Origin of the sequence: Tropicimonas sp. IMCC34043, from assembly GCF_003390845.1 — a bacterium.
Lineage (GTDB): Bacteria > Pseudomonadota > Alphaproteobacteria > Rhodobacterales > Rhodobacteraceae > Tropicimonas.
Map to the genome: position 1 here is coordinate 1 of NZ_QMEK01000006.1, position 115,343 is coordinate 115,343.

Annotated in this window: 98 protein-coding genes, 2 tRNA genes and 1 pseudogene; 49 read left to right on the plus strand and 52 right to left on the minus strand. The window is 64.0% G+C overall.

The window, feature by feature from the left end; translation table 11 throughout:
- The 4 genes from DQG17_RS17540 to DQG17_RS17555 all read right to left on the minus strand — a co-directional run.
- Window positions 1-1,009, minus strand: a 1,009-nt coding sequence (locus tag DQG17_RS17540) for an FGGY family carbohydrate kinase (protein ID WP_255415668.1), incomplete at its 3' end; no start/stop codon positions are given.
- Window positions 1,006-1,980, minus strand: a complete 975-nt coding sequence (locus DQG17_RS17545) for an ABC transporter permease (RefSeq protein ID WP_116134180.1) — start codon at window positions 1,978-1,980, stop codon at window positions 1,006-1,008. The genes DQG17_RS17545 and DQG17_RS17540, both read right to left, overlap by 4 nt.
- Window positions 1,977-3,515 carry a sugar ABC transporter ATP-binding protein gene (locus DQG17_RS17550; RefSeq protein WP_198666180.1) on the minus strand — a complete coding sequence of 513 codons (1,539 nt, stop codon included), beginning with the start codon at window positions 3,513-3,515 and terminating at the stop codon, window positions 1,977-1,979. The genes DQG17_RS17545 and DQG17_RS17550 overlap by 4 nt, the downstream gene beginning before the upstream one ends.
- A gap of 54 nt (window positions 3,516-3,569) precedes the next feature.
- Window positions 3,570-4,694, minus strand: a complete 1,125-nt coding sequence (locus tag DQG17_RS17555) for a sugar ABC transporter substrate-binding protein (RefSeq protein ID WP_157973650.1) — start codon at window positions 4,692-4,694, stop codon at window positions 3,570-3,572.
- A 201-nt stretch (window positions 4,695-4,895) separates the two neighbouring features.
- Between DQG17_RS17555 and DQG17_RS17560 the strand changes: the two genes are divergently transcribed.
- Window positions 4,896-5,675, plus strand: a complete 780-nt coding sequence (locus tag DQG17_RS17560; RefSeq protein ID WP_157973651.1) for a class I fructose-bisphosphate aldolase — start codon at window positions 4,896-4,898, stop codon at window positions 5,673-5,675.
- 351 nt (window positions 5,676-6,026) lie between these two features.
- Here DQG17_RS17560 and DQG17_RS17565 read toward each other — a convergent pair whose 3' ends face one another.
- From DQG17_RS17565 to DQG17_RS17580, 4 genes are all read right to left on the minus strand, one after another.
- Entirely contained in the window at window positions 6,027-7,133 is a 1,107-nt protein-coding gene (locus DQG17_RS17565) for a linear amide C-N hydrolase (RefSeq protein WP_232829490.1), read from the minus strand.
- Window positions 7,134-7,369: 236 nt separating this feature from the next.
- Window positions 7,370-8,095, minus strand: a complete 726-nt coding sequence (locus tag DQG17_RS17570; protein ID WP_157973652.1) for an SDR family NAD(P)-dependent oxidoreductase — start codon at window positions 8,093-8,095, stop codon at window positions 7,370-7,372.
- 10 nt (window positions 8,096-8,105) lie between these two features.
- Complete coding sequence (locus DQG17_RS17575) at window positions 8,106-8,849, minus strand: SDR family NAD(P)-dependent oxidoreductase (RefSeq protein ID WP_116134186.1); 744 nt, start codon at window positions 8,847-8,849, stop codon at window positions 8,106-8,108.
- Window position 8,850: 1 nt separating this feature from the next.
- Window positions 8,851-9,945: an AraC family transcriptional regulator gene (locus DQG17_RS17580; protein ID WP_157973653.1), complete on the minus strand. Its 1,095-nt coding sequence runs from the start codon at window positions 9,943-9,945 to the stop codon at window positions 8,851-8,853.
- Window positions 9,946-10,029: 84 nt separating this feature from the next.
- On the opposite strand from DQG17_RS17580, the gene DQG17_RS17585 reads away from it, so the two are divergent.
- The 8 genes from DQG17_RS17585 (at window position 10,030) to DQG17_RS17620 (ending at window position 21,075) form a co-directional block, all read left to right on the plus strand.
- Entirely contained in the window at window positions 10,030-11,076 is a 1,047-nt protein-coding gene (locus DQG17_RS17585; RefSeq protein ID WP_157973654.1) for a sugar ABC transporter substrate-binding protein, read from the plus strand.
- Between the two features lie 132 nt (window positions 11,077-11,208).
- Window positions 11,209-12,579, plus strand: a complete 1,371-nt coding sequence (locus DQG17_RS17590; RefSeq protein ID WP_116134189.1) for an ethanolamine ammonia-lyase subunit EutB — start codon at window positions 11,209-11,211, stop codon at window positions 12,577-12,579.
- The gene (gene eutC, locus DQG17_RS17595; RefSeq protein WP_116134190.1) at window positions 12,576-13,337 is read left to right on the plus strand and encodes an ethanolamine ammonia-lyase subunit EutC; all 762 of its coding nucleotides are present in this window, start codon (window positions 12,576-12,578) and stop codon (window positions 13,335-13,337) included. The genes DQG17_RS17590 and eutC overlap by 4 nt, the downstream gene beginning before the upstream one ends.
- Window positions 13,334-14,872: a sugar ABC transporter ATP-binding protein gene (locus tag DQG17_RS17600; protein WP_116134191.1), complete on the plus strand. Its 1,539-nt coding sequence runs from the start codon at window positions 13,334-13,336 to the stop codon at window positions 14,870-14,872. The genes eutC and DQG17_RS17600 overlap by 4 nt, the downstream gene beginning before the upstream one ends.
- Window positions 14,862-15,842 carry an ABC transporter permease gene (locus DQG17_RS17605; RefSeq protein ID WP_232829491.1) on the plus strand — a complete coding sequence of 327 codons (981 nt, stop codon included), beginning with the start codon at window positions 14,862-14,864 and terminating at the stop codon, window positions 15,840-15,842. Before DQG17_RS17600 ends, DQG17_RS17605 begins: the two co-directional genes overlap by 11 nt.
- A gap of 30 nt (window positions 15,843-15,872) precedes the next feature.
- The gene (locus DQG17_RS17610; protein WP_116134192.1) at window positions 15,873-16,730 is read left to right on the plus strand and encodes a polysaccharide deacetylase; all 858 of its coding nucleotides are present in this window, start codon (window positions 15,873-15,875) and stop codon (window positions 16,728-16,730) included.
- A gap of 78 nt (window positions 16,731-16,808) precedes the next feature.
- Complete coding sequence (locus tag DQG17_RS17615) at window positions 16,809-19,151, plus strand: penicillin acylase family protein (RefSeq protein WP_116134193.1); 2,343 nt, start codon at window positions 16,809-16,811, stop codon at window positions 19,149-19,151.
- A 106-nt stretch (window positions 19,152-19,257) separates the two neighbouring features.
- Window positions 19,258-21,075 (plus strand): ABC transporter substrate-binding protein, encoded by a 1,818-nt coding sequence (locus tag DQG17_RS17620; RefSeq protein WP_198666181.1) that lies wholly within the window; start codon window positions 19,258-19,260, stop codon window positions 21,073-21,075.
- A gap of 77 nt (window positions 21,076-21,152) precedes the next feature.
- On the opposite strand, the gene DQG17_RS17625 is transcribed toward DQG17_RS17620, so the two are convergent.
- A complete protein-coding gene (locus DQG17_RS17625) occupies window positions 21,153-22,184 on the minus strand; it encodes a LacI family DNA-binding transcriptional regulator (RefSeq protein WP_232829492.1) in 1,032 nt (343 codons plus the stop codon).
- 375 nt (window positions 22,185-22,559) lie between these two features.
- On the opposite strand from DQG17_RS17625, the gene DQG17_RS17630 reads away from it, so the two are divergent.
- The 10 genes from DQG17_RS17630 to DQG17_RS17675 all read left to right on the plus strand — a co-directional run bounded on the left by DQG17_RS17630 (window position 22,560) and on the right by DQG17_RS17675 (window position 36,254).
- The gene (locus DQG17_RS17630) at window positions 22,560-23,969 is read left to right on the plus strand and encodes an aldehyde dehydrogenase family protein (protein ID WP_116134196.1); all 1,410 of its coding nucleotides are present in this window, start codon (window positions 22,560-22,562) and stop codon (window positions 23,967-23,969) included.
- The gene (locus DQG17_RS17635; protein WP_116134197.1) at window positions 23,966-25,492 is read left to right on the plus strand and encodes an AMP-binding protein; all 1,527 of its coding nucleotides are present in this window, start codon (window positions 23,966-23,968) and stop codon (window positions 25,490-25,492) included. Before DQG17_RS17630 ends, DQG17_RS17635 begins: the two co-directional genes overlap by 4 nt.
- A 129-nt stretch (window positions 25,493-25,621) precedes the next feature.
- Window positions 25,622-26,578: a tripartite tricarboxylate transporter substrate binding protein gene (locus DQG17_RS17640; RefSeq protein ID WP_116134198.1), complete on the plus strand. Its 957-nt coding sequence runs from the start codon at window positions 25,622-25,624 to the stop codon at window positions 26,576-26,578.
- 10 nt (window positions 26,579-26,588) lie between these two features.
- Window positions 26,589-27,176 carry a tripartite tricarboxylate transporter TctB family protein gene (locus DQG17_RS17645; protein ID WP_157973655.1) on the plus strand — a complete coding sequence of 196 codons (588 nt, stop codon included), beginning with the start codon at window positions 26,589-26,591 and terminating at the stop codon, window positions 27,174-27,176.
- 17 nt (window positions 27,177-27,193) lie between these two features.
- On the plus strand, window positions 27,194-28,711 hold the full coding sequence (locus DQG17_RS17650) for a tripartite tricarboxylate transporter permease (protein ID WP_116134200.1): 1,518 nt from the start codon (window positions 27,194-27,196) through the stop codon (window positions 28,709-28,711).
- An 86-nt stretch (window positions 28,712-28,797) separates the two neighbouring features.
- Window positions 28,798-30,579 (plus strand): sulfoacetaldehyde acetyltransferase, encoded by a 1,782-nt coding sequence (gene xsc, locus DQG17_RS17655; protein ID WP_116134201.1) that lies wholly within the window; start codon window positions 28,798-28,800, stop codon window positions 30,577-30,579.
- Between the two features lie 97 nt (window positions 30,580-30,676).
- A complete protein-coding gene (gene pta, locus DQG17_RS17660; RefSeq protein WP_116134202.1) occupies window positions 30,677-31,687 on the plus strand; it encodes a phosphate acetyltransferase in 1,011 nt (336 codons plus the stop codon).
- Window positions 31,688-31,701: 14 nt separating this feature from the next.
- On the plus strand, window positions 31,702-34,557 hold the full coding sequence (locus DQG17_RS17665) for a molybdopterin oxidoreductase family protein (protein ID WP_116134203.1): 2,856 nt from the start codon (window positions 31,702-31,704) through the stop codon (window positions 34,555-34,557).
- Window positions 34,554-35,303: a 4Fe-4S dicluster domain-containing protein gene (locus DQG17_RS17670; RefSeq protein ID WP_116134204.1), complete on the plus strand. Its 750-nt coding sequence runs from the start codon at window positions 34,554-34,556 to the stop codon at window positions 35,301-35,303. The genes DQG17_RS17665 and DQG17_RS17670 overlap by 4 nt, the downstream gene beginning before the upstream one ends.
- A 9-nt stretch (window positions 35,304-35,312) precedes the next feature.
- Window positions 35,313-36,254 (plus strand): DmsC/YnfH family molybdoenzyme membrane anchor subunit, encoded by a 942-nt coding sequence (locus DQG17_RS17675; RefSeq protein ID WP_116134205.1) that lies wholly within the window; start codon window positions 35,313-35,315, stop codon window positions 36,252-36,254.
- 121 nt (window positions 36,255-36,375) lie between these two features.
- Here the strand turns inward: DQG17_RS17675 and DQG17_RS17680 are convergent.
- From DQG17_RS17680 to DQG17_RS17695, 4 genes and pseudogenes are all read right to left on the minus strand, one after another.
- Window positions 36,376-36,459: pseudogene (locus DQG17_RS17680) on the minus strand (IS5/IS1182 family transposase); the annotation flags it as partial.
- 378 nt (window positions 36,460-36,837) lie between these two features.
- The gene (locus tag DQG17_RS17685; protein ID WP_116134206.1) at window positions 36,838-39,915 is read right to left on the minus strand and encodes an efflux RND transporter permease subunit; all 3,078 of its coding nucleotides are present in this window, start codon (window positions 39,913-39,915) and stop codon (window positions 36,838-36,840) included.
- The gene (locus DQG17_RS17690; protein WP_198666182.1) at window positions 39,912-41,093 is read right to left on the minus strand and encodes an efflux RND transporter periplasmic adaptor subunit; all 1,182 of its coding nucleotides are present in this window, start codon (window positions 41,091-41,093) and stop codon (window positions 39,912-39,914) included. The genes DQG17_RS17685 and DQG17_RS17690 overlap by 4 nt, the downstream gene beginning before the upstream one ends.
- Before the next feature lie 82 nt (window positions 41,094-41,175).
- On the minus strand, window positions 41,176-42,522 hold the full coding sequence (locus DQG17_RS17695) for an efflux transporter outer membrane subunit (protein ID WP_116134208.1): 1,347 nt from the start codon (window positions 42,520-42,522) through the stop codon (window positions 41,176-41,178).
- 137 nt (window positions 42,523-42,659) lie between these two features.
- Here DQG17_RS17695 and DQG17_RS17700 point away from each other — a divergent pair, with 137 nt between their 5' ends.
- Window positions 42,660-43,352, plus strand: a complete 693-nt coding sequence (locus tag DQG17_RS17700) for a response regulator transcription factor (protein ID WP_116134209.1) — start codon at window positions 42,660-42,662, stop codon at window positions 43,350-43,352.
- 6 nt (window positions 43,353-43,358) lie between these two features.
- Window positions 43,359-44,606, plus strand: coding sequence for an ATP-binding protein (locus tag DQG17_RS17705; RefSeq protein ID WP_116134210.1), 1,248 nt, complete (start codon window positions 43,359-43,361; stop codon window positions 44,604-44,606).
- A gap of 179 nt (window positions 44,607-44,785) precedes the next feature.
- Here the strand turns inward: DQG17_RS17705 and DQG17_RS17710 are convergent, their stop codons facing one another.
- Entirely contained in the window at window positions 44,786-45,568 is a 783-nt protein-coding gene (locus tag DQG17_RS17710; RefSeq protein ID WP_198666183.1) for a tyrosine-type recombinase/integrase, read from the minus strand.
- A 315-nt stretch (window positions 45,569-45,883) separates the two neighbouring features.
- Complete coding sequence (locus DQG17_RS17715) at window positions 45,884-46,036, minus strand: hypothetical protein (protein ID WP_232829493.1); 153 nt, start codon at window positions 46,034-46,036, stop codon at window positions 45,884-45,886.
- Between the two features lie 30 nt (window positions 46,037-46,066).
- On the opposite strand from DQG17_RS17715, the gene DQG17_RS17720 reads away from it, so the two are divergent.
- The 7 genes from DQG17_RS17720 (at window position 46,067) to DQG17_RS17750 (ending at window position 56,565) form a co-directional block, all read left to right on the plus strand.
- Window positions 46,067-46,384, plus strand: a complete 318-nt coding sequence (locus DQG17_RS17720; RefSeq protein ID WP_232829494.1) for a helix-turn-helix transcriptional regulator — start codon at window positions 46,067-46,069, stop codon at window positions 46,382-46,384.
- A gap of 50 nt (window positions 46,385-46,434) precedes the next feature.
- Window positions 46,435-46,749: a hypothetical protein gene (locus DQG17_RS17725; RefSeq protein ID WP_116134213.1), complete on the plus strand. Its 315-nt coding sequence runs from the start codon at window positions 46,435-46,437 to the stop codon at window positions 46,747-46,749.
- Between the two features lie 80 nt (window positions 46,750-46,829).
- A complete protein-coding gene (locus DQG17_RS17730; protein WP_232829495.1) occupies window positions 46,830-49,628 on the plus strand; it encodes a DUF3427 domain-containing protein in 2,799 nt (932 codons plus the stop codon).
- Between the two features lie 66 nt (window positions 49,629-49,694).
- Complete coding sequence (locus DQG17_RS17735; protein WP_116134214.1) at window positions 49,695-53,150, plus strand: phospholipase D family protein; 3,456 nt, start codon at window positions 49,695-49,697, stop codon at window positions 53,148-53,150.
- Between the two features lie 318 nt (window positions 53,151-53,468).
- Window positions 53,469-54,605 (plus strand): MFS transporter, encoded by a 1,137-nt coding sequence (locus tag DQG17_RS17740; RefSeq protein ID WP_157973656.1) that lies wholly within the window; start codon window positions 53,469-53,471, stop codon window positions 54,603-54,605.
- Window positions 54,606-54,971: 366 nt separating this feature from the next.
- A complete protein-coding gene (locus tag DQG17_RS17745; RefSeq protein ID WP_232829496.1) occupies window positions 54,972-55,238 on the plus strand; it encodes a helix-turn-helix transcriptional regulator in 267 nt (88 codons plus the stop codon).
- Window position 55,239: 1 nt separating this feature from the next.
- Window positions 55,240-56,565: a type II toxin-antitoxin system HipA family toxin gene (locus DQG17_RS17750; protein ID WP_116134217.1), complete on the plus strand. Its 1,326-nt coding sequence runs from the start codon at window positions 55,240-55,242 to the stop codon at window positions 56,563-56,565.
- Here DQG17_RS17750 and DQG17_RS17755 read toward each other — a convergent pair.
- The 12 genes from DQG17_RS17755 to murA form a co-directional block, all read right to left on the minus strand.
- Window positions 56,562-57,137 carry a helix-turn-helix domain-containing protein gene (locus DQG17_RS17755; RefSeq protein ID WP_116134218.1) on the minus strand — a complete coding sequence of 192 codons (576 nt, stop codon included), beginning with the start codon at window positions 57,135-57,137 and terminating at the stop codon, window positions 56,562-56,564. The two genes, DQG17_RS17750 and DQG17_RS17755, sit on opposite strands and share 4 nt — an antisense overlap.
- A 296-nt stretch (window positions 57,138-57,433) precedes the next feature.
- The gene (locus tag DQG17_RS17760; RefSeq protein WP_116134219.1) at window positions 57,434-58,294 is read right to left on the minus strand and encodes a hypothetical protein; all 861 of its coding nucleotides are present in this window, start codon (window positions 58,292-58,294) and stop codon (window positions 57,434-57,436) included.
- Window positions 58,295-59,102: 808 nt separating this feature from the next.
- Window positions 59,103-59,177, minus strand: a tRNA-Phe gene (locus DQG17_RS17765).
- A 77-nt stretch (window positions 59,178-59,254) separates the two neighbouring features.
- Window positions 59,255-59,437 (minus strand): DNA gyrase inhibitor YacG, encoded by a 183-nt coding sequence (locus tag DQG17_RS17770; protein WP_116134220.1) that lies wholly within the window; start codon window positions 59,435-59,437, stop codon window positions 59,255-59,257.
- Window positions 59,434-60,477 carry a ribonuclease E/G gene (locus DQG17_RS17775; protein WP_116134221.1) on the minus strand — a complete coding sequence of 348 codons (1,044 nt, stop codon included), beginning with the start codon at window positions 60,475-60,477 and terminating at the stop codon, window positions 59,434-59,436. The genes DQG17_RS17770 and DQG17_RS17775 overlap by 4 nt, the downstream gene beginning before the upstream one ends.
- Window positions 60,474-61,052 carry a nucleoside triphosphate pyrophosphatase gene (locus DQG17_RS17780; protein WP_116134222.1) on the minus strand — a complete coding sequence of 193 codons (579 nt, stop codon included), beginning with the start codon at window positions 61,050-61,052 and terminating at the stop codon, window positions 60,474-60,476. The genes DQG17_RS17775 and DQG17_RS17780 overlap by 4 nt, the downstream gene beginning before the upstream one ends.
- Window positions 61,053-61,065: 13 nt before the next feature.
- The gene (gene infA / locus DQG17_RS17785) at window positions 61,066-61,284 is read right to left on the minus strand and encodes a translation initiation factor IF-1 (protein WP_037209844.1); all 219 of its coding nucleotides are present in this window, start codon (window positions 61,282-61,284) and stop codon (window positions 61,066-61,068) included.
- Between the two features lie 164 nt (window positions 61,285-61,448).
- Complete coding sequence (locus DQG17_RS17790) at window positions 61,449-61,916, minus strand: low molecular weight phosphatase family protein (protein WP_116134223.1); 468 nt, start codon at window positions 61,914-61,916, stop codon at window positions 61,449-61,451.
- A gap of 4 nt (window positions 61,917-61,920) precedes the next feature.
- Window positions 61,921-62,406, minus strand: a complete 486-nt coding sequence (locus DQG17_RS17795) for a UPF0262 family protein (RefSeq protein ID WP_116134224.1) — start codon at window positions 62,404-62,406, stop codon at window positions 61,921-61,923.
- Window positions 62,403-63,728 carry a histidinol dehydrogenase gene (gene hisD, locus DQG17_RS17800; RefSeq protein ID WP_116134225.1) on the minus strand — a complete coding sequence of 442 codons (1,326 nt, stop codon included), beginning with the start codon at window positions 63,726-63,728 and terminating at the stop codon, window positions 62,403-62,405. The genes DQG17_RS17795 and hisD overlap by 4 nt, the downstream gene beginning before the upstream one ends.
- Window positions 63,729-63,809: 81 nt before the next feature.
- On the minus strand, window positions 63,810-64,286 hold the full coding sequence (locus tag DQG17_RS17805; RefSeq protein WP_116134226.1) for a DUF2948 family protein: 477 nt from the start codon (window positions 64,284-64,286) through the stop codon (window positions 63,810-63,812).
- A complete protein-coding gene (gene murA, locus DQG17_RS17810) occupies window positions 64,279-65,550 on the minus strand; it encodes a UDP-N-acetylglucosamine 1-carboxyvinyltransferase (protein ID WP_116134227.1) in 1,272 nt (423 codons plus the stop codon). The genes DQG17_RS17805 and murA overlap by 8 nt, the downstream gene beginning before the upstream one ends.
- 433 nt (window positions 65,551-65,983) lie before the next feature.
- On the opposite strand from murA, the gene DQG17_RS17815 reads away from it, so the two are divergent.
- A tRNA-Thr gene (locus DQG17_RS17815) sits at window positions 65,984-66,058 on the plus strand.
- A 167-nt stretch (window positions 66,059-66,225) separates the two neighbouring features.
- Here the strand turns inward: DQG17_RS17815 and DQG17_RS17820 are convergent.
- From DQG17_RS17820 to DQG17_RS17835, 4 genes are all read right to left on the minus strand, one after another.
- A complete protein-coding gene (locus DQG17_RS17820) occupies window positions 66,226-67,323 on the minus strand; it encodes an acyl-CoA dehydrogenase family protein (RefSeq protein WP_116134228.1) in 1,098 nt (365 codons plus the stop codon).
- Between the two features lie 2 nt (window positions 67,324-67,325).
- Entirely contained in the window at window positions 67,326-68,483 is a 1,158-nt protein-coding gene (locus DQG17_RS17825; protein ID WP_116134229.1) for an acyl-CoA dehydrogenase family protein, read from the minus strand.
- Entirely contained in the window at window positions 68,480-70,666 is a 2,187-nt protein-coding gene (locus DQG17_RS17830; protein ID WP_116134230.1) for an acetate--CoA ligase family protein, read from the minus strand. Before DQG17_RS17830 ends, DQG17_RS17825 begins: the two co-directional genes overlap by 4 nt.
- A 200-nt stretch (window positions 70,667-70,866) precedes the next feature.
- Window positions 70,867-71,664: an IclR family transcriptional regulator gene (locus DQG17_RS17835; RefSeq protein ID WP_198666184.1), complete on the minus strand. Its 798-nt coding sequence runs from the start codon at window positions 71,662-71,664 to the stop codon at window positions 70,867-70,869.
- A gap of 398 nt (window positions 71,665-72,062) precedes the next feature.
- Between DQG17_RS17835 and DQG17_RS17840 the strand changes: the two genes are divergently transcribed.
- From DQG17_RS17840 to DQG17_RS17850, 3 genes are read left to right on the plus strand one after another with little or no spacing between them, the layout of a single operon-like run.
- Complete coding sequence (locus DQG17_RS17840) at window positions 72,063-72,467, plus strand: Zn-ribbon domain-containing OB-fold protein (protein ID WP_116134232.1); 405 nt, start codon at window positions 72,063-72,065, stop codon at window positions 72,465-72,467.
- On the plus strand, window positions 72,464-73,612 hold the full coding sequence (locus DQG17_RS17845; protein ID WP_116134233.1) for an acetyl-CoA acetyltransferase: 1,149 nt from the start codon (window positions 72,464-72,466) through the stop codon (window positions 73,610-73,612). Before DQG17_RS17840 ends, DQG17_RS17845 begins: the two co-directional genes overlap by 4 nt.
- A gap of 25 nt (window positions 73,613-73,637) precedes the next feature.
- Window positions 73,638-75,716 carry a 3-hydroxyacyl-CoA dehydrogenase NAD-binding domain-containing protein gene (locus tag DQG17_RS17850; RefSeq protein WP_116134234.1) on the plus strand — a complete coding sequence of 693 codons (2,079 nt, stop codon included), beginning with the start codon at window positions 73,638-73,640 and terminating at the stop codon, window positions 75,714-75,716.
- Between the two features lie 95 nt (window positions 75,717-75,811).
- On the opposite strand, the gene DQG17_RS17855 is transcribed toward DQG17_RS17850, so the two are convergent.
- The 6 genes from DQG17_RS17855 to DQG17_RS17880 form a co-directional block, all read right to left on the minus strand.
- On the minus strand, window positions 75,812-77,098 hold the full coding sequence (locus DQG17_RS17855) for a TRAP transporter large permease (protein WP_116134235.1): 1,287 nt from the start codon (window positions 77,096-77,098) through the stop codon (window positions 75,812-75,814).
- Window positions 77,099-77,101: 3 nt separating this feature from the next.
- The gene (locus DQG17_RS17860) at window positions 77,102-77,632 is read right to left on the minus strand and encodes a TRAP transporter small permease (RefSeq protein ID WP_116134236.1); all 531 of its coding nucleotides are present in this window, start codon (window positions 77,630-77,632) and stop codon (window positions 77,102-77,104) included.
- 291 nt (window positions 77,633-77,923) lie between these two features.
- Window positions 77,924-78,964: a TRAP transporter substrate-binding protein gene (locus tag DQG17_RS17865; RefSeq protein ID WP_116134237.1), complete on the minus strand. Its 1,041-nt coding sequence runs from the start codon at window positions 78,962-78,964 to the stop codon at window positions 77,924-77,926.
- A gap of 180 nt (window positions 78,965-79,144) precedes the next feature.
- Window positions 79,145-79,906: an SDR family NAD(P)-dependent oxidoreductase gene (locus tag DQG17_RS17870; RefSeq protein ID WP_116134238.1), complete on the minus strand. Its 762-nt coding sequence runs from the start codon at window positions 79,904-79,906 to the stop codon at window positions 79,145-79,147.
- On the minus strand, window positions 79,899-80,855 hold the full coding sequence (locus DQG17_RS17875; RefSeq protein ID WP_198666185.1) for a 3-hydroxyacyl-CoA dehydrogenase family protein: 957 nt from the start codon (window positions 80,853-80,855) through the stop codon (window positions 79,899-79,901). Before DQG17_RS17875 ends, DQG17_RS17870 begins: the two co-directional genes overlap by 8 nt.
- A 30-nt stretch (window positions 80,856-80,885) precedes the next feature.
- Window positions 80,886-81,872 carry a LacI family DNA-binding transcriptional regulator gene (locus tag DQG17_RS17880; RefSeq protein WP_198666186.1) on the minus strand — a complete coding sequence of 329 codons (987 nt, stop codon included), beginning with the start codon at window positions 81,870-81,872 and terminating at the stop codon, window positions 80,886-80,888.
- 233 nt (window positions 81,873-82,105) lie between these two features.
- Here DQG17_RS17880 and DQG17_RS17885 point away from each other — a divergent pair, with 233 nt between their 5' ends.
- Entirely contained in the window at window positions 82,106-83,797 is a 1,692-nt protein-coding gene (locus tag DQG17_RS17885) for a thiamine pyrophosphate-binding protein (RefSeq protein ID WP_116134410.1), read from the plus strand.
- Window positions 83,798-83,851: 54 nt separating this feature from the next.
- Here the strand turns inward: DQG17_RS17885 and DQG17_RS17890 are convergent, their stop codons facing one another.
- Both DQG17_RS17890 and DQG17_RS17895 read right to left on the minus strand, forming a co-directional pair.
- On the minus strand, window positions 83,852-84,622 hold the full coding sequence (locus DQG17_RS17890; RefSeq protein ID WP_116134240.1) for an SDR family NAD(P)-dependent oxidoreductase: 771 nt from the start codon (window positions 84,620-84,622) through the stop codon (window positions 83,852-83,854).
- A complete protein-coding gene (locus DQG17_RS17895; RefSeq protein WP_116134241.1) occupies window positions 84,609-86,300 on the minus strand; it encodes a thiamine pyrophosphate-binding protein in 1,692 nt (563 codons plus the stop codon). Before DQG17_RS17895 ends, DQG17_RS17890 begins: the two co-directional genes overlap by 14 nt.
- 295 nt (window positions 86,301-86,595) lie before the next feature.
- On the opposite strand from DQG17_RS17895, the gene DQG17_RS17900 reads away from it, so the two are divergent.
- Window positions 86,596-87,537 carry an NAD(P)-dependent oxidoreductase gene (locus DQG17_RS17900; RefSeq protein ID WP_116134242.1) on the plus strand — a complete coding sequence of 314 codons (942 nt, stop codon included), beginning with the start codon at window positions 86,596-86,598 and terminating at the stop codon, window positions 87,535-87,537.
- A gap of 41 nt (window positions 87,538-87,578) precedes the next feature.
- On the opposite strand, the gene DQG17_RS17905 is transcribed toward DQG17_RS17900, so the two are convergent.
- Window positions 87,579-88,385: an IclR family transcriptional regulator gene (locus tag DQG17_RS17905; RefSeq protein WP_198666187.1), complete on the minus strand. Its 807-nt coding sequence runs from the start codon at window positions 88,383-88,385 to the stop codon at window positions 87,579-87,581.
- Window positions 88,386-88,652: 267 nt separating this feature from the next.
- On the opposite strand from DQG17_RS17905, the gene DQG17_RS17910 reads away from it, so the two are divergent.
- Complete coding sequence (locus DQG17_RS17910) at window positions 88,653-89,141, plus strand: GNAT family N-acetyltransferase (RefSeq protein WP_116134244.1); 489 nt, start codon at window positions 88,653-88,655, stop codon at window positions 89,139-89,141.
- Between the two features lie 130 nt (window positions 89,142-89,271).
- On the opposite strand, the gene DQG17_RS17915 is transcribed toward DQG17_RS17910, so the two are convergent.
- The 5 genes from DQG17_RS17915 to DQG17_RS17930 all read right to left on the minus strand — a co-directional run bounded on the left by DQG17_RS17915 (window position 89,272) and on the right by DQG17_RS17930 (window position 92,265).
- The gene (locus DQG17_RS17915) at window positions 89,272-90,198 is read right to left on the minus strand and encodes a transglutaminase family protein (RefSeq protein ID WP_116134245.1); all 927 of its coding nucleotides are present in this window, start codon (window positions 90,196-90,198) and stop codon (window positions 89,272-89,274) included.
- 241 nt (window positions 90,199-90,439) lie between these two features.
- Window positions 90,440-90,751, minus strand: coding sequence for a hypothetical protein (locus DQG17_RS17920; RefSeq protein ID WP_116134246.1), 312 nt, complete (start codon window positions 90,749-90,751; stop codon window positions 90,440-90,442).
- Between the two features lie 399 nt (window positions 90,752-91,150).
- Complete coding sequence (locus DQG17_RS21730; protein ID WP_157973657.1) at window positions 91,151-91,288, minus strand: hypothetical protein; 138 nt, start codon at window positions 91,286-91,288, stop codon at window positions 91,151-91,153.
- Window positions 91,289-91,597: 309 nt separating this feature from the next.
- Complete coding sequence (locus tag DQG17_RS17925) at window positions 91,598-91,951, minus strand: hypothetical protein (protein ID WP_116134247.1); 354 nt, start codon at window positions 91,949-91,951, stop codon at window positions 91,598-91,600.
- 2 nt (window positions 91,952-91,953) lie between these two features.
- Window positions 91,954-92,265, minus strand: a complete 312-nt coding sequence (locus DQG17_RS17930) for a hypothetical protein (RefSeq protein ID WP_116134248.1) — start codon at window positions 92,263-92,265, stop codon at window positions 91,954-91,956.
- 350 nt (window positions 92,266-92,615) lie between these two features.
- Between DQG17_RS17930 and DQG17_RS17935 the strand changes: the two genes are divergently transcribed.
- Window positions 92,616-93,032 (plus strand): hypothetical protein, encoded by a 417-nt coding sequence (locus DQG17_RS17935; protein WP_116134249.1) that lies wholly within the window; start codon window positions 92,616-92,618, stop codon window positions 93,030-93,032.
- 329 nt (window positions 93,033-93,361) lie between these two features.
- Here DQG17_RS17935 and DQG17_RS17940 read toward each other — a convergent pair whose 3' ends face one another.
- Complete coding sequence (locus DQG17_RS17940; RefSeq protein WP_116134250.1) at window positions 93,362-94,096, minus strand: Crp/Fnr family transcriptional regulator; 735 nt, start codon at window positions 94,094-94,096, stop codon at window positions 93,362-93,364.
- 152 nt (window positions 94,097-94,248) lie between these two features.
- Here DQG17_RS17940 and DQG17_RS17945 point away from each other — a divergent pair, with 152 nt between their 5' ends.
- The 4 genes from DQG17_RS17945 (at window position 94,249) to DQG17_RS22080 (ending at window position 96,993) form a co-directional block, all read left to right on the plus strand.
- Window positions 94,249-94,485: a hypothetical protein gene (locus DQG17_RS17945; RefSeq protein ID WP_116134251.1), complete on the plus strand. Its 237-nt coding sequence runs from the start codon at window positions 94,249-94,251 to the stop codon at window positions 94,483-94,485.
- A 288-nt stretch (window positions 94,486-94,773) separates the two neighbouring features.
- A complete protein-coding gene (gene groES, locus DQG17_RS17950) occupies window positions 94,774-95,061 on the plus strand; it encodes a co-chaperone GroES (RefSeq protein ID WP_116134252.1) in 288 nt (95 codons plus the stop codon).
- 44 nt (window positions 95,062-95,105) lie between these two features.
- A complete protein-coding gene (gene groL / locus DQG17_RS17955) occupies window positions 95,106-96,743 on the plus strand; it encodes a chaperonin GroEL (RefSeq protein WP_116134253.1) in 1,638 nt (545 codons plus the stop codon).
- Between the two features lie 115 nt (window positions 96,744-96,858).
- A complete protein-coding gene (locus DQG17_RS22080) occupies window positions 96,859-96,993 on the plus strand; it encodes a hypothetical protein (protein WP_116134254.1) in 135 nt (44 codons plus the stop codon).
- A 163-nt stretch (window positions 96,994-97,156) separates the two neighbouring features.
- On the opposite strand, the gene DQG17_RS17965 is transcribed toward DQG17_RS22080, so the two are convergent.
- On the minus strand, window positions 97,157-97,924 hold the full coding sequence (locus DQG17_RS17965; RefSeq protein ID WP_116134255.1) for an IclR family transcriptional regulator: 768 nt from the start codon (window positions 97,922-97,924) through the stop codon (window positions 97,157-97,159).
- Window positions 97,925-98,386: 462 nt separating this feature from the next.
- Here DQG17_RS17965 and xsc (DQG17_RS17970) point away from each other — a divergent pair, with 462 nt between their 5' ends.
- Both xsc (DQG17_RS17970) and DQG17_RS17975 read left to right on the plus strand, forming a co-directional pair.
- Window positions 98,387-100,162, plus strand: coding sequence for a sulfoacetaldehyde acetyltransferase (xsc, locus tag DQG17_RS17970; RefSeq protein WP_116134256.1), 1,776 nt, complete (start codon window positions 98,387-98,389; stop codon window positions 100,160-100,162).
- 90 nt (window positions 100,163-100,252) lie between these two features.
- Window positions 100,253-101,212: a YeiH family protein gene (locus DQG17_RS17975; protein WP_232829504.1), complete on the plus strand. Its 960-nt coding sequence runs from the start codon at window positions 100,253-100,255 to the stop codon at window positions 101,210-101,212.
- 162 nt (window positions 101,213-101,374) lie between these two features.
- Here the strand turns inward: DQG17_RS17975 and DQG17_RS17980 are convergent, their stop codons facing one another.
- The 4 genes from DQG17_RS17980 to DQG17_RS17995 are packed head-to-tail and all read right to left on the minus strand — an operon-like array spanning window position 101,375 to window position 105,721.
- Window positions 101,375-102,319, minus strand: coding sequence for an ABC transporter substrate-binding protein (locus DQG17_RS17980; protein ID WP_116134258.1), 945 nt, complete (start codon window positions 102,317-102,319; stop codon window positions 101,375-101,377).
- 39 nt (window positions 102,320-102,358) lie between these two features.
- Window positions 102,359-103,345, minus strand: coding sequence for a ribose ABC transporter permease (locus DQG17_RS17985; RefSeq protein WP_116134259.1), 987 nt, complete (start codon window positions 103,343-103,345; stop codon window positions 102,359-102,361).
- Window positions 103,342-104,940: a sugar ABC transporter ATP-binding protein gene (locus DQG17_RS17990; RefSeq protein ID WP_116134260.1), complete on the minus strand. Its 1,599-nt coding sequence runs from the start codon at window positions 104,938-104,940 to the stop codon at window positions 103,342-103,344. The genes DQG17_RS17985 and DQG17_RS17990 overlap by 4 nt, the downstream gene beginning before the upstream one ends.
- Complete coding sequence (locus DQG17_RS17995) at window positions 104,933-105,721, minus strand: DeoR/GlpR family DNA-binding transcription regulator (protein WP_116134261.1); 789 nt, start codon at window positions 105,719-105,721, stop codon at window positions 104,933-104,935. Before DQG17_RS17995 ends, DQG17_RS17990 begins: the two co-directional genes overlap by 8 nt.
- Window positions 105,722-106,155: 434 nt before the next feature.
- Between DQG17_RS17995 and DQG17_RS18000 the strand changes: the two genes are divergently transcribed.
- The 7 genes from DQG17_RS18000 to DQG17_RS18030 all read left to right on the plus strand — a co-directional run bounded on the left by DQG17_RS18000 (window position 106,156) and on the right by DQG17_RS18030 (window position 113,124).
- On the plus strand, window positions 106,156-107,682 hold the full coding sequence (locus DQG17_RS18000; protein WP_232829498.1) for an ABC transporter substrate-binding protein: 1,527 nt from the start codon (window positions 106,156-106,158) through the stop codon (window positions 107,680-107,682).
- Between the two features lie 64 nt (window positions 107,683-107,746).
- Window positions 107,747-108,688, plus strand: coding sequence for an ABC transporter permease (locus tag DQG17_RS18005; protein WP_116134262.1), 942 nt, complete (start codon window positions 107,747-107,749; stop codon window positions 108,686-108,688).
- A 10-nt stretch (window positions 108,689-108,698) separates the two neighbouring features.
- A complete protein-coding gene (locus tag DQG17_RS18010) occupies window positions 108,699-109,556 on the plus strand; it encodes an ABC transporter permease (protein WP_116134263.1) in 858 nt (285 codons plus the stop codon).
- A gap of 3 nt (window positions 109,557-109,559) precedes the next feature.
- Window positions 109,560-110,675: an amidohydrolase family protein gene (locus tag DQG17_RS18015; protein ID WP_116134264.1), complete on the plus strand. Its 1,116-nt coding sequence runs from the start codon at window positions 109,560-109,562 to the stop codon at window positions 110,673-110,675.
- A complete protein-coding gene (locus DQG17_RS18020; RefSeq protein WP_116134265.1) occupies window positions 110,672-111,682 on the plus strand; it encodes an ABC transporter ATP-binding protein in 1,011 nt (336 codons plus the stop codon). Before DQG17_RS18015 ends, DQG17_RS18020 begins: the two co-directional genes overlap by 4 nt.
- Window positions 111,675-112,640: an ABC transporter ATP-binding protein gene (locus DQG17_RS18025; protein WP_116134266.1), complete on the plus strand. Its 966-nt coding sequence runs from the start codon at window positions 111,675-111,677 to the stop codon at window positions 112,638-112,640. The genes DQG17_RS18020 and DQG17_RS18025 overlap by 8 nt, the downstream gene beginning before the upstream one ends.
- The gene (locus DQG17_RS18030) at window positions 112,627-113,124 is read left to right on the plus strand and encodes a RidA family protein (protein ID WP_116134267.1); all 498 of its coding nucleotides are present in this window, start codon (window positions 112,627-112,629) and stop codon (window positions 113,122-113,124) included. The genes DQG17_RS18025 and DQG17_RS18030 overlap by 14 nt, the downstream gene beginning before the upstream one ends.
- Before the next feature lie 70 nt (window positions 113,125-113,194).
- On the opposite strand, the gene DQG17_RS18035 is transcribed toward DQG17_RS18030, so the two are convergent.
- On the minus strand, window positions 113,195-115,120 hold the full coding sequence (locus DQG17_RS18035) for an elongation factor G (RefSeq protein ID WP_116134268.1): 1,926 nt from the start codon (window positions 115,118-115,120) through the stop codon (window positions 113,195-113,197).
- Window positions 115,121-115,343: the final 223 nt, after the last annotated feature.

Here is a 115,343-nt window from a genome sequence, read left to right on the forward strand (position 1 = left end):
CGATGGCATCGAGCTCTTTTTGCAGCATGGCAAAGGGGTCGTCCGTCGCCAGGGCATCGCGCGCGGCCTGATGCAGGAACCAGTCCAGATTGGCGCTGGAGGCGGGCGAGATCGACATGCAGTTCCATTGCCCCGGCATCAGCCCGTTGCGGGTCAACCAGCCGGGCGAGGTTTCGGGGCGCTCGCGCAGGGCCTCGTTGATCGAATAGGTTCCCGAGACCACGGCCAGCTTGCCGGGTCCCGCGATGCCCGACCCCACGGCGCAGGCCGTGACGTCGTGCAGTCCCGCGGCGACGGGAAGGCCCTGTGGCAGCCCGGTCGCCTGTGCGGCCTCGGCGGTGACACGACCGGCGATCTGACCGGGCAGGAACACTTGCGGCAGCGCGTGACGGATCGCGCCCAGACCGAACAGCTCCAGTGCCGCATCGCTGTAGGTCTGGGTCTGCACGTCGGTGAAGGACAGGCTTGCCTCGGTAAAATCGGTGCCGACAATGCCGGTCAGGCAGAACCGCAGCCAGTCCTTGCACGACAGGATCGCCCCGATGCGGGCGAACCCTGCGGGATCGGCGTCGCGCATGTAGGCCAGCAGGGCTGCGGGGAAGGCGGGAAATGGCTGTTGCCCGCAAAGTGCCTGCGCCCGCGCCGAGGTGCCGTCGGCGTCCCAGCCGGCGACGACATCCTGCGCGCGGCTGTCGAGCGAGGTCGCGGCCAGACCCAGCGGCACGCCGTCCCGGTCGAGCAGATAGACCCCGTCACCATGCCCCGCGACCGCGATCGCGGCGGGCAGAACGGCGTGCCCCTCGGCCGCCGCCGCCGCGGCAAGCGCCTCGCGGATCGACCGCGCCGCGGCGTTCCAATGTGCGGTCATATCGCGTTCGACCCGGCGCGGCGCGTCCTTGATCTGCGGCACCGCGCAGTGACCCGAGGCCACGACGGATCCGTCCCGCCGGAACACCACCGACTTGGTCACGGTCAATCCGCTGTCGAGGCCGATCAGATAATCCGTCATGTCTCGATCCTTGCATGTCGCAGCCTGTCTTGCAGGCTGGCAAGATAAATCGCCACCAGCATCACCGCGCCGAAAACGACCTGGCGAATGGAGGGCGGCACACCGTAGAGGTTCATCAGGTTCTCGATGATGGCGATCACAAGGACGGCCGCAAAGATGCCGCCGACGTTGCCCTTCCCCCCGGTCAGGGCGGTGCCGCCGAGGATCGCCCCGGCAAAGACCATCAGGATGTCGCCCTCGCCCAGATCCGCCACGACAGATTGCAGGCGCCCGACCTCGAGCACGCCGCCAAGGGATGCCAGCACCCCCGCAAGGACAAAGCACAGGATCTTGGTCCGGTCGATATTGACCCCGGCAATGAACGCGGCCTGTTCGTTGTTGCCGAGGGCCAGGATGTCCTTGCCCAGCCGGTGGCGTTCGACGATCAGCCAGGCCAGCAGGTAGACGCCGATCCAGATCACCACGGCGACCGGTACCACGCCCCAAAGACGCGCGGCCCCCAGCCAGACGAAGCTGTCGGGCAGGTAATAGATCCCCTCCGGGATCAGCCAGACGACGAGGCCGCGCATCAGCAGCAGCGTGCCAAGCGTGACAAGGAAGGGGCTGACCCGAAGCTTGACGGCAAACAGCCCGTTCAGAAGGCCGATGATCCCGCCAAAGACCAGCACGCCCAGCACCGGCAGCACCGGGACGGATTCGAATGGCAGGACCTGAAAGAACAGCACGACCGCCAGGGTCGGCGCCAGGGCAAAGGTCGATTCGAGCGACAGATCCAGCCCGCCGGTCAGCACGACAAAGAACAGACCCAGCACCATGCAGCCAAGCGGCGCCGCAGCCCACATGACGTTCAGGATGTTGCGACTGGAAAAGAAGCCCGGCACCGTCAGACCCACAAGGAACAGGATCGCCAGCAAGGCCCAGATCAGGTGCTTTTCCAGCACCAGAAAAACGAGGTTGCGAAGTTGGATCATGCGGTCGTCTCCACGCCTTGAACGGATTTATAAATGGTATCGACGTCAAAGCCCGGTGCGCCGCGGTCAAGCACGCGCACGACTTCGCCGCGATAGAAGACGAGGATGCGATCGCATATCTCTGTCAGTTCCTCCTCGCTCTCCGAGATCATGATGACCCCGGCGTCGCGGCTCAGGTCCTCGCGGATCAGCTTGAGGATGTCGGGCTTGGCCGAGATGTCGACGCCGCGCGTCGGTTCGTTCAGCAAGATCAGCCGGGGTGCGGTCAGCGACATGCGCCCCAGCAGAACCTTCTGCTTGTTCCCGCCCGACAGCCCGTCGATCATGGCGTGGGGGCTGGGTGTCTTGATCTTCAGTTGCGCGATGATTTCGGCCGTCGCCGTCTCGCAGGCGCCGCGTCCGACGAACCCCATCCGGTTCGACAATGCCGGCAGCCCGGCGATCACCGCGTTTTCAAGCACCGAGCGGTTCTGGATCACCGCCTGCGCCTCGCGGTTCTTCGGCAGGAACGAGATCCCGACCATCTGCGCCGCCTTGGGAGAGGTCAGGACCTGCGGCGCGCCGTCGATCTCGATCTGGCCGCCATAGCCCGGACGCAGGCCATAGAGCGCCTCGACCGCCGTGTCCTTTCCCGACCCTTCAAGGCCGGCAAAGCCGATCACCTCGCCCCTGTGCAGGTCGAGCGACAGCCGATGCAACGTCTTGCCCGACGACAGCTCACGCACCCGCAGCAGCGGCGTTCCGGACGGTCGGGGGCCGGTGGCATGCGTGATACTGGTCGGGCTGACGTCGCCGACAATCCAGTCGGCCAGCTCGCGCGCGGTCGTTTCGGCGGTGTTCAGGGTGGCGACGCGGCGGCCGTCGCGCATGACCGACACGCGGTCCGAAAACCCCATGACCTCGCTCACATGGTGCGAGATCAGCGTGAACGACAGCTCCGGACGTTCGACGATCAGCGCCTTGAGAAGTTGCAGCAGCTCTTCCTTGCGGTCGCTGGTCAGGGAGGCGGTGATCTCGTCCAGCAGGATGGTCGAGGCATCGTCGACAAAGACGGCGCGACCGAATGCCAGAAGCTGCTGGGTTTCGACCGACAGGTCCCCCATCCGGCTGTCGGGGCGCGCTTTCAGGCGCAGCCGTTCGATCACCGCGGCGGTACGGCGACGGGTCTCGGCCGCCGAGGTGAACTGAAACCGCGCGGTCGGATGCCGCCCCATGAAAAGATTGTCCTCGACCGACAGGTCTTCGGCGAATTGCGGTTCCTGGGACACCAGCGCGATGCCCAGCTTCAGGGCGCGGGCGGGGCCCGACTGATCGGCGGTCAGCGCACCGTGCGCGGTGTCGATGCGGCCCTCGGACGGCGTCAACAGCCCCGCGACCATCGACACAAGCACCGATTTTCCGGCCCCGTTCTTGCCGATCAGGCCATGGATTTCACCGCGCGCGACCGTCAGGTCGACCGCGTCCACCGCCACAACGCCAGGAAACCGGCGGGTCAATGCGCGAGCGGCAAAGCTCGCGTCTGGAGAAAGTGTCATGTTCATCATCCATCTGACGCGGCCCATCCGACAAGCGGATGGGCCGACACGACATTATTGACCGTAGTCGGGCAAGGCGCCGTCGGTTTCCAAGGCCATCTGATTGGCCCAGTTTCGTTCGTCGTCATAGGCACTGTCACCCGGCACGGAATAGGCCTGGATCTGGTACCATGGCCCGTCGATCTGCTCGGGCTTCACGATCCTGACCGGGCCCCAAAGCGGGTCCTCTCCCTCCAGCAGCACCTTGCCTTCGCCGGGCAACTCGGTGCCGGACATCAGGTCATAGAGAAGCCGCATCGAGATCTGGCCCTCGCCGGTCGCGGGCTGCACCGACACATGGTCGATCTCGCCACGCGCAAGCGCCTGAAACTCCGGTATGGTGCCGTCGATGGTGGCCACCGGAATATGCGCCGGATCGTCAAGCGGGCTCAGCATGCCCTGCGCGCGGAATGCAGGCACCGCACCGCCGATCCCCATCGTGCCATCGATGCTGGCCACGCCAAGGATTGCCTCGTTCCCGTAGCGAGAGATCAGGTCGTCAACGATCTTGCGGGCCTGACCACCATCGCAGGAGGCCTCGTGTTCCTCGATGACGATATCGGGGTTGGCGGCGGCAATAGGATCAAGGACCGACCGATAGCCGGTGTGCCGTGCAATATCGAACGAGGCGGTAATGATGCAGCGCAGTTCGATGAACACGCCCGGTTCCTGCCGCCAGCCTTCGCCACGCAATTCGTCCAGACGCGCGACAAGGGCCTCTCCTCCCAGTCGTCCGGCGACCTCGTTGTCGAAGGCGACAAAGGTCTGCGGGGCACCGGGCACCCAGGCGTTCGAGGTCACGACGGGTGTCCCGGCCTCGGCCAGTTGGCCCACCATGCCGCGCATCGCCTCGCCGCGCCAGGGAACAAGCATCACGCCATCGACCCCGCGGGCCACCTGCGCCTGCAGCGCGTTCATCTGTTCGCTGACATCGTTTGCGCCGAAGACGCGGAACGAGATCACGTCCCCGGTCTCGGCTTCGATCCGCGCCGCTTCCTGACGCTGACCCATCTCTACGCCGTTGAAGTAGATGTCGTTCGGGGCCCAGCGGATCACCGCGACCTCATAGGTCTCGGCCATTGCAGGCTGGCAAAGCGCCGTCGTCAACGCCACCGCAGCCGCGGTCCATGTCGTGTCCACTCGCATGGTCTCCTCCATCTTGCGAATTCGAGGGGAGCATTGCACGCAGCAAGCAATGTATCAATAATTTTGTTACAAAATCTTCGGCATGGGTCGTTCCGATCGAGATATTCGCCCATGAATGCTAAATTTACTGCGTGACAGCGGCCACTTTGCCATCCTATGTTATCATTAAATATGGTACATTACGGAGGAAGTTTCATGACCGCATCCGCCTTGCGGACCGGCAGATTGTTCAGGCGCGACACTGGCCGCACGCTGATGGTCGCGCTCGATCGCACCCTGCTGGCCGGGCCGTGCCCCCACGCCGAAGACGCCGCGGCCCTTGTCGCACGCTTTGCCGACAGTCCGGTCGAGGCGCTGCTGCTGTCGCCGGGACTGACGCGGCTGGCCGCCGGCGCGCTGGGGCACGCGACGGCCCCGCGCATCGTCACCCGGATCGATTATCCGCTGGTGGCGGACTTCGCCTATCACGGGGCCGAACGGCACGAGATGATCTGCACGCCCGAGGCCGCCGCAGCACTCGGGGCGGATGCGGTGGTGATGTGCCTCGTCTCGGGATACGCGGATGTGCACACCCATGGCGCGAACCTGCGTGCTGTCGGCAAGGCGGCCGAGAGCTGTGCGAGGATCGGTCTTCCGCTTGTCGTCGAGGCGGTGCTGTGGGGAGAGCGTCACGACGATCCGCGCGATGCCGAGGCACTGGCCCGGATCTGTCGGATCGCTGCGGAGCTTGGCGCCGATGTGGTCAAGACCCAACCGCCGGCGACGGTCGAAGGTTTGCGCCTTGTGGTCGAGGCCTGCCCGGTGCCGGTGACAGCCCTTGGCGGCGCGGCAACGGATGCGGACGCAGCCGCCCGGCTGGCCGAACTGGCGATCGACGGCGGCGCACGCGGTTTGGTTTTTGGCCGCAATATCTGGGCGCGGCCGGAGGCGCAGGCATTCTGCGCGACGCTGTCCGATCTGGTGCATCGCTCCTGAACGCAGGGGCGCGCATGCGCAGCCTGCTGGCAAATCGCCATGACTGCCCCGGACAACGAGCGACGTCTGGATCATTCTGCTGAGGCGCACGTGGCAGGGCCGGGCTCAAGATCCGGACGCAATTGTTTCGAAGCCGTGCACAGGTCCCGTCGCCGCCGATCCCCGGTTGGACCCGGGGATCGGGCAAGGCAGAGGGTGCGATTCCCCGAAGCGGACGCATCATCGTGCCCGGATAGGGTACGGGGTTGATCCGTCGCGGTCGTCCACGGAGCCGGATACTTCAGGACCTGCCGGGCGGTCGCGGATCGCGCTCAGCAGGCAGCATCCTTGGGTATTCGCATTCGCTATGCCTCAGTTACTCGGGGCTGCGTTCATGAACTCGAAGGGTTTCGCCTCGACAAAGTGCGCGGCGGCATCTCCGGAGTAATAGTGGCCACCCGCGACTGCCAACTTCATCGGCTTTGCCCCTTCGGAGAGATCGACTTCGGCAAGAGGGACCCAGAACACGTTCGGCATCGTCGCCGAGTCAAAAAAGTAGACGAGGTTTTTCTGATCGGCGACAGTGCGCCAAAGCGTCGAGGCGATATCCGGTTGCCCTGGTGTCGAGATCCCGATTGGAACGCTCACGCCGCGCATCACCGAAATGGACTGCCCCACGGCCTGGTTCGCGTAAGTCTGGCCCGGAACATCCTCTATGAAGTTCGTGCTTTTCTCTTTCGTGACAGCGTCGAGCAGGAAGGAGGCGCGGACGAAACGGTCGGCGGCGTGGATCGTGCCAGGCAGGAAGTTCATTCCGCCGATCTGCTGCCAGTACGCGACGAGTCCAAGCTGCTGATCGTAGGGAGGGGAGTTGGTCATCACCGTGTACTGCTTGCCATGGTGAATCGTCAACTTGCCATCCAGGTATTCGAAGATCGCGGAATCGCCCGTTGGATCGGAGATCGACAGGTGCAGCGTCGCGGCAGAGCCGTTCGGCAGCTTCGGTGCCACGATCCGGAAAGACTTCTCGGTCAGCCCGTCTACCGCCTCGGACACAGTCGCAAAATTGTCGAGCACATATTGGGCCCAAATGCCGACCGACAGCGGCGGGTCGTTCTGGTCGTCCCCGTAATCCGCTTCGGTGAGATAGAGAAGATTGGTGACGAGCCCCTTTTCGTTCATACCGTCGGCCGTGGCCATGTTGTATCCGGAGGCGATCACGCTGCCGTACTTGGAGGTCCATGTCGGCGAGCCGGGTCCGGCGTTGCCGCTGCGGGTCATCCCCCGCGGGAACGCCCAGAGGTCGGTCTGCATGTCCTGCATCCAGTCCATGGAGCGGCCGGTAATGACGGTCCCGTCATCGCCCACATAGACGGTGCGGGTGCACGCAATCGACACGCTCGGCAGCGCCATCGCTCCTGTCAGAAGCGAGGCAATTGCCATCGAAAAGACCTTTCGGCTGGGCAATCTTTGAGACATCTCTTGTTTCCTCCGGACCGCAGCCCGCTTGCCGGTCAGGCTGCCACTATTTGTTGCGGTTGGCATCAAAACCTAATTCTACATCTTGTTTCGTGTCAAGGTTGTATGACCCGCCGATAACACACGTCTCTTTCCATCCATTCTTCAGGAAATGTTGCGGAGCTTGGTCCTGAGGCAGGCTCTTCCGCTTCTTCGATTGTCTTCGACAAGGTCTTGCGACCGTTTCATCTGCCCGATCACGCGATGAGACCGCCATCGACCAGAATGTCGCTTCCGGTGACGTAGGCAGCCTGATCGCTGGCCAGGAACAGGACCGCATTGGCGATGTCTTCCGGTTTGCCGAGACCTCCCAGCGGCACGGTTTCCAGAAAGGCATCCAGTTGGGCCGGGTCGTTTTCATAAAACATTGGCGTGTCGATGACACCGGGGCAGACCGTGTTGACCCTGATCTTGCGCGGCGCAAGTTCGCGGGCGGCGGACCGTGTCATGCCGCGAACGCTCCACTTCGCGCCGGCATAGCCGAAGGTTCCGCCGTAGCCGACCATGCCGCCAATCGACGAGAGGTTCACGATGGAAGCTCCTTCGCTCAGAAGCGGGAGCGCGGCTTTCATGCCCCAAAACGTGCCGAACTGGTTGATCTTCATAATTCGGTCAAAACCTTCGGCGGTTTCCGCCTCCAGCGAGGCCGGCGCATAGATCCCTGCGTTGTTCACAACGACGTCGAGCTTGCCCGCCTCCTGCGAAATCCGTGCCATCGCCGCCGCCCAATCCTCGGGGTCGGTGACGTCGAGCACCAGAGGGATGCAGCCGCTCTGCGCCTCGGGCAAGGTGCGATCGCTGGCATAGACGGTCACGCCCTGCGCAGACAATGCCGCGCAGATCGCGCGGCCAATGCCGCCGGCAGCGCCGGTGACAAGGGCTGTGCGGCCATGAAGCGACGGGTAGGTTGCGGGTGCGGTCATATCGATTTCCTCATTGCGCGGTGAACCCGCCATCCACGGTCAGGACGGCACCGGTCACAAAGCTTGCGGCATCGGATGCGAGGAACAGGACAGCCTCGGCCACTTCACAGGGGTCCGCCGCACGTCCCATCGGCGTGGCCTGCCGGGTCGCTTCGTTCATTTCGGCCGGCTGGGCGCGCACCATTTCGGTGTCGATCAATCCCGGACAGATCACATTCGCCCGCAGGTTTTCGCGTGCATGGGTCACTGCCACGTTGCGCGTCATGTTGATGACCGCCCCCTTGCTGGCGTGATAGGCGATCTGGCCCTGACCACCGACAAGCCCCCAGATCGAGGCGATGTTCACGATCGAGATCGGATGTTTTCCCAACCCCAACCGGGTCACGGCCTGCATGCCAAGCATTACGCCGGTCTGGTTTACCCCACAGATGAAGTCCCAGCCTTCCATGGTGACGTCGGCAACATTCTGCTTTGGAGCGGCCACGCCGGCGCCGCTGACCAGAATGTCGATGGATTGGCTCGCCGCCGCCATTTCTTCCCGCAAGCCAGCCCAGGCATGGGGGTCGGCCACGTCGAGGGAACGATAGCTGACCAGCCCGTCCGCGGCGTCATAGTCCGGCACCTCGGCCATGATGTCTGTCGCTATGACCCTTGCCCCGGCTGCGGCCAACGTTTCGACACAGGCGCGGCCGATCCCTCGGGCCGCCCCGGTCACAAGGGCGCGGCGGCCCTGAAGGTTCATCCTTCTGCTCATGTCAGATCCTTGTCGTTCTGTTCGAAGTGGCGATGTGCCCGGCGCGAATAAGGGTCGGTGAAAGCCCGAACCAGCGACGACACACGCGTGAAAATGCGCTTGGCTCGGAATAGCCGAGCATCGAGGCGATTTCGGCGACCGGCAGATGGACCTGGGACAGCAGGAACATGGACAGGTCGCGACGCATCTCTCCCACGATGTCCGAGAAGACCTCGCCTTCGTTCGCGAGTCGCCGCTGAAGGGTCCAGGAAGACAGACCCAACGCATCGGCAACCACCTCGAGACGCGGTTCGCCAGAAGAGATCTGGCATCGGATCTCGGCACGGACCCGGGCGGACAGGGTCGGCTCCGACCATAGGGTAAAGCCGGCGTCGGTCTTCTGGTCGCGCGCGCGCAGGCGGACGGCGCCGCGGACCACGCGATCCGACAGATAGATGGAGTCGTGTTCCTGGGCAAAAAGCACCGCGGCGCCGAGGACCTCTGCATGACGGCTGCAATCGGCCGGACGCGCATGTTGGAAATGGACTTCGACTGGGGACCAGTCGGGGTCAATCGCCGTCGTCAGATGCAGCACGAGCCCTGCGATGCCAAGCTCTGCCTCCTGCCTGCGCCGGATCGCACGCCCGTCGAGAAAACGTCGGCGCAGCGCCCAGACATCGCCTTCGCGGCAAAGCTCAAGCTTTTCCCAAGGCCTTTGCTCCGCAACCTCGTCGGACAGGCGCGCAATCGCACTTCGCAGGTCGGGCGCCGGCTGGAACGCGGGAAACAGCAACCGACCGGCAGTGGCCGCGAGATCCAGACCGAGCGTCGGGCGAGCTTCGTCTGCAGCGCGGGCCTCGAGGATTTCCCATGCGTCGGGTGCGTTCAGAACCTCCTCGCTGGGCATGAGCCCCGTGAATGAATTCGATGAAATCCGGGTGACTCGCTGCATGTCGTCTCCTGTCCGCCAGACTGGCACGCTGCCCGGTCGACAGCCCGCGGTGTCAGCCTTCGATTTCTGGTGTCCCGACAGTCCTGCAGCAGGCGGATTGGCGAAATACGTAAACCTACCGACCCCTTTCCGAGTCTTCCGCGGAACTTTGTTTTCAGCGGTCAACTGTCGCGGCGCTGTTTCGGCGCAGGTTTGACGCAAGGAAAAAACAGACCACGGACAGACATTGCCAACAAAAGGAGATCTCTCTTGATTGCGACTTCAACCAGGCTGCGACCACTTGCGGCGGTACCGGCAGCGGCGCTCGTTGCAATGCTTGCCGTGCCGGTCTTTGCACAAGACGCCACATGCACGCCCCATGCCGTCGATGTGGGCACTGACACCCCGGTCATGGTCGGCTGTGAACCGCTGAAAATTGCGTTCCTCATCGCCGCCACGAACAACACCCACCTGCAAGCCCAGATCAAGGGCGCACAGGATGCCGCCGCAGAAATCGGCGCCGAGATCAGCGTTTTCGACCCGAACTGGAGCCCGACGACGCAGTACAACCAGGCACAGAACGTCATTTCGGGCGACAGATTCAACGCCATCCTTGCCGAGATGAACGATGGCAACCAGGCCTGTCAGATCATGACGGAAACTGCCGCCGCCGAAGGGGTGCTCGTTGCCGTGGTCAACCAGCCGCTCTGTGGCCGAGGCAGCAACGAAGGCGACGAGCTTTGGGCCCCCGGCACCCTCAACTTCGTGGGTGGCACGCAGGGTCGCGCAGCCTTCCGGGACTGGATCTTCTCGATTGCCGAAGAAAATCCCGGCCCACAGAAAGTCGTCGTTCTGACGGGCCCCGACCTCAACTCGAACACGATCAACACCGATCTTGCGGTCGCCGATGTTCAGGCAGCGTTCCCGGACTTTGACGTGATTACGACCGTGCGCACGGATTATTCGGTGCTGCAAGGCAACGAGAAGATGATGCCGCTGTTCCAGGCCAATCCGGACCTCAACATCTTCATCTCCAACTACTCGGACATGACCCGTGGCGCCGTGCAGGCTGCCCAGCAGACCGGCATCATCGACACGCTCAAGATCTACGATTCCGGCGGAAACAAATGGGCCTTCGAGGCTGTAAAACGCGGTTGGGTAGAACGCACGCGGACAATCGAACCCTACGCAGAGACCTATGAGGCCGTGAAACAACTCGGCGCTGCCTGGGCCGGTCAAGAGGTGCCGCGTTTCACCCTGACCGCCACCACCACCGTTGCCCCGGAAAATGTGGACAGCCTCGAAGCTGAATACTGATCCAGCGAACTGACGCATCCCCCCCCCCGCGGCGCCACCGTCGCGGGGAACCGCTCCATTCCGCACGGCACCGGCGACCGTCACACCGGTCGGAAGCGCTGCGCGACGTCTTGCAACCCCGAAGGGCCCGCCATGGCAACCTACAAAGCGACAGTGGGAAAAGAGACCTTCGGGTTTCCGACGCTCGCCGCCTTGCTTGCGGCCGCAACGCCAGAGCGATCCGGCGATCACCTCGCCGGGATCGCAGCTTTGTCCGAACAGCAACGCGTCGCCGCGCGCATGGCGCTCGCCGATCTTTCGCTGAGCGTGTTTCTGAACGAAGCAGTTGTGGCTTACGCGGAATGCGAGGTGACCCGGCTGATCCTCGACACGCACGATCAGACGGCCTTTGCCGCGCAACCGGCGCGCAATGTTGGCGATCTGAGGAACTGGTTGCTCGATCCGGCGGTCTCGGGTGGCGACATACTGGCTGCATCGCCGGGGCTGACGCCTGAAATGGTCGCCGCTGTGTCCAAGCTGATGCGCAATCAAGACCTGATCCGCGTTGCGCACAAGATCGAGGTCGTGACGGCTTTCCGCAGCACGATCGGTCGGCGCGGAACCATGGCCACCCGCCTTCAACCCAACCACCCCGCAGATGACCTTGCCGGGATTGCGGCGGTCATCCTCGACGGTCTGATGCGCGGTGCCGGGGACGCGGTTATCGGGATCAACCCGGCCTCCGACAGTATCGCGAACTGTATCCGTCTTGTCGAAATGCTCGATGACCTGCGCGAGAAGCTGGCGCTTCCGACCCAAAGCTGCGTGCTGACGCACGTCACCTCGACCATCGACATGATCGCGGCGGGAGCCCCGGTCGATCTGGTTTTCCAATCCATCGCCGGGACCGAAAAGGCCAATGAAGGGTTCGGCCTGCGTCTCGCCGATCTGGCCGAAGCGCAAGAGGCCGCCCTGTCGCTTGGACGCGGCACCGCCGGACAGGATGTGATGTACTTCGAGACCGGTCAGGGATCGGCACTGTCTGCAAATGCACATTCTGGCGTGGACCAGCAGACGTTGGAGGCCCGCGCGCAAGGCGTCGCGCGCGCGTTCCGCCCGTTGCTGGTGAACACGGTGGTGGGTTTCATCGGCCCCGAATACCTTTTCGACGCCAAGCAGATCATCCGGGCGGGGCTCGAAGACCACTTCACCGGCAAGGTGCTTGGCCTGCCGATGGGCGTGGACGTTTGTTACACAAACCACGCCGAGGCGGATCAGGACGACATGGACAGCCTGTCCGTCCTGCTTGCGGTCGCAGGTGTCAACTTCGTCATAACGGTTCCCGGTTCCGACGACATCATGCTCGGCTATCAAAGCCTTGCCTTCGAGGACATCGCATTCCTGCGCGAAACGACAGGACTGCGCCCGGCCCCCGAATTTGAAGCATGGCTCGCCAACCAGGGTCCGAGCGTTGGTGCACAACCGCTTCTTGCGGCGTTCGAACGCATCGGGGTGTCGGCATGAAGGAACCGACGCGCAGCACCCGGTTTGACAAACTGCGCCGCCTGACCCCGTCTCGGGTCAGGTTCGATGCCAGTGATCATGCGCCAGGCCTCGATGCGGTGCTGGACTTTCAGGCAAGCCACGCCCGGGCGCGCGATGCGATCCACCGGTCCGTTGACTGGGACAGTATCATCGCCGACCTCGCCCCACACACCGCGCTGAGGCTTGAGTCCAAGGCAGGCGAGCGCAAGACCTACCTGTCGCGCCCCGATTTCGGTCGTGAACTTTCGGACCGCAGTCTCCTCGCGCTGGACGGGATGCGGGTTGAGGGGCCGGTGGTCGTGCTTGCGGACGGATTGTCATCCTTTGCCGTCCAGAGTCACGGCGCGGCGCTCTTTCAAGCCCTGACGGCCTTGATCCCCGAACTGGGAAACGCACCGGTTTTCCTTGTGGAACAGGCACGCGTCGCCATTGCCGACCAGATCGGTGCGTCGGTTGGCGCCACGGCGACGTTCATGCTGATCGGCGAACGTCCCGGTCTGAGCGTGTCTGACTCACTGGGCGCCTATTTCACCTGGGCCCCGGATCCGGGTCTGCAGGACAGCCGGCGCAACTGCGTCTCGAACATTCATGCCAACGACGGCCTTTCGATCCGGGATGCCGCGGCGCGTCTTGCCTGGGTCTGGCAGGAGGCCCGGAAACTCGGAACCTCCGGCGTCACCCTCAAGGACATGAGCGGCATGCAAAAGGCCATCGCAAGCGAAAGGAGCGGAGAATGACTGTAACCCCGGAGCAAGCCCGGAAACTGGCCTTCAGCGCGACCAACATCACGAAGCGATATGGCGGCACACTGGCCCTGGATCACATCCGCCTCGACGCTGAAGCCGGCATGATCCACGCGCTTGTCGGAGAGAACGGTGCAGGCAAGTCGACCTTCCTCGGCGTGCTCGCAGGCCGCGTCGTTCCGACCGAAGGCGAGATCGAGATCTTCTCGAAACCCCATGTCTTCGGCTCGCCGCGAGAGGCACACCGCCTCGGGATCGGCGCGATCTATCAGGAACTGACCATCGTGCCGCGTCTGAATGCGGTCGCGAACGTGTTTCTGGGGCAGCCCCATGCGAAACGAGGCCTTTTGAGCGAAAAGCGGATGCGCGCCGAATTTCGGGAGGTCTGCGCGCGTTTCGGGGTCGATATTGCCCCGGATGCGGTGGCCGGAACGCTGTCGACGGCAGACCAGCAGATGCTGGAAATCATGCGCGGCGCCCGCTCGGGGGCGGAGCTTCTGCTGTTTGACGAGCCGACGACCTCGCTCGCTCCGCCGGAACGCGAGGGGCTGTTTCAGGTCATGAACCAGTTGCGCGATCAAGGCACCACGATGGTCTTTGTAAGCCACAACCTCGAGGAAGTGCTGGACATCGCAGACACGATCACGGTGTTCCGCGACGGGCAACTCGCGGCCACTGGCCCGCGAGCGGACTGGACCAAGGCCTCGATCGTGCGCGCGATGGTCGGTCAGGACATTGTCGAATACCGCCGCGTGGAACGCGCGAAGGCCGCACCCGGATCACCGCCTCTGATCGTTGCCCGGGGCGTGACCCTGCCGGGTGCCTGCGAAGATGTGTCGTTCGAGCTGAAGGCAGGTGAAATTCTCGGGATCGGCGGACTGGTCGGCTCGGGGCGGTCGTCGCTTTTGCGGTCGTTGGCTGGCGTCGAATCCATGTCCCATGGCGAGTTGATTGTAGACGGTCGCGGTGTCGAATGGCCAACGCGGCCGCGACACGCGATGCGCCATGGAATTGCCTTTGTCCCAGAGGACCGGAAACATCAGGGCCTCGTTCTGGGCATGCGGGCGATGGACAATATAGTCATGTCCAACATCGGCGAGGTCAGCCGGTATGGTGTGATTTCCGAACGCAAGATTGTCGAAAAATCCACCAGCATCGCCCGGGAGTTCGGCTTTTCGGCGGATCGGATCGGCACCATGGTGCGGCATCTGTCCGGCGGGAACCAGCAGAAGGTCCTGCTCGGCAAGGCCCGGTTCTGCGCCCCCAGAGTGCTTCTGGTCGACGAACCGACCCGTGGCATCGACATCGGGGCCAAGGACGAAATCATGTCCACCCTGCGCAGCCTCGCGGACGCGGGCATGGGCATCATCGTGGTGTCCTCGGACCTCGAAGAGGTCATCCAGATCAGTGACCGCATTCTCGTCATGGCCCACGGCCGCGTGGTCGATGAGCTCGATCAATCCGGCGGCCCTGTGCAGGTCACGGACATCCTGAATTCGGCATTCGGAGTTGAACGTCATGCAAGCTAACCCAACCCAGACAGAGTCCGGCGGCGGATTCCGGCGCTATTTCAACCGCGACGCAATCATGCAATACGGCGTCGTGTGGGCCTTTTGTGTCCTGATCCTTCTTGGCGCGATTGCCTATCCCGGCCTGTTCGCGCTGCGCAATATCCAGAACATCCTCAGCCAGTCGGCCCCCCTCGGCATCGTTGCTGTTGCGATGACGTTCGTGCTCATCTCCCGCGGCTTCGACCTCTCGGTCGCCTCGGTCTTCGCGCTTGGCGCGGTGATCTTTGCCAACCGTGCGGATCCCTTCGGGCTATGGGGCGCGGCGCTGACCGTCCTGGCGGTGACGTTTGTCTGTGGCGTGATCAACGGCCTGATCATCACCAAGCTCGATGTGAACCCCTTTGTCGCCACGCTCGGCACCGGGTCGGTGTTTGGCGGCGGGGCGTTTCTCTACTCCAGATCCGCGCCTCAGGTGCCCGACAACTTTGACTTCACAATCCTCGGCACGGGCCGCTGGCTTGGCTGGCCGATCTCGATCTGGATCATGGTCGCGATCTTCCTTGTCGGTGGCTTCGTGCTGTCGCGCACAGTCTACGGCCGCTCGTTGTTCTCGCTGGGCGGCAACGAAGAGGCCGCGCGCCTCTCCGGTATCCCCGTCGATCTGATCCGCGGCTCCACATATGTACTCACCGGCGTCTGCGCAGGGATCGGCGGCATGATCCTCGCCTCCCGCCTCGGGGTCGGTCAGGCCGACATGGGCGGCTCGCTCGCACTCGATGCAATCGCCGTTGTCGTGATCGGCGGCACCTCTCTGCTCGGGGGCGAAGGCGCGATCTGGCGCACGGCCATCGGGCTTCTGATCATCGCCACCCTCACAAACGTCTTTGACAGCCTCGCGATCAACACGAACGTCCAGCAGGTCGTCAAGGGCATCATCGTTATCGCCGCCGTCGCGCTCGATATCTACGCGCGCCGCGTCCGCAAATAATTGCCTTCCCCCAAAAGAAAGGACCTCAAAATGACCAAGGATGTCTCGGTCGCCCTTACCTTCGATTTCGACGCCATGTCGCTTTGGATCGGCACCTTCGGAATGACCTCCCCCAGCGCGGTATCGCGTGGCGAGTTCGGTGCCATCGGCGTGCGCCGCATCATGAAAACATTGGAGGAAGCCTGCATTCCCGCAACGTTCTTCGTCCCCGGCCACACCGCCTATGCCTTTCCGAAAGTGGTACAGGCCATCGCTGAAGCCGGGCATGAGATCGGACACCATGGCTGGGTTCACGAGAACCCGGTTACCGTCACCGCAGAGCGCGAACGCGAGATCATGGCGCTGGGTCTTCAGGCGCTGAACGATGTGGTCGGGATCAAGCCGACCGGCTATCGTTCCCCTGCCTGGGACAACAGCCCGCAAACGCTCGAGCTGCTGTTCGAGAACGGATTCGAATACGAAAGCTCGATGATGGGCAACGACTTTCAACCCTATTGGTGCCGCGTCGGCGACAAATGGAGCGCGAGCGGAAAATGGGAGTTCGGCAAGCCCGTCGAGATGGTCGAAATCCCGGTCGCCTGGCACCTCGATGACTTCCCGATGTTCGAATATGTGCCTGGCTCGAACCAGGCCGTCATCACGCCGCGCCAGTTCCTTGAGATGCTCAAGGACGAGTTCGATTGGCTTTATGAACGTGAAGGCCAGGGCATCTTCGTGCCGACGATGCACCCGCAGGTGATCGGACGCGGTCACCGGATGATCGTTCTGGAGCAATTCATCGACTACGTGAAATCGAAGCCCGGCGTCAAGTTTACCACGATGACCGACTACGCCCGCAAGTGGCGCAAGGACAAGACACCGAGCCTGCCCATGGATGCTGTTTCCTGAGGGATCGGCGCATCGTCGCGAGGCGCCCTGACCGAGCGCCTCGTCCGACCCCTGGTTACGCGACAACAAGGACAGAACATGAAAGACGACCCGCAACCCGACCAGCAGACACTGTCCGGCCTTACCGCGCCTGGGTCCATCACGCTCGACACGTGGGGCATCCCGCACATCCGCGCAGAAAACGAAGCCGATCTGTTCTTTCTGCAAGGTGTGAACGCCGCGCGCGAGCGGCTTTGGCAAATCGATCTGTGGCGCAAGCGGGGTCTGGGTCTGCTCGCCGCCAGCTTTGGCCCCGGGTATCTGGAGCAGGACCGAGCGACGCGTCTGTTTCTCTATCGCGGCGACATGGCGGCGGAATGGGCCGCCTACTCCGAGGATGCAAAAGCGATCTGCACGGCCTTTGTTGCGGGCATCAACGCCTGGGTGGATCAGATCGTCCGCACAGGCGCCGAACTCCCGGTCGAATTTCTGGTTACCGATACCCGACCCGAACAATGGGCGCCCGAGGATGTGGTGCGGATTCGCAGCCATTCGATGATGCGCAACGGCATGTCCGAAGTCATTCGTGCCAACGTGATGGCGCGCGCTGACGCCTCTGTTGACCTGTTGCGTCAGTTCCTCGAACCGCTTCATGACATTGTGGTCCCCGAAGGCCTCGACCTCGGCGCCGTGCCGGTCGAGGCGCTGGATCTGTTCAAGCTGGCGATCGCGCCGGTTTCATTTGAACCCGAGCGGATGGCCGCACCCCTTGCCGAGGCAGGGCAGTGGCGCAAACCCCTGGCGACGGGCGATGTGGTGCGCGACACCAACGGCCAGGGGTCGAACAACTGGGTCATCGCGCCGGAGCGGAGCGCAACCGGAAGGCCGATCATGGCCAGCGATCCCCATCGCGCCCATGCGGTTCCATCGTTGCGCTATATCGCGCACCTGACCTGCCCGACCCTTGATGTCATCGGCGCGGGCGAGCCCTGTCTGCCGGGGATCTGCATTGGCCACAACGGTCATGCGGCCTTTGGCCTGACGCTGTTCTTCGGGCCGGATCAGGAAGACATGCGTGTCTACGAGTTGAACCCCGAGGACCCCAATCAGTACCGCTATGGCGATGGCTGGGAAGACATGACCGTGTTGCGCGAGCCCGTGCCCGTTCGCGGGACCGGGGCCCAGGAGCTGGAGCTTCGGTTCACGCGGCATGGCCCGGTGATCTGGTCGGCCGGCACGACCGCGCTCGCCGTGGAAACCGTCTGGAACACTCCGGGGTCGGCACCCTATCTGAAGTCACTCGCGTCAATGCGATCGCAGGACTTCGCGACCTTTCGGGGCCATATGGAAAGCTGGGGCGTCCCGGCGGCCAACCTCGTCTATGCCGACACCACGGGCGATATCGGCTGGACGACGGCGGGGTTCAGTCCCGTCCGCCCGAACTGGGACGGGCTTCTGCCAACCCCCGGCGACGGTCGGTTTGAATGGGACGGCTTTTATCCGGGCCACAGGCTTCCCCAGGTCCTGAACCCCGCCGTTGGCCATTTCGCCACAGCGAACGAAATGAACCTGCCCGAAGGCTGGGATCAAGGCACGGACCAGATCGGGTACGAGTGGCTGGAGCCCTCGCGGGCGCACCGAATTGCAGAAGTGCTCGACACCCGCACGCCGCATGGGATCTCCGACAGTGAAGCGCTGCAATGCGATGTCCTGTCGATCCCCGCCCGGCGGTTGGTCACCCTGCTCGATGCCGTCGCAGATGTGCCGCACGACGCGCAGGCCCTGTTCAAGGGCTGGGACTATCGCCTGACCGTCGATAGCGCCGCCGCCGCCCTTTTTGAGTGCTGGTGGAGCCGACATTTGCGCCCGGGCCTGTTCGCGTTGGTCACCGACGATCCGGACGTTGCCGCCTGGCTTCTGCCCGGCGACCCTGCCGGCGTGCTCGCCTGCCTCGAAAATCCGGATGCGCGTTTGGGGGATGAACCGAAGGCCGCGCGCGATCGCCTGCTGATCACCACCCTCGACGCGGCCCTGAAAGACTGTCGCTCCATGATGGGCGACGCGCCGTCAACATGGCGTTGGGGCACACTCCACAAGGGCCGTTTCCGAAACGCCCTCGCGCGTCTCGATACCGCGGCCGACTTGCCCCCGATCGACGAAATCGAGGTCCCGGGCAGCGACAGCACCCCGATGAACGCCCTTTACGCAACCTCGGACTTCTCCGTCACACTCGGCGCCTCGGTGCGGCTCGTCATCGAAGTGGGGGATTGGGACAATAGCCGGTTCATCAACGCACCGGGCCAGTCCGGCAACGTGGCGTCCGAACATTATGCGGATCTTTTGGTGCCTTGGGCGAAGGGGGGGTATTTCCCCTTGGTCTACACTGAAAATGCGATCAACGCGGCCGCACAGGTGCGAATCGAGTTCCTGCCGCCTGCATGAATGCCGTGCGACGTGCCCCGCAAACGGGCATGTGGCATGACGTCCGACCGGAAACGCCAGCCTCCGCCCCGTCCTTGACGGGCGGGGGCTTATCGCAATTCTCTTTTTGTGGGAAGGCTCTCAGCTTGGGGGCATCTTGGATTGGAGATGCGACGTGAAAAGTACGAAAGCCGATGTGCCAGCGCAGACGTACATATCCGCCACGGTCACCCGTGACGGCGCGATCAACGTCACCTCCACCGATGCGGACCAGGCAAACTTCTTTGAAGAAAACGCCATACTGGCCGCGCATGCGCGTCGTTTCCTTGCGTCTGGCCGCACAACTGTCAGGTACACCTTCATTGACGACGCCGAACTCTGGCACCTCGTCTCGATGCACGCCTTGCCGGATGCGTTTGGCAAGGAGATGGGACGGATTCAGGTCCATGTGAGCACGTCCTCGCCCTTCGGCCTGACGCTTCGTGAACTGGACGTGTTGACGCTGATTGCGGCCGGGCACGCGAACCAGCACGTCGCGGATTGTCTCGACATCAAGCTGCGCACCGTCACCACGCATGTCGAGCACATACTCGTCAAACTTGGCAGATTGACCCGAACTGCGGCGGCAACGCTTGCGGTTGATTATGGGCTCTTGCGGTTGCCCACGCCGGGCGGGGGGCGCAATCTTCAGCCGCTGACTGCGGGGCTCCTCGACGTCGAGGAACCTGTCAGTCCGGTATCGCGGCGCCGGGCCGTTGCGAACCGCCCCAAACCGATCACCATCGGGACGCCTCTCAGCCTCAAGGGGCTCGCGGCCTCCGATGCCCGTGAAATGATGATGAGCGCTCGCCTGGCCGTAAGCGAAATCAATGCCGCCGGTGGCGTATTGGGACGGCCGCTCGAACTGCATGAAGTGTCCTGCGACATCGGGGATCCAGGCAGTGTCCTGCGCGCGGTCGACTACCTGATCGACCAGGAAGTCGATGCGATTGCCAGCGGCTATTCCGTCGCCGAAATCCAGATACAGGACCGGATGGCAGATTATGGCGCGCCCTATCTGCACTGTGCGACAATGGAGGCAATGGTCGAGCGGGTCCGGCAGGAACCGGACCGGCTGAGCAATATCTTTCAGATCTGCCCCAGCGACACAGGGTATGGACCGCGCTTCATCCAGTTCCTCGATCAGCTCGAGGCATCCAGGCAGTGGACCCCGCACAATCGACGCATCGCGATCATCCAGCCCAAGTGGTCCCAGATGGATATCGGGATCGATCGCGTCGAGGCCATGGCCGAGCGCCGCGGGTTCAAGCTCGACGTCATCAACGACCTGCCGGTCAAGAATATCGACTGGACCGATGTTCAACGGCGCCTGCACAATATCGACCCCTGTGCGGTCTTTCTGGCCTATTATTTTCCTGAAGAAAACATCGCGTTCCTGCGAAACTACCTCGCAGATCCCGGGCAGGCATTGATCTACACGCTCTATGGCCCGTCAATTCCGGCCTATCGGGAAGAGCTTGGGGCTGCTGCAAATGGCGTGATCTGGGCCACGACAACCGGGCGCGCGGATACGATTGCGAACACGAATTTCGAGAGAGCCTACAGAAATATGCATGGCCGCGATCCCGGCCATTCCCACGCCGGGCTCGCCTATGACCGCGTTCACCTTCTCGCGCGGGCCTGGCATGAAACCGGCGATCCACGCGGGTTTCGCCTGGTGTCGGACGCCTTGCGGAAGGTTCCATATCGTGGCGTGAACGGCATGTACTTCATGGACAACGCCGGACAGTCCGTGAGTTCGCCCGATCTGTCTTCGGTCGATCCTTCGCTCAGCCACCCCCACCTGATCTTCCAGATCCAGAATGGCCGACAGCAACTCTTGTCGCCTTCCGCCATCGAAGACCGGAACTTCCTTGTGCCTCCGTGGTTTGGCGCTGTTGCGTGAACCGGGTGAGGGCCGAGGTTTCCCTTTGCCCCGCCGCACGTGCCATCATCAGGGCCTGACCGGCCGGAGGACCATTGCTAGCGTTGCTTCGGCGGCGCCGTCGTTGCGCGCATCATCAGTTCCACGTCGAGTCTGGTTCTGACGACGTTCAGCGAATCCGGACTGGCGATGGCGTCGATCAGATGCCGGCCGGCCAGAGATCCGATGCGGCCGGCCGGGATTCGCACGGTCGTCAGGGCCGGCATCATGTCGGCCGACCCGGCGAAGTCGCCGATGCCGATGATCGAGATGTCGCGAGGAACGTTCAGCCCGAGCGTCATCGCGGCCGAGACAGCGCCTTGCGCGATCACGTCGTTGCCGCAGAGCAGGGCCGAGGGCGGCTCTGACCGGCGCAGCAGATCCAGACACACCGATTTCGACTGCGCGATGCTGTAAAGCGAACGGCCCATCCATTCGACCGGGACGTCGATGCCGACGGCGGCAAAGGCGGCTGTCGCCCCTTCGAACCGTGCCCGGGCGCGGTCGTTCTCGGCCGTTGGCGGAAAGACGATGCCGATCCGGCGATGCCCGAGAAGAACGAGGTGTTCCGCGGCTACCCGTCCGGCCTCGGTGTTGTCGGCGCCGACGCTGGAGATCGGCGAGTCGGGCGCATAGCTCCAGATCGCGAGTGCGGGAACGCCCTGCTGCTCGATCAGCCGATAGGTATCGGCGCTGTGATCCAGCCCGATCAGCGCCACCCCGTCGACCCGATGTTCGAGCAGTTTTCGGAGCACGTTGTATTCGGTTTTCAGATCATAGCCATGGGTCGCCAGAAGGACGGTGAATCCTTCTTCGCTGACCGCGTCGCTGAACGCCTGGACGACCTCGGCGAAGATCGCGTGATCCACGGTCGGAACGATCAGGCCGATGGTCGCGCTTCGCCGTCCATGCATTGTCTGGGCCGCGCGGTTGCGGATGTACCCGGTCTTGCGGATCGCCGCGTCGATCTTTTTCCGAGTCGCCGGATGCACCAGATCGGGGTGATTGATCGCGCGAGACACCGTTGCCGGCGAGACCCCGACAAGGCGGGAAACGGAAACGATGTCTATCTTTTCGCCTTGTTTTTTCATGGCTTTTTCAGACATTTCTGGAAATATATGAAAACATTTGCAAAACTATTTTCATGACCTAGTTTGGAAGTCAAGCGCCGGGACAGGTTTGAGGAAAGCGACCCCGGCGCGGGAGGGGAAATCGATGTTCGAGCAATTCAGCCGTCCTGCGCCAGCAATGGCGGGGACTGTCCCGGGAGCCGTTGTTCCCACGTCAGGCGCAACGTCTGGCAGGTCTCGCAGGTGTCAGGAGGGGTCTGGCATAGGGCGACCGTCGGGCTGGTCGGCCAGATATCGGAATGCATCGGCCGGTTGCCGCATCGAGCAGGGGTTCGACGCCTGCAGCAGACGGCGGCCCCATGCGGCGTCCAGCGTTTTGCCTTGGGAGTGACTGCCATGAATGTTCACGACGATACCGTCGCCGTCGATCAGGTGATGGCAAAGGCCCGTGCGGCCCAGGCTGCCTATGAGGCGGGCGGAAGCCAGGCGCGTTATGACCGGGCCGCGCAGGCTGTGGCCTGGGCGATCATGGAACCGTCGCGCAACAAGGCCCTTGCAGAGCTGGCTGTGCGGACGACGGGCCTTGGCAATGTTGCCGACAAAATTACCAAGAACCACCGCAAGACGCTGGGGCTGATGCGAGATATCGGGGTCGTGCGGACATACGGTGTTCTTTCCGACGATCCGGAGACCGGCATAACCGAGATCGCACGTCCGCTCGGCGTGATCGGTGCCGTCGTGCCCTCGACCAACCCGGCCGCCACCCCCGCCAACAACATCATCAATGCGGTCAAATGCGGCAATGCGATCATCCTGTCGCCATCGCCCAAGGGTGTCGCCTGCTGCGAGCTGCTGCTGGACTATATCCACGCCGAATTCGACAAGATTGGCGAGGACCGGGATCTGGTGCAGATGATCCCTGCGCCCGGTGGCAAGGCAAGAACGCAGCGGCTGCTGGAGACCGCCGATCTTGCCGTCGTGACCGGCAGTCAGGACAATGTCCGGCGCGCCTATTCCAGCGGGACGCCAGCCATCGGCGTCGGCGCCGGTAACGTGACCGTCATCGTCGACGAGACTGCCGATCTGGCCGCAGCCGCAAGCAAGATTGCCGCCTCCAAGACTTTTGACAACGCCACCTCGTGCTCTTCGGAGAACGCGCTTGTGGTCGTGGACGCGATCTATGACGCATTTCTGGACTGCATGGCCGCAGAGGGCGGCGCAATCCTGCCGTCCTCCGAAGCGCCTGGCATCATCGGTCGGCTTTGGCCGGACGGTCACCTGAGCCGCGAGATCATCGCCACGGATGCCGATGTGATGATCGAAAAGCTCGGCCTTCGCGGCAAGGTGCCCGAGGACACCCGCTTCATCGCGGTCGAGACCGCGGGCATCGGCCCGGACCATCCCCTTTCAGGCGAAAAGCTCAGCCGCGTCGTCGCGCTTTACCGCGCCGAAGACTATGATGACGCCGTCGAGATCACCCGACGCATCCTGTCGCATCAGGGGGCCGGTCATTCGATCGGCATCCATACCGGCGATCCGGACCGTCCCGGCGCCCTTGGCGGCCAGATACCGACGTGCCGGGTGATCGTCAATCAGGCGCATTGCTTTGCTACCGGCGGTTCCTTTGACAACGGCATGCCGTTCTCGTTGTCGATGGGTTGCGGCAGCTGGGGCGGCAACTCGATCGACGATAACCTGCACTGGCGGCATTTTCTTCAGAAAACGCGGATTATCCGGCCGATCCCCCCGCGCGAGCCGTCGCTTGACGAGATATTCGCAGACTATTGGGCGGAGGCGGGCAAATGAGGCTGCTCGCGTCGTCCCCTCCCGAAGGCACGGTGCGCGACTGGCTCGATTATCGGGCCGAAACAACGGGCCAGACGACCAGTCATCTGTTTCCGGACGGCGCGCCACATCTGACATGGGGCGAGCTGCGCGACGGGGCGGCCGATATCGCCCGGCACCTCACCGGCCTTGGCATCGCGAAGGGCGATAGTGTGGCGCTCATGGTGCCCAACAGTCGCGAAGGCATCCTGTGTCTGTTCGGGGTGTTCTACGGCGGGTTTCGCGCCACGGTGATCAATCTTGCCGCCGGGTCGGAGGCGGTCGGCTATGCGCTGTCCCATTGCGAGGCCGGCTATGTGCTGGTCGGCTCGGCGCAGCAGGAGTTATTCGAGAGCGCGACTGCCGCGCACAAGGTCGACGCCCGCCCGATCCGGGTGGCAAGCGAGATCGAATGGCCGCAGGCGAGCGTTGCCGGGACGCTCCACGACCACACCGCCGAAGATGACGCGCTGCTCATGTACACCTCCGGGACGACCGGGCGGCCAAAGGGCGTGGTGCACTCTCACCGCAGCCTTCTTGCCGGCGGCTGGACGACGACACTCGCCCATGAACTCGGTCCGGACGACCGCGCGCTCTGCGTCCTGCCGATCTGCCACATCAACGGATTATGCGTGACGATCATGGGGCCTCTGGTTTCGGGCGGAACGGTCGTGATTTGCGACCGGTTTTCGACGGCGCGGTTCTGGTCGATCTGCGCAACCTGCGAGGTGACGTGGTTTTCGGTGGTGCCGACGATCATCTCGTATCTCATTCACGGCGAGGCCGATCCTGACGCGGCGACGCGTGCCCGCATCCGGTTTGGCCGGTCCGCCTCGTCCCCGCTTGCGCCCGAGGTTCAGGAGTTCTTTGAACGCCGCTTCGACATTCCGATTGTTGAGACAATGGGCCTGACGGAGACCTCGGCGCAGATCCTGTCGAATCCGTTGCCGCCGGGCGTGCGCAAGCTGGGATCGCCCGGCAAGGCCTATGGCAACGAGGTGGCGATCCTGTCGACGGCGCGGGTGCCACAGCCGCCGGACGTCGAAGGCGAGATCGCGGTCAGGGGGCCGAATGTCATGCGCGGCTATCTCAAGAACCCCGAAGCGACGGCGGCCGCACTGATCGGCGACGGATGGCTTCTGACCGGAGATCTGGGAAAAATCGACAGCGACGGCTACCTTTTCGTCACCGGACGCCTCAAGGAACTGATTATCAAGGGCGGAGAAAACATCGCCCCCCGCGAAGTCGACGAGGCGCTTTATGCGCATCCCGATGTGATCGAGGCCGCGGCGTTCGCGCGCCCCTGCAAGAGCTATGGGGAAACTGTGGAGGCAGCCGTCAAGCTGCGCGAAGGCTCGGCACTGACGCAAGAGGACCTGATCCGCCTGTGCCAGGACCGGCTGGGCCGGTTCAAGAGCCCGGACGTCATTCATATCCTCGACGACCTGCCGAAGGGCCCATCGGGGAAGATCCAGCGGCTGAGGCTTGCGCAGATAACGGGGTAAACGCATCCAGACCGAAAGACGGGGGAGGGAAATCGGGAGGGTTGACGCGGTTGCGTCATGAGTGACGACCAGGTCCCCTGGGATAAAAAAGTGCAGAAATTCAGGGAAATACAAAGGGAGGAACACTGTATGATCCGCAAATCGAACACCAGAATGGCACTGGGCCTGTCGCTCGTTGCAGGCACGCTTGCCTTCGCGACGGTAGCACCTGCGCAGGACTATCCGAACCGACCCATAGAACTGATCGTGACCTTCGGTCCCGGCGGCGGCGCCGACCTGATGGGCCGGCAAATGGCCCGTTTCCTCGAAGCGCCGCTTGGCGTACCGGTTCCGGTCTCGAACGTTGCCGGTGCATCGGGAAATGCCGGGCTGACGGCGCTGCGGACCAACGCGGCGGACGGGTATACGATGGGCACGCTCATCTCGCTCACCGTCGCCTCGTGGGCTGCCGGGCTTGGTGACAACGAACCCGAGGATTTCCGCGTCATCGCGGTCGCGCAAAGCTCGCCCTCCTTCCTGTTCGTGTCCTCAAACAGCCCCTACAAGACTGCCGAGGAGCTTTTCGCCTACGCGCGGGAACATCCCAGCGAGATCACTGTGGCGACCTCGGGTTATGGCACTCAGGATGACGTGACGCTCAAGATATTGTCCGATGCCGGCGTCGCGCTGGCGAACGTTCCACTGCAGGCGCCTGCCGAGCGTTATGCCTCTGCGATCGGCGGTCACACCTCGGCGATCTACGAGGAGCCCGGTGACGTTGCGCAATTCGTGGAAGCCGGACAACTGATCCCCGTGGTGGTCTTTGATACCGAACGGCATCCCGAGTTTCCCGATGTCCCGACCTCGGCCGAGCTTGGCATCGACATCTCCGGCCTCGACAACTTCCGCAGCATCGCGGTTTCCGCCGACGTGCCGGACGAGATCGTCGCCAAACTGCAATCCGCGATCCTCGACGTCGCGGCCTCGGACGAATGGCATGCGTTCTGCAAGAAGACCTACACCTGCATAGAGCCGGTGACCGGAGAGGCCGCGCAGGCGATGGTGCGTGATTTCAAGGATGTCATCGCGGCGAAGCTCGGTTCCTGAGGGCGGTCGCGTGGAAAACCGATTGACCTCGGACCACCGGACCGATGCGCAGGTCGGACGGGCGCAGTCGTCCGGCCTGCGTGTGCTGCTGCCGACGGTCTTGCCGGCGATGCTTGTTGTGCTGGGACTGGTCCTGCCCCTGTTCATGTTCGAGGGCGACCAGCACCCGAGCAAGATCGGCCTTGGCCCCGGGGCGTGGCCCGATGCCATCCTGAAGGGGATGTCCTTTTTTGCGGCACTTTGGCTCGCGCGCGAAATATGGGTGCTCGGACGTGCGGGCCGGACGACAACCCTGTCTCCGCCGGATGACGATCTTTCCTATTCCTATGCCAAGGCCATTGGCGGCCTCGTCATGATCGTCGCCTATGGCTGGCTGCTGCCCCTGACCGGCTTTGCGCTGACCACCGCCGCCTTCATCGCGCTTTGGTGCGTCTTTGGCGGCGTGCGCAAGCCTCTTGTCGTCATCCCCGTCTCGCTTCTCGGCACCTATGCCCTGTTGTGGGTGTTCATGGGGCTCGCGTTGATGCCGCTCAGCCGTGGGGTCGGCGTCTTCAATAGCTTCAGCATCGCTCTGTTGCAGCTTCTGGGCATCTACTAACAGAAAAGGCCCGAAACATGAGTACGATCCATCTTTTGGCCGGCGGCTTCCAGGCTGCGTTCCAGTTCTGGCCGTTCCTGACCATTGTCACGGGGCTGCTCGTCGGCGTCGTTGCAGGCGCGATCCCCGGCATCTCGTTCGTCAACGCGATGGCCATGGCATTGCCGTTCACCTATGTCATGGAACCCACCCAATCCATGCTGTTTCTGGGCGGGATCTATGTCGGGGGTGTGTTCGGCGGATCGATCTCTGCGATCATGATCAACGTCCCCGGAACGCCCGCGTCGTTGCCCGCCACCTGGGAGGGCTATCCCATGACGCGGCAGGGCAACGTCAAGCGGGCGCTGGCAATCGCGGTCACCGCCTCGGCAACGGGCGGGCTGGTCAGTGCGCTGGTTCTGGCGTTCCTGTCGGCGCCCTTTGCGACCTTCGCGCTGCGGTTTTCGCAACCCGAGTTCTTCGCGGCAACGCTTCTCGGTCTGGTCAGTGTCATCGCCATTGCCAAGGACCAGCCGCTGGTCACGATGGTTTCCCTGCTTCTCGGCATCGCCGTCGGCACGGTTGGTGTCGATCCTCTGTATGGTCAGGCGCGGTTCACCTTCGGTGTCCCGGAGATGGAAAGCGGCGTCCGCTTTGTCGTCGTGATGATCGGCCTTTTCGCCATCGGCGAAGTGGTCGATCTGCTGGCGACCAATCGCGACCTGCGGCCGAAGAAGATCGACGGCAAGGGCCTTGGCGTGAGCTTTCGGGACATCCTGAACGTGAAAGGGGCGATCCTGCGGGGAACCGGGCTGGGGTGCATGATCGGCGTCATTCCGGGCGCCGGCGCGACCCCGGGGGCAGTCATTGCCTATGGCGTCGAGAAACAGGTGTCAAAGCGCGGGAAGGAATTCGGGACCGGCGTGGATGAAGGGCTGGCGGCGCCGGAAGCGGCCAAGAATGCCACAACCGGGGCCGCAATGGTGCCGCTGCTGACGCTTGGCATCCCGGGCAGTGCGGCGACCGCAATCATGCTGGCCGCGATGATGCTCCACGGCGTCAATCCGGGACCGCTTTTGTTCATCATGGATCCGTCGATGGTCTATACGATCTTTGCCGCGATGATCATTGCCAACCTGCTGATGATCGTGGCCGGCATCGGGGTGGCGCAGGTGTTTTCGACCCTGATGCGGACGCCGCCCGCAATCCTTGCCGCCTTCATTGTGGTCCTGAGCGTTGTCGGTGCCTACGGCGTTCGCAACAACGTCTTCGACGTCTATGTCTGCCTTGCTTTCGGTGTTCTGGGTTGGGGGATGAAACGCATCGGTTTTCCGACCGCACCGATGGTGCTGGGCGTGATCCTTGGACCGCTGGCCGAACGCTACTTTCTCACCTCGCTTGCCAATGCCCATCAGGACTGGACCGTCTTCTTCGTCCGTCCGATCAGCGCGACGATCCTGTTTCTTGCGCTGGTGTTCGTGTGCTGGTCGCTCTGGCCAGCTCTCAAGCCGATCGCCCGGCGTCTGCTGGGCCGCAAGGAAAGATTCAACGTCTAGATCCTTCCGCACCACCAAAGGCCTGCACGCGGCGTCGGCGCCATCTGTCTGTGCGGCCGCTCACGGAAATACGAGGAGACCCATTCATGAAGATGACGACCGAAGAAGCGTTTGTGAAAGTCCTGCAGATGCATGGGATCGAACATGCATTCGGGATCATCGGGTCGGCCATGATGCCGATTTCCGATCTGTTCCCGGCCGCGGGGATCAAGTTCTGGGATTGCGCGCATGAGGTGAACGCCGGCATGAGCGCCGATGGCTACACCCGCGCCACCGGCAAGATGTCGATGGCGATCGCCCAGAACGGCCCCGGCATCACCAATATGGTAACGCCGATCATCACCGCCTTCTGGAACCACACGCCGCTGCTGCTGGTCACGCCGCAGGCCGCCAACAAGACCATCGGCCAGGGCGGGTTTCAGGAAATGCAGCAGATGGCGCTGTTCAAGGATTGCGTCTGCTATCAGGAGGAGGTGCGGGATCCGACCCGGATCGCCGAGGTGCTGAACCGGGTGATCCTCAAGGCGTTCCGGGGCGCGGCGCCGGCGCAGATCAACGTGCCACGCGATTTCTGGACCCAGATCATCGATATCGAGCTTCCGCAGATCGTGCGGATCGACCATCCGCCGGGCGATCCGTCAGCGATTGCCGAGGCCGCCAGCCTGCTGTCCGGTGCGCAGTTCCCGGTGATCCTGAACGGGGCGGGCGTCGTGCTTTCGGGTGCGATCCCGGTCGCCGTGCAACTGGCCGAGCGGCTGTCGGCGCCTGTCTGCTGCAACTATCAGCACAATGACGCGTTTCCGGGGTCGCATCCGCTGTCCTGCGGACCGCTCGGCTATAACGGCTCCAGGGCGGCCATGGACATGATTTCCAAGGCCGACGTGATCCTCGCCCTCGGCACCCGGCTCAATCCGTTCTCGTCGCTGCCGGCCTATCAGACCGAATATTGGCCGAAGGACGCAAAGATCATCCAGGTCGATATCAACGCCGACCGGATCGGGCTGACCAAGAAGGTCGCGGTCGGCATTCAGGGCGATGCGCGCAAGGTGGCCGAGGCAATCCTTGCCGGCCTGTCGGAGCAGGCAGGCGACGCCGGGCGCAAGCAACGCGAGGACATGGTGGCCTATGCCAAGTCGGCCTGGGCCCAGCAACTCGCCTCGATGGATCACGAGGACGACGATGACGGCATCAGCTGGAACGAGCGCGCCCGAACCCGCGAACCGGACCGGATGAGCCCGCGTCAGGCCTGGCGCGCGATCCAGAGCGCGCTGCCGGCGAATGCGATCATCAGTTCGGACATCGGCAACAACTGTGCCATCGGCAATGCCTATCCCAGCTTCGAGCAAGGCCGGAAATACCTGGCTCCGGGGCTGTTCGGCCCCTGCGGCTATGGCCTGCCGGCGATCCTTGGCGCCAAGATCGGATGCCCGGACGTGCCTGTCGTCGGTTTCGCGGGCGACGGCGCCTTCGGGATCTCGATGAACGAGATGACGGCCTGCGGGCGCAACGACTGGCCGGCGATCACCATGGTGATCTTCCGCAACTACCAGTGGGGCGCCGAGAAGCGGAACACGACGCTGTGGTTCGACGACAACTTCGTCGGCACCGAACTGAACCTCGGCGTGAACTATGCGAAGGTTGCCGATGCCTGCGGTCTGAAGGGCGTGCAGGTCACCGGGACCGAGGCGCTGACAGAGGCGCTCAGGACTGCGGTGAAGGAACAGATGGAGGACGGCATCACGACCTTCATCGAAGTCGTCCTGAACCAGGAGCTTGGCGAGCCCTTCCGGCGGGACGCCATGAAGAAACCGGTCGTCGTGGCCGGAATCTCGAAGGCCGATTTCGTGGCCCAGACCCCCCGCCTTTGATGGTGGAGGGCCGTCGGGAGTGCCGGGACACCGGGGAGACGGGGACTGTGACGGTCCCCGTGCCCGGCCCTGCTGAACGCAAGAGGACAAGCGCGCGATGTCGGTTCTGAACAATATTGCCACTCTCTGCCGGACGGCGCGGCCGCATATCGTGCTGTCCGAGGGCGAGGATCCGCGCGTCGCCGAAGCGGCGGTTCGCGCCGGCGCCGAGGGTCTGGCCCGGATCACCTTGCTTGGGGCAACCGACAGGGTGCGCCGCGGGATCGCCGGGGCAGCGGGGCAGGCAGAGATCGACGTGCTCGATCCCGAAGCCTCTGACAGGATCGAGGACTATGCCACAGCCTATCATGCTCTGCGGCGGCACAAGGGCGTCGACATGGTGGAGGCGCGCAAGGTCATGCGCTCACCGCTGGGGTTTGCGGCGATGATGCTGCGGCAGGGCGATGCCGACGGAACCATTGGCGGCGCCGTCGCGACGACCGCGGAAACCGTGCGGACTGCCCTGCAGATCGTCGGCAAGGCCGAGACGGCCGATGTCGTTTCAAGCTGCTTTCTGATGCTGCTCGGCGCTCCGTTCAGCCGGCCGGTGATCTTTGCCGATTGCGGGCTGATCCTGCAGCCGACGGCGGTCGAGCTGGCGAGCATCGCCATCGCTTCGGCCGGGTCGCTGACCGCGCTGACAGGCCAGACGCCGCGGATCGCGATGCTGTCGTTCTCGACCCTCGGCAGCGTTCCCGATACCGCGCATGAATCGATCGGCCGCATCAATACGGCGGTAAGACTGGTGCGGGACCGCAGACCCGACCTGATGATCGAGGGCGAGATCCAGTTCGATGCCGCATTGATGCCCGATGTCGCGTCCTCGAAGGCACCTGCCTCGATCCTTGGCGGCAACGCGAACGTCTTTGTCTTCCCAAGCCTCAGCGCGGGCAACATCGGCTATAAAATCGCCCAGCGGTTGGGCGGCGCGATGGCCCTCGGTCCCATCATTCAGGGACTTGCCCGTCCGGCAAACGATTTGTCGAGGGGATGCAGCGTTGATGATGTCTATCGGATGATTGCCATTACCGGCGCCCAGTCGGCCGCGATGAAGCGGATTGCCGCGTGAAAAAGGAGAGTGGAATGTCCGCAGAACCCGTCGTCAACCTCAACCAGCCCGTCGCAGACCGGGTGGCCAAGACGACCTGTTACATGTGCGCCTGCCGCTGCGGGATCGACGTCCATATCACCGATGGCAAGGTCCGCTATATCGACGGCAACCGCGATCACCCGGTGAACCGGGGTGTCATCTGTGGCAAGGGCAGCGCGGGGATCATGCAGCACTATTCGCCCGCACGTCTTCGCGCGCCGATGCGACGGGTGGGGCCGCGCGGTTCGGGCGAGTTCGAAGAAATTTCCTGGGACGAAGCGCTGGCGCTGGCAACCGACTGGCTGGGGGAGGTCCGTCGGAGCGATCCCCGGCGGCTGGCGTTTTTCACCGGCCGCGACCAGAGCCAGTCGCTGACCGGGTTCTGGGCAATGCAGTATGGAACGCCGAACTTCGCGGCCCATGGCGGGTTCTGCTCGGTCAACATGGCCGCCGGCGGGCTTTATACCTTCGGCGGCGCCTTCTGGGAATTCGGCGACCCGGATTGGGACCTGACCAAGTATTTCATGCTGTTCGGCGTGGCCGAGGATCATGCCTCGAACCCGATCAAGATCGGCATTGGCAAGCTCAAGTCGCGCGGCGCCAAGGTCGTGTCGATAAATCCGGTGCGAACCGGCTATAACGCTGTGGCCGACGAATGGGTCGGCATTCGTCCGGGCACGGACGGGCTGTTCGTGGGGGCGCTGATTCACGAACTGTTCCGCACCCGGCAGGTCGATCTGGACTATCTGATCCGCTACACCAACGCGCCCTGGCTTGTCATCGAGGCGCCGGGTGCCGCGGACGACGGGCTGTTTGCGCGCGACGAAGCGGGCGCGCCGCTGGTCTGGGACAAGGCAAGTGGCGGGCTGGCAAGCGGGCTCGGCCCCGATGTCCAGCCGGTTCTGACCGGACGCCGCACGCTGGCCGACGGGCGCATGGCGCGCCCGGTTTTCGAGCTGATGGCCGAACGCTATCTCGATCCCACCTACAGCCCCGAGGCCGTGGCGGAGGGAACCGGCGTGCCGGCCGAGCAGATCCGGCGGCTGGCGGCAGAGATTGCCCACGTCGCCTTCAGGGAAGAGATCGTGCTGGACCAGCCCTGGACCGACTGGACGGGACGGCGCCACGAAAAGATGATCGGCCGCCCGGTCTCGATGCACGCGATGCGGGGTATTTCGGCCCATTCGAACGGTTTCCAGACCTGCCGGATGATCCATATTCTGCAGATCCTTCTGGGGTCGATCGACTGCCCCGGCGGCTTTCGATATAAACCGCCCTATCCCCGGCAGGCGCCGCCCTGGCTGTTGCCGCACGGAGCCAGCCGCGATGTGCGCCCCGATGAACCGCTCGGCGGTCCGCATCTGGGGTTTCCGCTGGGTCCGCAACATCTTCTGCTCAATGAGGATGACAGCCCGGCCCGGATCGACAAGGGCTTTAGCTGGGATGCCCCGATGTCGGCACATGGGTTGATGCACATGGTCATCAACAACGCCGCCACCAAGGATCCCTACGGTATCGACGTTCTGTTCATGTACATGGCCAACATGGCGTGGAACTCCTCGATGAACGTGGGCGGAACGATCGAGGCGCTGACCAGAAAGGACGAAAACGGCGACTATGTGATCCCAAAGATCATCTATTCGGATTCCTATTATTCCGAAACGGTGCCCTACGCCGACCTGATCTTGCCGGATACGACCTATCTCGAACGCTGGGACTGCATCTCGCTGCTCGACCGTCCGATCTCGGAGGCCGATATGGCCGCGGATTCGATCCGCTGGCCGGTGGTCGAGCCGGACCGAGACGTGCGCGGATTTCAGGAAGTGCTGATCGATCTTGGCGGCCGTCTCGGGTTGCCTGCCTTTACCAATGCGGACGGTTCGCCGAAATATCCCGGTGGATACCCCGACTACATCGTCAACCATCAGCGCAAACCGGGGATCGGTCCGCTGGCCGGATGGCGGGGGGCGGACGGAACCAAGACAGGCAACGGCGCGCCGAACCCGCAGCAGCTCGACCGCTATATCGAGAACGGTTCCTTTTTCGCGCATCACCTGAAACCCGAGCAGGCCTATTTCAAGCACGCCAACCGCGATTACCTGACCTGGGCGGTCGAGATGGGGTTCCGGACCGTTCCGCTGCCGACGATCTTTCAGCTTTATTCCGAACCGGTGCAGGCGTTCAGGCTTGCGGCAGAGGGCCATGGCACGCGCCAGCCCCCCGAAACCCACCGCGCGCGCATTGCCCGATATTTCGACCCGCTGCCGTTCTGGTATCCGCCGTTCGAGGGAAGTCTGGTGGACGAGGCGCTCTATCCGCTTCACGCGATCACCCAGCGGCCGATGCACATGTATCATTCCTGGGGCAGTCAGAATGCCTGGCTGCGGCAGATCACGGCGGCGAACAGGCTTTACATCCATCACGATCTTGGCGCGCAGACGGGCGTTACCGATGACGACTGGGTCTGGCTCGCGTCGCATCTGGGCCGGGTCAAGTGCCAGGTCCGGCTGATGGAGGGCGTCAATCCGGACACCGTCTGGACCTGGAACGCCATTGGCAAGCGCCGCGGGGCCTGGAACCTGTCCGACGACGCGCCGGAGATGAAAGAGGGCTTCCTGCTCAACCACCTCATTTCCGAACTGCTGCCCAAGGGCGGAGGCGGCTATCGCTACTCCAATTCCGATCCGATCACGGGTCAGGCCGCCTGGTTCGACCTTCGTGTGAATATCGCCCCTGCAGACGGCGCTGGCGCCACCGAGCCGATGTTCGAACCCCTCGGCCACGCCCAGCTTCCGCCGGCGCCGGGAAAACTTGCCTATGGCAGTCAATTTCGAAAGGCCAAGACATGACGACCCTGCCGCCCGAGACCGGAAAGAAGCTTGGCCTTGTCATCGATCTTGATATCTGTGTGGGCTGCCAGGCCTGTGTGACCAGTTGCAAGGAATGGAACACCGGCGGCCACAGCGCACCGCTCTCCGACCATGACCCCTATGGCGCGGATCCCTCGGGGGCCTGGCTGAACCGGGTCCATTCCTATGAATACGAGAAGGCCGGCGTCAGCCGGACCGTGCATTTCCCGCGCTCATGCCTGCATTGCGAGGAACCTGCCTGCGTCACGGTCTGCCCGACCGGCGCGTCCTACAAGCGGATCGAGGACGGTATTGTTCTGGTCAATCCCGATACCTGCATCGGCTGCAAGCTGTGTTCCTGGGCCTGTCCCTATGGCGCGCGCGAATACGACCACGACGACGGTGTGATGAAGAAATGCACGCTTTGCGTCGATCGCATCTATAACGAGACCATTCCCGAAGAGGACAGGGTGCCGTCCTGCGTGCGCGCCTGTCCCACCGGTGCCCGCGCCTTCGGCGATCTCGGCGATCCGGACAGCGCAGTTTCGAAATCGGTCGCGGCGCGCGAGGGTTTCGGACTGCTCGAGGAGTTCGGCTACAAGCCGGTCAACCGCTATCTGCCGCCGCGCGAGGCCGCGCCGCGCGCGGTCGTGGCCGAACCGCAGGGCGAGACCGCAAGCCTGCCCAATCCCCGCTCGGCCGTCGAACGCCTGTTCGCCTGGGCCGACCGGGCTCTGTCGCACTGAGGATCCTGCATGCATCCCGCCTATTCCGTCATCTTCTTCACCACATCCTCTGGCGCTGGCTATGGCCTTCTGTTCTGGTTGTCGCTGCTTCATGCCGCGGGCGGAGCGCCGGACGGCCGGTGGAGCCTTTTGGCGATCCTTGTCATGGCTCTTGTCCTGATCACGCTGGGGCTGCTTGCCTCGACACTTCACCTTGGACACCCCGAACGCGCGATTGGCGCGCTGTCGCAATGGCGCAGCTCGTGGCTGTCGCGCGAAGGGCTGGCTGCCTTGGCAACCTATGTTCCGGCAGGTCTGCTGGCATTGGTCTGGCTTTTCGGCATCGGGACGGCCTGGAGCGTGCCGCTTGCCCTCCTGTCGGCGGCAGGGGCGGTGGCAACGGTCTATTGCACCGGCATGATCTATGCATCTCTTCCGACGATCCGGGAATGGAACATGCCGATGGTGCCCGCCATCTATCTGGTGCTGACCGCAGCCTCGGGCGCACTGATCCTTGCGACGTTGCTGGCGCTGTTCGGGGCGGCCTCCGGCTGGGTCGCGCTGCTGACCATCGCGACGCTTATGGCGGCGGCTGCATTGAAATGGCTTTACTGGGCGCGCATCGACGCAAATCCGGGCAAGTATACCGACGAGATGGCGATCGGCATTCCGGGGGCAAGCGCGATACGTCAACTGGACCCGCCACACACGCGGCCGAATTACGTGATGCGGGAAATGGGCTATCTTGTCGGACGCAAGCACGCGCGGCGGCTGCGCCGGATCGCTCTGGCCAGCCTCTGCGGGCTGCCGCTGCTGCTCGTCCTTCTCGCTCTGCTCTGGCACGCGGCCGCGCCGTTTCTTCTGATCGTCGCCACCCTCAGTGCGGCGGTCGGCCTTCTTATCGAACGGTGGCTGTTCTTCGCCGAGGCGAGCCATGTGTCGATGCTCTACTACGGTCGCAAACGGGCCTGAGCAGGCGGCGCGGCGCCTTCACAGCCAAGGGAATTGGGCATGTATTGCGGCGTTGCCGCGCAAATCCTTGGGGGGATTCATCTCGTGAATTCCGCGTGCTAGGCTCCAGACACATTGAGTTTCAAAGCCGGAACAAGACGGTTGCAGCAAGCATGATCGCGGAGAAGAACGTTTCCGGGCATCGGTCATAACGGGTCGCCGCGCGCCCCCTCGAGCGCGACTTCTGACAGCGGTGGGCGGTGATGGCGTGACCGGCCTGTTGTGCAACACGTGTCACCGCCCCATGCGCAGGAGACATACGCGAAGCTTCGCTTGGCTCATCGTCGGGTTCTGGGACGAATCCGGCCTCTGATCCGATCAACGACACATCGCGGATACGAATGGTGTTCGAAGATCGGGTCCAGATCAAAGTCGCGTGCCGAAAGGTATCCCGTCGCACACTGGGGCACCCGATCCGGTCTCGTTTTGCGTCGAACGGCTCCTTACGCTCTTCCGCTATGACGCCTCGCGACTGGCGGCCGGCAGGCGTGACCGCGGTGCCGATGGCACCGTGGCGAAGGATATGGATGTGGGTCCGTCTCGATCATTCTGCGTGCCGTGTTTGAGACGGCGCGCGGAACCGTCGTGTCACGAAGTGCTCGAAATCATCGACGAAGGTGTAGACCACGGGGATAACGAGCAGGCTCAAAAGAGTCGACGTTATCAGTCCGCCGATCACCACTGTGGCCATCGGTTGGCGGAAGCTTGGATCGCCTTCCACGAGGCTGAGAGCGGCCGGCAACATGCCGCACGACATGGCAACCGTTGTCATGATGATCGGCCTTGCACGCTTGTGGCAGGCATCCACCAGAGCATCGAACCGATTCATCCCCGATTTTCGCGCCAGCAGCGCGTAGTCCACCAACAGTATAGAGTTTTTCGAGACGATCCCCATCAGCAGCAGCAAACCGATGACAGCGGGCATCGAAAAGCTCGTGCCGGTGACAACCAGCGGAAACAAGGCCCCGCCGAGCGCCAGCGGCAGAGCGGTAAGGATGGTGATCGGCTGCAGGAAGTCGTCGAACAGCAGCACCAGCACCGCGTAGACGCAGAAGATGCCGAGCGCCATTGCAGTGGCGAAGCTGGCGAAGAGTTCGGACTGCCGCTTGAGGTCGCCTTGCTCGACAAAGCTCACACCGGAGGGCAGATTCTTGTAGCTGGAGAGCTGCTGCACCTCGCTGTTGACACTTGAGAGGCTGCGCCCGTTCAGTTCGATGGTGACCGACACATTGCGCGAGCGGTCGAGCCGGTCGATTTCGGAGGGCGAGGACCCAAGTGAAATATCGGCAATGGTCCCGAACGTGACGTTGCCGTTGGTCCCGGCGACAGGAATCAGCTTGATCTGATCAAGGGTTTGACGGGCCTGTTCGGCCAGGGTTACCCTGATCGGGATCTGCCGTTCGGGCAGGTTCAGTTGGGAGAGCGCCGAATCGTAGGCTCCCGACGTCGCGACCCGAACCGCATCGGAAATCCCTTTCGAAGTTACCCCGTAGGATGCGGCGCGTGCCAGATCGGGCGTGATGACGATCTCGGGCGACTGGATCGAGGCCGACGAGGTGACATTGCCGATCCCATTGATTTTACCACGAATTTCTTCGCTCAGATCGCTCGCTGCCTGCTCCAGCGTCGCGGAGTTGTCGCCAGACAGCGTGATCTGAAGCTCGGTGCCATTGCCGCCCGAACCCACTTCGATGCGCGCGCCGGGGATGTTCTCCAGTGCGCGGCGGATCTCCGCCTCGATTTGGGTCTGGCTGACATCTCGGTCGTCGATGTTTGTCAGGTCCACCACGATGGTGGCCGAGGTGACGGAACTTGTGCTGGAGCCGCCGCCCATTCCGCCGTCGGAGGCCGAGCCGGTGGCCTGGAATACCGCCTGCACGTGATCCACGCCGACAATTGCCTCTGAGACCCTGCGCGATATGGCGTCGGTTTCGGCAATGGTGGTGCCCGGCGCGGTGGTGACGTTGATTTGGGTCTGGCTGTCATCTGAGGCAGGAAAGAAGCCGGTCGAGAGATTGCCGAGCATCAGAAGCGTCGCCCCAAAGAAGGCGATCACGCCGATCACGGGAATCCAGCGGTGTCGCAACGCCCCCCGGATCACGGCCAGATAGCTTCTCATGACCAAGCCGTCCTTATGCTCCTCGGGCGGCTTCGCTTTCATCGTGTAGGCGGCCAGCATGGGCGTGACGAGCCGGGCAACCAGCAACGAGAAGAATACCGCGACCGAGGCCGTAATGCCGAATTGCTTGAAGATGATCCCGATCACCCCGCTCATGAAGGCCGTGGGCAGAAATACGGCGATCAGGGTGAAGGTGGTGGCGATGACCGCCATCCCGATCTCGTCGGCGGCCTCCATGGATGCCTGATAGGCGGGCTTGCCCATCTGCATGTGCCGCTCGATGTTCTCGACCTCGACGATGGCGTCATCCACGAGGATGCCGACCACCAGCGACAAGGCAAGCAAGGTCACGGTGTTGAGCGAGTAGCCGAGATAATCCATCACCAGGAACGTCGGAATGATCGACAGAGGCAGGGCGATCGCGGCAAGCAGGGTGCCGCGCCATTCCCAAAGGAACAGGAAAACAACCAACACAGCGATTGCGGCCCCCTCATAGAGCATGGACATCGAAGCGTGATAGTTTTGCTCGGTTGGCAGAATGGTATTGTAGGCCTCGGTGATCTTCACGTGCGGATTCTTGGCCGAGAACGCCTCCATCGCGGTCCGAACGTTTTCGGTTACTGCAAGATCCGAATAACCGGTCAGGCGCTTGATCTGCGCCGCGATCACCGGCTCGCCATTGAGGTAGGCCAGCGAGGAAAGATCGGCGTGGGTGTCGGTGATTGTGCCCAGTTCGTCGAGCCGAACCCAGCTTCCATTTGGCAGCGGGATCGGGCTGGCGCGCAATTCCTCGACGCTGTCGGAGGCGGCGAGAACCCGAACCGACTGGGAGGCGTTTCCGACCTCGGCCTTGCCACCGGACAGGTCCCGCTGGACTTCATCGAGCCGGGAATTCACGTCTGACGCCGAGAGGCCCAGGCCATTCAGCAGGAGGGGATCGAGTTCGACGCGGATCTCGCGATCGATGCCACCAAGCCGCCCGACCTCGCCGACACCGTCGACAGCCATCAGCGCACGCTTGAGGTCGTTATCAAGGAACCAGCTCAGCTCGGCATCGTCGAGCTTTTCGGAGCTGATTACGTAGGTCACGAGCGGGGAGCCCGCCAGCGTGCTCTTTGAGACGGTGGGGGCGTTCATTTCGGTTGGCAGATCGTCCTTCGCCTGATCGACGGCGCTTTGCACCTCGTCCAGCGCGGTCTGCACGTCCTTACCGACCTGAAAAGCGACGGAAATGCTGACCGAGCCGTCGGTGATCGTCGTTGTGACCGAGTCGAGCTGATCGAACCCGGTGAGCTGATCCTCGATCTTGCGGGCTACCTCGGTTTCAAGCTGCGCGGCAGCAGCGCCTTCGAGACTGGCCGAAATTTCGATCGTCGGCAGCGACATGTCGGGGAAGTTCTGCACGTCGAGACGGTTGAAAGCCATCAACCCGGTGATGGTGAGCAGCACAAATGCGAGGATTGGCGGAACCGGGTTTCGGATTGCCCAAGCCGAGAAGTTCATTGGACGGCCTCCTTGTCAGCTTGGTCCGATGCCTCGGCTCGTTGTTGCGCCCCGTCACCGGCGTCATCGGTTCCATCGCCCGATGCGGCGACCGCCGCATCGTCGCTGGACGGCTCCGGCGCAACCACCCGCACGACAGAACCTTCGGACAGAAAGGCCCCGCCCGATTGAACGACCTTCGCATCCGCAGGCAGATCGCTGGTTATTTCGACCCGGTCGTCCTGACGCCGTCCGGTCTCGACCCTGACCCGCGAAACGGTCGGTGTCTCGCCCTCTACCAGCGTGAAGACGTAGGAAAACCCGTCCTGCATCACGATGGCGGAAGACGGAACCGAAAGCGCCTCACGCGAACCGACCTGGAACACGCCCGAAATCATGATGCCGGTCTTGGGCTGAGGGCTGTTGTCGGGCGCCGTCAGCGAGACATAGACGATCACCCGTCCGTTGCTTTCCGAGGCGCTGGGAGAGATGCGCCGAACCTCACCGGAGATCTCGCCGAAAGGGGTGGGAATGCGCACCGGCGTGCCGACTTCGATATTGCGCAGTTGTTTGAGAGGCACCTCGGCCTGCCATTCCACCTTCCCGTCGCGAACGAGCCGGAACAACTCCTGCCCCTCGCTGACCACATCGCCGATGGCGGCGTTGCGCGCGCTGATCACTCCACCGGTGACAGCGGTCACTTGCGTGTACTCCAGATCGAGCTTGGCCGAGGCAAGTTGGGCTTCAGCGGAGGCGACATCCGCCTTCGCCTTGCGTTCGGTGGCATAGTATTCGGCGGCCTGTTGCTTCGAGATCGCGCTGCCGCCGCTGAGCTGGCGCGCGCGGTCCGCTTCAGCGGTCGCCTGGTCGAGAGACGCCCTGGCCGATTCCAGCGAGGCCTCGAGCTGAAGAATGCTGTTTTCCAGCGACTCGCGCGAGAGTTCGGCGAGCGGGTCATCCTTGGCCACGGTGTCGCCCACGTCGGCATTGACCGACTTGATCATCTGACCGCCGATCTGGGCGGAAATAATCACCTCCTGCCAGGCGGCAAGCCAGCCATTGGCCTCCACCTCCACCGGCCAGACGTCCGTCTGGGGTGCGATCACGGCGACGGTGAGCGCCGCAGCACTCTGCGTCGCCTCTGCCTCTGCCTCGACCGCGGTGCCGGTTCCCGTGCTCTGTGGCCGCAGGAAGACCACCGCGCCGGCGAGGGCGACAGCGGCGATGCCCGCAATGAGGAGGTTTCGTTTTCCAGTCATGTGTCAGCTTTCAATTTGGCGCTCAGACCGGGCGCGGTGGCACCCAGCCACCGCCCACTGCCTTGTAAAGCGCGATCCATTGTACCAACACGGCCTGGCGCTGGCTGATGCGGGTGATCCGTGCGGACTGCAGAAGCCTGCGGGCCTCTTCCCGGTCGAGCAGCGAGGTGCGCCCGGCCTTCCAGTCTTCGTTCATTGCGTCGAAATAGGCTTGGTACTGTTGAACGAGAGTTTCGGCACTGGTCAGATTGGTGCGAGCGGCGGCGAGGCGTGTCAGGGCGTCCTCGACTTCGCCGACCGCGGTCAGCACGACTGAACGATAGCTCTCGGCCGCCGTCAGGGCATCGGCATTCGCTGCGCGGACCGAAGCCCGCAATGCGCCCCCGTCGAGGATCGGCACCGACAGCGCCGGCCCGAACGACCAGGACTTCGGACTCGAAAGCGTGACATTGCCATCAATCGTCAAGGAGGGATACAGGTTTGCCTCGGAAACCTTCAGGTCCAGTAGCGAGGCGGCAAATCTCTCTTCCTCTGCGAGCACGTCCGGGCGTTGGCGCAGCATGTCTGCAGGGACCGAAGAGACCCGAAATGGTTTCGTCGCAGGCAGACCGCCGCCCTTGGAGAGGATCGTATCGATCTGCGCCCGGGAAACGCCCACCACTTTCGTGAGACTTTGCAGCGCTACCTGACAATCGGCCCGTTGGTTGGTGAGGTTGATCTCCGCGCTCGCCACGGTGGCCTGCGAGAGCGACAGGTCGGAGGGAGCGCTCAAACCCGCGTTCACCAAGCTGCGCGTTGCATTGAGGGTTTCCTGCTGCGAGGAAAGCGTGCTGCGGTATTCGGCTTCGGCAAGCTTGCAGGCACGGTAGTCGACGTATCCACTTGCGACCTCGGCCGCGAGCGAGATGTAGGAGCCGGCGTAGGAAATCTCGTCGGCCCGGGCGCGCGTGCTGTCGGCGAGGGCAGTGTTGGCGTTCCGGCCGAGGATATCGACCTCCCAGCTGGCATCCACCAGTTCCGTGCGGCTCTTTGTGCGTCCGACGAGCTCTGCATCGCTGAGGGTCGCCGAGGCCGTTCCTGTCACATTGGGATAGAGATTGGCCGAACTCTCGCCGGCCAATGCTCTGGCTGCCATGACACTTGCCGCGGCGCTTCGCAGATCGGGGCTGTTTGTCCGAGCGAGCGAAAGCAGCTCCGTCAACTGCGCGTCACCGACGCGGGACCACCAGTTCACATCCAGCGTCGCGCTGGCCGAGGGTGCTGACGTCGCGTAGCGGGCCGCAACGGCTTGCCGGGCATCGGGCCGGATCAGCGGCACGCTGCACCCGGCAAGCAGGCAGGCACCCAGAAGGGTGAGGGCAGTCTTCATGGGGCGGCTCCGAAACTTCTCGGGTTTGTATGCGTTCGGAGGATGTTAAGTTGTGTCAAGTTTCGGCAAAGTTTTTAAAAGTCGGCTATCCGGACCGGGGGGCGGCGCTAAGATCGCCGTGAAAGGACGAGCCGAAAATGACGACTGTATTGTTTATTGACGATGATGCCGAACTTACCGGCCTGCTCGGCGAGTATCTGGAACAGGAAGGCTTCAAGGTCGCGATTGCCGGGGACGGCGAGCGGGCCCTGGGGCGCATCGTGGATGCCCGCGCCGATATCGTTGTCCTGGATATCATGATGCCCAAAGTCGACGGGCTGCAGGTGCTGCGCCGCATTCGCGCGGAAAGCTCGGTGCCGGTGCTGATGCTGACCGCCCGCGGAGACGAAGCCGACCGGATCGTGGGACTCGATCTGGGAGCCGACGACTACCTTGCCAAACCGTGCTCTCCGGCCGAACTCATTGCGCGCATCCGCGCGATCCTGCGCCGCACCCTTCCGGTCGAGGGGCAGGATAGCGAGAGCTCGAACGTGCAGCAAGAGGGGCCGCTCAGCATCGATCGCGAACGCCGCCTCGCCACCTGGGCCGGCAAGCCCATCGCACTGACCGGAGTCGAGTTCAACATTCTGGACGTCCTTATCGCACAGACCGGACGGCCGGTATCGCGGGCGGATCTTTCCCAGCAGGGGTTGGGTCGGCCGCTTGCGGCCTATGACCGCGCCGTCGATGTGCATGTCTCCTCGATCCGACAGAAGATCGGTAACTTCGCCGACGGCCGGTCGCCCATTCAGAGCCTTCGTGGCGTGGGCTATGTCTTTGTCAAGGAATGACCGATCATGATCTTGCGGGTCTTTGCCTTCATCTGGGGGGCGACGCTCGTTACCCTGTTGTTGTTTCTGTCGCTGATTTTTTTCGTGGACCTGACGCCACCCAAGGATGTCTGGCGAAAAGCAGAACTGGAGATCCTCGAACAGGAACTGGCGCTGATCTACGACAGAGAAGGTCCAGCAGGGACTCGGGCGTTCTGGCAACAGATCGCGCCCGCCCATCCAAGCTACGGGCTCGAGGCCGACAGCTCTTGCACGCACCCGAGCGCAATCGGCGTGTCGGGCGACGGCTGCTTGCGGCTGGTCGACCTGGGCTCCGCAGATGACACCCTGGCCTTGTTGCGACCCGTCACGCTGCCGCTGATCCTGGGCGCCGTGGTCAGCGCAATGATGGCGATCTTCCTCTCGCGCTGGCTGACCCGTCCGATCCGTGAGGTGAGCCGCGGCCTCAAGGCGATCGCGGAGGGGCATCTTGAAACCCGAATGCCGGCAAGCCTGCGCACCTCCAATCGCGAGATGCAGGAGCTCGGCAAGGATTTCGATCTCGCCGCCGAGCGATTGCAGGCACTTTCCGAAGGCCGCAACCGGCTATTCCATGATATCTCCCATGAGATCCGCTCACCGCTCGCCCGGTTGCGCGCCGCGGTCGGGCTGATCGAGATCAACCCTGCGCGCGGCTCTTCGCTGGCCGGCCGGATGGAGGGGGACATTGCCCGGCTTGACCAACTCGTGAACGAGATCCTCACGCTCGCCCGGCTCGAACGTGGCGAAAGGTTGGGCGAGTTCCAGAGGATCGATCTGCTCGATCTCGTCGAGAACATCATTGCGGATGCAAATTTCGAGGGCCGCGTCCGCGATGTCAAAGTGCAATATTCTGGCGCCAACACTCTGGAACTGCACGGAAATCTGGAGCTTCTTCACCGCGCCTGCGAGAATGTCATCCGCAACGCACTCGCCCATTCGCCCCAAGGCGGGGTCGTGGCCGTGACCGGACGGCTGGCTGGAGAAACGATCGTTCTTGAAATTGCGGATCACGGCGTGGGTGTGCCCGAGGCCGATCTGAAAAACATATTCAACCCCTTCGTACGGGTCGACGAGGCGACCCCTTCGGTTGGGATCGGCCTCGGCCTCGCCATTGCCTCAAGCGCCCTTCACTCCCACGGCGGTTCCATCACAGCGAGAAATCGTCAGCCCCACGGCCTGCTGATCGAAATTGTTATCCCAACGCTCATAGGCAATGCATCGTCGGAGTTGTGAGGTTCGATGAGGTTCGTGTCTCTAGGGCGTCGTCGAGCTAGCCGCAACGGGCCGTTCGCGTCATCAAGGCCAACCACGGTTCGCAACTTTGCAGCGGCCGCTCCCTGCGCATCGCAGACTTTCAACCGGCCCTACCGGCCGACGCACAAGCGGTCCCGAACTCGTCCTCCGGATTCTGCTTATCGCGTATCTGAACGATAATCCGCGCCTGTGAGCGGGGTTTGCCCTCTACAATCAGGTGTACCCCCCCATACCAGCGTCGCCATCGTCTCGCGGTTCTTGTCGGCAAGGTTCGCCGACCGCGAATAGTGCCGCGCCATCGATGGCGTTTTCTGCCCCAAGAGGTCCGCGATGCGCCGTTTATCAAGTCCCGCCTCGCGCAGCGTCGTTGCGACCGTGTGGCGCAGACCCTTGAGCGTCAGGCCGGGGGCGATCAAGCCGTCCGCTTCCAGCCCGGTCTTGAAGCGGTGCCAGACAGTGGAAAACCCGTTGTAGGTCCATGCCGCGCCCTGCGAACTGGCCAGCACGGTGGCGGCTTCATGCGCAGGGATGCTGTCGAGCGCGGCCCGCAAGGTGAGGCTGACCGGAATCGCCACCTCCCCCGTCTTGCCGCGCACGCCCCAGATCGTATCGCCCTCGATCTGGTCCTTGCGCAGCGTCAGCGCGTCGGAAGGATCGAGGCCGGTGTTCATCATCAACGCCAGTGCCACGCGAACGTGGGGCTTGGCGCGGGAAAGGACGATGTCGCGCTCCTCGATGGTCCAAGGCCGGTTGGCATAGGCGCGGTCGCGGGGACGGCGCTTGGGGATCACGTCCTTGGCGTAGTTCGCGGCGACCAGCCCTCGAGGGACGGCATGGCGAAACACCTCGCTCAGCAAAGTGCGCACCATGTTGGCCCGCCGCCAGCCGATCTTTTTCGCGGCCTTGTCATGTATGCCCGCGATCAGTGGGGTGCCGATCACATGGACGGGCGTGTCGCGGATGGGCGCAAGGAAATCCGCGCATTTGCGGTAATCGCGGCGTGTGGCCTCGGCCAGATTGGCGAAATGCCCTGTCTCGAAATAGCCCTTGATTAGCCCGCCCAAAGTGCCCGCGCGGGCCTTTCTGCTTCTGCGCCATGGCGATGGCGCGGATCGCCTCGCACTCTGCCAGAAACTCGGCCGACCCCAGCGGCGCTTCGGTCAGGTCGATCTTGTGGCCCGTCGCGCGGTGGTAGCAGCGCATCCGGCCGTGACGATCCTTGAATATCTTGAACCCTTTGACGCGCACATGGGTCATCACAGCCGGTCCAGGATGTCGTCGCGCGTCATCTCGACATGGTCGGCCTTCATAGTGTCGATCCAGCGGTCGATGTCGCGCCGGTCCCACAGCAAGGTGCCGCGGGCCAGCTCCACGGGTCGCACCGGGCAGCTTGCCTTGAAATGCTTCATGGCGAGGCCCGTGTAGCTGGCGGCCTCGGCATGTCGCAGCGCGCCTATCAGAGCTACGAGACCGGCAAACGCTCTATTCCTGTCGAGGCACTGGTCGACATGCACCGCCAGTTCGGCACGGACCTGAACTGGATCCTGCTGGGGGTCGATGCTGTGCGCCCGGGCCATGACCTGGCCGCGCTGGAGGGATTCGAGACAGCGCTCGACCGCCACCTGAGCGCGACCGGCGTCCGCCTGAAAAGCGAGAAGCGCGGGGCGATCGTTGCGCGCTGGTACCGATCGTTCCTGGAAGGGAAGGAAATCCCCATGGACGACGTTCACACCTGGATCGAACTGCTGAGAGAATGACGATGGGGCTTTAGAAGAGTGATGCCTGGCTTCGGCACGAGGTGGCGTCGATGGAACGGATGCAGAGGGACCTGGCGCGCTACACGCACCCAGTGATCCGCGCGATAGGGCCGTGCGGGGTGGCTTATCTGGCGAGCTGGGCGATGGTGATGGCGCTGGGGGCTGAGGCTGGTGCGATGGTGGTTGTCGCAGCGATGTCTGCGACGGTTCTGGTGCTGGGTGCGCCAGCCTTTGCGCTGGCGGTCGCGGCGGAGCGGCATTTTCGGGGGCGGTTGGAGCGGATCGCCGGAGAATCTGGACGCACCAACCGATTTGTTCAACCAAACCAAGTGCCTGGACAAGTGCCGTGCAATGCCGTCCAATGATCATGTAGCTTTGTATTCCAAGGATTTCTGTGTCTGTCCCGCGCCTGTCCTGTCCGATCTGTTTGCGCCGAGAGGCCGGGTTGATCCCGGCGCCGCGTCATGTGGCGAATTGGCATCAGCTGAACGGGCCGGAACAGATGGCGATGCTGGCCGAGTTGGGGGCTGCTCTAGGGCGCGGAACCCCGGGTTTTGTCGCTTCTTCAGCCCATGACCATTTCCATCTTAAGGAGGCGTCCGGATCGCGTCTGACGACCGGGGGGCGCGACCCGCTTCTGCCGTTGCTCGCCGAGCGACTGGACACAGCGCAGTCTGTCGATCTAGCCACTGCCTTTGCCATGGACAGCGGTGTGGCGCTGCTCGAACCTTGGTTCCGCGAGTTGCTGGCGCGGGGTGGTCGACTGAGGATTGTCGTGGGCGATTACCTCGACACGACCGATCCAACCGCCTTGGCCCGCCTCTTGGACCTAGAAGGGGCGGAGCTGTTCGTGTTCGAGACAGACAGTCTCAGTTTTCACCCTAAAGCCTGGTTGTTCCGCGCGACAGATGCACGGGGGGCAGCGATTGTCGGCAGCTCGAACCTCTCGCAGTCGGCGCTGACCGAGGGCGTAGAGTGGAACCTGCATTCCGAAGATGCAGCTGACAGTGTCGCCGCGGCTTTCGAAGAGCTGGTGGCACGCTCAGAGGTAAAGCCCCTGACCGCCGCCTGGATAGATGCCTATGCCAAACGCCGCAGGACACGGCCCATGCCCGAGTTCACCGCCCGCGTGGTGGCCGAGGAAGGGCCACCGCCAGAGCCGCATTCGATCCAGCAAGAAGCGCTGGATGCCCTATCGCTAAGCCGATCGAACGACCACCGCGCCGGTTTGGTCGTGCTGGCAACCGGACTGGGCAAAACCTGGCTGGCCGCCTTCGATACGATCCGCGCCAAGGCGGGCCGCATTCTCTTCGTGGCCCATCGCGACGAGATCCTCACCCAGGCGATGGCAGCCTTTCGCAAGGTGCGGCCGGAGGCCAAGCTGGGCCGCTACACAGGTACCGAGAAAGAGCCGGATGCGGAAATCCTCTTTGCCTCGATCCAGACGCTAGGCCGCATCGGTCACTTGCGCCAATTCGACCGCGACCATTTCGACTATATCGTCGTGGATGAATTCCACCACGCTGCCGCCAGCACCTACCGGAAACTGATCTCCCATTTCACGCCCCGGTTCCTTCTGGGTCTGACCGCCACGCCCGACCGGACGGATGGTGCTGACATGCTGGGGTTATCCGGCGAAAACCTTGTCTACCAATGCGACCTGTTTCGCGGGATCGACGCGGGGCATCTCTCGCCGTTCCACTATTTCGGTGTGCCCGACGATGTCGACTATGCGCAGATCCCCTGGCGGTCTGGGCAATTCGACCCAACCGCTCTCGACGCTGCCTTGGCGACCGAGGCGCGGGCGCTGAATGCGCTGGAACAGTATCGCAAGCGCGCAACCGGCCCCGCGATCGGGTTTTGCTGTTCGATGCGCCATGCCGACTACATGGCGGATTATTTCTGCGCTGCCGGGCTGAGGGCCGTCGCCGTGCACTCGGGCCAAAGCTCCGCCCCGCGAGCAAGCTCTCTGGCCGCGCTAGGTAGGGCCGAGATCGATGTCCTGTTCGCGGTCGACATGTTCAACGAAGGCGTCGACGTTCCCGAGATCGGCACCGTCCTGATGCTGCGCCCCACCGAAAGCGCGATCATCTGGCTGCAGCAGCTTGGCCGCGGTCTGCGCCGCGTCGAAGGCAAGGTGCTGCAGGTGATCGACTATATCGGCAACCATCGCAGCTTTCTGACGAAGGTTGCCACCCTGTTGCAGGCCGGCGCGGGGGATCGCTCGATCTCGACCAAGCTGGAGGCGCTTCAGGCCGGTGAGTTCCAGATGCCGAAGGGCTGCGAGATCACTTATGAGCTGCAGGTCATCGACATCCTGCGCAATCTCCTCCGCCCGAAGGAAGGCGCGGCAGAGCTTGAAGCTCTTTATATCGACTTCCGAGACCGGAACGGCATCCGTCCCACGGCTGTCGAAGTCTTCCGCAACGGCTTCGATCCCCGCGCATCGGGCCACGGCGGCTGGTTCGATTTCGTCCGCGATATGGGGGATCCCTTGCCCGAACGTTCTTTTGCCAATCACGGTCGTCTCTTGAGTGAATTGGAACGGCCCAGGGGTTTGTCCCGATCCGCCTTGACCGGATTGCGCGACGTCGTAGCCGGGCGGCAACCGAGCGATGGCGCGTCAGAGCTCGCCTTCAACCCGCACCTGGTCCGAGGCAGCGACGGCTTTCGGCTGGCGCGACCGGACACCTCCGGCGAACTGGAACCGCTTGTGCGCGAGTTGGTCGAATGGCGCTTGGCGGAAACGCCCATCGTGCGCGAGGCAGCCGAAGCATCCTCGACCTTTGTCGGCAAGCCACAGGCACTGGAGCATTGGCAGCGCTACTACGTTCCGGACATCGCCGAGTTCTTTGGCGAAGAGTACAAGCTAAACCTCTGGCGAACCGGGATGAAGGCGCTGCCAGAAAAGAAGATCATGATCCTTCTTGCCAATGTCTCGACCCAGGACCTGACCTACAAAAACGCATTCCTCAGCCCGTCCCGGCTGAAATGGTTCAGCCAAAACCAGACGCGGCAGGACGGCAAGCATGGCCGGGTCATCAGCGGTGAGGAAGGCCACGAGGTGCACTTGTTCACCCGGCGAGGGAACAAAGTGAATGGCAAGGTCAATCCGTTCATCTATTGTGGTCAGCCAAAGTTTGTCGACTGGACAGGAGAGAAACCGATCGAAGTGACCTGGGATTTGCCGGTTCCCGCCCCGCGCGAACTTTGGGCAGAGCTTGGAATTCCAGACAATGACTGATCGCCAGAACTCATCGTCACAAGCCGTCGCCGGTAAGGCGATCGATAATTGGCTCTAGGCAAACAGATGGAGCGGCAGGGACTGATTTCGCGCTTCTTCTCTCGGACCAGCGATGGTGACCGGCAAGAGAACGCGTCAGAAGGGCCGCCTCCGCAGGGCCACGATGCCTGGGGTGACAACGCGACCCGTCCGGTCCACGCCCTGGTTAAGTCGGTGCTACAGGAGCCGCACTGTCTGATCGTTACCGGGTACCAGGATTTCTTGTCTTCCCTGACGATCGTGCTTGATGCGGTCCATGATCTTGCAGAACGGCCAGAGGGCAGCATCCGCATCGTTTTCGGCTCGAACACGGACGGTCGCAGACAGTTTGGGGGTGGCGGGCGGTCAGTCGCGCAGGAAGCCCGACAGTATTTTCTCGGTGCTCGGGGCCTGTCAGTCGTCGATTTGGCTGACCTTCGCGCCGTTCTCGCGACGGATGCTATCGAGCGTGGCATCATCCAGTTTCGCGCTTTCGATCCAGCGCTTGCCGAAGCGAAGCTGGGTCGCAGACCGCCTATGCTGCATGCAAAGCTCATCGTTGGCGAAGGCTCTGCTCTATCGGGGAGTGCGAATTTTTCAATCAACGGTCTGCGCCGTAACCTCGAATTCATGGACGATGCACATGCTTGGCCGGACATCGCGAGTGCAAGGCGCGCTGCCGCAGAACAATACTGGGAGATGGGGCGCGACTGGACGGAGACAGCGTTGGAGATCCTGCGCTCGCTCATCCGGCTGGTTACACCCGAGGAGGCGGTCGCGAGGACCGTTCACGAAGCCACCACCTTCACACCTTGGCGCGTGGCTGGAAACACGAGTGCAGGCCGGCCGCCGCAGCCATTTCAGGCAGACTTGGTCTATGAGGCCGCGGGAACCGTTTACGAACATGGCTTTGCTTTCGTCGAGGCACCGACCGGGGCGGGAAAAACGGACATCGGAAAGCACCTGGCAACCGTGCTGCCGGTCAGCCATGCGCAGACCGTCTTTTCCTGGGGTGAGCGAGCAGATCAGCAGCGCCTCGGTTCGCTCGCCTTGATCCCCGCCAGCGTTTTGAGAAACTGGACGTCGAATGCCCCCGCAAATTTCAAGCCGATCAAGCACAGCCACTTGTCCCGCCAGAAAAAGGACGCGGCCGCCGAGTTGGATGAAATCAACCGCGCCGTCCGCTCGTCAGCGTCGATGATCGTGGATGAAAGCCACCGGTTAAGCTCGCGTTATCTCGCGCCCTCGGCGCGCTCGCTGGTGTTCGAACGAAGCCCGGCCATTTGGACGGCCTGTCTTTCGGCCACGTTGATGGGCAACCAAGGGCTCGATGGTCTGCTCGCTTTCCATGAAAAGCGCGCCTCGATCTATGTGCCGCCGGTGATCACAGATCAGATCAACCAGCATATGGCCAAAGTTCGCGCTCGCGGAGAACTTGTCCGGCATCTGGATCAGGTCAATCGTCGCATCGAGGCGCAGGGTGTGCAGGAAGACCTATTTCTTAGTGCTGAGACCCTCGGGGAAGAGGTCGCTGCCATCGAACGCCAGCTGGAAGCAGACGGCCTACAAATCAGAGCGTTGCAAGAAGGCCTCGCGGATGCCCTCGCGCCATATGTGGTGCGCCGCCAGCGTGCCTGCATTGGGGAAAGCGCCAACAGAAGAAGCGGGGCATTTGTTTACCCGTTAACCCGCAGCCATCGCGAAGACACTGCGCTCACCGATCAACAACGCCAGATCATTTCGCGGATCAAGACCCTGGCCGAATGCATCACGACTGGGATCACGCTTGTGTCCGCTGATCCGCAACGCGCAGGCCAGACAGAGATCAAGTTTCACGATAAGTCGCGAATTCACATACGTAATTTCCTGGCACTGCTGCGCGCATCAATCATCTTCGCGCGCGAAGAATGGGCGCGAGAGCGCGACAGCGATGCAGACCAGCGAGGACGCGCCTCAATCGGCGAGAACCTACGACGTGCCGAAAGGCAGAACATGCGCAGACTGGCGGTTCCTGAAGGTGTTCTTCCGGAGGAACTGTCGCCCGAGGTCGACGACTCCCAGACACCGATTTGCGACAGGATCACGCACCTTCTGAACCATGCGGGCCTCGATAGCATCGACGAGGCACGCGCCGAGGTGATGCGCGGTATTCTGCGCAAGCACGGCCATGCAATCTTCCTTGCGGAACGAGTTGGTGTGCTCGAGGTGTACGCGCGCCTTCTGGCGGGACAGCGAGGCCGAGGTCCCGAGGTTTTTGTGGTCGCCCCAGGCGCTCGTATCAAACCGGGCAAGAAAATGCATCACATCCGATCCGGGGCCGAAGCGCAGGAATACTTCGGGATCGACGGGAAGCATGTCGATACGATGAAGCCGCGGGCGATGTTCCTGACCTTCCAGATGGCGGAGGGCATCAACCTCCAACTCGCGCCTGCACTTGGGATCATCGGAGTGACGTCGGACGTAAAGAGCCTGATCCAAGGTTTGGGTCGGATCGACAGGATCGACAGCCCGAACTCCCGCATCCACTACCACACATTTGATCTGCCGGGCCTTGTTCTGTCGTCCGATCACAAGGCACGCGCCCGTGTTGCCAGCATCGCCTTACTTTCTGGGGTCGGTGCGGATGACCTGCCCTCTGAGCTGGTTGAGTTTGCTGCCGGAGATTTGACTGACCTGGTCCTCGATCAAATCAAGAAGCCAAGGATTTTGCGACCTGGAAACTACTTCGATCAGATCGAGGGGCTGCGCCGAGCGGTGCCTCTAGAGGTATTCGAACGTGTGCAAAGCGCCAATCCGCGCGGCCTGTGGGGTGCAGAACTGTGCCTGCTTGCATCACGACAACCCGTGACGATCCTGCTTCTTGGGGGGCGTACTGGTAGCACCCAAGACCCAACCGTCTTTCCTCCTCGCCTTCTTGCTGTGCACGACGATGGTGGGCGAGCAGAGATCATCGGAGATCAGATAGAGGCTGCCCGGCTTCTCTCGGATGCCTATGCGGAAACGCGTCGTCTCTATCGTCATGACGTTCGCCCCGAATTTTCCCAGGTGACGGCAACCTTGGACCGTTTGCGCGGCACTCTCGGTCAACTGACCCACTGGGATATCCGCCCAGCACGCACAGTTTCACTGCTGGCTTCCCTTGCAGGCTTCTTGACCGGCCGTGCTGTGACAGACGGCGGCCAAGGGCAGTTTGGCGATCTGACCCTGCCAGCGCTCGAGAAACTGGCCGAAGCCTGGGCGCACGAACTGGATGTCTTCTGGATTGAAGCAAAGGAAGCCGTAAGCCAGCGCAGCGCATCAGGTGGCGAAATCCCCGATTACCTTGGCATTGATGCGATCTACAGGGCCTTTTGCGCGCAACCCGACGACGTCCGCGACGCCGTCCGCGTTCGGATGGATGATCTGATTGCAGCGTGCAGGGTTCTGTCAGAAGGGGATTCCGTGGACATCTTAAGCCGCGTGGCGGTGATCTTTGAAGCACAGCGTAAACACGATGGTGGCTAGTAGTGGTGCTGAGGTGATTTCCTCGCCGTGAACGGTCATGCCCGGCCCACTCCGGACTTTGGCGACAGGGGGCAACGCTGCTGTCCGGCTTCACCAGACCGGCCATCCGTGAGTTGTGAAGCACTTTCGAGAAGCGAATGACGGCAGTGCGGACTTCGCGTCGGTAAAGGCATGCACGCTGAACGTCTGCACATCTGTCTAGATAAACATTCCCCGAAGGCTTATCCCCTTTATGCCGGTGCTACACGATGTTGAATTTTCAGCTTTGCAGGGTGCGCGCGTTCCCATATTGTTCCAAGCATGCAGCGCCCGGCATTCATGCCCATCCTCATTCTGTTCGCAGCCGAAGCTGTGATAACGGGCCTTATCTACGCCCGCTTGCCGGACATCAAAGCGGCGGGAGAACTGTCGAACGCGGCCTTCGGGTTCGTCTTGGTCGGAGTGCCCATCGGTAACATCATGGGCTTCATGCTGGCACCCCTCACGATTGGTTTTTTCGGCCTGACCACAGTAAGCTGGATTGCGGTCGCAGTCCTTGGTGTAGTGTCCCTTGGGCTCGGCTTCGCGACGACTGTGCCGACGCTGTTGGCAGCCTTCGCGCTGCTAGGCCTATGCCTGTCGCATACGGAGGTCTCACAGAACTCCATGGCTGGGCATGTCGAGCGCACGAGCGGACGGCGCGTCATGTCGCGCTGCCATGGGGGATGGAGCGTCGGCTCCATCATTGGGCTGTTGTGTGGCGGTATCCTAAGTCAGGCGATGGTGCCCGTCGCGGTGCAGAGTGCTGGCGCAGCAGTGATAGGCATCGCGACAGCGATCCTTCTTTCCCGCATCTTGCCACATGTGCCGCGTCGCGCCCAAGCTGCGAAGGTCGCGCGGCTGTCCATCCGAGACCGCGTTCCCGCAGTGGCGTTGTTGCTGTTGTGCCTCCTGCCGCTCGGAACGCTGGCTTTGGAGGGTATCGTGCGGGACTGGGGTGCGATCTTTCTGCGCGACGATCTCGGAGCTGCCCCTTTCGCATCGACACTCCTCTTCGTGACTGTCTCGACTTCAATGGCCGCTGTCCGGCTGTCAGGGGACGCCATCCTCGAATGGCTGGGGGAACGCGTGGTCGTGGGCGGGTCCATTCTCTGCGCTAGCGCCGGATTGTTGATCGTCGCGAGTGCTCAGTCGTTGGTTGTAGCTCTGATCGGAGCGGCGGTCACAGGCGTGGGCGTTGCGGTAGTCTATCCGGTGGCGTTGTCGATCGCTGCGCGGCGGTCGGATCGACCGGAACGGGATGTGGCCACAATGTCATTCATCTGCTTCGTCACGCTAATGGCGAGTCCCACGGCAGTCGGGTTCCTGAGCGAAACCACTGGGCTGCGCATCACCTTCGCAGCGTTCGCGCTGCTGTCTCTGCTGGCCCTTCTGTTGCTGCGGGTGACAGGCAGGCGGAATGACGGCAACGGGTGAGGATGACCTCCGATGGAACGGCAATTTCAAACGCCACTTCGCGAAGAGCGTGCTTTCCAAAGCCGCCATTCGATGCGCTGCAGCATTTATCAAACAGGGCTCGTAGCCGCCTTGCGGCACCGCAGAGAAAACCCCCGCAACAAGCTCACGTAGAAGTCGGCTCCCAGTAGTCCGGCACGACCGGATCGCGTCTGCGGCGAACGTCCGGTGTCCGCCCTTCACGTTATCCATCGTTCCCCTCTCACAGAAGCAGAGCCGCTTGATACCGGTCGGCATGAATTTCCCCTACGCACGGCGGCTGAGATTTAGCTTATGGGCTATATGTGGATTTCATAGCCCTCGCGCTATATTGACAAAATATCGCCCGTGGGCTATCAAAATGCCATGGACACCTTTCCCACATATCCCATTCGAAGCCTGCGCCAAGCCGGGACCGTGCTGCGTGCGCGGCGAGCGGCGCGGAAGATCAGCCAGAAGCAGCTTGGCGAGATGACGGGAACGGCGCAATCCACCATTTCCGACATCGAGAACGGCGTCGTGTCCGTCAGCCTCGATGTCTACCTGCGCCTCCTCGAGGCCCTTGGCGCGGAACTGTCCGCGACGGACCGTGTAGCCGACCCAGGGCAGCACTAGGATGGCACGCATCGCACGCGCGGGCCGCCGCACACGCCAAAGCAAGACAGCCGTCTGGTACGAAAGGGCGCGGGTGGGCACGCTGACCCGCGCGACGGATGGGGCCATCGCCTTCTCCTACGATCCTGATTGGATTGCGTCCGAGGCCGCTTTTCCCGTCGCCAGCGCCCTGCCGCTGACCAAGCTCAAATGGCAGGGCGATCCGGTTGTCGCCGCCTTCGACAACCTCTTGCCCGATGCCGAAGGCGAGCTGCGCGAGAAGATCGCCGCGCGTGTCGGAGCGCAAGGCAAGGATGTGTTCTCGCTGTTGTCTGTGCTGGGTCGCGACTGTGTCGGTGCGCTGCAATTCCTGCCGCTGGACGAAGCCCCGTCCGAACAGGACATGCAGTATCGCGTCATTTCGGAAGAAGAGATGGTCGCAGACCTGAAAAACCTCGCCGCCGCACCGCTCGCCCTGGGTAACGACGAGGATTTCCGGATTTCCATCGCCGGTGCGCAGGAGAAGACGGCCTATCTGCGGATCGACAGGCAGTGGGCCAAACCGCGGGGCATCACGCCGACCAGCCATATCTTCAAGACGCCCATGGGCCTGATTCCCGGCCCTGAACAGATCGACCTGAGCGACAGCGTCGAGAACGAGTTGTTCTGCATGACCCTGGCGCGTGACATCGGCCTGCCCGTCGCGCATGTCGAAAAGCTCACCCTTCCCGGGCAGGTCGTGCTGTCGGTCGAACGGTTCGATCGCGTCTGGCACGGCGACACCCTGAAACGCCTGCCGCAGGAAGATATCTGCCAGTCTTTGGGCTACCCTTCTGCCATGAAATACCAGAGGCTGGGCGGCCCCGGCGTCGCGCAGATCATGGAGCTTCTGCGGGAATCCGACACGCCCATCGAGGACCGGGAGACGTTCTTCCGGGCGCAGATCTTCTTCTTCCTGATCGGGGCCTCGGACGGGCATGCCAAGAACTTCAGCCTGCGTCTGGGGCGTCGGGCGCGATTCACGCTCGCGCCCCTCTATGACATCCTGAGCGTCGCCCCGATCGTCCGCGCGGGCCGGTTGCAGCGCAAGCGCTACCGCCTCGCCATGTCGATCGATGGCCATTACGGCATCGACGAAATCGTGCCGCGCCACTTCGAGGCCGAGGGGCGCGCGGCGGGTCTGCCCAAGGGCCGCGCCTTGGAGCTGTTGCAGGACATGGTAGATCGGCTGGGCCCTGCGCTGGAGCGGACGCTTCTGGCGGTGGGCGATCAGGTCCCGGCGGCGGTCAGCGAGCCGATCGCAAGCGATGCGATCCAGCGGGCGGCGCAGATGCGGGACCTGCGTTAGGGTTTCGGTGCATCAGCGGCTACCCCCTCCAACGCCCTATCGACCTCGCGCGTCCTCGCGGCCAGCTGTGCCTCCCACAGGATGCGGAACTCTTCCGCGAATTCGGCGAGGCCCCCGGCGAAGGTGCGGATCGTGGTCATGTCGTCATCGGTGAAGGGCATCGGGCGGCCGCTCAGTTCGGCCTCGTTCAGCTTGTGGGCGATGTGGTTGACCGCGGCGCCGTCGGTCGCGACCCGCGCGCTCCAGGCTTGCAGGTGGTCGAGCACGACCTGATCGGCCGGGCGCAGCAGGATGTCGGCCACCCCCATCAGGCGGCGCAGGGCGGCGGGTTGGTCGGTGATGCCGCGGCGTGCCAGCGCGGCCTGAAACCCCGCCAGCTGGCGCGCGCTCAGGCGGGTGCTGATCGTTGTTGTCGAAGCAGAGCGTGCGCCTTTGGCCCGGCTCAGCGTGTTGTAGATCGTCCGGGTCGAGACGCCAAAGCGGCGGGCCAGAGCGGCGGCTGATGTACCTCCGGCGCGGGCCTCGATGATCTGGCGGCGTTCGTCGTCGGTCAGTTTGCGGTGGTGGCGCATGTGAAGTTTACGTTCCTATTTCTTGCCAACTTCCTCCAAGCCCCCCGCCTCCCAGCGTCAGCGGAGGCGGGTCAGGGGCTTGGAGTCCGTTTCGGTGGGTTTGCTTGGTTGGACGGTGTGCAGGGGACGCGAGACGGGAAACGTGTTGCGCAAAGCGTGGGGCAGGAAACGCGGCGCACAGGACGTGATGCGCGATGCGGAAGGCGCGGCGCAAAGGACGCGGGACGGGACGCACGCTCCGGAAAGCGCCATGCACGGGACGCGATGCGCGGCGCATTTTGCGGAAAACGCACCGCTCATCCCGCCAAACCCGCCGCGCGCAGCTGGCCATCGGTCACCAGCCCCGCAGCCACCAGCGCCGTCACTTGCGGGGCGGTGATGTGTTTGCACATCGGGCTGCGGTCGCGGATCCATGCGGCCAGCCGGGCGTGGTGATCGGCGGTCAGCGCCGTCCGCGCCTGCCGTCCTTCGGCCATCGCATCGAGGAAGCGCTGCCACCGGCGGGCGGCGAACCAGTTGTCCGAGAAACAGACTTTCGATCGGGTGAAGCCGGCGCTCTCGGTCGCATAGGCCTGTACGGCGCGCAGCAGGTCGTCGGGGTCGATCCCCTCGGCCAGCGCCTCGGCAATCGCGCTCACACTCGCCGCCTTCCCGCGCTGCCGGTCCTTGGGGTAGGCGGCCCAGATCCTTTCAACCCGTTCATCCACCGCCGCCGCCTCCGCGCGCTTGCGCGTAGGTGGTTTATGGATGGTTTCAGGGTGGTTTGGGGTCCACCGTGGACCCCGTACCCCGTCCACCCTGGACCCCCTACCGGGTTCAGGCTGGACGGGGTCCACCATGGACCCCGTCCCATCATCGGGTTCGGCCATCGATTCCAGCGCCATCACGCGGGCCAAAACGATCCGATAGATCACGGTGAACCCGTTCTTGCAGGGACGCCGCCCGGTCTCGATCAGGATGCCCTCTTTCAGGAAATCGCTGATCGTCCGCTTCACGGTGCTTTCGCCCAGCTCGGTGTGGCGCTGGATCGTACCTTTGGAGCACCAGATGCCCGAGCCGTCATCGCTCGCCTTGTCGGCCAGGAACATGATGATCTGCTTGCGCGCGGCGCTGCCGAAGATGCGGTCGGCGCAGAGATTGGCGATCTTCCAGCTCATGCGCAGGCCCCCGGAAAGGGGGCGTGGCGACGCGCCAAAGGCGATGGATGATACCGCTTGACAGATCGGAAAACGTCGCCGCACCATCCGCCAAAAGCCCCTTTCCGGGCCCGCAAATGGTTTGACAATCGGCTGCTAAGTGCCTGATTTCCCGTGGTGGGTTTGACAGAAACTTCGCCCGTAACCGCCTGATCTTCCATCCACAATTTGGGATTGAAAATCCTCGTGTCGGTGGTTCGATTCCGCCCCCGGGCACCACAATTTCCAGAGCAACTTTGCGTTATCAAAGGCTTCGCTGGCAGGCGCATTTTCTGGTCCACCCCTAAGCCCAGCTATCGGCGCTCGGTGGTCTCTCTGTGGCGGCGAAGTGCCGTTCAGCTTTGAGTATGGCGCGGCGCTCGAAATTGTACGCTGTGGGGATCCACCCAGCATCGTGCAAACACCGCGCAGCCTCCAGCGCTGCTGCCTGACGCGGTGCGCCCCGACCGACTCGTCCTCAGCTAGCAGGTAGGTGACCCCAACAGTTCAACCACGCGCTCAATGCCCGCCAATTAGGCGCGCCGCGCCATACTTCCCAAGAAACGGTCATGTTGCAAAGGTATGGCTTGCCGACTCGCACCTTGCCGGAACATAGCCTCATCGTTCAACTACGCGCTCATACCCCGCCAATTACGCGCGCCGCGCCATAGCTGGAAAAAGAGAACGCGCGGCGGGCGAGGATTGTCAAACCTGTCCCCGAAAAGCGTCAAACCCGATCCGAGTAAGGACCAGACACGACCACAGAACCCAACCATTTCAGCTTGTTAAGTGGTGCCCGGGGGCGGAATCGAACCACCGACACGAGGATTTTCAATCCACTGCTCTACCCCTGAGCTACCCGGGCACGGGTGCGCTTTCGCGCGGGCGTGGCGTTTTCTAGACGGGCCGGCTGGCATAGTCCAGTGCCCGAAGATAAAAAAATCAGTGTTGATCGAAGGTGTCGGGTCCGGGCTCGGCCGAGGGGTCATCGGGCTCGATCGGCTCGTCCGACGGGATGGCGTAGCTGCCGTTCAGCCAGCGTCCGAGGTCGATATCGGCGCAGCGGCGCGAGCAGAACGGGCGATACTCGGGCGCGGTCGGATTTCGGCAGATCGGGCAGCTCATTGCAGGGCCTTTCGCAGCTCCGCATCGGTCGGCAGCCGCTCGCGCTTGCGCTGCAGCTCGAAATGACCAATCGGGGTCCAGCCGACCTGGGCCGTCTCGACCGGGTCGCTCCGGAAGGCCGTGCGCAGCGTCTGTTCGATCTGGCGCCGGTCCTTCTTGGCCAGGGGCGCGAAATCGACGGTCACCTGCCCGCCGAGACCGCGCAGGCGCAGGGCGCGCGGCAGGGCGCGGGCCGCCTCGATATTGGCCTTGAGCGCGGCGGCGGGCGAATGATCGCCGCCGGTGTTGACGTCGATCGCAACCAGCGCCCGGGTCGGTTCGACGATCAGGCTGCCGCCGCCGGGCAGTCTTTCCTCGATGCCCGCGACAATGGCCAGATCGTCCAGAACGCCACGGCTGGCGAAACAGCCGGGATCGGTCACCACCTCGTCGGGCCGGCCCCACTCGCGCCAGGCCAGCGCATGGGCATCGGCCCCTTCGAGCAGCGTCTCGGGCGGGCCGTCGCGGTCGGCTGCAATGCTTTCTGCAAGGCTGCGCATCTCGGCGATGTCTTCGACAATCTCGGCCTCGTCGGCCTCGGCGGCCTCCGAGCGGATGATCAGGCCGAAACTGCTGTCGGCCATCAGATCCTCGGCCAGCGCCTTCAATTCGCCGCGCAGCATCTCGTCATGGATCTGGCGCGAGACATTGAGGCCCGGCGCATCCGGGGTGACAATCGCGAACTTCGACTTGAACAGCAGCCGATGGGTGACCGGCACGGCCTTGCCCGGTTCGGCATAGCCCGTCACCTGAACCAGCACCGACTGGCCCGGGCTCAGACCCTTTGCCTCGCGCAGAAACGCCTGCCCCTCGGACAAGCGCAGGAACAGCCCGCCCTGACCCTTGACGGGGCGTTCGACAACGGCGCGCAGGATCGTGCCCGGCATCGGCGGGCCGTCTTCGGGCGGGTCGATCAGAAAGTCCTCAAGCCGACCATCGGCCAGACGCGCGGCCGCCCGCCGTCCGGCGATCTGATCAAGAAGAACGCTTGTTCCCTTCATGCGGCCGCCCGGTAGAGAGGATAGCCCGCGGCCATCAGCAGCCCGGCAGTCTCGGCCAGCGGCAGACCGACAATGCCGGTGTAGGAGCCGCTGATCCAGGGAATGAAGGCCCCGGCGGTGCCTTGGATCGAATAGCCGCCGGCCTTGCCGCGCCAGTCGCCGCCGGCGAGATAGGCGTTCACTTCGGTATCGGCCAAACGCTTCATCTGCACGATCGAGACCGAGTCGCGCTGCCACAACCTGTCGCCCAGACGCACCGCGACGGCGGTCACCACCCGATGGCGCCGCCCGGACAAGGCATAAAGGAACGCGGCCGCCTCGCCGGCATCGGCGGGCTTGCCATAGATCCGGCGCCCCAGCGCCACCGTGGTGTCGGCCGACAGCACCAGATCGCCCGGCTCTGCCACGACAGCCAGCGCCTTCTCGCGCGCCATCCGCTGGCAATAGGGCCGCGGAAGCTCGCCTTTCAGCGGTGTCTCGTCGATGTCGGGTGGGCAGATCGCGTCGGCGGCCACACCGATCTGGGCCAGCAACTCGCGGCGGCGCGGGCTGCCCGAGCCGAGGATCAGTCGCATGGGGCCGGTCGCCTTACTTGAAGCGATAGTTGATACGACCCTTGGTCAGGTCGTAAGGGGTCATTTCCACCTGAACCCGGTCGCCGGCAAGAACCCGGATACGGTTCTTGCGCATCTTTCCTGCCGTGTGCGCGATAATCTCATGGCCGTTTTCGAGCTCGACCCTGAATGTCGCGTTGGGCAGGAGTTCCTTCACGACACCGGGGAATTCGAGCATCTCTTCCTTGGCCATGGTCACTCCAATAATGGTTTCACACCCCCCTTTCGGGAGGTGCCGGTTAAATGCGCCCAACGGACAGGTATTTCAAGGCCGATTCTGCTCATGCGGACGCAACCCCACCGGTTCGGTGCGGACCTGCGCCTGATCGTGCGAGACGGGCGACCGGCTTTGCCCGGCTATACCGCGTTGGTGTCCCGTGGCGGACCGAACCGGTTCACCATCCGTTCGATGATCTGGTCGCGCGACTGGCGATAGCGGGCGAGCTTCGCCTCGCGGGTCTCGCCCAGACCCGTCGGATCCATGATCGGCCAATATTCGACATCGAGATGATAGAACCGGGTCAGTTCCAGCGCCTTGCGCTGGCTGGCCGGGGTGAGTGCCACGATCAGGTCGAACCCGCCAAGATCGTCGCCCCAGTCCTGCATCTCGTCGAAACTGCGCGGGCGATGCCGGGTCAGTTCGACGTCCATTTCCTTGCAAACGGCGACGACAAATCCGTCGATCTCGAGATCGTTCTTCACCCCCGCCGACTGGACATAGAAACTGTGACCGTAAAACAATTTGGCGATACCCTCGGCCATCGGAGACCGCACGACATTGTAGTCGCAGGTAAACAGCACCGAGGCCGGGAAACCGGAGGGCATACGGTCAACCTCCGAAATGCAGCACGCAAATCAGGGTGAAAAGCCGTCTGGCGGTATCGATATCCATTTCAGCCTTGCCTTCCAGCCGTTCCAGCAAAACGCGCGCACCTTCGTTGTGGATGCCGCGACGGGCCATGTCTATCGCCTCGATCTGGCTTGGCGGCATGTTCTTGACGGCGGCGAAATAGCTTTCGCAGATCTGGAAGTAATCCTTCACCACCTGCCGGAACGGCCCGAGCGAGAGGTGGAATTCCGCCAGTTTCTGCCGTTCCTCGTCCGAGACCTCGAACACCAGCCGCCGCTCGCGGATCGCAAGGTTGACCCGGAACGGTCCCTCGGGCGTCGTCTCGCCGGCATGCGCCGGCAGGGCAAAGCTGTTGTCCTCCAGCAGATCGAAGATCGCGACCTGGCGTTCCTGCTCGATCTCGGGCGTCGGCGCGGCAAGCCGGGTGTCGTCGATCTCGATATGGATGATGCGAAGATTGCTCATGTTCCGGCCTCGTTGGTGGTCGGCGTGTTCAGTCGGTCGAGCCGGGCGCGGACGGACAGCCCGTGCGCCTCGAGGCTTTCCGAGATCGCCAGCCGTTCGGCTGCCGGGCCGATCGCGGCCAGCGCCGCGGGGGTCATCCGGGCAAGCGTGGTGCGTTTCAGAAAATCCATCACCGAAAGACCACTGGAAAACCGGGCAGACCGCGCCGTCGGCAGCACGTGATTGGGCCCGCCCACATAGTCGCCGATTGCCTCGGGCGTCCAGGCGCCGATGAAGATGGCGCCGGCATGGCGAACCCTTGCGACCAGCGCCTCCGCCTCGGCCGTGCACAGTTCCAGGTGTTCGGGTGCCACGCGGTCCGAAAGCTCCACCGCCTCGTCCATGTCGCGCACGGTGATGACGGCACCGAAATCCCGCCAGGAGGCCGCGGCGATCTCGCGCCGCTGCAGGGTTTCGAGCCGCTTCTCGACCGCCGCCGCGACCGCCCGGCCAAAGCCCGCGTCGGGCGTGACCAGGATCGCCTGGGCCGAGGCGTCATGTTCGGCCTGGCTCATCAGATCGACCGCGATCCAGTCCGGGTCATTGTCGGCGTCGGCGATGACGAGGATCTCGGACGGACCTGCAATCATGTCGATCCCGACGCGCCCGAAGACCCGCCGCTTGGCCGCCGCGACATAGGCGTTGCCGGGTCCGGTGATCTTGTCGACCGGCACGACGGTCTCCGTACCATAGGCGAGCGCCGCAATGGCCTGCGCGCCGCCGAGGCGATAGACCTTGTCGACCCCGGCAATCCGTGCGGCGAGCAGTACCAGCGGATTCACCAGACCGTCGGGCGTCGGCACGGTGACGACCAGCCGGTCGACCCCCGCGACACGCGCCGGGATCGCATTCATCAGAACCGACGAGGGATAAGAGGCAAGCCCGCCCGGCACGTAAAGCCCGGCTGCCGAAACCGGCGTCCAGCGCCAGCCGAGGTCGGCCCCCGCGGCATCGGTCCAGCGCGCGTCTTCCGGCATCTGGCGGCTGTGATAGGCCCGGATCCGCTCGGCCGCGAGGTTCAGGGCGTCACGGTCGTCGGGTGTAACCTTGGCGCATTCGGCCTCGATCTCGGCCTCCGAGAAGGCCAGCGTCTCTGGCGTCAGTCGCACCCGGTCGAAACGTTCCGTCAGCTCGATCAGCGCCGCGTCGCCGCGCGCCCGCACATCGCCAATGATCCCGGCGACAGCAGCATCGACATCCGGCGCATCCTCGCGCTTGGTGGTCAGGAACGCTGCAAAGCGGGTCGCGAAATCGGCATCCGTTGTGTCGAGAAACTGGGGCATGACGTCTCCTTGTCCGGCCCCTGATACTGAACGATGGCCCCCGCCTCAAGCGGCGCAAGCGCGCGGGGCCGATGCTTGCGTTCAGTCCTCGTGGACGGGTGCACGCCCCGAGGGCGCGACATAGGGCCGGGTCACATCGCGCAGCGTGACATTCACGCTTTCGACCTCTGCCGCGATGGCGCCGTCGCCGGCCAGCGTCAGGGTCATCCGGCCGGTGCCATCGGCGCCGGGTTCGAACGCGATTTCGAGCAGCGACAGGATCGTGTCGGGATCCTTGCGGTCGATGCCTTGCGACACGACCTTCTGCACGTCATCGAGAATCAGCAGGCTCTGCACCCGTTCATAGGGCCGGCCGCGACGTTCGGCATTCTCGCGATCCTCCCAGCGGAAGCGGTTGAGCAACAGCGCAAGACGCCGGGCCGGCCGGTCCCACCGCATCTCGACCGCGGGAAATACCGCGTCCTGCACCATGGCCGAGATCACCCGCAGGTCCTCGGCGTCGGCTGCAACCAGCAGTAGCGGGCGTTCGGCGCCTTCTTCGAATGTCGCGTCAGTCATCACCTTGAATCCGTTCGATATCGGCGCCGCAAGCGCCAAGCTTTTCTTCGACCCGTTCGTATCCGCGGTCGAGGTGATAGACCCGGTTCACCACCGTCTCGCCCTCGGCCCCGAGGGCTGCAAGGATCAGCGAGACGCTGGCGCGCAGGTCGGTCGCCATCACCGGTGCACCGCGCAGCTTGTCGACGCCCGTGACCGTCGCGACCCCGCCGTGCACCTCGATCTGCGCGCCCATGCGCACCAGCTCGGGCGCATGCATGAAACGGTTCTCGAAGATCCGTTCTTCCAGCACGCTGGTTCCCTTCGCAGTGCACATCACCGCCATCATCTGCGCCTGCAGGTCGGTCGGAAAGCCCGGAAACACCTCGGTGACCACATTGACGGCGTCGACCCGGCCGTTGCGGCGTTTGACCACCAGCCCGGTATTGGTCTGCGTCACCTCGATCCCGCAGGCATCGAGCTTCTCGGTGAAGGCGCCAAGCAGGTCGAGCCTGGCCCCCACAAGCTCTACCTCGCCGCCGGCGATGGCGGGGGCAAGCATGTAGGTTCCGGTCTCGATCCGGTCGGCGACAACCGGATGGGTCGCGCCGCGCAGCCGGTCGACCCCCTCGATGGTGATCGTGTCGGTCCCCGCGCCTTCGATCCGCGCCCCCATCTTGATCAGGCAATCGGCAAGATCGACGATTTCAGGCTCGCGCGCCGCGTTTTTCAGCAGGGTGGTCCCCTTGGCCAGCGACGCCGCCATCAGCAGGTTCTCGGTCGCACCGACCGAGGCAAAACGGAAATCGATCACCGCCCCCTTCAGCCCGCCCGGCGCGGTGGCATGCAGATATCCATCCCGCAGTTCGATCTCGGCGCCGAGTTGTTCGAGCGCAGTGATATGAATGTCCATCGGACGCGCGCCGATGGCGCATCCCCCGGGCAACGACACCACCGCCTGCCCGTGCCGCGCCAGCAGCGGCCCGAGGACGAGGTTCGAGGCGCGCATCTTGCGCACGATGTCATAGTCGGCGACGTGGTTGTCGGCGGAATGGCCCGACATCGACAGCACCTTGCCCGCCTGCATGGCCGCAACCTCGACCCCGAGCGATTGCAGGAGCGTCGTCATGGTGCGAATGTCCGACAGCCGCGGCGCATTGGTCAGGGTCAGCGGCTCTTCGCTGAGCAACGCGGCCGGCATCAGCGCCAGACAGGCGTTCTTTGCGCCCGAAATCTCGATCCGGCCGTTCAGCGGGCCGTTTCCCCGCACCACGATCTTATCCATCCTGCCCCTTTCCGCTGTCAGGTTCGCCCTGCGGTGCGCGCGCGCCCTCGGCGGGCGCGTCCGCGCGCGCCCTGGCCTGCGCCTTGCGCCGCTGCAGATTGTCCTTCAGCGCCTGCTTCAGCCTCTGATCCCGGCTGTTCCCGGGTTTTTCCTGGTCTTTGCCGTTCATGCCGCGCGGCTTACGCGAGGGGGTCGCCCGGGTCCAGTCTCGTGACCGGACGCGGTGCGGTTTTCCCCAAAGTGATGCGAGAATTCGCTTGCACTCCGCATGGCAGATGGTTATCTCCGCCCACGCTTCGAGGCCGCGTCAGCCTGGCGGTAGCGCACCCTGTGCAGGGGGCGGTTTTGCCGGGCGAGGGCGGTTGATTCAAAAGGGCTTTTCCGGAGCCCGCCTGCAATGGGGTAACGCCCGCGGCATTCCGGAAAACGGCAGGCTGTGGTAGCTCAGTGGTAGAGCACTCCCTTGGTAAGGGAGAGGTCGAGAGTTCAATCCTCTCTCACAGCACCATTTCTCCATTCAGGCCTGTAAAATTCCCTAACACCTTGAAGGGAAAGGCAGTTTTTATATCTCCATACCCATTAGTCCGGCAGTATCTCAGAGGCTCACCCGCAGGGGTGCGCTCCAAGATCGTCTGACCAGGCATGTCCCGTCAGTGGCGGGGCCGCCGGGGCATGTCACGAAGCCGCAGAAAACGCTGTCAGATGCCCCGCGCGCGTGCCGCCGGCCTGTCCCAGCACCAGAAGCCGTTTGACCATGTGGCCGACCGCCAGTTCATCGGTCATCCCCATGCCGCCGTGAAACTGGATCGCATCGCGCACCACCGCCCGCGCACAGTCGCCGGTCTTGACCTTTGCCGCCGACAGAAGCCTGCGACGTTTGTCGGAGGCTTCGCCCGCCATCGCCTCGGCCGCGAGCTGGACCATCGAGCGCACCTCTTCCCGGCAGATATACATGTCGGCCAGCCGATGCTGCACGGTCTGGAACCGGCCAATCGGGCGGCCGAACTGTTCGCGCAGCTTCACGTGATCGAGCGTCGCGCGAAGCAGCGCGGCGACAAGTCCCGAGGTCTCGGCCAGGGCCCCGAACAGCGCCATCTCGGCCCCCGCATCAAGCGCTGCGCGCGCGCCGGTCCAGCAGGCATCTGGCGGGCACAGAACGCCGTCGAAGCAGACGCTGGCCGCGGCCTGACCATCGAGCAGACGATAGGCAGTGACCTCTGCCTCGGCGGCGGGCACCCGCAGGACGGCCGCGCCATCGATATCGACCGCAACCCAGAAGGCCGCCGCCGCCGCCCCGCCGGGCACAAGCCGGACCGTGCCCGACAATTCCCAGCCACCGGGCACAGGCCTGGCCGAGACCGCCGGCTCCATACCGTCCGGCCCGGCAACCAGAACCTCGATCTGCTGGCCCGCAAGGATCGGTGCCAGCACATCAGACGCCCGATCCTCGGGCAACAGCCGCGCAATGACCGTGGCGCACTGCAACGTGGCGGGCGTCACCGGTTCCAGCACCAGCCCCGCCCCCAGAACCTCGATCAGCGGCAACACTTGCTGCGGCGACAACCCGAGGCCCCCGCAGGCTTCTGGCAAGGCGGCGCCAAGCCAGCCAAGATCGGCCATGCGGGGCCAGTGCGCGGGCAACTCGGTCGCCGGTGCGGCCAGCATCCGGGAGCGTTGCGCCAGTGAATAGTGATCGGCCACGAACCGCTCTGCCATGTCCTTCAACAGCAGCGCCTCGTCCGACGGCATCTCGAACCTGATCTGCATGGTCATCGTCAAAGCCCCAGTACCTGAGCGGCAAGAATGCTGCGCTGGATCTCGTTGCTGCCGCCATAGATCGACAGCTTGCGCCAGTTCAGGAACTGGTAGGCGACGTTTTCGAACGGCGGTTCGAGGCAACCGCTCTCTGCCGCCGGCAGGGCGGATTGCCCTGCGATATCGAGCGCGAGCTCGGTCAGCGCCTGCTGGATCTCCGTTCCGCGGATCTTCAATAGCGAGGTCTCGGCGCCAAGCGGCCGTCCTGCCTCGGCCGCTGCCAGCAGGCGCAGGGTCGTCGCCTCGACCGCGATGATGTCGATTTCAAGCGCGGCAAGGCGTGACCGGGTCTCATGGTCGTCATCGAGCCCCGCGGCGCGGGCCATCCCGCGCACCCGTTCCAGCAGGTGCTTCGAGCGGCCGACACCGCCGATGCCGAGACGTTCGTGTTCGAGCAGCGCTTTGGCATAAGTCCAGCCCATGTTGACCTCGCCCACCACCAGCGCGTCGGGGACGAAGACATCGTCGAGGAAGATCTCGTTCACCTCCTCCGTCCCGTCCATCAACCGGATCGGCCGCCGCGAAACCCCGGGCGTGGCCATGTCGATCAGCATAATCGAGATCCCCTGCTGTTTCTTCACCTGCGGGTCGGTGCGCACGAGGCAGAAGATCCAGTTGGCGTATTGGGCATAGGTCGTCCAGGTCTTCGACCCCGAGACGATCCAGCCACCATCGATGCGGGTTGCACGGGTACGCAGCGAGGCAAGGTCGGATCCCGCCCCCGGCTCGCTGAAACCCTGACACCACCAATCCTCGCCCGACAGGATGCGCGGCAGGAACCGGGCCTGCTGATCGGCGCTGCCAAAACGGATCAGGATCGGGCCGATCATCTTCAACCCGAACCCCGGCATTGGCGGGCAATGCTGGCGAAAGAACTCCTCGTCCGCAATCATCCGCTGGCGCGCCGTCCAGCCGGGGCCGCCATGCTCGGTGGGCCAGGAGGGCGCAACCCATCCCACCGCGTGCAGGCTCAGGTGCCAGCCGAGGAAGTCCTCGCGGGACAGCGGCGCGCCCCTTGCCACCTTGGCACGGGTGTCGGGATCGAGTTCCCGCGCAGCGAAATCGCGGATCTGCTTGCGGAAGGCGTCGTCCTCGGGGGTAATCAGCAGATCGGTCATAGCGCTATCTCCCGCTTGACGATCAGCGCATCGACCGCGATGCAGCCTTCGCCCTCGGGCAGGACGAGGACGGGGTTGATGTCGATCCCCTCGATTGCGTCACCATGGGCGATCGCGAAATCCGACAGCCGCAGGATCGCTTCCTCAAGCGCCCTCCGGTCCGCCTTCGGCGCAGCGCGAAACCCATCGAGAAGCCGGCCAAGCCGGGTCTCGTCGATCATCTGACGCGCATCTTCCGGCGACAGCGGCGCCCGACGCAGCGCGACATCGTCCAGCAGTTCGGTCAGCACGCCGCCCACACCGACCAGGATCATCGGCCCGAAATCGGGATCGTTCTGCATCCCGAGGATCGCCTCGACCCCGCCCCGAACCATCTTTTGCACAAGGCACGGCGCCGGGGCACCGTTCAGCCTGTGTCCCCGCAGCTTTTCCGACAGTTCGGCAAAGGCCAGCGAGACATCGGCCGGTGTCACAAGGCCCAGCTTCACCAGCCCGGCCTCGGTCTTGTGCTCCATTCCGTCGGCAAGGCCTTTCATCACCACCGGATAGCCGATCTCGGCCGCGGCCTGCAGCGCCTCGGCCTCGCGGCGCACCAGCGCCTCGCCAATCATCGGCATGCCATAGGCGGCAAGGGCCGCTTTCGCGGCATGTTCCCCAAGGCTGCGACCGCCGGTTTCAAGCAGTGTCGCAACCCTGGCCCGCGCCGCGTGATCCACCATTGGCGCGACGTTGCTGCGGGGGTCGGCGCGGCGGGCGTGGTAGTCCAGAAATCGTTTCAGCGCTTTCAGGGCCGCCTGGGGGCCGCGGAACAGGGGCAGCCTGCGGTTCTGCGCCAGTTCCTCAAAGCCCGCCTCGACCACCTTGCCGCCGTCATAGACGACAATAATGGGCTTGCCCGAGGTTCGCGCGATCTCCAGCACCGGCTTGATCAGCCGGTCGCGCCAGGCATCGCGCACCTGATGAATGAACACCATCAGCACGTCAGTATTCTCGTCGTCGAGCGCCGCCGACACCGCCGCAGGCCAGCGCTCGGGGTGGTTCATGACATTGCCGGACAGATCGAGCGGATTGTGCGGCGGCGTGAAGTCGAGCAGCGGCGCCAGACGCGCAACCGTCGTTTCTCTGAAATCTGCCAGCGGGATGCCCATTGCCTCGGCCTGATCGGCAACGACCCCGCTCCAGCCACCCGAGAACGTGACCACCGACAACCGGTTTCCCTGCGGTGCCGGGCACTTCTCGAACAAGGACGCGGCATCGGCCAGTTCCAGCGGGTCGTCGACCGACACGACGTTGTACTGGCGGAACACCGCCTCGAAGGTCCGGAATGCGCCCGCCATCTTGCCGGTGTGGGCCAGCGCCGTACGCGCGGCGCGCTGACTGCGCCCGAGCTTCAGCACGATCAGGGGCTTGCCGCGCGCTTCTGCCTCTTCGGCCAGCGCGATGAAGCGCGCGGGGGTGCGCAGCCCCTCCAGCGCCATCGCGACCGAGGTAATTTCCGGGTCCCGCAGCGCGAACCGCGCGTAATCCGCCGCCTCGACATTCAGCTCGTTGCCGGTCGACACCAGATAGCGCAGGTGCACCCCCTGATCGTGGGCGCGGGCCAGCAGCACCATCATCAACTGCCCGCTCTGCGAGATCAGCGCGGTGCGCCCGGGCGCCAGATCCGCGGGAAAGGTCGCCGCAGTCAGCCCCATGAAGCCGCTCGCAAGATTGGCAAGGCCGAGGCAGTTCGGACCGCAGATCGCGATCCGGTTGCGGTTGGCAACCTCGCGCAGCGCACGCTCGGCCTCGCGCCCGGCCTCCCCGGTTTCGGAAAACCCGGACGCCAGAATGACCGCGCCGCGCACGCCCTTGCGGCCGCAATCGTCCAGAATCCCGGGCAGCGCCTGTCGGGGAACGAAGATCAGCGCCGCGTCGACCGGTTCGGGGATCGCCGAGACCGAGGGATAGCAGGGAAGACCGTTCAACTCCGGGTACTTCGGATTGACCGGGAAGATCCTGCCCTGAAACCCCAGCCTGCGCAGCACCGGCACCGCCATGCCGCTCCAGCCCGTCGCATTGGCGCTGGCCCCGACGATTGCCACGCTTTGCGGGTTCATCAGTCCGGCAAGATTTTCGAACAGCGGCGCGGGGTCCGTCCCCTCCCCGACAGCAGGTTCCAGCGTCGCGGTCTCCGCGGTCATGTCGATCTCTCCCTGAGGTTCTCCGTCCCGGCTCGACTATCGACGACGGGCGTCCCTTCGTCAACAATGCAAACTTTGATTTCGCATAGCGAAACCACGGCACGGAAACACGGACGCCGGACCGCGTCGGGATCGGACGGGCCGGCAGGTCTGCGATTCAGGTTGGGGCACAGAGATCGGGCACCGCGGCGCCCGTTGGATCAACTGTGATAGAGGCGGGCCATCCGGGCTTCGACCGACCGCGCGGTGCTGAGCAGAAGCGGGGCGAATTCCTGTTCGGCCCGTTCGACGGTCAGGACCGAGGACAGGCCCGAGACCGACAGGAGTAGCGGATCGGCGCCTTCGACCGACCGGATCACGGTGGCGATCGCGTTAAGCTCCGGGCGCCACTGACCAAAGCCTGTGACATAGCCGCGGGCCTCGAAACACGCGACGGCGGCCGCGACGTTTGGCGCCTGAACGTCCCACAGGGCCGGGTCGGCCTTTTGCAACCTGGCGATCAACGCCTCCCGCGGCCGCGGCGCGAGGCTTGCCAGATAGGCACGTCCGATCGCGGTCTGGCACAACGGCAGCCGGGCGCCGACATCGAGGTTCAGCACGATCGCTTCGGGACGTCGCACCAGTTCGATATAGCGCACGGACAGGTCGCTTGGCACGCCGAGGGCGACCGAAACATCGGCCAGTTCGGACAGCGTGACCATACCGGGCCGGGCAATATCGCGGATGCCTGTGGCGGCAAAGGCGGTCTGGCTCAACTCGATCACCCGCGGCGCCAGACTGTAGCGCCCAAGGCGCTGGTGATAGGCGAGGTAGTTCAGTTTGCGCAGGGTGTGGGTGAAACGCGAAACCGTCGGCCGGGGCAATCCCGTGCGCTCGGCCAGTTCCTGATTGCTGAGCGTCCGGTCATCGGGCCCGAAGGCGGCAAGGATCATCAGGCCCCGCGCAAGAGACGTGACGAATTGCCGGTCCTGCTGTTCGCCGTCTTTGTCGTCGCTCACGTCTTTCAGGTCCCTTCCGTTCTGTCCGGATGCCCTGGCCCGCACCCTGCCCCCATAGGTCGTCTTCACTGCCGCCGCAAGAATGGGCCATTGTGGCGATACCCCTCTGCGACGGCCCGAAGATGGCCCCTGACGCCAATTCGATCTTGATCCGGCCATGCCCTGACAAGGATCTTGCCACAGGTCGCGCGGCGCTGCTAGGTTATTTTCAAAATGTCGTTTCGCATAGCGAAATGAATATTGGTCGACGCGAGCGTTCTCCGCACAGGCCAGGGGAGGGGAGGAAAGATGACCGGATACTGTTTCCGAGCAGGGTGCCTTGCAAAAGCCACGACATGCACACCGCAACGGCGCTCATTTCCCATGGCGTCCGGCCGCGGTTCGCCAGAGGCCCGGGCATGAACCACCCGCTGCCCGAAACCGGCCCCGACCGGCAGTTCCAGAGCCATGTCGCCGACGGCCATCTCTGGATTCAGCATTGCAGCGACTGCGGCGGTGCCATCTTTCATCCGCGCGTGCTCTGCCCGCATTGCGGGTCGCTCGCGCTCGAATGGCGCCGGGCCTCGGGTCGCGGCACGGTGTATTCCCGCGCCGACCTGATCCAGAAACCGAAGCCGGGCGAGACCGAGCCCCGCCATCACGCCCTTGTCCTCGTCGATCTTGACGAAGGTCCGCGGATGATGAGCCGGCTGCCGGACGTCGCACCGGAAGAGATCCGGATCGGCATGAGGGTTCAGGCCCGTATCGCCGGCGACCCGGGTGAATATGCGGTGGTGTTCGATCCCGAGGAGGCAGCGGAATGAGCGGGCTTCGGGGGGGCGCTGCCATCGTCGGCGTCGGCACCGCCGGGCTGGGCGAGGCGCCGGGATTCACCGCCATGGACATTCAGGCGCTGGCGGTGCGGCAGGCGCTGGACGAGGCGGGACTCGCCCTGTCCGATGTCGACGGCCTTTTCTGTGCCAACATGAGCCACACGTTTCCGGCGATCTCGACGCTCGAATATCTGGGCCTGCGGCCGCGCTGGATCGACGGGACAAATACCGGCGGATCGAGCTTTGTCGGCTATGCGACCTCGGCCGCCATGGCATTGCAGGCGGGGCTCTGCGATGTCGCGCTGATCTGCTATGGTGCGACGATGCGGTCGGGCGCGGGGCGCATGGTGCCGGCCGCCGAACAGCCGACCTATGAGATACCGCACAAGCCGCGCTATCCGATGACCGCCTATGCGATGGCGGCCGCCCGCCACATGGCCGAATTTGGCACCACGCGCGAACAGCTTGCCGAGGTCGCCGTCGCCGCCCGCGGCTGGGCGCAGAAGAACCCCGATGCCTTTGAACGCGATCCGCTGAGCATCGAGGATGTTCTGGCTTCCCGTATGGTGATGGAGCCGCTGACATTGCGCGACTGCTGCTTGCTGACCGACGGGGCGGGTGCTGTGGTCATGACGCGGCCGGACCGCGCGCGCGATCTGGCGCAGACGCCGGTCTATTTTCTTGGCGGCGGTGTCGCCTCCTACAACCGCGCGGTGTCCGAAATGCCGGATCTGACCACCACGGCGGCGAAGGATTCAGGCGCGCGGGCCTTTGCCATGGCAGGTCTGCGACCATCCGATATGGACGTGCTGCAGCTCTATGACGCCTTCACCATCAACGTGATCCTGTTCCTCGAAGATCTGGGTTTCTGCGCCAAGGGCGACGGCGGCAGCTTTGTCTCGGGCGGGCGGATCGCGCCCGGCGGCGCGCTGCCGGTCAACACCAACGGCGGCGGGCTCTCGTTCACACATCCCGGCATGTATGGCGTCTTCACCCTGATCGAGGCGGCGCGCCAGCTGCGGGGAGCCGCCGGCGCCCGGCAGGTTCCGGGGGCTGCGACCGCGCTGTGCCACGGCAACGGCATCACCCTGTCGCATCAGGCCACCGCCATTTTCGGCAGAGCCGAGACGCTCTGACCACCCCACTTCAAAGGACAAAGTTATGACCGAGCTTGTTGCAACCGAGATCCGGGGGAAGATCGGGATCATCCGTCTGAACCGCCCCCCGGTGAATGCCCTGGGTCAGGCCCTGCGCAGCGCGGTGGCCGAGGCGCATCTGCGACTGGATGCCGACCCTGCCGTCGCGGCGATCCTGCTGACCGGGACGGGGCGGTTCTTTTCCGCCGGGGCCGACATCACCGAATTCTCGGGCGGCCGGCGTCATCCCTATCTGACCGAACTGATCGCACAGCTTGAAAACGGCACCAGCTCGGTGATTGCCGTGGCCAATGGAATGGCCTTTGGCGGCGGGTTCGAGCTGATCCTCGGCTGCGACTATCTCTATGTCCTGCCGGAGGCGACGCTGGCCTTCCCCGAGATCAAGCTTGGCAACATCCCCGGCGCCGGCGGCACCCAGAAGCTGCCGCGGCTGATCGGCGGACCCAGGGCGCTTGGCCTGATCCTGTCCGGCGACCCGATCACGGCGCAGGAGGCTGTGTCGCTTGGCATCGCGGACCGGCTGGTTGCCGATCTCGACGCAGCCGTTGCATTTGCGACCGACGCCGTCGCCGCGGGCCTGCCGCGCCGCCGGATCCGCGACCGGAACGTGCCAGGTCACCCCGACGAGCTTGCGGCCGCCGCCGCGCCCTTTCTGCGCCGGGCGCGGGGCGCGCTGGCCACCGCCAAGGGCATCGAGGGCGTGCGCATGGCTTATGACACGCCGATCGACGAGGGGCTGTTGTGGGAACAGCAGACCTTTGCCGCGCTGAACGCCTCGCCCGAGTCGAAAGCGCAGCGCCACATCTTTTTTGCCGAACGCGCGGCGCGCAAGATCGCCGATCTTCCCGCCGACACGCCGAAACGCCGCCTCGCCACCGCCGGGGTCGTCGGCGCTGGCACCATGGGGGCCGGCATCGCCATGTGCATGGCCAATGCAGGCATCCCGGTTATTCTGGTCGAGCAGGATCAGGGCCGTCTCGACACCGGGCTTGCCCGCATCCGCCGCACCTATGAGGAGGCTCTTGGCAAGGGCCGGATTTCAAGCGCCGAGGCTGAAGCCCGGCTTGGCCGCATCTCGGGATCGGTCGACATGCAGGCGCTGGCGGACGCCGACCTTGTGGTCGAGGCGGTGTTCGAAGCGATGGAGGTCAAGCGCGCGGTCTTCACGCGCCTCGACGCGATCTGCAAACCGGGCGCGATCCTTGCCACCAATACATCGACGCTCGATGTCAACGAGATCGCGGCAGCAACGGGGCGGCCGCAGGACGTCATCGGCCTGCATTTCTTCAGCCCCGCGCATGTCATGAAGCTGCTCGAGGTTGTGCGCGCCGAGACGACCGCGCCGGAGGTCATCGCAACGGCGATGGATCTGGGCCAGCGGATCGGCAAGATCCCCGTGCTGGTCGGCGTCTGCGACGGCTTTGCCGGCAACCGGATGTTCATCAACTTCAATCGCGAGGCGCAGATCCTGATCGAGAATGGCGCGCTGCCCTGGCAGATCGACCGCGTGCTGACCGACTGGGGTCTGGCGATGGGGCCGCTTTCGGTGATGGATCTTGCCGGGCTCGACATCGGATATGCGATCCGCAAGGAACGCGCGGCGCGGCGCAAGCCGTCCGATCCCTACCCGTTCACCACCGCCGACCGTCTGGCCGAGGCCGGCCGGCTTGGCCAGAAGACCGGGCGCGGCTGGTATCTCTATCCCGAAAATGCCCGCCGCGGTCTGCCCGACCCCGAGGTCGAGGCGCTGATCGAAGCGGTCTCGCGCGAGAAAGGCATCACCCGGCGCCCGGTTTCCGACGAGGAGATCCTGCACCGGTGCCTGTGGCAGCTTGTGAACACCGGCTGCCAGATCCTCGAGGAAGGGATCGCGCAGCGTGCCAGCGACCTCGATGTGATCTTCGTCAACGGCTATGGCTTTCCACGGCCCCGCGGCGGGCCGATGTTCTTTGCCGAGTTGACCGGGTTCGACCGGGTTGCGGCCGAGGTCGAACGTTTCGCGGCCGAGGTGGGCGATCACTGGCGGCCCTCGGCTCTGCTGCTCGAGGCCGCGCGTACCGGCCGGCTCGACGCCGCCGCCTGACCTGCGACCGACATTGCCGGCAAAGCGAAACGGCCACCGTCCGGTGGCCGTTTCCTTTTCGCCCGAGTGGTGTGGGGGGGCGCCTGCCCCGACCCTCAGGCGAAACCAAACAGGCGCGGAAAGTACATCGTGAAAAACGGCACATAGGTGACCAGCAACAGCACGACGATCTCGGCAATGACGAACGGCACGATTGCGCGACTGAGCCCGCCCAATGTCACGGTCGAGATCCCGCAGGCGGCAAACAACACCAGCCCGAATGGCGGCGTCGCCAGCCCGATGGTCAGATTGGTGCAGGTGATCAGGCCGAAGTGAATGGGATCCACGCCATATTGATAGGCAATCGGCGCAATCAGCGGCCCCAGAACGATGATCGCGAACCCCATGTCGAGGAACATGCCGATGATCAGGAAAAGGACGTTCACCAGCAGAAGGAAGACATACTTGTTTTCCGTCAGCATGACGAAGACCAGCGTCACATGCTCGACCAGATTGTAATAGCTCACCAGCCAGCTGAAGCATTTTGCAGATGCCAGCAGGAACAGGATCATCGCGGTCGACTGGACCGTGTGCCTCAGGATCGGGCCGATGTCCTTCAGCTTCAGCGTGCGATAGAAGACAAAGCCCGCGAACAGCCCGTACATGACCGCCACGGCCGAGGCCTGGGTCGGGCTGAAGAACCCGCCGAGGATGCCGCCCATGATGATGACGGGCAACAGCAGCGCCGGCACACCGCGAATGACTGCAACGAGCAGACGGTGAAAGCCGACGAAGGGGGTTCTTTCGCCATAACCTTTTCGCACCGCGATGATATAGGCCGTGACCATCAGCGAGATGGCGATCAGCACACCCGGCAGCAGCCCGCCAAGAAACAGCCCCGCGATCGAGACATTCATCACCGAGGCGTAGATCAGCATCGGGATGCTGGGCGGAATGATCGGGCCGATGATCGAGCTTGAGGCTGTCACCGCGGCGCTGAATTCCTCGCTGTAGCCATTCTTCTTCATCGCCGGGATCATGATCCCGCCGACCGCCACCGTGTCGGAGACCGCCGATCCGGTGATGCCTGCAAAGAACATGCTGGCAATGATGTTGGTGTGAGCAAGACCGCCGCGGATCCAGCCCACCAGCGCCGAGGAAAGGTCCATCAGCTTGTCGGTGATCCGGGCGCGGTTCATGATCTCGCCGGTCATGATGAAGAAGGGGACCGCCAGCATCAGCATGTTCTCGGTGCTCGAGAACATCCGCTGCGGGATCTGCAGGAACAGCCGCGGATCGCCGATCTGCAGGTAGACGAAGATCGTCGTCAGAACGAGACAGAAGGCGATCGGTACGCCGAGGATGAGCAGCGGCACGAAACTGCCGAAGATGATACCGACCATTCGTCAGTCTCCATTTTCGAGGGTTGCTGTGAATTTATGCCGGTCCGCGGCGCTGCGCGGGTCGGGAAGCGCCGCGCCGAGGCTCATCAACCCCAGCAGCGCGCCGCCAACCGGGATCGACAGATAGTACCAGTAGAGGTTGATGCTGAGGTAAAGCGAGGTCTGCGACTTGCCGACGAAGCTGGCCATCTTCAGGCCGAAATAGACCATCACCGAAGCAATGATCAGCGCTGCGATGGCATAGACGATCCGCAGCAGGCCCTGAATCCGGCGGCCCGACGATTCATAGAACATGTCGACGCCGATGTGACCGCCGCGACGGGCAACGACCCCGGCACCGACAAAGATCGTCCAGGCAAACAGCAGGTTGTTGATTTCCTCGACCCAGACCAGCGAATTGCCAACGACCTGATCGACGATGATCCCGGTGGCGGTATTGAGAAACAGCAGGGCCAGAAGAACCATGGCCACCAGAAAACCGGCCCTTTCGAGCCAGTCGAGGAAAGTCTGGTACCAGATCAGGGTCTCTCTCATGTTCAAGTTCTCGTTTCGGTCTGGGACTGGCCCGGTCAGACGCCGCGACTGTGCTCGCAGCGGTGCCAAAGCCTCGGCAGGATCGAACAGGTAGGTTGCTTGGATTTCAACCGGCCGGCTGTGCGCGAAGCCACCAGACGGATCTGTCCAGCGTTGGATCGGCTGCGGACGGGCGACTTTTGTGGCTCGAAAACCCGGCGCGGGAACGAAGGCCCGCGCCGCACCGGCGCAGTGCAGCGGGCGGCGGCGCGGTCACGGGAGAGACCGGCACGCCGCCGACATCACATCGGTTCAGGGCTGTTCTTCGGCGGCATTCGCGGCAGCGATGATCCGGTCGACCCATTCCTGACCCGCACCATCGGGGATCTTTTTGGCGATGATGTCGATGTAGGGCTGCTGACCGAGCGCCTTGAATTCCGCGATCTCGGCGTCGGTCGGATAGTAGAAGACAGCACCTGCCTCCTCCATCGCCTGCTGGATGACCAGCGAGCTGAGCAACGATTGCGCGTTTGCCACGCGGGTATAAAGGTCGCCGCCCTGCAGGACGATCATCTGCTGGTCCGGGGTGAGAGAGCGCAGAAACTCCTCGTTGATCAACAGCGGATGCAGGTTGAAGCTGTGCCGCGTCATCGTCACGTAGGGGTTCACCTCGTAGAGCTTCTTCGAGTACATCGAATAAAGCTCGGTATCGTGGCCCTCGGCCATCCCGGTCTGCAGCGCGGTGTAAAGCTCGTCCCAGGTGACAGTGACCGTGTTGGCGCCCCAGGCGCGGAACATCGCCAGAAGGCCCGGGTTTTCGGGAACCCGCATCTTCATGCCCTTCAGGTCGCTGACGCTCTTGATCGGCTTTTCGGTATAGATTTGCCGGAACCCGGCGCCATCGGCCCAGCCGAGCACGCGAAGCCCGGTGCGTTCCAGAAACAGATCGGCCAGTTCATCGCCGATCGGCCCTTCCATGACCTTCCAGGCTGTCAGGTTGTCCCGGAACACATAGGGGATCTGGGTGATGGCGATCTCCGGCATGAACGGGACCATGATCGACGTATAGCCGCCAACCATCTGAATCACCCCGGTCTGCGCCGATTCGATCATCGTGCGCGCATTCCCGAGCGCACCGTCTGGATGGATCTCGACCACGAGTTCGCCTTGCGAGGCGACCTCGATATAGTTCTTCATGGCCGCGAGGCCCGCTGTCCGGCCGGCGCCCGGCAGGCGAACATCGCCTTCAGAGCTGTGTCCCACCTTGATGACGATGGGTTCGGCAAAGGCAGACCCCACTGTTGTCGCAATTGCCAGTCCCATGCCCAGGATGGCTCCGGTCAGTTTGTTCATGTCTTCCTCCCTGTTGTCGATCTTCGGCGCCGCCGCCCTCTTCCGGGGCGGTTGATGCGATTGCGTGTTCCTTGTCGAAAGCACTCAGTGATTAATGAAACTCTATTCCAAAATTTTGACTCCTGTCGAGATGTATCTGCGCCTCGTGCCCCGGGGACCGGTCTGCACCCCGGCTTTGCGCTAAAGCGTCATGCCGCCATCGACGACCAGCACGTGGCCGGTCACCATGCTTGCCCCGGCACATAGGAACAGCACCGCTTCGGCAATATCCTCGGGGTCCGACCGGCGTTTCAGCACCGCCTGATCCCGCGCCCATTGCTTGCGCTCCTCCGGCCAGTCGTCGGTCCAGGGTGTCCGGGTCTGACCCGGGGCAACGGCGTTTACCCGCACCTCCGGGGCCAACCCGCGCGCAAGACTGCGGGTCAGGCTGACCAGCCCGGATTTACTGGCGGCATAGGCGATCGAGCTGCCCTGCTGGCCGATCCCGGCGATCGACGTCATGTTCACGATCGCGCCATGGCTCTGCTTCAGACCCGCCGCTGCCGCATGGGCACACCGGAAAGCCCCGATCAGGTTCGTGTTCAGCAAAAGCTGCCAGAACTCTTCGGTCATCCGGTCCAGATCGCCCGGCGGGATCTTGTCCGGCGTCCCGGCAACACCGGCATTGTTGACCAGATAGTCGAGCCCGCCCATGCCGCCGATGGCATCCTCGACCATCGCCTCGGCGTTGCCGGGAACCGAGACATTGCCCGGCGCGCCGATCACCTTCAGGCCACGGGCGCAAAGTTCGGCCACACGCGCGGGACCGGCCGGGTCATCCTCCAGATGGTTCAACGCCACTTCGGCCCCCATCTCGGCCAGCATCGTCACGGTGGCCAGCCCGATGCCCGATGCCCCGCCGGTGACAAGCGCCCGCTTGCCAGACAGATCCGCCTTAATCACTTTCCTGTCCTTCCATGATGTCCCTCAGTTGCGCCTTCAGCTGCAAAAGCCTGAGGTCGCGGTCGCGACACAGCACGTCGGGCGCGGTGTCGCCATAGTCGAAAAATCCCGCGCCCGACCGGATGCCGGTGCGCCCGGCCGCGATCAGCCGCTCCAGCACCGGGCTGCAGCCAGTGTTCTCGGGCGGCTGGTACATACGGCTTGCGATGCCGTTCCGGACCATCTCGAGCCCGGTAAAGTCCATCTTTCGCATATGTCCCTGCACCGCCAGCCGGTGCACCAGACCATGCCGGATCGACAGGTCGATATCCTCGGCATCGGCCCAGCCTTCCTCGATCATGCGCAGGCATTCGAGGTTCAGCGCCGCCTGCAGCCGGTTGGCGACATAGCCCGGCACCAGCCGGTCGAACATCAGCGGCACCTTGCCAAACCCGGCATAAAGGCGCCGCAACGCCTCCGTCGTCTCGGGCCGGGTCGCAGGCCCTGGCGCCAGATCGACCAGATCGACGATATAGGGCGGCGTGTACCAATGCGCGATGGCCGCGCGGGGTTGGCGCACCTCGGGCACCAGCGGAAATATATCGAGGTACGAGGTGTTGCTGGCGATGATCGCCTGTTCCGGGGCGTGCCTGTCGATCTCGTCAAAGACCGCGCGCTTCACCTCTGCCGTCTCGACGACCGCCTCGACCACCAGATCGGCCCCAGAGACCGCCGCAGACAGCGCGGGCGCCATTGTGATCGCGTCCTGCACCACCGCGGCCCGGGCGGGATCGAGCGCGCCTGCGTCGATCAGTGTCTCGCACGCGGCGGCGATCTGCCCGCCCGCCCGCGCCAGCACCGCCTCATCGCGATCATGCAACGCAACCCGGCATCCGCCGAGCGCATGAACCAGCGCCAGCGCATGGCCCATTGTCCCGGCTCCGATCACGGCAACGGTCTCGATTGCCATCCGCTTGTTCCCTCCCTTCGACAGCAACGCTCAGGCGCTGCCACGCCGCACGAGTTCCAGATCGAGCTTCACGGTCTCCCCACCGCTGGCCGGATCCTTCAGACGTTTCAGAATGTGCCGTGCCACGACTTCACCGATCTCGCTGCGCGGCGGCCGCACAGTGGTAAGCGGCGGATTGGTATGCGCCGCGATGTCGAGATCGCCATAGCCGACAATCGCCAGATCCCGTGGCACCTGCAGCCCGCGCCGTTCCGCCTCGAGCACGGCGCCCACAGCCAGCATGTCGCCCGAGAAGGCAATGGCCTCGACGTCGGGCATCCGTTCCAGCACCCGTTGCAGACCGATCCCGCCGTCGCCAATGTCGCGCCCCTCGACCGCCACGATCTCGACCCGCCCGCCGGCACCGGTCACCCCGGCGTGGGCCTCGGCAAATCCGCGCGCCCGCGCCTCGGCCCGCGGGTCACGGTCCGGAACGGAACAAACGAAGGCAACCCTGCGGCGCCCGCTCTCGGCCAGGAAACGCCCGGCCATGCGCCCTGCTTCGGCGTTGCTGAACCCGACGAGGGAATCGAGCGGCCGACCGTCGAGGTCCCACATCTCGACCACGGGGCAATCGACCGTCGACAAGGCAGCAACCGTGCCCCTGCTGTGATCGACCCCGGTCAGCACGATGGCAGAGGGGTTCCAGCCGGCAAATGCCGTCACGATGCGTTCTTCCCGGCCGAGGTCATAGCCGTGGTGCCCGATCATCAACTGGTAGCCCTCGGCCTCGAGCAACGTCGTCATCCTCTCCAGCGTGGCGGCGAAAAACGAGTTCGTCAGGCTCGGAACCACCACCCCGACCAGCGGCGTGTGGTTTCCCGCAAGACCGCCCGCAATCGGGTTCGGCGCATATCCAAGCCGGTCCGCTGCCGCCTGCACCCGCAGCCTGAGATCGTCGGACACCGTGGCGGGCGCGTTGAGCGCACGCGAGACGGTTGCCAGCGACACGCCGGCAACCCGGGCGACATCGGCCATTCGGACCCGCCCTGCCCCACCCCTTCGCTTCTCGGCCTCAACCATCGCTGCCAACGCTCCCTGCACAGGCTTTCGGCCACCCTAGCTTCCGGTTCGGCACTTTGAAAGCGCTTTCACCATGTGCGGAACATCGCATCCACATTTTATTTTTATTGTCAAAAATTGGTCTTTGTGAGATTTCACCATATGAAATCGCTTTCACGACTCATCATGGTTGCGAGGAGATGCCAAAGATGCCGTTCGAAGATGCCCAGACCGTTTCCGGGGCCCGCTATATTGCCGAGAGCTTTCAGGCGCTCGGGGTGCGCCATGTTTTCTTCATGGACGCCATCCTGCGCCCGACGCTTGTCGAGATGGAAGACCTCGGCATCACCCGCATTCTGGCGCATTCCGAGAAGGCCGCCGCCTACATGGCCGACGGCTATGCCAGGGTCAGCGGCAAGGTCGGGGTCTGCATGGCACAGTCCGTGGGCGCCGCGAATCTTGCCGCCGGATTGCAGGATGCCTTTCTGCACCGCGCCCCGCTTGTCGCCCTGACCGGCCGCAAGGAAGCGATGCTGCGCTATCGCAATGCCTATCAGGAGGTTCCGCACACACCCCTATTTTCGGCGGTCACCAAGGCCAGCATGGATGTGGCCGAGGCGCGCGAGCTGCCGCATCTTCTGGCGCAGGCGTTCCGCATGGCAACCGATGGCTCGCCGCGGCCGGTGCATCTCGACCTCAACGGGCTTGGCGGCGAGGTGCTGGAAACCGGCCACCTGTCCCACCCGGCCCTGCCAGACGCGGCCCTTGGCGCGCTGCCGGTTCATCGCCCCCTCGCACCGCAGGCGATGATCGAGGCCGCGGCCGCGCGGCTTTCGGCGGCCAGACGGCCCGTCATGGTGGTTGGCGCAGGTGCCATTCAGGCCGGGGCGCAGGACGAGATCCGCGGCCTTGCCGAAGCCTGCCGGATCCCGGTCGCTACCTCGCTTGGCGGGCGCGGGATTATCCCCACGACCCATCCGCTGCATATCGGAACCGTCGGCACCTATTCGGCGCCGACCGGCAACCAGTTGGTCAGCCAGGCCGATCTGGTGATCTTCATCGGCTGTCATGCGGGCGATCAGCCGACGAACGTCTATACCGTCCCGGCACAGGGCACCGCGATCATCCAGATCGACCTCGACGGGCAGGAGATCGGGCGGAACTATCCCAACGTGACAGGCGTCCACGGCTGTCCGCGACAAGCTGTGGCGGATCTGTCCCGTGCGGTCACGGCAAATCCCGCCTGGGCGGCGTGGAGCGATCATGCCGCCGCGGTCATCGCCGATTGGCGCGCCGAAATGGCGCCGCACTGCCGCTCGGACGCCCGGCCGATCCGGGTGGAGCGTCTGTGCCGCGACGTGTCCCATGCGCTTCCCGACAACGGGGTCATCGTCGCCGACACCGGATATTCCGGGATCTGGACGGCGACGCTGCTCGACCTGCCGCATCCGGGTCAGTCCTATCTGCGCGCGGCAGGCTCGCTTGGCTGGGCGTTTCCGGCAGCGCTCGGCGCGCAGCTTGGTGCACCCGACCGGCCGACCGTGTGTTTCACCGGGGACGGCGCGTTCTATTACCACCTGCCGGAGCTTGAGACCCAAAGACGCTGGCAGATCCCGCTGGTGACCGTGGTCAACAATAACTCGGGCTTCGGTCAGGGCGTCTACAAGGTGAAGTCGTATTACGAGGGCCGCAGCGGCTCGCCCGAAGAGATCAATCGCTTTGGCCCGACCGATTTCGCGGCAATCGCCCGGGACTTCGGTGTCGAGGGGATCCGGATCGAGGATCCGGCCGATCTGGCCCCGGCGCTGAAACAGGCCATCGCCGCCCGCAAGCCGGTGCTGATCGATGTCGTCACCGACATTCATCCGCGCGCGCCCGAGGCCTGGACCCCGCCGGCCTGAGGCAGGCCGGGTGTCGAAGGTCGGGACCGCCGCCCTGCGGTCCCGACCGCCGGGTCAGATCACCATCGCCTGCCCGCCGTTCAGATCGAGCGATGCGCCGGTGACAAATCCCGCCTCCTCTGACGCGAAATAGGCGATGGCGGCGGCAACATCCTCGACCGTGCCATGGCGGCGGACCGGAATGGTGCCGAGCACCCGCGCGCGTTCCTCCGCACTTTGCCGTTCGGCCAGCAGCCCCTGCACCCGCGGCGTCAGGATCGCGCCCGGACAGATCGTGTTGCAGGTAATGCCCTTCGGACCGAACTCCTGTGCAATCTGAAGGGTCAGGGCCTGCATGGCGCCCTTGGCGGCAACATAGTTCGCACCCGCGAACAGGCTGCCAAAACGCCCGGCCTTCGAGCCCATGTTGATGATCCGGCCATAGCCCGCCGCGACCATATGCGGGATCACCGCGCGGGTGGTCTGAACGCAGGCGGTGACGTTGACCGCCATCACCTTGTCCCAATCCGCATCGCTCTGGTCGAGAAAGCCGAAGGGGGTGTGCAGCGAACCGCCGATATTGTTGACCAGCACGTCGATGGCACCGTCCGCCGCCATGGCTGCAACAGCCGCGGCGATGGCCGCGCCGTCCATCATGTCGACGACGCGGGTGGTAACGGCCAACCCTTCGGCCGCGGCCTCCCCGGCTGCCTCTGCCAGAGCATCGGCATCGCGATCCCAGATCGTGACCGCGGCCCCCTCGCGGGCGAGCCGGAATGCGACCCCGCGGCCAAGCCCTGCGCCTGCCGCCGAGATCAGCGCGCTGCGTCCCTCAAAGCGGCGCATTGTCGACCGCCTCGTGGTGGCTGGCTTCCGGATCGACCTTGACGTCGATCACGACCGGTCCGCCCATGCGGTGCGCCTCGTCCAGCGCATCCTTGACCTCGTCGGGGTGGAAGACTGTCAGCCCCTTTGCGCCCATGCCTTCGGATACCTTGGCGAAGTCCACCTCGTTGAAATCGACGCCGATGCGCTTTTCGCCAAGGTTGTCGCGCACCATGCCAAGACCGGCGTTGTTCGACACCAGGAAAACCACATCGAGGTCCTGCTGCACCGCGGTCGGGATCACCTGCAGGGTCATCATGAAGCCGCCATCGCCGGCAAGGCAGGTGACCCGCTTTTCCGGCAGGGCCAGCTTGGCCGCCGCCGCCGCAGGCCCGCCCCAGCCCATCACGCCGGTACCGCCCGGAACGACAAGCTGGCCGGGATAGGGCATTCGCAACCCGAAGGTGGCCCAGATCCGCTGTGCCCCCGCGTCGAGCGTCAAAAGGTCGTCGGGTCCAAGGAAGCTCTGCAATCCGCGCACCACATCGGTGTGATGCACCGTTCCCTGCGCGGCCGGCAGATCCGGCAGATCGAAATATCCGTGCGTTGTCTTCAGCTCCATCCCGGCCGCGGTCCGCGCCGCGGCATCGCGCCCCGACAGTCCGATCTGCGCCAGCATCTGCAGCACGTCGCCAACATCGCCCGTCACCGCCAGATCCACCGGATAGACCCAGCCCGCATTGCGCGGATCGACATCGACCTGCACCAGCGTCTGCTCGCCCGGACGCACCAGACCCGGATCGCGGAACCGGGTGTAATCCGGCCCCATCGAGGCCCCGAGCATCACCACGAGGTCGGCCTTGGCCAGCACCCTGTTGGCCGCCTTGTGGCCCCAGGTGCCCAGCATCCCGCCGCAGATATCGGATGTTTCTGCAACGACGCCCTTGGCGTTATAGCTGGTGACGACCATCACACCCGCGGCCTCTGCGAGCGTCTGCAACTGCGGCCCGACGCCCGCCGCCACCACGCCATTGCCCGCCACGATCACCGGCCGGCTTGCACCGTCGATCAACCGGGCCAGTTCGGCCACCGCGGCAGGATCCGGACGCGACGGGGTATAGCTCAGATAGCCGCAACTGGGATAGAGAACCGGTTTCGCCGTCTCGGCCATCTCGGCCCGGATGATCGACGTCTTCATGATCACCGCCGCCGGTCCGGTGCGCGGAAGCGAGGCATGCTTGACCGCCATCTGGGTGCCGAACACCGCCTCCTCGGGCGAGGTCGCATAGGTGCAATATTTGGTGATCGGCTTCAGCGACGCCATCGCATCCGCGCCGCCGTAATCGCCGGTCATGGTCTGATAACAGCCCATCTGGCCATAGCCGTCATAATCCGAGGTCTCGGTCAGCACGACCATCGGCGAGCCGGAGAAATGCGCCTCGAGGATGCCTATGGCACCCATCGTCGTGACCCAGGGGCCCTGCCCCATCAGCAAACCGGGCCGCCCGGTCAGACGGCCCGTCACCTGCGCCATGATCGAGGCAATCCATTCGTTCCGGCACAGCACGACGTCGAACTCGTCCTTTGCGTCGTAAAAGGCTGGCAGCGACCACGTCACCCCGAGTCCCGGGAGCGTGAACCCGCGCTTGACGCCGCAATCTATCAGCGTTCGCACGACCATCTCGTTCGTCTTCACCATGGTTTTCCGCTTCCTCCCGGTTTGCTGCGGCCAGCACGCGGGCCAGGTGGACGCCATCGCTGCGTCGCCCCGGTCCCCTGCCCTCTCCCTGATCAGGCTCCGTATTTTGAAATTATATTTTAAAAATTGTCAAACCCGGCTATTCTCGGCGAACCACTTTTCGGCTGCAGGGCCGGATCGGACATTTTTTCTGTCCGGGATGGCTTGTCTTTCAAAGGAGTAACCCCTTGAACACGTTTACTTTCAGAGAGGCCCCGGGCGTGGGCGAGGCATCAAGAGCAGGGCGAGGTTCCGCGTGCTGAGCCGCGACGACACGATCCTGATGACCGGCGCGACGGGCTTTCTCGGCTCGTGGATCATCGCGCGGCTGGCGGACAAGGGCGTGAAAGTCGTCGCCACCGACATCAGCACCGATCACCGCCGACTGAATATGCTGCGCCCCGGACTGGCGCGGGGGGCTGTCGACTTCCGGACCTGCGATGTCACCGATGGTGCCGCACTCGAGGCGCTGGTTGCCGAGACACGGCCCACTGCGATCATTCACCTCGCCGCATTGCAGATCCCGCAATGCCGGAGCCATCCCGCGCTGGCCGCGGCAATCAATGTCGGCGGACATGTCAATGTCTTCGAGGCGGCACGAAAGTCCGGCATCGACCGCGTGATCTATACCAGTTCGATCGCCGCCAAGCCGCGTGGACCGGCACAGGCGCCCTCGAACCTCTATGGCGTTTTCAAGAAGACCGACGAGGAAATCGCGCGGATCTACTGGCAGGACCACGGGCTGTCGAGCCTCGGGCTGCGGCCCTATATCGTCTATGGCGTCGGCCGTGACGATGGCGAGACATCGGCCATCACCCGCGCCATCGAGGCGGCAGCCCTTGGCCGGGACTACGAGTTGCCGTTCCGGACCCGCAGCAGTTTTCAATACGCCGGCGACGTGGCCGAGGTCTTTGCCATCGCGGCCGGTCGCCCGTGGCAGGGGGCGCTGCTGTCCGACGTCTCAGACACGGTCCAGTCCACCGACGAGGTGCTGGAGGCGATCCGGGTCGCGGTTCCCGAATCCCGTGTCAGCGGTGCGGAGGTCGAACGGATATCGCCCGATTCAGGCTTTGACACCGCGGCGCTGCGGGAGGTGATCGGCCACTGGCAGGAGACCCCGCTGGTCGACGGCATCCGCGAAACGGTCGCCCTGTTTCGCGAGATCGCTGCACGCGCGGGCGGCGCGGTTGCCGGCTGAGGCGCTCTCGGGACGGGCAGGATCGGCAGCGCCTGCGACGGTCACAGGATTCCGCGGGCGATGTGTTCGATCTGGCGTGCGACGCCCAGCAGACGCGGCCCGAGATCGCCTTCCAGCCGCGCGGTGGTGACGATTGATCGCAGGCCCCCGACGTTGATCGCATAGACGGGGCGGCCGTCCGCGCGACGGATGACGGCCCCGGCAGAATGGGCCTCGGAAATCCAGTCGCCGCCGCTCAGGCCATATCCGCGCTCCTTTGCGGCAGCTATCGCGGCCAGCGTCTTGGCCTCGATACCGGACCACGCCTCGCCATAGGATTCCCTGGCCCGGTCAAGCAGCGCTTCGCATTCCTCCTCGGGCAAGGCCGCCAGATAGGCCCGGCCCATGCCGGTGGTCGCGACGGGAATTCGCGAGCCAACGCCCAGTCGCACCGCCATCGATCCCGGGGTCCGGCAGGCCTCTACATAGATGAATTCGACGCCGTGCGGGACACCGAGATAGACCGAGGCGTCCGCGTAATCGGCCAGTTCCTGCATATAGGGCCGGGCAATGTCGCGGATATCCATCTGCGCCATGACATCATAGCCAAGCGTCAGAACCCCCGGCCCGAGCGAATAGCGGCCAATGTCGGCGTCATAGTTCAGATAGCCAAGTTCGCTGAGTGTGAAGGTCATCCGCGACACGGTTGCCTTGGGAAGATTGACACGCTGCGCGATCTCGGCATTGCCGATCGGTCGATTGTCGGGACCGAAAGCCTTCAGAACCGACAGCCCCCGGACAAGCGCCGTGTTCATCCGGTAGTCCTTGTCGCCGCTCCCCTCGGGCTGCGCGTCTTTTCGTTTTGCCAAGAATGAGTCCTCTTTCGTCATCTCGTCTGCACAAAATGATCTTATCCGCGCGCATCCACAAGCACCGCGGCGGTCTTGCCGTGCAAAGACCCGCAGAGATCCCGCCTTGTCGCACCGGTCTGTCCAGGTTCCTGTTGCCGAGTGCGATCACCGAAACGGATCGCGCCTGACAAACCGACCCGATACATCATCGCGACCATAGTCAATGGCAGCGCGCGGCCGTTCGGGGCCGATACCCACGGACAGGCATTGTGCTAATCTGTCTGAATGATCACTCCGAAAACCTATGATTTTCGCCCTGCGACACTGGATGATCTCGGTTTGCTGCAGGCGTGGCAAGCCCATCCGCATGTGCGCGAGTGGTGGGACTCGGATGAGCCGTATGATCGGGAAAGAATGTGCGATCCTCGTGTATCGCGATGGATTGTCTCGATCGATGAACACCCCTTTGCCTTCATGCAGGACTACACGGTTCATGGCTGGGAAGTTCATCATTTTGCCAACCTTCCCGAGGGATCGCGGGGCATCGATCAATACATCGGAGACCCCGAAATGGTCGGTGTTGGGCACGGATCGGCGTTTATCGGTGCAAGAATGCAGGCTCTGTTTGACGAGGGTGCCCCCGTGATCGCGACCGATCCTCATCCTGACAACAAGCGGGCGATTGCGGTTTACCGTAAACTGGGTTTTGAGCCGTCTGGACCGCCCCAGAAGACCCAGTGGGGCCTGATCTTGCCAATGCTGGCCCGGCGGTAATCGAGGCGTGGCAAACGGCGGCTTCGTCCTGCATTCTTGAGGCTGCTTTTTTCCGTCGATGCGCGCCCTTCGCTGCAACGACGCCCGACAGCAAAGCCGGTCGGCGCGACCCCGAAGCGCTTGGCGGGATTCACGAGGATTTACGTTCCGGGCGATCAATCCATGCCTCTGTCCCAGACACCCTGTCCGGATCCCTGATGGAAATCGCCACTTCGACGTCCAGACCCGCCAGCGCGCCGTTTGCACCAGCAAAGCTCCCCGCGACCGGGACCACCTGGCGAATGTCGCGCGCGACCGAAACCGGTATCAGGTTCTTGCCCCCGACGCTTCGGTTTGTGGGATCAAAAGCAATCCAGCCGGCACCGGGAACGAAGATCTCGACCCAGGCGTGGGTCGAACCGGGGCCTCCGGATCCGATGAGGGCATTGCCGGGATCGAACAGATAGCCCGACACGATGCGGGCACCGAACCCCAGCACCCGCACCGCCTCGGCCAGCAGGACCGCAAAATCGCGGCACGTTCCCCATCCCCGGTCGAGGGTTTCGAGGGGCGCCTGCGTGCCCTCGCTCTCGCGGCTCTGATAGGAAATCTGGGCGGACACGCCGTTGCTGATATCTGTCAGCAAAGACAACGTATCGGTCGGGCGCGCGGCCACAAATCCTTCGATCCATAGGGAAAAACGGCCGCCAGGGTCGTCGTGCTGCGGCACGGTCAGCGCCCCCAGATCGACCCATTCGTCGTTCGCATATAGAAACGGATATTCGATGGCCGAGGCCGATATCGCAAAGACCGGCCAGAGCGGTGCGCTCAACTCGATTTGCGAGCTGCTCTTGATGACAAGGTGGTCCGTCTGGCTGTCGAACGTGGCGGTCGCAATGGCATTGCCGGCGGCATCATGCGCCCAGGTGACGGAAGCCTCGGGCTCGATGGACAGGGCGTGCGAGACAAGTCGGAGATCGCGTGTTTCGCGCGGGCGCAGCATCAGCCTGTGCGGCCCGAGGGAAACCTCGTGCCAATAGCGGTAGGTCGTGGTGTGCGCCGTATAGATAGAGACCAAACGGAAATCCTGTTCAGCATGAAATAGAGGGAATCAGCATCTGCAACCCGTCACCGGCGTCGCGCGGCCCCCTGGCTTACCGAGACACCATTGCGCCATGCGTTCGACCCCTTGCAGCGCCGACAGATCCGCTCGCCAAACCCTTCGCTCCAGAAAACGGTGCAACAGCGCAGGCAGTGTCGCTCCTGCGGCACGTCCTTTCGGGCTTCGGCCTGCGACGGCTCCTGGTCGGCGCGTGCGGTCATGGATTTAAGCCCCGGGATTTGAGCAGGCGCGCGAGATCGCCAAGCGCACACTGGATGAATTGCTGTCGTCTTGCGTCCTGGGCTTCCGTTGTTTCGGCATAGCGGCAGATCAGATACCACGCCTTTGTCGCCGCCTCTTGCCAGTCGGCGGCAGGCTCTGCGAGAAGCTGCGCTTCCAGTTCCTCTTGCCGCTTGCGAAGCGCTTCCTGATGGTCTTCGAGATCCCTCTGAAATTGCCGTCGGGAAGCGGCTGCAATCTTGCTTTCGCTCGTGCGCCGCGCGTCGAGGTCGACCGGATCATCGGTCATGTCAGTGACCTCGCTGCCGTCATCACACTGTCACCGATCGTGTGGAACCATCCGTCCCGACCACAGCCCGCGCAGTCCGGTCCGCGATCTGGCAGAACTCGGCAAACGCGAATGTCCAGCCTTGACCCAGCCGCGCGAGGTGACTTCGATCACGCCCGTCCATCGCACCCGACGCGTGCCAGTCAGCGGCGCGCAGGCAGCAGCCGGGCGGACACGATCCGGGTCCGATGTCGTACGCGCCCGCTGGGCGCGTCTGGTCGAGACCCGGTTGAGGGACGGACCGGGGGAAAACCGCAATGGTTTTTCCGGTAAGTTCTTCCATCGCACAGTCCTTTTCCGTGCTGGTGTCAATTATCGGTGACCCCTTTGCAGAAAGGGAGCGTCCATCCGGCTCTTTTCTCAAGTTTTCTTGGAATCCGGCGCAGCCTTTTTGGTGTCAGCCCCGGACACCTTGGACTCATCCGGTTTTTTCGCCGCGTCGACAGGCTTGGGGGTCGGCGCATCCGCCGCACCAGAAGTAAGGTCTTTGAAAGACATTCATTTGATCCTTTGATTTCCGCCGTTATTTCCGCGCCGGGATAAGGCCACGGATCTATTGGCGGTTATTGGTTATATGGGCATCAGGGGCCCGATTTTCTATGCAGCGGTGTTGAAGACAGATCTGAAACGGCGCATCCGCACAGGTCGACCAGTGCATTTTGCCACTGTGTTCCGGTTGAAGCCCCGCCACTTGCAAACCCGGCGGAGCTTCGTTTTTTGCGTCCTTCGTTCTGGAGTAGAGTCTGGGAGTCAGTCGCGTTCAATCTTGCCGATATTGCAGGGGCGGCTTTGTCGCCCCTGTCGTTATTAGGATGCGTCGAGGTCGAGCGCCGCGATGCAGGCCTGCGCCAGATCCCGGTTCGGGGCCTCCGAGCCCGGGATCGTTGCCCAACCCGCCGCCATAACGGCATCGCGCCGCTGATAGCTCGATGCCTTATTGATCGTCGCAAGGTGCGCCGCGCGTTCAGGATCCGTCCGCGCGATGTCGGCACAGACCGGGACGAGCGCCGAAATGACATCGTCATGGGCCATGACGTTGGCCATCTTGTTCGCGCTTCCACCCGTCATCCAGCCGCCCCAAGAGAATCCGACGATCCCCACAACAACCGCGCCAATCAGCGCACCAACGATACCGGGTTTCAGCCATTCGGGAGTGGTCATCTTTAGTCCTTTCGCGGAGAAAGCGCCGCGTCGCTGCACTTGCGATTTTCGGCGAGTTCCCGGTCATGGCCGAGTGCCACTTCCAGGTCTCGCTCTTCTATCGGACGCATTGAGGTTCGCCCGCTCTTGCCATGAACCGCCAGATAAGTTGCGGTTCGTCGAAATGCCTCGAAACTTGGACCCAGAAGAGGTTCTTCCTCGACGAGCAATTCATAGTCACCAGCGGGAAGGACCTCTGCGAAGCCCGGCAGGGCGAACGCGTTGGAAAAGGTCACAATGGATCTGGTGGACCGGACGTCAGCCCCTGATTTCATTGATTTTCCTTGCATTCTAGTAGTCAGCGTTGCCGAAGTGCGCGACGATATTCCGCCACGACAACAGGTTTTGATGTTTTTACACCAATCCCAAGCGATCCATACTGACCGATGTTAGCACGGAGCCAATTTCGGGAAATTTGCCTGTAACCGGGCCGCTGCCGGCCATCGCCGACCGGGAAGACGTGACGCGCCCGAGGTTAACATGGGTCAGCGCAAGGTGGCGGCCGAACCCGTAGAGTCGCGGCAATATCGAAACGCTTGGTCCTGCTCTTTGACATTGGCCGCATCCCGCGCGGCGATGTTTCGCCGCCCCAAAGCCGTAGACGACGCAAGCGAAGGAGGTGACGATGGCCGAACTTGAAGTTCTCCACCCACATGGGCGTGAGTTCGATCTTTTCCTGTACGCGTCGGTCGGCGAGGACCGGAACGGATATGGCGTGACGGTTCTCTCGGCACTTGCCAGACTGGGTCTTGACCCATGGAAGGAGGCGGCCGATCTTTCCGCGCTTGGACAGGCGGACGCATGTGCAAGGTTGGAGACACAGCTTTCGGCGTTCAATGATGTGCCAACGCTTGCCAGAAACCACACTCTGGTCGCCGAGAAACTCACCAGATTGCTGCCCCAGCCTCTGACGCGCCGCGCATCAATGCTGACGGGGCCGGCAAAGTTCAAGGCGCCGGCAATACCGATCTGGTGGATCTTTGCAGCGCTCATCGTCCTTCTGGTACTGGCGCGGTTCTATGGCCTTGCAAACCCGGGTTGAGGTTGGCGGGCCTGGATCCGATCCGGCCCGCGTTCCCCAGGAACCCTGTCTCCTGAAGTGACTCCGAAAGACTGCCCAAGACGGCGGTCGCAACCCGAACCCTGGGTGCTCGACGGCTTCTGTGCTGGGGCGTTCACTCACGGCGAGAGCTTGCGCAACATAAGCGAGGCTTGCGAGGGAGGGGCCGGAACAATGCCGCCAACAAGTCGCGACGGTACACTTGGCGCGGTAACCCACGCGATGCTTGATGCGGCGTCCTGCCCGCTCGTCCGGGACCATTCGCCCTAGGGGGTCCGGTTCGGCCAGCGCTTTGCCAGCCGGCGGCATTTTCAGTTCAACAGCGGGCCGGTCTGATCCAGATACCCCGGATCAAAGACCGCAAGTTCGACCAGACCGCGATAGTCCTTGATCGTCACTTTGCCGTCCCGAAGCGTGACAAGCCCGTCTTCCCGCAACCTGCGGAGGACGCGATTGACATGTACCGCACTCAAACCCAGCGCATCCGCGATGTGATGCTGCGTCAGCGGACAGCTGTACTCCGCCTTGGTCCCCAACCCCACCAGCACCAGCCTGGCGCCGAGTTCCAGCAGGAAATGCGCCATGCGCACGTCGGTATCGCGCCGCCCGAGACCGACGAGATGTTCGACCACCATCGCCTCGTCCCGCGACGCCGCCCACAGGATCGCCGCCCCCAGCCGCGGTGTCTGCGCAAACATCTCGTGAATATCGCGCATCAAAACCTCGGCCGCGACAATCTCGGTGACCGGCTCGAAGCTGTGGTCCGACGTGCGCAACAGAACGCTTCGCATCCCGAGGAAATCCCCCGGGATCTGGAAATCGACGATCTGCCGCGACCCGTCAGGCTGGATCTTGTAGGAACAGACCCAGCCCTCGGCCAGGAAATAGGCCGCCCGCTCGGTTTGTCCCTGATGCACAAGAGCCTGCCCCGCGGGGAAAAGCCTGCGGCGCTGATGCAGCCGTTCCAGTGCCTCCAACTCCCTGTCCGACAAGGCGATGAAGGCGGACAATTTCCGGGTCAGCGCGCTGCCTACGATGGCGTTCATTGTCCCGTTCCCAACCTTTGGAGGATTAACGAATGAGTCGGCACACAAACTGCTCTCGATCAGTCCATCCTACCCTACTTCCTGCGAGGATGTGGGCGTTCATCAGGCGCTGAATGTCCTGACCTGCAGTACATAGACAAGGACGACCCAAAATGCCCGAACATACAGATATCTCCGGAATGGCCGCTCTCACGATCTGCGAGGCGCTCATGCTTGCCATGAACGACTACAAGATCCTGCCCGAGCGCGAGATCCTGGGGATCCTTCGCGATGCCGCGGACTCCCACGAAAGTGCCACCGGTTCCGAGGCTGAAAGGGCGAAACACCAAGCCGTCGCCGCCCTGATCAACCGGATCATTGCCGGCGGCAACTCGGTTCGCCGGAGGTAACGGCGTCTCGCAGGCGCGTGCGGCTGCGCCATGACACGGCAGCGGCGCGAGGATCCCCAAGGCCGTCGGATACAGGCACCACATAGGCGATTATCGCCCGGACCCATCGAAATTCCAACGTTTCAAAGGCATCGGACAGACCGTCAAAGAGAAAATATTCTTTGATGGCCATTGCCGTTGCGCGCACCAATCGCCACCTGCTGTTGATTGGCACTCCGGCTGACGGAGTGCCAAGTCAATCCGTGACATTGCTACCATTACTTGAAATACTCGAAAGGGAGCGTTTCCGTGCCGTTTACCCCACTCCAAGACCGGGTTCTGGTTCGTCGCATCGAAGGCGATGAAAAAACCGCAGGCGGGCTGATCATTCCCGATACCGCAAAAGAAAAGCCCCAAGAGGGTGAAGTCGTCGCGATCGGCGCCGGAGCCCGCGACGAGGATGGCGAGCGTATCGCCATGGACGTCAAGGCCGGCGACAAGATCCTGTTCGGCAAATGGTCCGGCTCCGAGATCAAGCTCGACGGCGAAGACCTCCTCATCATGAAAGAGAGTGACATCCTCGGCATCATGGCCTGACCCCGACCACCTACGCCGAAAATTCTCTTTCAGGAGCACTCCTCATGTCTGCAAAAGATGTCAAGTTCAGTACCGACGCCCGCGACCGCATGCTGAAAGGCATCAACACCCTTGCCAATGCCGTCAAGATCACCCTCGGCCCCAAGGGGCGCAATGTCATCCTCGACAAGTCCTACGGTGCGCCCCGCATCACCAAGGATGGCGTGACCGTCGCCAAGGAAATCGAACTTTCGGACCCGTTCGAGAACATGGGCGCGCAGATGCTCCGCGAAGTTGCCTCGCGCACCAATGACGAGGCCGGTGACGGCACGACGACTGCGACGGTTCTGGCGCAGGCGATCGTCAAGGAGGGCATGAAGGCGGTGGCCGCCGGCATGAATCCGATGGATCTGAAACGCGGCATCGACAAGGCCGTCATGGCCGTGGTTGCCGAAATCAAGGGCATGTCGCGCCCGGTCGGCGACAGCGACGAGATCGCCAAGGTCGGCGCAATCTCGGCCAACGGCGAAACCGCCATCGGCCGTCAGATCGCCGATGCGATGGCCAAGGTCGGCAACGAGGGTGTCATCACCGTCGAGGAAAACAAGGGACTGGAGACCGAGACCGAAGTGGTCGAAGGCATGCAGTTCGACCGCGGCTATCTCAGCCCCTACTTCATCACCAACCCGACCAAGATGGTGGTCGAGCTGGAAGACTGCGTGATCCTGCTCCACGAGAAGAAGCTCTCGTCGCTGCAAGCCCTGGTGCCGCTGCTGGAGGCGGTCATTCAGGCCGACAAGCAGCTTCTGATCGTCGCCGAGGACATCGAGGGCGAGGCGCTTGCCACGCTCGTCGTCAACAAGCTGCGCGGCGGCCTGAAGGTTGCGGCCGTAAAGGCACCGGGATTTGGCGATCGCCGCAAGGCGATGCTGGAAGACCTGGCAATCCTGACGGGCGGTCAGCTGATCTCGGCCGAGCTTGGGACCAAGCTCGAAAAGGTCACTCTCGACATGCTCGGCACCGCGAAGAAGGTGGCGATCACCAAGGACGATACCACGATCATCGACGGTGCGGGCGACAAGGCCGCGATCGCAGCGCGGGTTTCCCAGATCCGCGCCCAGATCGAGGATACGACGTCGGACTATGACAAGGAGAAGCTGCAGGAGCGTCTGGCCAAGCTGGCCGGCGGGATTGCCGTCATCCGGGTCGGTGGTGCCACCGAGATCGAGGTGAAGGAACGCAAGGACCGGGTTGACGACGCCCTGAACGCCACCCGCGCAGCGGTTGAGGAAGGTGTGGTTCCGGGCGGCGGAGCGGCGCTTGTGCACGCCGGCAAGATCCTTGTGGGCATGAAGGGTGACAATTCCGACCAGGACGCCGGGATCAAGATCGTGCGCCGCGCCGTTCAGGCCCCGATCCGCCAGATTGCCGAAAATGCCGGTGTCGACGGTTCGGTCGTCGCAGGCAAGGTCATGGAAAGCGCCAGCACCTCCTTCGGCTTCGACGCGCAGTCCGAAGAATATGGCGACATGCTGAAGGCGGGCATCATCGATCCGACCAAGGTGGTGCGGATCGCGCTCGAAGATGCCGCATCGGTCGCAGGCTTGCTGATCACCACAGAGGCGATGATCGCCGACAAGCCCCAGAAGCCGAGTGCCAGCGGCGGCATGTCTGATATGGATGCAATGGGCGGCATGATGTAACGCTGCAAAAGGCCCATCGGTCCGACTGATCTGAACCGATGGGCCTTCGCAGACCGGTCGCTCGACCCCATTTATCTCCCATAGTCACAAGCAACCCATTCCGAGAGGAAATCAGATGTCAAAAGGCGACAAGACCCGCGGCAACCGCGAAGTGAAAAAGCCCAAGAAGACCAAGGAAAAGGTCGTTGCGACGGCCGACTTTTCCAAGGGCAAGACGCCCGTAAGTATCGGCGAAGGAAAGAAGAAATAGCTCTGCCGCGACCTGGCTCTGCTGTACGAAACGTGTGACGGTCGGACCTCGGCGGCGACACAGGGTGCTGACGTCGAGGGCTGTCCGGTCCAGGAACGGAAAGCCGCAACAGGCTTTCTAGCTGACCCGTTTGCCATTTCCGTCCGGCCCCGCGCGCCGACGTCTAGCTGGCAACCAACGCCGACAGATCCTTTGACGCCTGCCTCAGATTCTCAAGATAACTCAGCGCGCGTGCCACGTCGAACCGTTGGTTCGGGGCGTGACACGACAGCGTCGCCATCAGCCGGCCGTTCTGGTCGAGGATCGGCACCGCGATGGCAATCATCCCCTCCATGAACTCTTCGCGGTCAAGCGCGAAGCCCTGCCGCCGGATGGTGGCGATTTCCTCCAGAAGGATCGCCGGATCGGTGATCGTATTGGGGGTCCGCGGCGCAAGCTCGACCGCCTCCAGATAGCGCTGCACCTGCGCGCCGCGCAGCGAACTCAGGTACATCTTGCCGCCGGCGGTGCAGAAGATCGGCACCCGCGTGCCAACCGGCAACTGGATGCGCAGCGGCCACTCTGTCTCCACCCGCTCCAGATAAACCATCGCATCGCCGTCCGGCAGGGAAACGTTGCAGGTCTCGCCGATGTCGTGGCTCAGCCGGGTCAGGATCGCGATCCGCGCGGTCTGGATCCGTTGCGACGACAGGATGCCGCCGGCGACCGCTCGTAACCGGGCGCCGGGCGAATAGCTCCGGCCATCGGGGTCGCGCTGCAGGAAACCCTCGATCTCCAGCGTTGAAAACAGCCGGTGGATCGTCGGCTTGGGAAGGCCGATGACGTGGTTGACCTCGGTTGGGGTAACGGGAACGCCCGCCTTGGCGATCTCTTCGATCACAAGAAGCAGCCGTAGGTTCGTCGGGATCGCTTCTGTCCTCTCCCCAGCCATGTCCTGCCTTCCTGTCCTTGCAACGATGCCATCCCCGACAGCGTCGATCCGGTGTTGCCAGGTGGTGGAAGGTATATCGCGGCCGGAAATGCGAGAGAATGCCGGATCACCCGTCGCGACATCTCGCTCGGCGGTCGTGGGTTGCGTTTCGCGATGTTCTCGGTGGCCCCAGCGCAGTTTTTCATTTTTGATACTTGCGTTCTCATTAATTACCAATTTATGCTCGACCCGGCAAGGAAGGCCGCTGCCTCTCCGGCACTCGCAGCCACAGGACCCGACAATGCCCGAGACTTCAGCAGACCGCGTGCGCATCTGTGCGGACTCTGCCGAAGGCGCCCGGACAGAAGGTTTTTCGGGCGAGAATGCTGCGCGGCAATTCAGGTCCGGGGGGTGCAACCCCGGACCGATCCCCGAAAGCGGACGGGCCGGACCTGCGACCCGCTTCAGAAAAGGAACCGCCCCGTGAAAATGACGACCGAAGAGGCCTTCGTCAAAACCCTGCAGCGGCACGGCATTCGCCACGCCTTCGGCATTATCGGATCGGCCATGATGCCGATCTCGGATCTCTTTCCCGCTGCCGGCATCACGTTCTGGGACTGTGCCCACGAAGGCTCTGCCGGCATGATGGCCGACGGCTACACCCGCGCCACCGGCAAGATGTCGATGATGATCGCCCAGAACGGACCCGGCATCACCAATTTCGTCACCGCCGTGAAGACCGCCTATTGGAACCACACGCCGCTGCTTCTGGTCACGCCGCAGGCGGCGAACAAGACCATCGGTCAGGGCGGTTTTCAGGAAGTCGAGCAGATGAAGCTGTTCGAGGACATGGTGGCCTATCAGGAGGAAGTGCGGGATCCGAGCCGGGTGGCCGAGGTGCTGGCACGCGTCATCGCCAAGGCCAAACTTGCCTCAGGACCCGCCCAGCTCAACATTCCGCGGGACATGTGGACCCAGATCGTCGACATCGAGATCCCCGACCCCATCGAATTCGAACGCAGCCCCGGCGGCGAGAACTCTGTCGCCGAAGCCGCCCGGATCCTGAGCGAGGCAAGGGCCCCGGTGATCCTGAACGGTGCCGGCGTCGTTTTGTCGAAGGGCGGCGTCGAGGCATCGAAGGCGCTGGCCGAACGGCTGACCGCCCCGGTCTGCGTCGGCTATCAGCACAACGACGCCTTCCCCGGACAGCACCCGCTTTTTGCCGGGCCGCTCGGCTACAACGGCTCGAAGGCCGGGATGGAACTGATCTCGCAGGCTGACGTGGTGTTGGCCCTCGGCACCCGGCTGAACCCGTTCTCGACCCTGCCGGGCTATGGCGTCGATTACTGGCCGAAGGACGCAAGGATCATCCAGGTCGACATCAACCCCGACCGGATCGGGCTGACCAAGAAGGTGTCGGTCGGCATCGTCGGCGATGCCGCCAAGGTTGCCCGCGGCATCCTCGCCCAGCTTTCCGACACGGCCGGCGACGCGGGGCGGGACGAGCGCAAAGCCCGCATTGCCCAGACCAAGTCGGCCTGGGCGCAGCAGCTTTCCTCGATGGACCATGAAGAGGACGATCCCGGCACCACATGGAACGCCCGCGCCCGCGCCGACAAGCCAGAGTGGATGTCGCCGCGCATGGCCTGGCGGGCAATCTCGGCTGTGTTGCCAGGCGATGCGATCATCTCGTCGGACATCGGCAACAACTGTGCCATCGGCAACGCCTATCCCAGCTTCAGCGCAACGCGGAAATACCTCGCCCCCGGCCTTTTCGGTCCCTGCGGCTATGGGCTTCCGGCGATTGTCGGCGCCAAGATCGGCTGCCCGGATACGCCGGTGGTGGGATTTTCGGGCGACGGCGCCTTAGGTATTGCGGTCAATGAACTGACGGCGATCGGCCGCAGCGAATGGCCAGCGGTCACCCAGATCGTCTTCCGCAACTACCAATGGGGGGCGGAAAAGCGGAACTCCACCCTGTGGTTTGACGATAATTTCGTCGGCACCGAACTGGACGAACAGGTTTCCTATGCCGGTATCGCAACGGCCTGTGGCCTCAAGGGCGTCGTTGCCCGCACCATGGAGGAACTGACCGCGGCCCTGACTCAGGCACTGGCGGATCAGGCTGCCGGCAAGACGACGCTGATCGAGGCGATGATCAACCAGGAACTCGGCGAGCCGTTCCGGCGGGACGCGATGAAGAAACCGGTGTCGGTTGCTGGCATCGATGCGGCCGGCATGATCGAGCAGACGGTCTGACCGGCGATGGCATCGTCCTTTCCCCCCGTATCCCCTGCGGCGCCCGGCACAGGCCGTGCCGGACAATTCCGGTTGCTGTTGCCCGGGGTCATGGTCGCCATTCTGGTCGCGCTGGCCGCGCAGTTCGTGGCCGAACATTATGGCGCCCCGGCCATGCTGATGGCGCTGCTCTTTGGCATCGCGCTGAACTTCCTGGGCGAATCCGGCCCCAGTGCCGGGGGCATCGCCTTTGCAGCCCGCAGCGTGCTGCGCTTTGGCGTAGCGATCCTTGGCGCGCGGATCAGCGCGGGGCAACTCGCCCACCTTGGCTGGGGGATGATCGCGTTGCTGATTTGTGCAATGGCCGCGACCATCCTGTTCGGCCTCTGGCTGGCCCGGCGGCTGGGCGAGGGGCCGCGCTTTGCGATCCTGACCGCTGGATCGGTCGCGATCTGCGGCGCCTCGGCCGCCATGGCAATCGCCGCCGTCCTGCCAAAGGACGACCGCTCGGAACGCAACCTTCTTTTCACGGTGCTGGGCGTCACGGTGCTCTCGACCATTGCGATGATCCTCTATCCCATCCTCACCAAGACGCTCGGCTTTGGCGACACCATGGCCGGCGCCTTCATCGGGGCGACCGTTCACGACGTCGCTCAGGTCGTCGGTGCCGGGTTCTCGATCTCGGACGCCGCGGGCGAGACCGCGACGCTGGTCAAGCTCATCCGGGTGTCGCTTCTGGCGCCGGTCGTGGTGCTGGTAGCACTCTGGTGGCGCGGCGAGGCGGGCGCGACCGGGGGCGCGCGCCCGCCGCTGATACCGGGGTTCGTCCTCGGCTTCCTTGTTCTTGCGGCGCTGAACTCGTTCGGACTGATCCCGGCGCCCATCGGGGTCTTTCTTGCCGCTCTGTCCCGCTGGGCGCTGCTGACAGCCATCGCCGCGGTCGGCATGAAGACCGACCTGCGCAACGTGCTTCAGGTCGGCGGCGGGGCGATTGCCCTCATCGTCGCCGAGACCCTGTTTCTCGCAATCATGGTTCTGACCGGGTTCCAGTTCTTGACCTTTGCCCCATAGGCACCCGGCACTTTGCCCCGGCAGGTCCGCGCGCCGGTGCCGCGTGGTCGACGCCGCCGGCAATGATCGCGCTTTGGATCTTCGTCCGCTGGGGACCGCACGAACAGAAACGGCACCGTCGAATGCGACGGTGCCGTTCTGACGATGCCGGGACGGGCCGCCTTAACGGGCGGTCCAGCCCATGTAGTCCTTGAGGTTGTCGGCCGTGATGAGCTCGGGCTCCAGCAGGACGGTATCCTGTTCGGGCTTCTCGCCCTCGAACATCTTGTAGGCCATGTCGAGCGCCATGCCCGCCATGACATAGGGATCCTGGCTGGCCGATGCCTTGATCAGCGAGCCGTCCGAGGCCAGCGCCGCCTCGATGTCCGGGGCCCCGTCCACAGCGGTGATGATGAACTCGTTGCGCTTGAGCTGCTTGGCGGCAAGCTCGGCGCCGATGCCGGTCGGATCGTTGATCGCGAAGACGCCGTCGATATGGTCGTAGCGGGTCAACAGGCCCTGCATCACGTCAAGCCCGCCATCGCGCGAACCCTGGCCGTTCTGGTCGTCGGACAGAAGATTGATGTCGGGGCTTGCGTCGAAGACCTCCTTGCAGCCCTGCACCCGGTCGAGGATCGAGGACGAGGCCGGGCCGTTGATGATGACCACGTCGCCCTTGCCGCCCAGATGATCGACGATGTACTGGCAGGCCTTGCGCCCCGCGGCCACGTTGTCGGTCATCACGGTCACGTCGGCGCCCGGTGCCGAGACGTCGAAGGCCGCGACCACGACACCGGCCTTGGTCGCCCGTGCCACGGCCGGGGCGATTGCCTTGGCGTCCACCGCGTTCAGCATGATGATGTCGGTACCGGCGGCGACAAAGCTGTCGATCTGGTTGACTTGCTTGTTCAGGTCGTAGTCGGCCGAAACCGAGGTGACCTTGACATCCGGGTTGATCTTCTTGGCGGCGTCTTCGATGCCCTTGATCGTGGCCACGAAGAACGGGTTGCCGAGCAGACCGACCGAGATGCCGACAGTCTTGAGCTCTTTGTCCTGCGCCTGGGCGCCGGACGCGAATGCAAGTGCAAGCGCGGCAGAGCCGAGAAGCAGTCTGGAGACGTTACGCATGGTTTTCCTCCCTTGTGCGTTTTTTCTGTGGAGATGGCGTCAGGTGTTCGAGCTGCCCTTCAGCCGGTAGCGATCGAGGGTCACGGCTGCGATGATGACGAGGCCCTTGATGATAAACTGCCAGATGTCCGAGACGCCGGTGAGGATCAGCCCGTTCGACAACACGGCGATGATCAGCGCGCCGATCAGCGTCCCCCAGATCGAGCCGACGCCGCCGACAAAGCTGGTGCCGCCGAGGATGACCGCGGCGATGGCGTCGAGTTCATAGGACTGGCCAAGCTGCAGCCCATTGGCGGCATAGAGCCTCGCGGCCGACATCACGCCGCCAAGCCCGGCGCAAAGCCCCGAGGTCGCATAGACGAACAGCAGCACTAGCCAGACCTTGATGCCCGTCAGGCGCGCCGCCTCGACATTGCCGCCGACGGCATAGATCCAGGTGCCAAGGATGGTGCGGCGCAGGATGAACCACGACAGCAGCACCACCGCGACCGCAATGATGGCAAGCCAGGGCACGCCGAAGAGGCCGCCGTTGCCGATCGCCTCGAACGGCAGGTCGGGGTTGAAGACGGTGGTGTCCTGCCCCATCAGGCGCGCCACCCCGCGCACCGCGGTCAGCGACCCCAGCGTGACGATGAAGGGTGGTAGGCCAAGTGCTGCGATAAGCCCGCCGTTCGCCAGCCCGAAGGCCAGCCCGATCGCCAGGCCCGCGACCACGCCCAGCACCCCGCCCATCGGGGATGTCGACAAAATCACCGCGCCCATGGCCGCGGCGGCAAGGATCGAACCGACGGAAAGGTCGATGCCGCCGGTGAGGATGACAAAGGTCATGCCGGCGGCAAGCACGATGTTGATCGAGGCCTGCTGCATCACGATCGACAGGTTCGTCGAGGTGATGAACTTGCCGGTCAGCATGTGGAATCCGATTGCCAGAAGGATCAGGACCGGCAGCATCCCGAGGGCGAAAAAGCGGGATTTCATCCGGTCGCGCGCGGCGATCTTCTGACTCGAGGCTGCAGCATCGCTCATGCGGACGCTCCTTGGTTGGTCTGTTGCTGGGCCATGCCCCGGGGCATGACATCTGCGGAGGTGGCCAGCGCCATGATGGCCTCCTGGGTGATCGGCCGGTCGGGGCCGTGGCTGACGGTGCCGACGATGGCGCCATCGCGCATCACCAGCACCCGGTCGGCCATTCCGACAATCTCGGGCAGTTCGCTCGAGATCATCACGACCGCAAGGCCCTCGCCCGCAAGCCGGTCGATCAGGCGATAGATCTCGGATTTCGCGCCGACATCGACACCGCGGGTCGGCTCGTCAAGCAGCAGCACGCGTGGCCGGAGTTCCAGCAGGCGCGCCAGCAGCACCTTCTGCTGGTTGCCGCCCGACAGCGCGCCGACCTTGAGCGCGACGCCCGGTGTCCGAATGTCGAGCGACTTCACCGCGGCTTCCGCCCGGTGCCGGGTGGCAGCCAGATTGCGCACGCCGCCGCGGGACGAATCCTCGCCCATCACGCAAATCCCGATATTGTCCGAGATCGCCATGTCGAGGAACAGGCCAAGGATCTTCCTGTCCTCGGTCAGATAGACGATGCCGTTGCGCAGCGCGTCGACCGGCTTTTTCGGCGTCACGTCCTGGCCGTCGACAAGAACCTTGCCCGAGACGGCCGGATCGGCGCCATAGATCAGCCGCGCCAGTTCGGTCCGGCCCGACCCCACCAGCCCCGCAATTCCCAGCACCTCGCCCTCGTGCACCTCGAAGCTGCAGTCGTGAACCCGCTTGCGGTCGGACATGTGCTCGACCTTCAGCATCTGGCGGCGGGTCGGGTCGGGCTCCTTGTGGTTCTTCTTGTAGAACGAACTGATGTCACGGCCGACCATCATGTTGATCAGCCGCGCCTCGCTGATCTCGGAGCGCTCCAGCGAGCCGATGTAGTTGCCGTCGCGCAGCACCGAGCAGCGGTCGGCCAGCGCATAGACCTCGTTCATCCGATGCGAGATATAAAGGATCGCGATGCCGTCGGATTTGAGCGCCGCGATCACCTCGAACAGCTTTTCGACCTCGTGGCTCGACAGCGATGTCGTGGGTTCGTCCATGACGATGATCCGCGAGTTCCCGGCCATCGCCCGGGCGATCTCGACCAGTTGCCGCTCGCCAAGGGACAGGCCCGCGACCTTTGCATCGGGCGAGAAGTTGACGCCAAGCCGGTCGAGCACGGCCGCAGTGCGCCGGCGCGCCTCGGCCCGGTCGACCATCCAGCCGCGGGCGATCTCCTCGCCCAGAAACACGTTCTCGGCCACCGACAAGTTCGGGGCAAGCGAGAGTTCCTGATAGATCACCGCGATGCCGCGGGCACGCGCCTCCTTCGGGTTGCCGTGGGCCAGCTTCACGCCGTTCACCAGCACGTCGCCACCGGGATCGGGCGAATAGGCACCCGACAGGATCTTCATCAGGGTCGATTTGCCGGCCCCGTTCTCGCCCATCAGGGCATGAACTTCGCCCGCGTGGGCAACCAGCGACACGCCTTGCAGCGCCCGGACCGGCCCGAAGGTCTTCGAGATCCCGCGCATCTCCAATGCGGGCGGGGCGGCGGCCCCTGCGGTCGCACGCGTGGATTGCTCAGCCATCCTTCCTCCCTTTCAGATCTGCGACGATGACCTCGACACCGGCGTCCTCGAGCATGCGCACATGGCGGTCGGACAGCCCCGCATCGGTCACCAGCCGGTCCACCTTGTCAAAGCCCAGCGCCACGGTGGGCGGGCGCGCGTCGAACTTGTGGCTGTCGACCAGCACGATGGTTTCGGTGGCAATCGCCCCCATTTCCCTTGTGTGGCGCACCAGCAGCGGATTGGCCTCCAGCAGGCCGCGGTCGCTGACGCCCAGCGCCCCGACGAAGAACTGCGCGGCGAAATAGTTGCGCTGGCGTACGTTGGGATCGAACAGGATCCCCGGCTCGCGATAGAGATCGCCGCCGCCGACGGTCAGCTGGCAGGTGCCGTGTTCCGAAAGATAGGCCGCCAGCGGCATGGAATTGGTAATGACCCGGATGTTGCGGTTCGCCACATGGCGGCCAAAATGAAAACAGGTCGAGCCGCCGTGCACGAGAATGATGCTGCCGTCGCGCACCAGCGCCGCGGCGGCCTCGGCGATCGCCTGCTTTTCGAGGACATGGATATCGCGATTCTCGACAAAGGGCTGGGCGAGCGAGCGCGCCATTCCGTCGCCATAGCCAAGCGAGGCGACGCCACCATGCACTTTCTTGACCCGTCCGGCCGCATCCATCTTGTCGATGTTGCGACGGATCGTTGCCGCCGAGACACCGATCTCGTCCTGAAGCTCGCGGACGGTCATGAATGGTCTGTGCTCCAGCAGGTCAACAATGACCTCCTGGCGATCGCGCTCTCGCATGACTCGTTACTCCTCCTTCAGGAAGTTTGATCAGGTTCGATCAGCCATGCAAGAATTAACGCAAAGCTGCGACCGATTGGCCAATTCACGGGATAGTTTGGCAAGGATCGGTCAAATCTGTCAAAAAATTATCTGCGAATGATCATAATGGATCAGGTCCTTGCAGACACAACGGGCGGCATCCGGCGTGCCGCGATGCCGGGGCTGCCAGCGCGCGCCGATGATCTGCCCGCCGTCTGAATGGTCGCCCGGTACCACACCTGCACGCCAAAGCGCGCGCCGAATTGTCCGGCGACGCCGCCAACCTCGTCCCGGGTGGCCGCCCCGTCCCGCACCCCGGATCCGTCCGCGGCGGTGGCAGCCGCCGCTTGACTCACGTATTCGTTAGTGCCTATCATTAATGAGGAAGTAATTACCTTATAATGGAGTTAGCCATGACGATCCCGATGACCGGCAAAGCTGGTCTGCTTGCCGCTCTTCTGGCGGGAAGTGCCTTCGCCTCCTCCGCCTTTGCGCAAACGACCATCGACGTCGCGATCGTCGGCGAGGCCGACACCCTCGACCCGATGACGTCCACCAAGGATGTCGTCTCGATCGTCACGCAGCACTTCGTGGAAACACTCTATACCTTCGACTCGAGCTGGAATATCGCGCCGCTGCTGGCGACCGCCCTGCCCGAGATCAGCGACGACGGGCTGACCTACACGATCGGGATCCGGGATGGCATCACCTTCCACGACGGTTCGAGCATGGATGCCAAGGACGTGGTTGCCTCGCTGAACCGCTGGCTGTCGGTCGCCACCCGAGGCAAGGGCGTTGCGGACAAGGTCGCCTCGGTCGAGGCCACCGGCGATCACGAGGTCACGATCACGATGACCGAGCCCTATTCGCCGCTGCTCTCGCTGCTGGCGTTCTCGAATTCGGCCGCCGCAATCTATCCTGAAGAGATCATTGCCGACACCATAGACCCTGTCATCGGCACCGGCCCCTACAAGATCGCAGACCACGTGCCCGACCAGTATCTGCAGCTTGTGCGCTTCGACGATTACGTCTCGCGGGACGAAGCCTCGGACGGGGCCGCGGGTGCGCGCAAGCAGATCCCGGACGAGATCCGCTTCATCCCCGTGCCCGACGCCAACACACGGGTCGAGGGGCTGCTGTCGGGCCAGTTCGACTTTGCCGATGCGCTGCCAGCCGAGAGCTTTGACCGGCTCGACGCCTCGGACACCGCGGGCCCGATGCTGCTGAAACCGTTCGGCTGGCCGGTCTTTGCCATCAACCACAAGGCGGGTCTCTTGACCGACAAGACGATCCGTCAGGCGTTGCAGGCCGCGCTTCCGATTGACGACATGCTGTTCGCGGCCTTCGGCGACGACAACTTCTTCCTCGTGGACGGGCCGCTTTACCCCGAGGGCTGGGTCTGGCGTAACGATACCGGCGTCGAGTATTTCAACCAGAACGATCAGGCCAAGGCCGCCGAACTGCTGAAGCAGGCGGGGTACGACGGCACGCCGCTGCGCATCCTCACCTCGCGCCAGTACGAGTTCCACTACAAGATGGCCGAGGTTGCCAAGATGGCGCTCGAGGCTGCGGGCTTCACGGTCCAGATGGATGTGGTCGACTGGGCAACTCTGGGCCAGCGCCGCAACGATCCGGCGCTGTGGGACATCTATATCACCCACTCGCCGTTCCTGCCCGAACCTGCTCTGACCGACCTTTACAGCGCCTCCTCGCGGCTGGGCTGGTCGAACCCGGAAAAGGACGCGATCCTGGCGAAGTTCACCTCCGAGACCGACATGGAAGCCCGCAAGGACCTGTTTGCAGAGCTTCAGGGCCAGTTGTTCGAGGATGTCGGGTTCATCAAGATCGGCGCCTTCAATGCGCTGTCTGGCACGCGCGACGGGCTGACCGGGGTGACCGCAACGCCCTGGCCGTTCTTCTGGAACGCCTCGGTCGAATGATCCCACGCGGGGTTGCCCTTTGGGGCGGCCCCGACCCCGCCCGCTGCGCCGCCGAGAGGTTCCGATGGCCCGCTATATCTTCCGACGGCTCCTCGGGATGCTCGTCGTCATCTTCCTGGTTCTGACCATCGCCTTCGTCATCGTCCGCCTCGCGCCCGGCGATCCCGCAGCCCTGATGCTGGGGCCCGAAGCGACGGCCGAGGACGCGAGTGCGCTGCGCGCCGAGCTTGGGCTCGACCGGCCGATCCTGGTGCAATACCTCGCCTTCATCGGCAATGCGGTGCAGGGCGATCTGGGCACTTCGATCTTCTTCAAACGGCCGGTGACCGAGGTTCTGGCGGGCCGGGCAGAGCCGACCATCTTCCTGTCGCTGTTCTCGCTGACCATCGCGCTGGTAATTGCGACGCCGATCGGGATCTATGCCGCCTACCGGCGCGGATCGGCGCTGGACCAGAGTGCGATCACCATCGCCATGCTTGCCGCCTCGATCCCCAGTTTCTGGACCGGGCTGATGTTCCAGCGCTATCTCGCGACCGATCTGGGCTGGTTTCCGGCCTCGGGCTATGGCGGGCCGGACGCGGATTTCCTGGAACGGATGCGCCACCTGATCCTGCCGTCCATCGTTCTGGGCATTGTCAATTCGGCCCTGATCCTGCGTTTCACCCGTGCCTCGATGCTCGACATCCTCGGCGAGGACTACATCCGCACCGCAAGGTCCAAGGGCATGGGCGAGGCGCGCGTGGTGCTGCGCCATGCGCTGAAGAACGCCGCAATCCCGATCATTACCGTGATCGGGTTGACATTCGCGCTGCTTGTCTCGGGTGCGGTGGTGACCGAACGCGTGTTCAACATCCCCGGCATGGGCAACCTTGTCGTCAGCGCCGTGCTGCGCCGCGACTATCCGATCATCCAGGGCACGCTGATCGTCGTCGCCACGCTTTATGTCCTGATCAACCTCGCGACCGACCTTGCCTATCTGCTGGTCGACAAGCGCGTGAAGTATTGAGGAGTCAGCGATGGCCACCACAACGACCGCCGATGCGCCCGGCTTTCTGACCCTGCTGTTCTCGCGCCGCGCGGTTCTGGTGGCGCTGATCGTCTTCGTGATCATCGTCGGGCTCTGCGCGCTGGCGCCGATGATTGCGCCCGCCGACCCCGCCAAGATGTCGGTGCGCGCCCGGTTGAGCCCGCCCGGCCCCGATTTCCTGCTGGGTGCCGACGCCTTCGGCCGCGACGTGGCCTCCCGGCTGCTGTTCGCGGGCCGGGTCTCGCTGACCATCGGGCTCGGGGTCGCGACGCTTTCCTCGATCATCGGCATCGCGATCGGGCTGCTCGCCGGCTTCTTTCGCAGTCTCGACGCACCGTTGTCGCGGCTGGTCGATGCGATGATGGCCTTCCCCGACATCCTGCTTGCCATCGCGCTGGTGTCGATCCTCGGCGGCACGATCCTGAACGTCGTCATCGCGCTTTCGATCGTCTATGCCCCGCGCATCGCCCGCATCGTGCGCGCCTCGACCCTCGTCATCCGCGAACTGCCCTTTGTCGAGGCGGCCGTGGCGCTCGGCTCTTCCACCCTGACGATCATGACCACCCATGTGCTGCGCAACATCCTGTCCCCGATCATCGTGCAGGCCACGTTCATCTTCGCCTATGCGATGCTGGCCGAGGCGGGGCTGTCGTTTCTGGGCGTCGGCATCGACCCCGCGACACCCTCCTGGGGCACGATGATCAACGAGGGGCGGCAATACCTCGATCAGGCGGCCTTCCTGATCATCTTCCCCGGCCTCGCGATCTCGGTCTCGGTGCTGGCACTGCAACTTATCGGCGACGGGCTGCGCGATGCGCTCGACCCGCGTCTTGCCAAGGACCTGTAGGACATGGCGCTTACCCTCACGAACTTTCGCCCCATCGGTCTGGACCCTGCGCCCGGGACCATCTTTGTCGACGACGACGGGCTGGTGGCCCCGGGCGAGATCCCGGGCGCCGAGGTCATCGATTGTGGCGGGGCCTTCCTGTCGCCCGGCTGGTGCGACCTGCACGTCCATGTCTGGCACGGCGGCACCGACATTTCGGTGCGCGCGTCCGAAGCCGGGCGGCCGACCGGGGTGACGGCCATGGCCGACGCCGGATCGGCGGGCGAGGCGGCATTTCACGGCCTACGCGAATACGTCATCGAGGCCCAGCAGGAGACCGTGCGCGCCTTCCTCAACATCGGCTCCATCGGGCTTGTCGCCTGCAACCGGGTGTCGGAACTGATCTCGCCCGAGTGTTCCATCGATGTCGACCGCACGCTTGCCGTGGCCGAGGCCAACCGCGACGTGATCTGCGGAATCAAGGTGCGCGCCTCGGGCGTGATCACCCGCGGATGGGGCATCGCCCCGGCGAAGATCGCCAAACGGGTGGCCGAGATCCTCGATCTGCCGCTGATGGTGCATGTGGGCGAGCCCGCGCCGCTGCTCGACGAGGTGTTCGAGATCCTCACCCCCGGCGACATCGTCACCCACTGCTTCAACGGCAAGCGGGCGGGGTCGATTGGCGATACGCCGGCCCTTTTCGCGCAAGCCAAGCGGCTGGCCGAGGAGGGCATCCGCATGGATATCGGCCACGGCCAGGCCTCGTTCAGCTTCGAGACTGCGCGCCGCGCCATCGCCGAGGGGCTGCGTCCGTTCTCGATCTCGACCGACCTGCACCTGCGCAATATCGCCGGGCCGGTGCACGACCTTGCCACCACCATGTCGAAACTGCTGGCCGTGGGTCTGCCGTTCGAGGAGGTCATGGCAGCCGTCACCGAACGTCCGCGCCCGGTTCTGGGGCTTGCCGCGGGCGGCGCCGCGCCGGGCGAGAGGGCCGATTTCACCCTGTTCGATCTGGTCGATCACCAGCAGGTCGCGACAGACAGCCTTGGCGCGACGCTGGAAATCGGGCAGATATTCGAACCGCGTATGACCGTCATCGGCGCCTCGGCCCTTGCGGCCGCACGGAGGGGCGGATGAGCGACACCCCGATCCTTCGGGCCGAGGCCCTGCGCGTGGCGTTTCGGTCGCGGAAGTCCTCGGTGACCGCACTGCGCGATGTCAGCTTCACGCTGCATCCTGGCCGCACGCTGGCACTGGTGGGCGAAAGCGGCTCGGGCAAATCGGTGTCGGCCCTTGCCATCATGGGCCTGCTGCCGCGCAACGGCGACGTCACCGGCGGCACGATCCGCTATCTGCGGCGCGACGGTGTCGAGGCCGACCTCAGCACGGCGAGCCAGGCCCAGATGCGGCGGATGCGCGGCGCCGAGATCGCGATGATCTTTCAGGAACCCATGTCCTCGCTGAACCCGCTGTTCACCATCGGCGACCAGATCGGCGAGATGCTGCTGCTGCACACCGACCTCGACGCCGCAGCCCGGCGCCGCCGGGTGCTCGACATGCTGGAACTGGTCGAGATCCCGGCCGCCGCTACCCGGATCGACACCTATCCGCACGAACTGTCGGGGGGGATGCGGCAGCGGGCAATGATCGCGCTGGCGCTTGTCTGCAATCCCGCGCTGCTGATCGCCGACGAACCGACGACCGCGCTCGACGTCACGATCCAGGCACAGATCCTCGATCTGATGCGGCGGCTGCAGGCCGAGCTTGGCATGTCGATCCTGTTCATCACCCACGACATGGGGGTGGTGGCCGAGATGGCCGACGACGTGGCGGTGATGTACGCCGGCGCCATCGTCGAGCAGGCCGATGTAAAGGCGCTGTTCGCCCGCACCCGCCACCCCTATACCGGCGGCCTACTGCAATCGATCCCGATGCCGGGACGGCCCGAGGGAGTCCGGCTGGTGCCGATCCCGGGCACGGTGCCGCCGCTGCACGCGATGCCGCTTGGCTGCGCCTTTGCCCCGCGCTGCGGCCGGTCGGACATGAACTGTGCGCAGCCCGTGGCCCTGGAAGCCGCAGGTCCCGACCACCGGGTTGCCTGCATCCATCCGCTGCTTCCCGCGACGGAGGCGGCCCATGCCTGATCCGCTGCTGCAGATCCGCAACCTAACCAAACGTTTTCCGACCGCACGCGGCATGGTCCACGCGGTCAACGACGTCAGCTTTGACATCCCCCGCGGCTCGATCACCGGGCTTGTGGGCGAAAGCGGCTCGGGCAAGACCACGCTGGGGCGCACCCTGCTGCGGCTGATCGAACCGTCCTCCGGGCAGACGATCTTTGACGGGCAGGATCTGAACGCGCTTGACGCAGCGGGCCTGCGCGCGGCGCGGCGCCGGATGCAGATCATATTCCAGGACCCGGTCGCCTCGCTCAACCCGCGGTTGCGGGTCGGGCAGATCGTGGCCGAGGGGCTGAAGGCGCATGGGATCGGCACCAAACGCTCGCGCCGCGACGCTGCCGCCGCGCTGCTGGACGAGGTCGGACTGGGCGCCGATGCCATGACGCGCTTTCCGCACGAGTTTTCCGGCGGACAACGCCAGCGGATCGGCATCGCCCGCGCGCTGGCGCTGGAACCCGACTTCATCGTCGCCGACGAAAGCGTCTCGGCGCTCGACGTTTCGATCCAGGCGCAGGTGCTGAATCTGCTGCTCGACCTGCGGGCGCGGCGCAACCTGACCATTCTGTTCATCGCCCACGATCTGTCGGTGGTCGAATACCTCTGCGACCAGATCGTGGTGATGTATCTCGGCAAGGTGGTCGAACAGGGGCCGGCCCGGCCGCTTTATACCGCGCCGGCGCATCCCTATACACAGGCGCTGCTGTCGGCTATCCCGCTGCCGGATCCGGCACGCGACACCACCCGGACCATCCTGAAGGGCGACATCCCAAGCCCGCTCGCCCCGCCCTCGGGCTGCGTCTTCCGCACCCGCTGCCCGCTTGCTTCCGATATCTGCGCCGACGGCATTCCGCCGGCGGTCGCGACCGGGCCGGGCCATCTGAGTTACTGCAAGAAGATCGAAGAGACATATGCCCCTGCCTGACCTGAAAGACGAAACCATCACCCGCCGGTTGACCCGCCTTGGCATCGTGCTGCCCGAGGCCGCGCCGACACCGATCGGGGCGTTCTGCAACGTGCGCCGGCACGGCGATCTGCTCTATGTCTCGGGTCAGGGGCCGGTCCTGCCCGACGGCACCTTGATGCGCGGCAAGGTCGGGGCCGAGGTCACGGCCGAAGAGGCGCGCGAACATGCAAGTCTGGTTGCGATCAACATCCTTGCCGCGCTCAACAACCATCTTGGCGGGCTCGACCGGGTGACCGGGGTGGTCAAGCTTCTCGGCCTGGTAAATGCGGCGCCCGATTTCGAACGCCATCCCTTTGTCATCGACGGCGCATCCCAGCTGCTGGCCGAGGTCTTCGGGCCAGACGGCGTTCACGCCCGCTCGGCACTTGGCGTGGCCTCGCTGCCAAACCGCATCACGGTCGAGATCGAGGCCATCGTCTCGCACCGTCCGAAGGCCGGCTGAGACTGGGGGAGGCCGCCCCCCCATCAGTCGCCAGCCGCCTGCGAGGCAGCCCGAAGTCGCCTGAACGCGCTCAGGCTTCTTCCTTCATCTCCGAACTGATCCGTTCGGCGTCGCGGCCATGGACCTGCTCGTAATGGTCGAAGGCAGGAACGAACCACGCCGTGCCCTGGGCCGCACCGCCAAGGGCACGCGCCAGATCGTCAAGCCCCGATTCGGGCAGCAGCGCGTGGAAGATGTCCCAGCCCTTCGCCTCGGGGTTCGGATCGAAGCCCAGCACCTGCCCCTTGAGCGAAGAGACCAGCGTGACGATCGCGCCGGAATAGACTGACGGCACATGGATATCGACCCGGTCAATCGGTTGCAGCAGCATCGGACCGGCGGCCTCCAGCGCCTCTTTCACACAGGCCTTGCCGGCGGCGCGAAAGGCAAAATCCGAACTGTCGACGCTGTGCGATTTGCCGTCGGTCAGCGTCACAGCAAGGTCGATCACCGGAAACCCCATCGGCCCCGACACCAGCGCATCGCGCGCGCCCGCCTCGACCGCCGGGATATAGTTGCGCGGCACGGCACCGCCCTTGACCACCTCGTCAAAGACGAACCCCGTCCCCCGCGGCTTTGGCGCGACCGTCATCACCACATCGGCAAACTGCCCCGCGCCGCCCGACTGCTTGCGATGGCGGTGCTGGTTGTCGACCGACTTCGAGATCGTCTCGCGATAGCTTGTCCGCACCGGCGCGGTCGCGACCGCAATGCCGAAATCGGCATCGAGCAGCGCCTCTATCCGGCGAAGGTGCATCGGGCCCTGCAGGCGCAGCACGGCAGTGCCGGTCGCCTCGTCCTGCCCGACCGAAAGACCGGGTTCCAGCTCGTCGAGCCGCGCCAGGGCCGCCGACAACCTTGCGTCGTCCTTCTCGTGCACCGGCGTCACCAGCGTCGCGTGGCTGGGCGGGTGACCGCGGGTCCAGCCCGCCATCGCCGTCGCCTCCGCCTCGGTGTAAAGAAAGCCCGCGTTCAGGTGGTCGGATTTCACCGCCACGCCGACCTCGCCCGGCGCGATGGCGGTGATCGGATGCTTGGCGTCGATGTCGGTCAGGTTACCAACGCTCGCCCCCCCCAGCGTCATACCGGTCTCGATCGGCGCTCCAAGCGCGCGCAACACCACGGCCTTGCCCATGTGCTTGCGGAAACTCGCAAATACCCCGGCTGCCACAGCATCTGGCCCGACACGCGCGACCGTCGTCGCCACGTCCGGCACATCGTGGCGCAGCGCCTTCATCAGCCGGGTCACACCAAAGGCCTGAGAGGCGGACCCCATGAAGGCCGGAATATCCTCGTTTTCCCTCAGCGCCGCGGCCGCGATGTGAAAGACCTCGTCGCTCGGCGGTTGATGGTCCTCGACCAGTTCTTCCAGCAGGTGATCGTCGAAATCCGACAGATGCTCGAGCAGCTCGGCCCGCGCCTCCTGTTCACGGTCGCGCAGCCCCGCGGGGATCTCGACCAGACGCGAGGGCTTGCCCGGACGATATTCATAGGCACGTTCCGAAATCAGGTCGACCGCGCCCACAACCTCGCCATCCTTGCGGATCGGGACCTGGCGCAGGATGATCGTGTGGTTGGCATAGCTTTGCAGCCCGGCCACGATGTCGCGCACCCGGTTGGTGTTGCTGTCCATCCGGTTGATGAACAAAAGGCAGGGCGTGCCGCTTGCCTCGACCAGCCGCAGATAGGGCGCGCACAGCACGGCCGCCTCGGGTTCGGGCGGCACACACAGGATTGCCGCATCGCTTGCGGCCAGCGCCTCGCCGGCAAACCCGAGGAAGTCGGGTCCGCCCGCCACGTCGAAGGCGCACCATGGCTCGTCGAGATAGCTGAAACGGGTCAACGAGAAGAATTCGGTCGGCTCGGATTTCTGGGGCTTGGAGTCCAATCGGCTCAGCGCCTCGATCAGGGTCGTCTTGCCCGAGTTCGAGGGGCCGAGAACAGTGAAACATTTCATCGTGGGAATCCTCCAAATTGCCCATTGGCAGTCCGGTTGGCGCCGCGCGATGCCGTCCGCTCTGTGGCGGACTGGTGGATCCCGCGCGGACATCGGCCGCCATTCGATCCTGCGCCTCGTCGGGCTGGCCGGCCACTCCGCGTGCGAATGGCCGCGAACCCTCCCTCCGCGGTCTCATAGTATTCCGTCTGTCCCGCGGATCAGGTCAAGGGCCTGCGCGCGC

Excerpts from the sequence above, each read along its gene's own strand:
- DQG17_RS17575 (WP_116134186.1), bottom strand. The coding sequence starts at position 8,849 with ATGAGCAGAAGGATGAACCTTCAGGGCCGCCGCGCCCTTGTGACCGGG.
- DQG17_RS17740 (WP_157973656.1), top strand. The coding sequence starts at position 53,469 with ATGCCCATCCTCATTCTGTTCGCAGCCGAAGCTGTGATAACGGGCCTT.
- DQG17_RS18005 (WP_116134262.1), top strand. The coding sequence starts at position 107,747 with ATGGCCCGCTATATCTTCCGACGGCTCCTCGGGATGCTCGTCGTCATC.
- DQG17_RS17845 (WP_116134233.1), top strand. The coding sequence starts at position 72,464 with ATGAGCGGGCTTCGGGGGGGCGCTGCCATCGTCGGCGTCGGCACCGCC.
- DQG17_RS17840 (WP_116134232.1), top strand. The coding sequence starts at position 72,063 with ATGAACCACCCGCTGCCCGAAACCGGCCCCGACCGGCAGTTCCAGAGC.
- pta (WP_116134202.1), top strand. The coding sequence starts at position 30,677 with ATGTCGGTTCTGAACAATATTGCCACTCTCTGCCGGACGGCGCGGCCG.
- DQG17_RS17545 (WP_116134180.1), bottom strand. The coding sequence starts at position 1,980 with ATGATCCAACTTCGCAACCTCGTTTTTCTGGTGCTGGAAAAGCACCTG.
- murA (WP_116134227.1), bottom strand. The coding sequence starts at position 65,550 with ATGGATAAGATCGTGGTGCGGGGAAACGGCCCGCTGAACGGCCGGATC.
- DQG17_RS22080 (WP_116134254.1), top strand. The coding sequence starts at position 96,859 with ATGTCAAAAGGCGACAAGACCCGCGGCAACCGCGAAGTGAAAAAGCCC.
- DQG17_RS17930 (WP_116134248.1), bottom strand. The coding sequence starts at position 92,265 with ATGAAATCAGGGGCTGACGTCCGGTCCACCAGATCCATTGTGACCTTT.
- DQG17_RS18020 (WP_116134265.1), top strand. The coding sequence starts at position 110,672 with ATGAGCGACACCCCGATCCTTCGGGCCGAGGCCCTGCGCGTGGCGTTT.
- DQG17_RS17855 (WP_116134235.1), bottom strand. The coding sequence starts at position 77,098 with ATGGTCGGTATCATCTTCGGCAGTTTCGTGCCGCTGCTCATCCTCGGC.
- DQG17_RS17715 (WP_232829493.1), bottom strand. The coding sequence starts at position 46,036 with ATGAAGCATTTCAAGGCAAGCTGCCCGGTGCGACCCGTGGAGCTGGCC.
- DQG17_RS18035 (WP_116134268.1), bottom strand. The coding sequence starts at position 115,120 with ATGAAATGTTTCACTGTTCTCGGCCCCTCGAACTCGGGCAAGACGACC.
- DQG17_RS18015 (WP_116134264.1), top strand. The coding sequence starts at position 109,560 with ATGGCGCTTACCCTCACGAACTTTCGCCCCATCGGTCTGGACCCTGCG.
- DQG17_RS17805 (WP_116134226.1), bottom strand. The coding sequence starts at position 64,286 with ATGACTGACGCGACATTCGAAGAAGGCGCCGAACGCCCGCTACTGCTG.
- DQG17_RS17945 (WP_116134251.1), top strand. The coding sequence starts at position 94,249 with ATGCCCGAACATACAGATATCTCCGGAATGGCCGCTCTCACGATCTGC.
- DQG17_RS17720 (WP_232829494.1), top strand. The coding sequence starts at position 46,067 with ATGTCGCAGCGCGCCTATCAGAGCTACGAGACCGGCAAACGCTCTATT.
- eutC (WP_116134190.1), top strand. The coding sequence starts at position 12,576 with ATGAAGGAACCGACGCGCAGCACCCGGTTTGACAAACTGCGCCGCCTG.
- DQG17_RS17935 (WP_116134249.1), top strand. The coding sequence starts at position 92,616 with ATGGCCGAACTTGAAGTTCTCCACCCACATGGGCGTGAGTTCGATCTT.
- DQG17_RS17910 (WP_116134244.1), top strand. The coding sequence starts at position 88,653 with ATGATCACTCCGAAAACCTATGATTTTCGCCCTGCGACACTGGATGAT.
- DQG17_RS17940 (WP_116134250.1), bottom strand. The coding sequence starts at position 94,096 with ATGAACGCCATCGTAGGCAGCGCGCTGACCCGGAAATTGTCCGCCTTC.
- DQG17_RS17750 (WP_116134217.1), top strand. The coding sequence starts at position 55,240 with ATGGCACGCATCGCACGCGCGGGCCGCCGCACACGCCAAAGCAAGACA.
- DQG17_RS17885 (WP_116134410.1), top strand. The coding sequence starts at position 82,106 with ATGCCGTTCGAAGATGCCCAGACCGTTTCCGGGGCCCGCTATATTGCC.
- DQG17_RS21730 (WP_157973657.1), bottom strand. The coding sequence starts at position 91,288 with ATGTCTTTCAAAGACCTTACTTCTGGTGCGGCGGATGCGCCGACCCCC.
- DQG17_RS18030 (WP_116134267.1), top strand. The coding sequence starts at position 112,627 with ATGCCCCTGCCTGACCTGAAAGACGAAACCATCACCCGCCGGTTGACC.
- DQG17_RS17565 (WP_232829490.1), bottom strand. The coding sequence starts at position 7,133 with ATGTCTCAAAGATTGCCCAGCCGAAAGGTCTTTTCGATGGCAATTGCC.
- DQG17_RS18000 (WP_232829498.1), top strand. The coding sequence starts at position 106,156 with ATGACGATCCCGATGACCGGCAAAGCTGGTCTGCTTGCCGCTCTTCTG.
- DQG17_RS17725 (WP_116134213.1), top strand. The coding sequence starts at position 46,435 with ATGGAACGGATGCAGAGGGACCTGGCGCGCTACACGCACCCAGTGATC.
- DQG17_RS17675 (WP_116134205.1), top strand. The coding sequence starts at position 35,313 with ATGCATCCCGCCTATTCCGTCATCTTCTTCACCACATCCTCTGGCGCT.
- DQG17_RS17705 (WP_116134210.1), top strand. The coding sequence starts at position 43,359 with ATGATCTTGCGGGTCTTTGCCTTCATCTGGGGGGCGACGCTCGTTACC.
- DQG17_RS17685 (WP_116134206.1), bottom strand. The coding sequence starts at position 39,915 with ATGAACTTCTCGGCTTGGGCAATCCGAAACCCGGTTCCGCCAATCCTC.
- DQG17_RS17700 (WP_116134209.1), top strand. The coding sequence starts at position 42,660 with ATGACGACTGTATTGTTTATTGACGATGATGCCGAACTTACCGGCCTG.
- hisD (WP_116134225.1), bottom strand. The coding sequence starts at position 63,728 with ATGCCCCAGTTTCTCGACACAACGGATGCCGATTTCGCGACCCGCTTT.
- DQG17_RS17640 (WP_116134198.1), top strand. The coding sequence starts at position 25,622 with ATGATCCGCAAATCGAACACCAGAATGGCACTGGGCCTGTCGCTCGTT.
- DQG17_RS17990 (WP_116134260.1), bottom strand. The coding sequence starts at position 104,940 with ATGGCTGAGCAATCCACGCGTGCGACCGCAGGGGCCGCCGCCCCGCCC.
- DQG17_RS17570 (WP_157973652.1), bottom strand. The coding sequence starts at position 8,095 with ATGACCGCACCCGCAACCTACCCGTCGCTTCATGGCCGCACAGCCCTT.
- DQG17_RS17625 (WP_232829492.1), bottom strand. The coding sequence starts at position 22,184 with ATGAAAAAACAAGGCGAAAAGATAGACATCGTTTCCGTTTCCCGCCTT.
- DQG17_RS17695 (WP_116134208.1), bottom strand. The coding sequence starts at position 42,522 with ATGAAGACTGCCCTCACCCTTCTGGGTGCCTGCCTGCTTGCCGGGTGC.
- DQG17_RS17760 (WP_116134219.1), bottom strand. The coding sequence starts at position 58,294 with ATGAGCTGGAAGATCGCCAATCTCTGCGCCGACCGCATCTTCGGCAGC.
- DQG17_RS17965 (WP_116134255.1), bottom strand. The coding sequence starts at position 97,924 with ATGGCTGGGGAGAGGACAGAAGCGATCCCGACGAACCTACGGCTGCTT.
- DQG17_RS17865 (WP_116134237.1), bottom strand. The coding sequence starts at position 78,964 with ATGAACAAACTGACCGGAGCCATCCTGGGCATGGGACTGGCAATTGCG.
- DQG17_RS17790 (WP_116134223.1), bottom strand. The coding sequence starts at position 61,916 with ATGCCCTCCGGTTTCCCGGCCTCGGTGCTGTTTACCTGCGACTACAAT.
- DQG17_RS17995 (WP_116134261.1), bottom strand. The coding sequence starts at position 105,721 with ATGCGAGAGCGCGATCGCCAGGAGGTCATTGTTGACCTGCTGGAGCAC.
- xsc (WP_116134201.1), top strand. The coding sequence starts at position 28,798 with ATGAAGATGACGACCGAAGAAGCGTTTGTGAAAGTCCTGCAGATGCAT.
- DQG17_RS17895 (WP_116134241.1), bottom strand. The coding sequence starts at position 86,300 with ATGGTGAAGACGAACGAGATGGTCGTGCGAACGCTGATAGATTGCGGC.
- DQG17_RS17610 (WP_116134192.1), top strand. The coding sequence starts at position 15,873 with ATGACCAAGGATGTCTCGGTCGCCCTTACCTTCGATTTCGACGCCATG.
- DQG17_RS17755 (WP_116134218.1), bottom strand. The coding sequence starts at position 57,137 with ATGCGCCACCACCGCAAACTGACCGACGACGAACGCCGCCAGATCATC.
- DQG17_RS17670 (WP_116134204.1), top strand. The coding sequence starts at position 34,554 with ATGACGACCCTGCCGCCCGAGACCGGAAAGAAGCTTGGCCTTGTCATC.
- groL (WP_116134253.1), top strand. The coding sequence starts at position 95,106 with ATGTCTGCAAAAGATGTCAAGTTCAGTACCGACGCCCGCGACCGCATG.
- DQG17_RS17605 (WP_232829491.1), top strand. The coding sequence starts at position 14,862 with ATGCAAGCTAACCCAACCCAGACAGAGTCCGGCGGCGGATTCCGGCGC.
- DQG17_RS17985 (WP_116134259.1), bottom strand. The coding sequence starts at position 103,345 with ATGAGCGATGCTGCAGCCTCGAGTCAGAAGATCGCCGCGCGCGACCGG.
- DQG17_RS17630 (WP_116134196.1), top strand. The coding sequence starts at position 22,560 with ATGAATGTTCACGACGATACCGTCGCCGTCGATCAGGTGATGGCAAAG.
- DQG17_RS17980 (WP_116134258.1), bottom strand. The coding sequence starts at position 102,319 with ATGCGTAACGTCTCCAGACTGCTTCTCGGCTCTGCCGCGCTTGCACTT.
- DQG17_RS17850 (WP_116134234.1), top strand. The coding sequence starts at position 73,638 with ATGACCGAGCTTGTTGCAACCGAGATCCGGGGGAAGATCGGGATCATC.
- DQG17_RS17880 (WP_198666186.1), bottom strand. The coding sequence starts at position 81,872 with ATGGCCGATGTCGCCCGGGTTGCCGGCGTGTCGCTGGCAACCGTCTCG.
- DQG17_RS17920 (WP_116134246.1), bottom strand. The coding sequence starts at position 90,751 with ATGACCGATGATCCGGTCGACCTCGACGCGCGGCGCACGAGCGAAAGC.
- DQG17_RS17560 (WP_157973651.1), top strand. The coding sequence starts at position 4,896 with ATGACCGCATCCGCCTTGCGGACCGGCAGATTGTTCAGGCGCGACACT.
- DQG17_RS17830 (WP_116134230.1), bottom strand. The coding sequence starts at position 70,666 with ATGACCGCGGAGACCGCGACGCTGGAACCTGCTGTCGGGGAGGGGACG.
- DQG17_RS17825 (WP_116134229.1), bottom strand. The coding sequence starts at position 68,483 with ATGACCGATCTGCTGATTACCCCCGAGGACGACGCCTTCCGCAAGCAG.
- DQG17_RS17735 (WP_116134214.1), top strand. The coding sequence starts at position 49,695 with ATGGAGCGGCAGGGACTGATTTCGCGCTTCTTCTCTCGGACCAGCGAT.
- DQG17_RS17770 (WP_116134220.1), bottom strand. The coding sequence starts at position 59,437 with ATGAGCTGCCCGATCTGCCGAAATCCGACCGCGCCCGAGTATCGCCCG.
- DQG17_RS17820 (WP_116134228.1), bottom strand. The coding sequence starts at position 67,323 with ATGACCATGCAGATCAGGTTCGAGATGCCGTCGGACGAGGCGCTGCTG.
- DQG17_RS17975 (WP_232829504.1), top strand. The coding sequence starts at position 100,253 with ATGGTCGCCATTCTGGTCGCGCTGGCCGCGCAGTTCGTGGCCGAACAT.
- DQG17_RS17590 (WP_116134189.1), top strand. The coding sequence starts at position 11,209 with ATGGCAACCTACAAAGCGACAGTGGGAAAAGAGACCTTCGGGTTTCCG.
- DQG17_RS17890 (WP_116134240.1), bottom strand. The coding sequence starts at position 84,622 with ATGCGCCGCTTTGAGGGACGCAGCGCGCTGATCTCGGCGGCAGGCGCA.
- DQG17_RS18010 (WP_116134263.1), top strand. The coding sequence starts at position 108,699 with ATGGCCACCACAACGACCGCCGATGCGCCCGGCTTTCTGACCCTGCTG.
- infA (WP_037209844.1), bottom strand. The coding sequence starts at position 61,284 with ATGGCCAAGGAAGAGATGCTCGAATTCCCCGGTGTCGTGAAGGAACTC.
- DQG17_RS17615 (WP_116134193.1), top strand. The coding sequence starts at position 16,809 with ATGAAAGACGACCCGCAACCCGACCAGCAGACACTGTCCGGCCTTACC.
- DQG17_RS17780 (WP_116134222.1), bottom strand. The coding sequence starts at position 61,052 with ATGCGACTGATCCTCGGCTCGGGCAGCCCGCGCCGCCGCGAGTTGCTG.
- DQG17_RS17925 (WP_116134247.1), bottom strand. The coding sequence starts at position 91,951 with ATGACCACTCCCGAATGGCTGAAACCCGGTATCGTTGGTGCGCTGATT.
- DQG17_RS17550 (WP_198666180.1), bottom strand. The coding sequence starts at position 3,515 with ATGACACTTTCTCCAGACGCGAGCTTTGCCGCTCGCGCATTGACCCGC.
- DQG17_RS17600 (WP_116134191.1), top strand. The coding sequence starts at position 13,334 with ATGACTGTAACCCCGGAGCAAGCCCGGAAACTGGCCTTCAGCGCGACC.
- DQG17_RS17775 (WP_116134221.1), bottom strand. The coding sequence starts at position 60,477 with ATGAAGGGAACAAGCGTTCTTCTTGATCAGATCGCCGGACGGCGGGCG.
- DQG17_RS17860 (WP_116134236.1), bottom strand. The coding sequence starts at position 77,632 with ATGAGAGAGACCCTGATCTGGTACCAGACTTTCCTCGACTGGCTCGAA.
- DQG17_RS17795 (WP_116134224.1), bottom strand. The coding sequence starts at position 62,406 with ATGAGCAATCTTCGCATCATCCATATCGAGATCGACGACACCCGGCTT.
- DQG17_RS17875 (WP_198666185.1), bottom strand. The coding sequence starts at position 80,855 with ATGGCAATCGAGACCGTTGCCGTGATCGGAGCCGGGACAATGGGCCAT.
- DQG17_RS17650 (WP_116134200.1), top strand. The coding sequence starts at position 27,194 with ATGAGTACGATCCATCTTTTGGCCGGCGGCTTCCAGGCTGCGTTCCAG.
- DQG17_RS17665 (WP_116134203.1), top strand. The coding sequence starts at position 31,702 with ATGTCCGCAGAACCCGTCGTCAACCTCAACCAGCCCGTCGCAGACCGG.
- DQG17_RS17635 (WP_116134197.1), top strand. The coding sequence starts at position 23,966 with ATGAGGCTGCTCGCGTCGTCCCCTCCCGAAGGCACGGTGCGCGACTGG.
- DQG17_RS18025 (WP_116134266.1), top strand. The coding sequence starts at position 111,675 with ATGCCTGATCCGCTGCTGCAGATCCGCAACCTAACCAAACGTTTTCCG.